An 81,088-nucleotide genomic window follows, 5' to 3' on the forward strand; every position below is an offset into this window, starting at 1 on the left:
GGCCCCAATGTTTCCGTCGGGCTCCCCCGGCGGGCCCGCCCCCGGCGGGGGGGGCGCGGGGGGCCCTCCCCCCGCCGGCCCCCCGCCGTCGCGAGGTGCATGGGGTGCGTGGGGTGCGCAGTGTGCGCGGGGTCTGCGGGGTCAGCGCCTGGTGCCGCAGCCCGGGCAGAACGCCGCGCCCTCCGGGATGTCCTGGTGGCACTGGCCGCACTGGGTCGGCTGGGCGAGCCGGTGGCCGCAGCCCGGGCAGAACGGCGTGCCGTGCGTCTCCGCCGAGCACTGCGGGCAGACGAGCTGGCGCGGCGTCCGCACGTCGAACTCGGCGCCGGACTGCTGGCCCTGCTGGTAGGAGCGGTCGGACACCATGTCGTTGAGGCCGCGCCGCTGCGCCGCCATCGCCTCGGCCGCGGTGTCCGGGGCGCAGGTGTGGCACAGGCCCTGGCCCGGGTCGAAGCAGCGGCCGCAGACGTAGTGGGTGCAGCGGGCGCAGCGGTTGAAGTGCACCTGGGCGTTGGTGATCGCGCGCTGGAAGGCGGCGTCGCGCGCGTTGCCCCAGGTGTGGCCGGCCAGGCCGTCGGCGGCGTTGCTGATGGTGTTGGCGTTGCCGCCGATGAGGTTCCAGGCGGCGCTGACGCCCTTGCCGATCCAGCCCGCCACCTGGCCGGTGGTGAACGCCTCGAACGACGAGCGCCAGGTGTCGGAGCAGCGGTAGCAGGAGAACTCGAACTGGAAGCCCGCGCCGGTGCCGTGCTGCTCGCACAGGTCGCGGTAGTTGCTGCTGAAGTAGATCTCGGAACTCACGTCGTCCCCGGTCGATGAAGTGGCATGTCGGCGGCCCCGGGCCCCCCAAGGTGCCGACACGGATGGGGCGGGTCACGGGGGCGCTGCACAGAATCGCACATGCCGTCATATTTTGTGAATCTCTTATGGACAACGCCTCTATGGACAACGCCTCGTGATCGCCGCACCGAGGGACGTCCGAACCCACCGGACCGGTTCCGGTCACGCCGGTACCGGTTCCGATCGGAACCGGCCGACGCCTCCTCAGAGCCCGGCGACCGGCAGCAGCAGGACCCGCGCCGGGTCGAACCGCTCCCACCCGGCCGGCCGGCCACTGCGGCTCACCCGCAACCGGCACCACCGCTGCCCGGCCGAGTCCTGCCACCAGCCGCTGATCCGCCCGGACGCCCAGGTGCCGCCGCCGAGGTCCACCTCGACCGGCTGGTACACCCACTGGACGTCCGGGTCCGCCGGCTCCCCGACGGCCACAGGACTGCGCCGACTCTCCACCACGGTTCCGCCTCCCGACCCGGCCCCGACGCGCGGCCTCCCCGGTCGGGCGGCCACGCGACCAGGCGTGCAGCTCACCCCGGAAACTCTACAGGCGTGTAGAGAATCGCGGGAGGAGTTCCGCCGAAGCCCTCACCCGGCTCAGCGGCGGCCCCGGCGCGCGCCGCGGCGGCGGCGCCACAGGGCGAACGGCACGACGGCGGCCAGCCCGAGCGCGTCCGGCGCCGACGGCGCCTCCACCGGCGCGGCCGCGCCCGCGCCCGCGCCCGCCGGCACCTTGCCGAAGGTGTCCGGGACGGGCAGGGTGGACCAGTCCGTGAGCGGCCACGCGACGACGAAGGCCCGGCCGATCACGTTCCCCACCGGCACGAAGCCGTCACCGGTCTCGTTGTGGTGCGGGCGCGAGTCCCGCGAGTTGTTGCGGTGGTCGCCCATCACCCAGAGCTTGCCCTTGGGGACGGTGACGGTGCCCACCGGGTCCTGGTCGCAGGGCGCCGAACCGGGGAACAGGTACGGCTCGTCCAGCGCGACGCCGTTCACCTTCAGCGGGCTGCCCGCCTTGCACTCGACGGTGTCCCCGCCGACCGCGATCACCCGCTTGATCAGGTCCTTCTCGTCCGCCGAGGGCATCAGGCCGACGGTGCTCAGCACCTTCTGGACCGAGCTCATCACCGAGCCGTCCGCGTGCGTCGGCGCGCTCTCCAGCCAGCCGCCCGGATCACGGAAGACCACCACCTCGCCGCGCTCGGGCTCGGCACCGAACCACGGCGTCAACTTGTCGACCAGTACCCGGTCGCCGATCGCCAGGGTCTGCTCCATCGAACCCGAGGGGATCGAGAAGGCCTGGACGAAGAAGGTCTTGATGCCGAGCGAGAGCAGCAGGGCGATCACCAGCAGAATCGGAAGCTCCTGCCAGAACGGGCGCTTCTTCCGCCCGCTCTTGGCGTCCGGCTCCGCGCCGCCGACGCCGTCGGCCCCACCGGTCGGACCGCTGCCGCCGCTCCCGTCGCCGCCGGAACCACCGCCGGCCCGGCCGGCGCCGCCGCCGGAGGCCTCGAAGGCCCCCGCCGCGCCCGGGACTTCGGGCGCACCCACCGCGCCGCGCTCCCCGGTTCCACCGCTCTCGCCGGACTCCGTACTCTGCTGGACACTCATCTTCTCGGCCCCTCCCGACGGCCTGGCGGGAGACCGGAACGGAAAACCCCCGCTGTCAGGGAACGAACCTACCGAACGGAGGTTCCCGGGCGCGCCCTGACATGGATCCGCTCACCCTGAGGACCGAACAGACTGAGGAACTCCACCGGCTGCGGCCCGGCGTTGCCGAAGGCGTGCGGGGTCCGGGTGTCGAACTCGGCGGCCTCACCGGCCGTCAGCACCAGGTCGTGCGAACCGAGCACCAGCCGCAGCCGGCCGGACAGCACGTACAGCCACTCGTGACCCTCGTGCACCTTCAGCTCCAGCTCGGGCTCGGTGCCCCGGCCGGGCGGCATGATCTGCTTGAAGGCGTGCAGACCGCCGAGGTGGCGGGTGAGCGGGATGATGGTCTGGCCGTTCCTGGTCACCGGGCGGGGATGGACCCGGGGGTCTCCGGTGGCCGGGGCGCCGACCAGTTCGTCCAGCGGCACCCGGTACTCCCGGGCCAGCGGCAGCAGCAGTTCCAGGGTCGGCTTGCGCTGCCCGGACTCCAACCGGGACAGCGTGCTGAGCGAGATCCCGGTGGCGGCGGCCAGTTTGGCGAGGGTGGTGCCGCGCTCGCGTCGCAGGGCGCGCAGCCGGGGGCCCACCGTGGTGAGGACGTTCTCGAAGTCTTCGTCGGCCATGCCTGCCATTCGCCGGGACGGCAAGGGCGTTTGTCAAACCGGCACACCGGTGCACGGGCGCGCGGGCCCGTCCGCGCGCCCTATGCTGTCCGGCCATGCGCATCCACCTCACCCGGGACAGCGTCGCGGCCGGCGACGACGCCGACGCCCCGCACCCCGCGGCGCTCACCCTCCCCGACGGCCTCGACCTGCCGCAGGCGCTCGCCGCCCTCGGACTCCCCCGGCCGTACCTGCCCCTGATCGGCGGCGGCCGCGCCAGCTGGATCCTGCGCACCGGCGACGGCGCGCCGCTCGCCGTACTCGCCCAGCAGTGGCCGTGCGCCCGGCGGCTCCCGGGCGCCCGGGGCCCGCTCGCCCGCCTGGCCGGCCCGGACGGCGACGTCCGGCTGCACGCCGAGTACCGGCGCCAGCTGGACCCGGACGCCGAGTACGACCGGCTCGCCGCCGACTGAGGCCGGGGGCGCCGGAGCCTGGACGCACCAGAGCCCGCCGGGGGTTTCGCCGACGCCCGTCCGGAGCGTAACCGGCTGCCGGCGGCTACCGGTACTCGCGCAGGCGCGGTCGGACACCCAGCGCGGTGAGCGCGAGCGCCGCCGCCAGCGCGCCCGCGGCCAGGGCCGCCGTACCGGCGTCGAGGTCGCCGTCGGTCGCGGCGACCGCCGAGTCCATCGCCTTGGCGTTGACCGCGATGGTGTCCCCGATGGCCGTGCTCAGCTGGTCGAAGTCGTAGTTGGACTGCCCCTGGGAGAGGCCGGTGTTGAGCGTCACCGCCTCCTTGAGCCGGCCCTCGTCGCGCAGCGCGCGGATCTTCCGGTCGTCCTGCTGGTACTGCTGGAAGGCGGCGAGCACCCGCTCGGCGGCGTCCTGCTCGCCGGGGAAGGTGATGTTGTGCAGTTCGGTGCCGAGGTAGCCGCCGAAGGGGACGGCCGTGTGGTCAGCGCGGTGCCGGGCCGCGGCGGCCGCCAGCTGAGCGTTGTAGTCGGCGAGGGTGGCGCCGTCCAGGCGGGCGATCGCCTGGGTCTTGTCGAGGAAGCTCTGCTCGTAGGCGGCCGCGCGGGACGGGTCGGTGAGGTAACGGCTCTCGTCGGCGTTCAGGTCGAAGGCGACGGCACGGGCGCGGCTGAGCGCGATCACCGAGTCGTAGGCGTTGCTCTTGGCGGTCACCAGGTGGTCGTCGGCGCGGCTGACCAGGTGCAGGCCGATCGCCAGCACGACGGCGGTGAGCAGCGTGACTGCGGCCAGCACCGGGTTGACGACGCGGTGGTAGCGCACCGCCAGGACGCGCTGGAGCCCGAGCAGCGCGGCGAGCGCGAGCAGGCCGACCGCGAGCAGCCACCACCAGCCGCTGCCGAGGGCGTCGCGGCGCTCGGTGTAGACCTGCTCGACGGTGGCCTCGTTGGCGGCGGTGACCTGGTCGGCGGCGGGCAGCAGTTGCTGGCGCAGCAGGTCAGTGGCCTGGCGGTAGGCGTCCAGGGCGGCGGGCGAGGGCTGGCCGGCCGGGGCCTTGGCCTGCTCCTCCAGCAGCTGGGCGCGGGCCACCAGGACCTCGTAGCTGCCGAGCCGGCCGAGCACCTGCTGGACGGCGCGCTGGCCGGCCGGGTCGGCGGCCGCGGCCTGGGCGGCCTGTTGGAGGTCGCCGTCGGCCTGCGCGCGGCGCTGCTCGTAGGTGTCGAGGGTCTGCTTGCGCAGCGTCGTGTAGTCGGGGTCGGCACCGACCAGCAGCAGGTTGGCGGCCTGGGCGTCCATGTCGCTGAGCGCGAAGTAGAGGTCGGCGGCTCGGGTGGCCTGCGGGGCGGCCCGGTGGCCGATGGTGTCGGTGCCGTCGCGGGCCCCGCCGAGGACGGTGGTGGCGGCCGCGCCGAGGCCGATCAGGGCGGCCAGGCTGAGCGCGGTGAGGCCGCGGACCAGGCGCGGGGTGGTCCAGTAGGCGCGGCCGCCGACCGTCCGCGCGCCGTGCCGGAGCCGGGCCAGGGGGCTCGGGCGGGGGGTCGGGGCGGCCGTGGCCGGGGCTGGGGCCGGTTCCCCCGCCTGATCGGGTTCCGTCCCCGGGGCCGTCTCCCCCGTGGTGGCCGTCGTGCCCGCTGCCGAGGTGGTCATGGCCGCATGTTCCTCTCCCCCGTTGTACGGTCCGCCGGGGTTTCCTGCTGAAACCGGAGCAGAACCGTTTCTCTCCGCCGGGCGACGCTAGTGCCGCGCCACCTGCGGGAAGCCGCCCCCTGACGGCTCCTTGACGCCGCCGGGCGCCGTTCTTGACGCATCCTTAGCGACCGTCCCCGGCGCCCGGCGGTGCCCGCCGGTTCGCGGCGGCCCTCAGCGGTTCGCGGCGGTGATCGGCGGTGGTGATGGGTGGTGGTGATGGGTGATGGCGATGGGTGGTGGGCTGCGGTGGTGGGCGGGTCAGCCCTGCCCGGCCCGGCGGCCGCGGTTCGCCGTGCTCTTCCGCCGGGCCCTCTTCTTGCGGGCGCGCTTGGACATCGTGCGCTCTCCGATTCCGGGAAAGGGCTTCAAGCGGCCTGGCCGACCAACTGGTCCGCCAGCTTGACCAGGCGCTTCAGCGAGCGCTCCTCCTGGGCGGCCTGCGCCACCGGCGCCACCGAACCGCCGTCGTAGTAGGCGCCGTTGGCGACCGCGACGTCCGGCAGGCAGAGCCGGACGACGGCCGCCGCACCCTCCGCCGCCGGCGCGCCGGCCCGCCCGTACAGCGGCAGCAGCGCCGTGTCGCACAGGCCCGGGTTGAGGCTGACGGCGGTGATGCCGGAGCCGGCCGGGGCCATGTCGGCGGTCGCCATGGTGAGCGCGAGCTGCGACTGCGCGTACGCGGCCACCCGCGAGTACCTCTTCACCCGGTGCGGGTCCGACCAGTTCATCGACGCCGTCCGGTGCAGCGAGGACGAGACGTTGACGATCCGGGCGTCGCCGGACGCCGAGAGCGGCGCCCGCAGCAGCCTGGCCAGCAGGTGCGCGGCCAGGAAGTTGACCTGCAGCGAGACCTCGTTGCCGTCGTCGGTCAGCGTGCAGCGCTCGGGCGCCAGCGCGGCGGCGTTGTTGACCAGCAGGTCCAGCGCCGGGTAGTGCTTGACGACCGTGCCGGCCAGCACCGCGACCTCCGAGAGGTGGGTGAAGTCGGCGGCCAGCTCGACGAGTTGGTCCCGGCGGGCGCCGGCGTCGACCAGCCGGGCGACGGCCGCCTCGGCCTCCGGGGTGGTCCGGGCGTGCACCAGCACGGTGGCACCCAGCCCGGCGAGCAGCCGGGCGGTCTCCCAGCCGATGCCGGAGGAGGCGCCGGTGACGAGGGCGGTACGAGCGGACAGGACGGATTCGGACATGACCGTTCCCAGGGTGCGGGGCACCGCCGGCCCTGTCCGGGCCGGGGTGCGGGCTCAAAAGACCTGATGAGATGCGGAACTCGCGCGCCCGCCCGCACCCCGCGCCGATCGGACGACGGGGCGGGGCGGGGCGCGGCACGTGCCGTGCCCTCCGGCGGGGAGGCGCGGATCAGCGCACGGCGATGGCGGCCGCGGCGACGCGGACCGGCGGCCGCGGATGCGGCGGGCGGTCGTGGTGGCGTGCCGGGCGGTTCATGCTCCTCATCCAACCGGCGGGCGCGGACCGGGGCAAGCGCCGCGCCGCCGCCCTGACGAATCCCTGACGCCGGGCGAACAGCCGTGCGGTCGGCGCCGGTTGCGGCAGCCGGTCAGTGCTGCCTGCGCGGGGCCGCGCCGGCTTGCGGCGGCACGGCGGAGCCGGTCGCGAGCACCGCGCCCGAGCCGGACCGCGCCGCGCCCCGCACCAGCCGCGCCCCGCCGCGGCCCGCCGCGGCCCGCCGTCAGAGCCAGTTGCGGCGCTTGAAGACCACGTACAACCCGGTGCAGACCAGCGCCATCAGCCCGACCGCGAACGGGTAGCCGAACGCCCACTTGAGCTCCGGCATGATCTCGAAGTTCATCCCGTACACGGTGCCGATCAGTGTCGGCGCGAAGAGGATCGCCGCCCAGGAGGAGATCTTCTTGATCTCGTCGTTCTGCACGTGCCCGGCCTCGGCGAGCTGCTTCATCTCCTCGTTCTGCCGCTGCGAGACCAGCGTCGCGTTCACGGTCAGGATGTTCTGCAGCATCTGCCGGAAGCCGTCCACCCGCTCGGCGGCGTAGGTGGCGTGGTCGGCGACGTCGCGCAGGTAGCGCTGCAGCTCGTCGTCGGTGCCGTACTTGCCGAAGCCCGCCTCCAGGCTCTTCATGATCTCCAGCAGCGGCCGGGTGGCCCGCTGGAGCTCGATCACCTCGCGGGACAGCTCGTAGATGCGCCGGGAGACCTGCGGGTCGCCGCCGAACACCTCCGTCTCGATCTCGTCGATGTCGTGCTGGAGCCCGGCGATCACCGGCGCGTAGCCGTCCACCACGGCGTCCAGCACCGCGTACAGCACCGCCTCCGGGCCGAGCGCGAGCAGGTCCGGGTCCGTCTCCAGGCGGCGGCGCACCGCGGACAGGTCCGGTGCCTGCGAGTGGCGGACGGTGAGCACGAAGTCGGGGCCCACGAAGAGGTGGATCTCGCCGAAGTCGACCTCCTCCGCCTCGTCCAGGTAGCGCGCGGCGCGCAGCACCACGAACAGCGTGTCGCCGTAGCGCTCCAGCTTCGGCCGCTGGTGGGCGACGATGGCGTCCTCGACGGCCAGTTCGTGCAGGTTGAACCGGTCCGCCGCCTCCAGCAGCTGCGCCTCGGCGGGGCGGTACAGGCCGATCCAGGCCATCGCGCCGGGCCGGTCGGGCAGTTCGCGGTAGATGTCGGCGAGGTTCGCCGGTGTGTCGATCCGCCGCCCGTCCCGGTAGACCGCCGCGTCCACCACGGAACGCTCCAGGGTGACCGGCTCGACGGGCTGGTCGGGCCGCGGATCCATCGAGTGCTCCGGCGCCGGCTGCGCGTCGGCGGGTCCGGAGCCCCCGGCGGGGCGGGAGAACGGACGCTTGCTCGCGCGCACGGCGCGCACACGCCAGTCGGACATGGCGGGTACCTCCACGGTGGGTGCCCGGTCGCCGTCCGGGGACGGCGGGCCGGAGGCGCCCGGCCGGCCACCACGCGCACGGCGCGACCGGCGGCACCCCGTCGAGGACGAGGTCAGCGCCGCGTGGGAGCCGTACGGGAGGAGGAACGCCGGGTGCCGCGAATGGTGCGGGACAACCGGGGGCGGGGCCGACTTCGACCCGGACTACTGCACTCCACGGCTCTCACCTCCTCGGCTCCGCGCGCCCGCGCACCGGAAGGGGGGCCTGCACAACTCCCGCCGAGTGTAGTACCCGCTCCCGGGTGCCTCCCACCGCCCGCCCCCGGGGGCGCCGCGCGACAGTGTTCCGGACCGGTCGTGCGCCCGGCGCGTTCGGGCACCAACGGCCGCCCGTGTCCTGCCCGTTCATCCCGCCGATGCAATTACGGGGCCGCCACCGCCCGACTACGCTACGTGTCATGACTTCTTCGGAAACGGCCCCCGGGCGGGGCACGGCGGTGGTGATCGGCGGCGGGCTGGCCGGCACGGTGGCGGCCTGGGCCCTGCGCGGGTTCGCCGAACGGATCGTGGTGGTGGAGCGGGACCGCTACCCGGCGGAGCCCACGTTCCGGGCCGGGGTGCCGCAGGGCCGGCACGCGCACCTGGTGCTGGAGGCCGGGCACCGGGCGCTGGAGGAGATGATGCCCGGCATCAACCAGGAACTCACGGAGGCGGGCGCGACGAGGGTCGCCGTCTCGGGCGATCTGAAGTGGCTCAGCTCGGCGGGGTGGATGGCGCAGTACCCGGCGCAGCTCGCCTTCCTCTCCTGCACCCGGCCGGTGCTGGACAAGGCGGTGCTGGACCGGGTCCGCGCCGAGCCCTCGATCGAGTTCCTGGAGGGCGCCGACGTGGTCGGCCTGCTCGGGTCGGCCCGCACGGTGACCGGCGTCAAGGTCCGCGACCGCGGGCCCGAACGCAGCGAAGTCCGGGAGATACCGGCCGAGTTGGTGGTGGACGCGGCCGGCCGCACGACCTCGGTGCCGGACTGGCTGGCTGAGCTGGGCCACCCGCCGGTGCCCGAGGAGCGGGTGGACGCGGGCGTCGCGTACTCCTCCCGGCTGTTCCACCGCCCGGCCGGCGTCGACATCGGCTACAAGGCGATCTACGTGCAGACCAAGGCCCCGGACGCGCCCCACCTGGGCGTGCTGCTGCCGGTCGAGGGCGACCGCTGGATCGTCAGCGTCGCCGGCATGCGCGGCGCCGAACCCGAGCCCGGCGAAGCCGGGTTCACCAAGCAACTGGCCCGGCTGCGCGACCCGAGCATCCGCGAGGCGCTCCAGCAGGCCGAGCCGGCCGGCGAGGTGCGCGGCTTCGTCCCCGGCCCCGGCATCCGGCGGCACTACGAACGCAGCGCCCCGGACGGCCTGGTGGTGGTCGGCGACGCCGCCAGCACCTTCAACCCGGTGTACGGGCAGGGCGTCACCGTCGCCCTGTTCTGCGCCCGGGAGCTGCGCCGCACCGCCCTGCGCCACGGCGGCATCGGCCACGCCACGACCCGGGACGCCCGGCGCGCGATCGCGGCCGTCTCCAAGAACCCGTGGGTGATGTCCTGCACCGAGGACGTCCGCTTCGCCGCCACCACCGGCGGACCCTCCGGCGCCCTGCTCGCGCTCCAGCACCGCTTCCTCGACAAGGTGCTGGCCGGCGCCGCCCACAACCCGGCGGTCACCGCCGCGTTCCACGAGGTGATGTCGCTGGTCGCCCCGCCGACGCTGCTGTTCCGCCCGTCGCTCCTCGCCGCCATCCTGCGGAGCTGACCGGCCAGGGACGTGCCCGGCCGCCGACAGGCCTCCTTCGCCAGCCGCCGGCCCGGGGCGCGCCCGGCCGCCGCGCGCCCGGCCGGAACCGTCAGACGGGCTCCAGGTGCGCGGCCACGTACGGCACGGCGACCTGCTCCAGGGCGCCGCGGCCGAACGCCGGGTGGACGTTGACCTCGAAGACCACGCCGCCGCTCTCGGCGGCGAGGTCGACACCGGCCAGCGGCAGGCCGAGGCAGGCGACCGCGCGGATCGCCAGGTCCGCGAGGCCCCGGGGCAGTTCGGCGGCGGCGAGCGGGGCGGAGACGGCGCCGCGGCTCTCGTTGCAGGGGGCGTCCGGATCCGCCTGCACGTGTTCGACCACCCGGACCACCCGGCCGTCGAGCACCACCACCCGGTACTGGTGGCGGCGGCCGTCCGGGGTGAAGTTGCGGGCATCCCGGGCGATCAGCCAGTCCGCCCCGTCATGCTCGTAGTGCCGTGCGGCGGAAGCGAGTTGGGCGTGAGTGGTGACGTGGAAGACGTCGTCGCCGCCCATCCCGACGCAGGGCCGGGCCCAGACGTCGCCGCCGAGCCGGTCGAAGGCCTCGGCGGCGGCCCGCAGGCTCGGCCGGGACAGCGAGACGGTCGGCATGTGCGCGACGCCGTCGCGGGTGAAGCGGGCCACCGTGAGGTCCTTCTCGGTGGCCGCCCGCCAGGCCTGCACATCGGTGCCGAGCGAGCGGGCGCCGTGTGCACCCAGCAGCCGCTGGAAGGACGCGAAGTCGCGCCGCCGGTGCGGCGGGATCTCGTAGACCACGACGGCGTCGGCCGCCACACTGCGGCCGTCCGCCTCCAGGCGCAGCCCGCCCCCGTCGTCGGGACGGATCCGGCCGCCCCCGCCGGTCATGAAGTGCCGGGCGTCGAGCAGCACGGGCGCCCGGCCGGTGAGGGCCCGGGCGGCGGCGGCGAGGACGTCGCGGCTTCCTTCGGTCGAACTGTGATCAGTCAAGAGAACGAGCTCACGTCGACCCATGCGGGTCATGGAAGCGCGGGGCCCGCGCCCCGGCAAGGGGGCCCCACGAGCCAACACCCGCCCCACTGGCCGAAACCCGCGCGGACGCGGTGCGCTCCCGCCGGCAATTCGGATGCGGACGCTCCACCCGCCCCGCTACCCTGGGCCGCATGTCTACGCCCCGAATTTCCTAGCCGACGGACCCGCCTCCACACCACCCGTGTGTCCGTTCGCTGTTTCGGAGCGTTATCCCATGATCACCACCCGTGGTGTCGACCTGCGCGTCGGCGCCCGCCTCCTGCTGTCCGACATCACCGTCCACATCGCCCCCGGCGACCGGATCGGCCTGGTCGGCCGCAACGGCGCCGGCAAGACCACCCTGCTCGCCACCCTCGCCGGACAACTGCCGCCCGCCGCCGGGACGGTCACCCGCACCGGCCCCGTCGGCTACCTCCCGCAGGACTCCCGCGCCGCCGACCCGTCCGCCACCGTCACCGACCGCATCCTGTCCGCCCGCGGCCTGGCCACCGCCGTCCACGCGCTGCGCGCCGCCGAAGAGGCGATGGCGCAGGCCGACGCACCGCACGAACAGCGCCGGGCGATGGACGCCTACACCCGCGCCGAGGCCGAGTTCCAGTCCCGGGGCGGCTACGCGGCCGAGGCCGAGGCCGCCCGGGTCGCGGCCGGCCTCGGACTGCCCGCCCGGGTCATGGACACCCCGGTCGGCACCCTCTCCGGCGGCCAGCGCCGCCGGGTCGAGCTGGCCCGGATCCTCTTCGCCGACCACGGCACCCTGCTGCTCGACGAACCCACCAACCACCTCGACGCCGACTCCGTCGCCTGGCTGCGCGGCTTCCTCGCGGCCCACCAGGGCGGGCTGGTCCTGATCAGCCACGACCTCGGCCTGCTCGCCGACACCGTCAACCGGGTCTTCCACCTCGACCCGCAGCGCGCCGCGATCGACGTCCACAACACCGGCTGGCGGGCCTACCTCGACCAGCGCGCCGCCGACGAACGCCGCCGCACCCGGGAACGGGCCAACGCCGAACGCAAGGCCGCCGCCCTGCACGCCCAGGCCGACCGGATGCGGGCCAACGTCGCCACCGCCACCAGCGCCCGCAGCATGGCCCGCCGCGCCGACCGGATGCTCGCCGACCTCGAACCCGCCCGGCAGGCCGAACGGACGGCCCGGATCCGGCTGCCCGAACCCGCCCCCTGCGGCCGGATGCCGCTCGGCGCGATCAGCCTCGCCAAGGCCTACGCCGGCCGCCCGGTGCTCACCGGCCTCGACCTGGCCGTCGACCGGGGCAGCCGGATGGTCGTGCTCGGCCTGAACGGCGCCGGCAAGACCACCCTGCTGCGCATCCTGGCCGGCCACGAGAGCCCCGACACCGGCCGGGTGGTGCCCGGCCCGGGCCTGCGGCTCGGCTACTTCGCGCAGGAGCACGACACCCTCGACCCGGCGCGCAGCGTCCGCGACAACCTCGCCCAGGCCGCGCCGCACCTGAGCGACGGCGAACTGCGGCACGTCCTCGGCGCGTTCCTGTTCCGCGGAGACGACGCCGACAAGTCGGCCGGGGTCCTCTCGGGCGGTGAGAAGACCCGGCTGGCGCTGGCCGGCCTGGTCCAGATCGGCGGAACACTCTGGCACCCTACCTGACCAGCCACGAAGTCGGACAGGTCCAACGCCCTCTCCTGTCCGAGCGTTCGGACGGCTCGTGACTGCGTCCCGTTGCCCCAGTAACGGGACGCAGTCAGAAAGCCTTCCCCAACAGTGTCCGCCTGACGTGACCCCAACGCCGTCCGTCCGGGATGGAGACCCGTCTCTACGGCTCAGGCCGGCGGGCCTCCGTCTCTTGGAGATGGCGCTGGAGGAGGTACTCGACCTCGTCGGGCGCGCACTGCATCCGAGCCTGCTGCCAGGCGCTGCCGAACTCGAACGGAGAGCGGCTGAGCCGCTGGAGTCGGAGGGCCCGAACGGTCGTGAGCGGGGCGAGCAGGACCCGCCACAGGCTTGCCGCCCTCATCCTGCCCGCCCGCCCGGGGCGGCCCGATCCGGTGGCGCGGTAGCCGCCATCAGGGCCTCGACGGACTGCCGGAGCAGGAGCTGCATGGCCGCGTGCCGGGTCTCCAGGTCCTTGAACCCGGCACCGACCGCCTCCCACTGCTCGAGGAGCGGGTACCACCAGGCATCGCAAGACCTCATCGCGCGTGAGAGCCTTTGCAGGTCAGCCACTTGAGCATCGTCCGGCAACCGGGAGGTCCGCTCGATGTGGTCGAGCACAACGAGGCTCGGGTGGTCGTAGAGGGCAGTCTTGAGGAACTCCAGCCGTCTGATCCGTTCGGTGTCGGCCCGCCGGGTGGCCAGGGTCTCCTGCACGGTGGGCGACAGGCGGAGGACGAACTTCGCGGACAGCAGCCGGTAGTGCGGGGTGTTCCGCCCATCGGGCACACCGAGCACGGCGTTGAGGGTGTCCTCGGCCCCGAGCAGGTCGTGCGGCTGCAGCCCGGCGGTCACTTCCGCGGCGGCGGCGCGGACATCACTGCGGACCTGCTCCGCCAGGTTGACGCGGCCTCGCGAAGTGGGCCGCCAGGCCAGGGTGAAGGTCGCCTCGAACGGTACGCCCTCTTCGGCGCTGGGCAATTGGCACGGCCGCGGGAACCCGGTCGTGTCCACGGCCCGCAGCCACGGCCACCTCATCGAGCGGTGCCATCGAGCGCGAAAACCTCGTGGTACTCGGCACCGACCAGGTGATCATAGAAGTCCTCGGCGATGTTGACGCCCTGCGCCGTGACCGACCCCGTGAGCGCCTGCATCAGTTGCATCCCGGCCTGGAGCATCCGCTGCCCGCGGAATGGGACGAGTAGCTGGTCGCGGAGCCGCATGTAGCTGTCGGCGTCACCGGCACAGGAGCGGATCCAGCCCGTCATCCGCAGGATGGTCTCGCCCGCGGTATCGGAATTGCCCAGCAGCTCCGCCAGGGCACCCTGCACATCGATCTCCGGCGCGTCGCCCAGGAGCAGCCACGGCAGCCCCGGGCTGTCCACCGACATCAGGGCGAGGAAGGCCAGGCTCCCGCTCCAGGACGAGCCCTTCGCCTGCTGCCAGTTCAGGATTTCGGTGACCAGCCGGGCCCGGCCGCCGGGCTGCCGGGCGAGCTCCTCGAAGGCCGTGAGCACGGTTTGCCGTACGGCCGGGTCAGTGGTCCTCTGGGCCACCCGCCGCAACCGGACCACCGCCATCTTCGCGACGGCGGAACTCACCTCGGGGTCAGCCAGGACGAGGCGGCAGGTGGACACCACGACGGGCGCGCTGCCGCTCGTGTCAGCCCACTGGTAGAGCGTGGCCCAGACGAGGCTTCCGACGTGCTCGTCGGACACCACCGCCCTGAGGACTGCGCCCAGCAGGTCCGGCGCGGTCAGCTCGGTCAGCTTGTTGAGGTGTTCCCTGGTGCCGTGGCGCAGGGCCAGGGACGCCAGCGTGCGGACCACCGGGTCCGTCGGGTCGGGCCGGGAGGCGAGCTTCCCGAGCCAGGCGAGTAGCGGCGTGCGCATGGCCTCGTAGTTGTCCCACACGTACTCGAGCACGGCTCGTCCATAGGCCGGCCGATCGAAGAGCACCACGTCGCGTCCGTCGACTGTCGCACCGATGTCCTGGATCCGGCGGCGCAGACCGCGGGTCGCGAAAGCCGCCTGTGCGGCCGTCCCCGCCGTCAAGTCGGCGTTCGCCAACTCGACTGCCGCCTGCAACTGCCGCGCACCGGCGGACACCAGGGACACCGACGCGGACTGCCTCACTGCCAGGGCGAGCAGCAGGTAGCGGTCTTCCAGCGCCAAGGAGCGGTCAGTCCTGCTAGGGGCGACGGTCCGGTCCCCGAAGAGTTGGTCCAACTCATCGCGCCAGTCGGACAGCGCGTCCAGCACACGCTCCTCGAAGGTCTTCGCCGTCTCCTGGTCCGCGCTGTTCCGCTGCGGGGCAGGCGCTTCCGGGTACAGACGGTGCTCCTCCCAAGCCGCGACAATCCGGTGGACCGCCCGGACCGCCGACACGGCGTTCAGGCCTTGCAGCCGGGACTGGGCCTGCTTGGACGCCTTGATCTCCTTGGCCGGCTCGTGGTGACCACCGGCCTCGAGGTGGGTGTCAACCACCGAGCCTGCCGCGGGGGGCTCCGTCAGGCGCAGCACGTACACACCGGGCCGGGAGACCAGGCCGGGCGCGTCCCAGAGCTCCTGGGCCACAGTCAGCACCAGGTGGGATCCACAGCCGCGGAGATGCTCGGCGTGCTTCCCGAGCGAGTTGAGGAAGTCGGCCGAGACCCGGTCGGTGTCCGGATCCTTGAGATCAAGTTGGAAGGCATGCCGCTCCTCCAAGGGCAGCCGGCTCCGGCTGGGCGAGTTCCAGTCCGCCTGCAGTTTGACCAGCGTGGTGCTGGACGCGGTGTGCTCGGCCAGCAAGCGCAGCGCGAAGGTCGTGGCGCCGATCGCCCGAGGGGCGACGACGACCAGGACGGGTGCCCGCAACCCACCGGTGGTCGGGTCGAGCGCTTCCCGCCAGGAGTCCGTCCACGCCTCACGGACGAACGGCTGCTCCAGGAGGTTCTTGCGGTCCTGCTCCTCGCCCTCAAGGACGTCGCGCTTGCGGGTCTCGAGGATCAGCTGCTTGACATCTCCGCCGACGACGACGTCGACCTGGCTGTGGAAGTGCGTCACCGGACCGGTGACCGTGCGGATACCCGGGGCCACTACGTGGGTGGGGGACGGTTGCGGAACCTCCTCGACCGGGGCCCGCAAAGCGTCGGGCGGCTCCGAGCGGTGGTCCTGCCGGGGCTGTACCCACTTCGGCAGCCGGGATTCGAGGTCTTCGCCGCTGTTCCTCTCATCGTTCGGCTCGTCAGCGGGCTGGGACGGGTACACGGTTTCGGACACGGCTTCTCCTTTGTATGGACGCGACGGACGAGGCGGTGTCGGCTCAGCGGCCGCGGCGGTCGATCCGGAGGTTCTTGATCCGATCCGTGATGACGGGATCGGTAACCGCCCCGTTGAAGTTGAAGACGGTCCCCGCCCTGGCAGGCTGCTCCGGTGCGGGATGAGTCGGAGGTGTGGTGGCGGTGTCCGGAGTGGGGATGCTGGGGTCGGCCAGGTACTCACGGAGGGAGGCTGCAGTCAAACCCGGAACGAATAGCCGGCACGACGTCTCGAACCCGGGCTTGCCCGCCACCCTGGCGGCTGTCGCCAGGAAATGGCGCTCCGTGAGCTCCTGGTGAGTGCGCCCGGCTTGCACGGAGCGGTGGTAGACGGGCTCCGAGAGGACCGCCGCGAGGAACAGGCCGTTGTCCTCCGCGGCCGCGACGGCCTGGTACGCCGCGTCGCTGTTGACCAGGCGGCAGGCGTCGTTGATCGCGGCGCCTCGGTGGTCGGGGACGCTCAGTGGGCCGATGTGGACGGCGGCACGGACGCGGATGGCCGGTGCGGCGGCCATCCGGACGCCCTCGTAACGCTGAAGCGCGGCACTCAGGTTCCCCAACAGCGGATCGACCAACCGCGCGACGTCCCCGGGCGGGAGCAACAGGATGACGCCGTCGCCAGTGTCCTTGTAGCCGGTGTCCAGCGTCCGGGGCGCGGGCAGCCCGCTCTGGGTGAAAGCGGTCTCCAGGATGCTGTCCAGATCGGACCGGACCGGCGCCATGTGCGTTTCGGGGAGCCGACTGTAGCCCTTCATGTCAACGACCATGACGGCCTGCTCAGGCGGCACGTCACGGTCCAGGACGTCGTGGTCTCGGGTGAAGGCGGAGGAGGTCACGGGCGGTCGGCCTTCCGGCAGTCGGGGCGGTGAACGAGGCCCCATGCTGCTCGGCCGAACGATGCGGTGGTGCCCAGTGCTGGGCACCACCGCGGTGGCCTGCGTCACTCAGGCGAGCACGTCAGCCTGAATGGCCTGCATGTTCCGGATGACCAGTCCGCCGCCGGCCTCAGTCCCGAGCCAACCCCGTTCCCGCCACGGTCGGATCGCGCTGCCCACACCGTTCCGGGATGCGCCGATCAGCTGTGACAGCTCAGTCTGGGTCAACCGCACCACGGTCTCGGTTCCGCGCCCGGAAGCCGCCTGGACCAGTCGTCCCAGAGCGGCGGCCAGACGTACCGGCACCGGAGCGGTTGCCATTTCCAGCCGGGCCGCCTCCGCCTCCCGGACACGCGCAATGGCGTGCCGTAGCAAGGGAATTGCGAGATCATGCTCACGAACAAAAGCAAGGAAGTCGGGAGCGGGGATGAGATGGAGGCGACACGGTTCGGCGGCGATCACCGAGGCCGAACGCGGCTGGGCATCCAGGACCGCGAGGTCGCCGTACAGTTCGCCGGCACCGCGGACGGCCAGCAGCGTCCGCTCGCCATTGGCGCCCGCCAAGGTGACCAGGGTGGATCCGGAGCTGAGCAGGATGACCTGGGTGGCGGGGTCTCCCTGGCGGAGCAGCATGGATCTGACGGGACGACTGCGTTCCGGTGCAAGACTGCACAGTTCCGACCAGAGCTGATCGCCAATGATAGATTCATGACGAAGATACATATGCCCCCCCTGATTCGCCTCGGGTAACAGCGGCACGATGCTCTCAATTCGTACAGGAAATCAACAGACCGATTCCGGTCACCGTGCCCGCCGCCGCGATCAGATCCACCGAGGTCCTCACCGCCCGGAACTTCCGTTCAGCGAGACCGGCTAGGCGCCACAGGCGCTGCGCCTCCATGTCGATCAGGGTCGCTCGGTCAAGAGTCGCCAGGTCGGCAAGGGCGCACGCCATCACTGGACCGGATCGCGATGACTCAAACTCGGCCAATGACCGGCCCTGCGGCAGCACGGGCCGGACAGCAACAAGCGCAGCCGCCGCAGCGGCGATCAGCAGCGCACAGCCGCACGACACGGCCACGCTCAGCAGTGCCGGCCCAGTGGACCACACCGGGACGGCCGCCCCCGCCGCGGCCAGCAGACCGCTGGCCAGCGCGCAGAGCGCGGCAGCCTTCCCGTCAGCACGTTGGAGCTCGACGAGCACCGCCGCCGACCTCGCCCCCAGCACCGCTTCCACCGGGACGAGCGAGGGATCGCCAGTCCCGGTGTTCGCCTCCGTCATCGAAACCTCCTGAGGTAGTTCGGACGATTTGGTACAACTACCTTCCGGGAGGCGGGTAGAAGTAGAAGCCCAGCACCGGGCACCGCCAGTGTTTCCCTTGTCACAGTCGGGCACGGACAAGGGGCGATTGGGTGATTGACCGGTTCGTTCTCGCGGTTCGGGCAAGACCGTGCGAGGGGCCGATGGCCAACGCGGTGCAGGCCGTCGCTGTTGTGTCAGCAGTCCCGAATGATCTTGTGCTTGCCGACAGGGGCAAGCGTTCGCTCGACGCGGGCGCGGATGCTGTTGAACGTCCACGATCCGCAGCCGAGCCACACCCGCGACCAGGAGGCTTGAACCATCACCGTCAACAGCAACAGCAACAGCTCCAACATTTCGCATTCAATTGACCTAAATTCACGCCTGTTTGTTCCGCACTCATCTGCGAGAGCCCGTCGAGCAACGACTGGAATCCATTGTTGCGCCCCCAGGTCGGTGTGCCAATTGGCCAATTGGCAGCCTGGCGGCGATCAGCCTGCGACAATAGGACACCCGTGATGGGTAACGCCTGGGAATCGAGGTAGATATGAAGGAATCCGAACGTGCGACCGGCGCGATCGTGGACCAGTGGACTCGGGTCTCCGCTGACCCCAACCTCCGGATGGCGCCGGCCCTCGGAACTCCAGGCAACGTGCCACCAGGGGAGGACCTCAGCCTGAGAATCGGGTGGGACCGCTTCGAGAAGCTTCTGTTGGCGGTCGTGCAAGGTGCCCGCGGTCTGCGTGAGACCAGGTTCCGCCGTTATGGGGTGCAGGGGCAACCGCAGCACGGCATCGATCTGGCAGGGCGTGAACCCGACGGAAGTTACACCGTAGTCCAGTGCAAGGACTACCAACGGTTCACAGGGACCGATCTCCGTGCAGCAGTCGAGCTGTTTGCCGGTGGTGTGCGGCCGTTCGGCGCCGACCGCCTCATCGTTGCGACCTCCGCCCCGACCCTGGCCACACAGGTCGTGGAGGAACTCGCGACACTTCGAACGGAGCATCCGGATCTCGATCTGGATCTCTGGGGGGCCGAACAGATCAACGAGCACCTTCGCTATCAGGGTGATGTCGTCGCCCGGTTCTGGACTCGTGAGACGGCGACGGTGTTCTCCACAGCGGCACCTCTACCCGGCGTTCCGGCGCCTCCTCCTGATCGGCAGGAGCAGGCCGACCGCATCCTTCTCGGCCCGCTGAACACCGAGGATGTGAAACCGCTTCTCCGGGAAGCCGAGACAAAGCAGACAGCTGCGCCGGCCGAAGCCGCCCGACTGTACGGACTCTTGGCCTCCCGCTTCACCGAGGCCGGTTTCCGGGGGCACGCGATGGTGCTGACCGGTCGACAGCTCGACGCGCTCAGAACGGCGGGACAGCTGGAAGAGGCGGCTGGGCTTGCTGCTCAGCTGGCCGCGGTCGCACTCCACCACGCGGACTGGTACGAGGCGAGGCGACTTCTCCACGTGCTGCAGGAGTTGTCCCGAGCGGCGGCGGAGACGGACCTGGTACAGGCTTCCTTCGTTCAGCGCCACATGCGGTTGGTCAACGCCGCGATCCAGCACGACGGGCATCCGTTCGGAGAGTCCTCACATCTGCGTGCGGTTCTCAACGAGGAGCATCCGAAGGTGGAGGGGTACCGGCCGTTCCTGGTCCTGAACCTCGCCGAGGCCACGCTGGCCACCGAACCCGATCGGGTCGAGAGTCTGGATCCGCTCCTCCGTCGTGCTGTGAGCCAGATCCAAGAAGAGGCTGGCCTGAAGGCCGGAGAGCAGGAGATTTCGCTCCGCCTTCGGCTCGTACAGGCCGAGTACAACGCCGACGAGCGGCGTGCGCTTCTGCGATCAGCCCGGCTCCGTAAGGTTGGAGGCCGTCACCGGGCGTTGATCTATGCGCGTGAAGCCCGGCGTCTGGCGCTAGGGGCACGAGCCGAGGAGGCTTTGGAGTGCTGGCGCGAGGCCGTCTCCGACGCCATTCTGGCCGGACTGTCCGAAGAAGCCGCCGACTGGCTTTACGCCATTCGTGCACTCAACGTCCAGTACGGCCCTTTGACCACGGAGATCGACGAGGAGCACCGTCTCGCGCAGGCTCTCCGGGGAACCGCGACGGCTCGTCTACTCGACCATGTGCGCGGCCCTCGGGAACAGGCGATGTCCGCTCTGGTGGCCGACAAACCCGTCGAGGCCGTGCACGCGGGTCGGAGGTGGCTCACCGAGAGTGTGGCGGCCGGAAGCTGGTCGGATGAGTTCTCGGCCCTCTCGTTCCTCGGCGACCGCTATGCAGAGAGCTCCGAACCGGCTCTCGCCGCGACGTACTACCAGCGGGCGGGCGACACGGCGAAGGTGAAGGAATTGGCCGCTACGGCCGGGGACCGGCTCCTCGCTGTGCAGACCCTCGGGCAAGGGCCCTGGTGGGAGCTGCGTACCCGCGCCGTCCTCGTCTCGGCCCAAGTGGACCTGGTCGACGACGATTCGGCCACGGTGCTCCTGGAGGAGCTCACCGAGCTCACCTCCCGCGGCCGACGCGATGAGCTCGCGGATTCCCCGACCTTCGCCCTCACGACGCAGGCGGCGAGGACTGCCTGCGCCCTTGCCGGACGCGGCACACCGGTACAGGCTCGCGCCCTACTCGAGCTGCTCTCTCCTGACGTACCTCGCGAGCCGAACCATTACCAGGTGACAGATGCCGAGCACGCCAACGCTTGCCTTGAGATCGCCTTGGCCCACCCAGACTTGGCGATGGAAGCGCTCTCCCGCCTTCTCGACCTTGCCAATCTCGGCGTGGAGAAAGCTGTTGCGATCGCGCTGGACGATCGTGTCCTGAGCTCGTTGGGAGCGGAGCGAATGGACAGCGCCGCCCATCGGCTAGGGGACGAAAGCATCTCACTGACTGACGACCAGCGAACCGTGCTCCGCGTCCGTGCACTCGGACTGGACGCACGCGGCCACTATCTCGCAGACGTCATCCGCCACGAGCTCAATCCGGAGCATCTGTCGGCGCGCCAGCAGGCAGAGCAGGCACGTGATCGAATTCTGGGCCGACCCGAGCCTGATCCGTGCCGAACCGAATTCGGTACGGCGATCGTCACCGACTCTTATCTGGTCTGCAGCCTCGGCGTTGAGGACCAGAAGGCCTGCCTCGCCAAGCTGCAGACGATCGCCGAGGACAGCCGGGAAACAGCTTCGACGAGGCAGGATGCTCTGACGGCGCTTCGTAATCTCGTGACACAGCAGAGCAAGCCTGTGAAGCGCGATGTGTTCCTGGCTAGCAGGAGCTTCGTCGGCGGCGACCGCAACGGAAGCGCTCAGGACGAATTCACGGGCAAAGCGCACCGACTCAGCTCCTTCAAGATCAGCCTGGGGTCAGCCTCACTGAAGGGGCAGGGACTTCAACTCGCTGGGGCGGCGGCAGCAACCGACGAAGAGCATGATTGGGTTGCGAAGCAAGCGGTAGGTCTGCTCCGCAGCGAGGACCCGGCCGAGGTGCGTGCGGCAGCTTCGGTGTTCGCGCGACTTCCGGAGGAGACCACCGAGCACGTGGATGTCGACTTGCTGTCCACGCATGGTGACCCCGCTGTGCGCGAGGCCAGCGCGATTCTGTGCATGCGCAGACCAGGACTTCACCGGAGTACGGCTCTACGTCTTGCTCACGACGACGACTTCCGGGTACGCCGCACCCTGGCAGCGGCAGCGGTGCGCGCTTCCGCAAGCTCGCCGGACGAGGTGCGGACTGTAGTGGAGCTGCTGGCCGCCGATCCACGTCACAGCGTGCGGCGAGCCACTCGCATATGACCCCTCCAAGCTGGCGACAAGCACCGACCTCGGCATAGTCAACTCGAGGTCGGTGCAGTCGCAGCGCTTGGTCAAGGTACAGTACGAACGGCTCGACGATAGCTCCGCGGAGCCAGCTATCGATAGATACGTACGACCGGCATCAAACGACTAGAAACCATCCCGGTACCGTCCAAAGCTCCAAAGAGCGCAACCCACTCCGCACCACGGATACGAACGTCAGACGCCGAAGACGCAGCCCCAGCCGCACGCTCAGGACATGTATCGCTGAATCAGATCGGCGGAACACTCCGGCACCCTACCTGCCAGCAGCTCTGGCTGGCGGCATCCGAGAAGTCGCCGGCTCCACCTCCGCCGTCTGTGGACTCATCGTTCCGAGGATGGTGGCGAGAGCCTGACCCGTTCAACGGCCGTGGGGCCCACTTCAGCGTCGACGGCCGTGTCTAGCTCCGCACAACCCATGTCGGCGAGCCGCGCGAGCGTACCAACCCCTCGACCTACGCCCCCCGGTGGGGTCGGCTGTCCGTGAGCACTCTTGGGGGCCTTTGAAGACCATCTCTAACGACCTCCTGCATGGTTAGACGGCCTGGCACTGGCAGTGGCCGCCCTCGGCCGCCCGCCGACGGACGGTCTCCACGGCCAACCGCTCCCGGGCCTCCGCCAGATCGGCAGCCAGCCTCTCAACCGTCCGCCGCAGGTCGGCCACGCTCTCGTCCCTCATCTCCTGCTCCTTCGGCTTGGCCCGGTGGAGGGCGTGGCGGCCCCGGGAGCGCCGTGCTGGTTTCGATGTCGGCACCGGTTCGGGCCATTCCTTTCCGGCGCTGGCATAGCGTCGCTCCTGTACAGCGTCAATCGGCTGGCGCTGGAAAATGTCTCCTGCGCCCATCCGGCGAAGGTTCGCCGCACGACGCTCCTGGGCAGCCTCGATCTCCTCGCGCAAGGCTTCCCTAGAGTCGGGAATCAGCTCCTCGGTCACCTTTGCCAGCCTGTCCGCGACGTCGAGGCGAGGGCGCGAACGCAGCGACACGATGACCTCCGCGACCGCTTGCAGGGACAGCCCCCAAACGGTGCGCGCGAAGACCGGCTCTGCGATGTCCGGGAACTCGCTCAGCTTGGCCAGCAGTTCTGCGGCGACTCCCGCCGGGCGACTCCGGGTAGTCCGGGCGAGAAGATCGCAGCCATGCTCACGAAGGTCGGTGGCGAAGAGCTTTCTGCCCATCCTCAGGATCTGGTCGACCGTCATCCTCCGCTCAGCCTCCTCAAGACACCGACCGGCGGACTCGCCACCGGGCGTGTCCAGCGCGCGCATCAGCTGCGTCACCTCCGCGGGCGCGCGCAGGAGGACGAAGTTCCCCGTGATCAGTGCGGCGTGCGCGGAGAGGTCGACCGCCTGGAAGCCCCGCACCAATGCCGCCGCGTCGGTTCCGCTCCGGAATTCCGCGGCATACTCCGCAGCAGCCTGGATCCTCGCAGCACCGTCTGCGAAGCCCAGACCCGACAGCACAGCGACGATCGTCCGCGGCCGCCCGTAGCGATTGAGCTCGTCGAACATCTGATCGGCGAGCCAGATCAGTCGGCCCTGCGACAGTTGACGCAGCAGTTCAGCTGTGTCCTGCGGCCGACGCTGCTGGACGACGAGCACGACCAGCCGTCGACAGAGTTCCGGCAGCCCCGCGTCCTCAAGGCCATCCGCCACTTCGACGAGGGCGGCGATCTCGCGTTCTTTCGCCATGACGTCCAGACAGCGCCCAACTGTAGAGGACAGGCCGTGGCGTAGGTTCAGTTCCAGCAGCAGTGAGATCACGTCGTCCGGGCTCCGGACGGCGGCTGCGGCCATCGCCACGGTGTCGCCGGGTTCCGGGTCCTCACCGGCCTTGTGCAACTGCACGGTCAGCTCCACTACCTCCGGCCAGGACTGCAGTTCCACCCAGGTCCGGATCACTGTCGCGGTGTAGTCGTCGAGCCCCCGCGCCGCGAACGCGCCGATCAGTTCGGTCACATCGGAGACGGTCCTGCCCAGCACGGAGGCGGGGAGTGTCGCCTGCGCCTGCTGCGGCCGACCGGCCTCGTGCAGGGCGACGAACAGATCGACCGCATCTCCGAGCGGCCTGTGCCGGCCTGCCGAGCGGATCAGCTCCGTGGCCACCGCCAGTTGCCGGTCGTCGGCTGCGGCAGCAAGGCCCACCAACTCGCTGACCGAGGCGCTCTCGGCGTTCGACAGCAGGGACACGAGCCCTCCGGCAGCCGGTACCCGCTCGGTCACCAGGAGCTGCCACATCAGCTGTCGACACTGCTCGGTCAGTCGCAGCCGCCAGTCCCGTTCACCGAACAGTTCCTCACGCAGCTCGTCCACCTCATCGCGCAACCTGTCGCGTTCGGCCTCGACGCGTTCGTACTGCGACAACTGCCAGGCCAGCTGAGCCGCTTGATCCGAGGAGCCACGTTCTCGCCTGAGCCGGTCTAACTGCTCTTGATTCTCCCGCAGTTCCTGCTCGCGTGCCTGAAGTGCCCCCTGCAGCTCCGACTCTCGCGCCAGACAGTCCCGAACCTCCTGCTGGGCTTCCTCCAACTGCGCCTGCGTCTGCTGGACGGGTCCTCCGCCATTCAGGGCTCGCTGGCGCAGGTGCAGCAGCGTCGCCTGCTCCTCGTCGTCGACCCGGGCACCCGCGGCCGCCAGATCGTCGAAGAGGTCCTCGAGGAACCGCTGGGTCGGGATCCTTTCGCCGCTCAGGTACCGGCAGATGGCCGAGGCCGTGATGTTCCTGCGCTTCCCGTACACCCGGTAGCTCACCCGCAAGGAGTCGAACAATGGCCGCAGACGCGACGCGAAGTCCACTCGCTCCACCCCCAGGTCTCCGCGGACCACCAACGTCCCCGGGGTACTGCCCTCAGCCACTGCACCGTCCTTCAATGTCAACTTCAGTGCCCTGCGCGGTGAACGGTGAACGGACCCCAACGCGAAGGACAACGGCATCCACCACCACTGTCCCTGATCAGCACCCGCACCAGAGGCCAAAAGGCCCGTTGCCACCCCAATCGTCAACACGTGGAGTTGACACCCGGAACGTCAACGCGTTGCCGCTCCCGCAACGCCTCCCGCGGCTCCCACGCTGGGAACACCGCAAGCAGCGGACCCACCGCCCGGCGCAGCCCGGGCCTTGCCAAAGGACCGACCATGTGTGACCCCAGCCCCAACCACCGCCGCCCCCTCGCGGACGCGACCCGCGAAGCCCGGGCTGCAGTCGTGATCGTGGTCATCCTCCTGGTGATCCGATCGCCGCATCTGAGCCCGGACGCGCCGGTCCTGGCGACCATCGTCGCAGGGATGTTCGGTCTCCGACTGAGGCCGTCCCGGCGCTCACGGGAGCTGTAACCGCTGTCGAAGCGACACCCGTCGCGCCGATTGCGGGAATTCGGCGCGACGGATCAGCGGTGTTCGGGGTTCTCGAAGTCGAAGCGGCAGCCGGCGTCCCACTCAGAGCGCTGGTTGCCGTGGGCCGGGATGCCTCCGGCGTCCTTTAGCACCCGCGCCAGGTGCAGTTGGTTCCATGTCATGAACGTGATGTTCCGGTTGGTGAAGTCGTTCTCCGGCCCACCAGACCCGGGGTCGAGGTAGGACGGCCCCGGCCCCGCCTCCCCCACCCAACCCGCGTCCGCCTGCGGCGGGATCGCGTACCCCAGGTGCTGGAGGCTGTAGAGCACGTTCATCGCGCAGTGCTTCGCCCCGTCCTCGTTCCCCGTGATCAGGCAGCCGCCCACACGTCCGTAATAGGCGTACTGACCACGTTCGTTGAGGATCGAGGAGCACGCGTACAACCGCTCGATGATCTTCTTCATGACAGAAGAGTTATCTCCCAGCCACACAGGCCCCGCTAGGGTCAGGATGTCTGCGGCCATAACCTGCGAGTAGACCACCGGCCACTCGTCCGTCTCCCACCCGTGCTCCGTCATGTCCGGCCAGACACCGGTCGCGATGTCGATATCCACCGCCCTGAGCACCTCGACCTGCACGCCCTGGCGCTCCATGATCCCGGTGCTGATGTCGATCAGCCCCTGCGTGTGGCTCCGCTCCGGCGACCGCTTGAGCGTGCAGTTGATCACCAGGGCGCGAAGGTCACGGAAGGACGTGCCGGAGTCGGTCATCGATGTGTCCCCTTGCGGACGAGGTGGGGGGTCAGCCGGTCAAGCACACCCGGCTTCCGACGTCGACAATGCCCCCGCTTGGTCCGGCCGAAGATCCCGCCTACTGTCTCGCCTCGTCGGGTGGAAGGACCGGTCGCCGCGCCAACGGTCGCGGAGTCGGCCGCCCGATCACCCGCCTGGCCCCGCACCGATGACATGTATCGCCGAATCACTCCGGCGCCAACGTCCTGCTGCTCGACGAGCCCACCAACAACCTCGACCCGGCCTCCCGGGCGGAGGTGCTGGCGGCGGTCGGCACCTACCCGGGCGCGATCGTGATGGTCACCCACGACCCGGGTGCCATCGAGGCCCTGCGGCCCGACCGCGTCCTGCTCCTCCCGGACGGCGACGAGGACCTGTGGCACGACTCCTACCTGGAGCTGGTCGCCCTGGCGTGAGCGGCGCCGCCTGACGCCGCCGCGTGACGGCGCCACCTGCCAGCCCGGCCGCGCCCCGCCGCCCTCCCCGGCGGGGCGCGGCCGGACCCGAGCCGTCCTACGGCTTGCGCGCCTCGATCAGGAAGCGCGCGGAGTGGGCGACGAACGGCCCCTCCGTCCGGATCAGGGCGTCCAGTTCACGCAGCCGGTCCCGGTAGGCCGCCACGGTGAAGCCCGGGACCATCCAGATCACCTTGCGCAGGAAGTACACCACCGCGCTGATGTCGAGGAACTCCATCCGGAGCCGCTCGGAGCGCAGGTCCACCACCTCCAGCCCGGCGTCGCGCGCGGCGGCGCTCTCGTCCTCCGGGCGGCGCGCCCGGCGTGCCTCGGGCTGCGGGCCGAGGAAGTACTCGACCAGTTCGAACCCGGACGCCGGCCCCACGTGCTGGGCGTAGTAGGCGCCGCCGGGCCGCAGCACCCGGGCGATCTCCGACCACCAGGCCTTCACCGGATGACGGCTGGTGACCAGGTCGAAGGCCCCGTCGCCGAACGGCAGCGGCGGCTCGTCCGGGTCCGCGACCACCACCACGCCCAGCGGGTGCAGCAGGCCGGTGGCACGCGCGACGTTCGGCGGCCAGGACTCGGTGGCCGCCATGGTGGCCGGAAGCGCTCCGCGCTGCGCGGGGGCAGGCGTCCCGGGGGCGGGCTGCCCTGCGGTGGGCAGCCCTTCGGTGGGCTGTCCTGCGACGGGCTTCGCAGCGGCGAGCCGGGCCGCGCCGGCCAGCACCTCGCCGCCGCCGGTCTGAATGTCCAAGGCTGCCGAGGCCCGACCCAGCCGCTCGGCCAGCAGCCGCTGGTAGCCCCAGGACGGCCGTTCCTCGGTGGCGCGGCCGGCGAGCCAGGAGAAGTCCCAGCCGTCCACGGACACCGCCTCGGCCTCGGCGATCAGCTCTTCGAAGGTGCGCATACCGGCATCATCCCGGTGGCCCGCCCGCCCGGCGAACCGTTTCACCCTCCGCTTCATCCCCTCGTGCCGCAGGGGCGGTTCCCCGGACCACGCGCAGACCGCCTGCCGTGATCAGCCCGTTCACCGGTCCCGAACCGCCGCCCCATCGTTCCCCGCCCCAGACCACCGAACGCGACGGCCGACGGTCCGTCATCTTCCAGCTCTGGCACTGGCACGAGGACAGCGAGCGCTACGACCTGGAGCTCTTCCACCTCACCCCCGATGCCACCGGCCAATGGCAGACCGACATCCGTCGCTCCACCTACTGGGCCCTCACCCAGTCCCAGCTCACCGCCCTCGCCTCCGAGGCCGGCTTCACCACCTCCCACTGGCAACCACCCGCCCGAACGGGCTTCTTCCAACCCGTGCTCATCGCCCGCGCCCCCTGACCCTGGCCGACCCCGACGACTGCACGATCCACACCGGCCGGGACAATTCCGGGGTGCTATTGACATGGATCGCCGAAATAGCGGACGAACCACTGGTACTGGAGCCGAGCGACCGGCGGGTCGAGTGGCGGACCAACACCTGGTACCTGAGTGCGGAGGATGAGGACAAGCAGTCCTTGTCCGTGACCGAGGTGGTCGCCGCCTTCGAACGAACCGCTCAGGCCATCCGGCACCGTATCCACGCGCTGGGCTTCGCCGGGCTGGCGACCTTCTACGTGTGGCACGACGAGCAGGTCGATCAACTCCGCTGCTCCACCGGATCGGTGGCCGTCGACGAACTGCCGTTCGGCGGCACCTACCTGCCCTCCGACGACCTCGTTCCGGTCGTCGAGGGCTTCCTGAGCGGCCGACAGCCAACCGGGACCAGCCCGTCGGACCAGACCGCGCCCAACGCCATGGCCCCCTTCCCCGTCTGGGTCCGCAACGTCGGACCGACCTCACACTGACCTGTCCCGCACCCCGCCGAGGGGCAGCCCCGAGATCGGCTGGCCGAGATGCGCGGCTCAGCGGCCTGCGCCGGGGGTCCGGGCCGGTCAGGTCTCGCGCTGCGGGTGGTACTCGGACTCGGGTATGCCGAAGGTCCAGGCGACCCCGGCGCGGGCGGTGCGGGTGCTCGGCGGGACGCGCAGCCAGTAGGTGCGGAAGGTGCCGTCGGGCTCGGCGGTCGAGTTGACGACCTCGACCATGACCACCGGTTCGTCGTCGGGCAGGGTGATCCGCCAGAGCACCCCGGTCTCGTCGCGGTGGATGGGCTCGGCACCGGAGTCGGCCAGGTAGCGCTCGTAGCCGTAGTGCTCCAGCAGGACACGGCGCAGTTCGGCGTTCTCCTCGGTGCGGATCCGCTCGACGGTGACGTCGGCCAGCCCGGCCAGGAACTCGGCGGGCACGGGCATGCCGCGCCAGGCGTGCAGGGCGAAGCCGTCGGCGTACTCCAGGGCGGGGCCGTCCGCCCGGTCGAGCCGCCCGGCCTCGTCACGGTGCAGCGCGACGGGGCGCTCGCTGACCAGCGCGACGTCCTGGTACGGCCACCACCAGCCGGCCTCGCGGGCCACCCCGGCGAGCGGCGCGACGGCCTCGGCGCTGCCCCCGGCCTCGTCGGAGGCGGCCTCGAAGGCGGCGAACCAGGGAGCGTCGTGCTGGCCGCGCACGGCGTCGAGCAGGGCGAGCCGGACGGTGGCGCGCCGGGCGCGGGCGGCGGCGGCCGCGTCGTCCGAGGCCTCCTCGCGGTCGGCCTCGGGGGCGAGCCGGTCGAGGACCGCCGTGCGGATGCGGTCGGCGAACGGGGTGGTGACCGGGCCGAGCTCGCCGCCGGTGAGTGCCCAGTGCGCCGCCCACCCGGCCGCGCCGACCTCCTCGACGGCCCGCCGCCGGGCCTGTTCCCAAGGCCCGGTGCGCACGGCCTCGCGTACGCTCACCGCGCCGGCGGCCCGCAGCTGCAGCGCCGCCTCGGCGGCGGCGAACGGCGAGCCGAACCAGCGGACGGCCGTGGGCTCGGGCAGCCCGGCCACCCGGTAGGCGGCCCGGACCGCGTGCTCGGCCGCCGACCGGTCGGCCGGGCCGGTGGCCGCCGCAGCGGCCCGCCAGCGGGCCGTCACCTCGGCGGGCCCGGCCGTCACCGCGCCCGCCGGGCGGTCAGGGATCGTCGTCTCCATCGTCTGCTCCGTTCCCGGCCGGGCTCCCCGCCCGGCCGCCTGCTTCCGTTCCGTTCGGCACTGCGCGTTCCACGCTGCACGTTCCGCGTGGCACACCGCGCCCGCCCACCCGTCTACCGGCTGTCTGCCATCGCCCGGCACCCGGCCACCCGCCCGTCGGCCGGTCCGTCAGCCGTCGGCCCGTTCGTCGGGCCCTGCGTCAGTCCGCGACCACCCGCACTGCGCCCGGGGTGTACTCGCGCTGGCGCACCACCCGGTACCAGCTCTTCGGCAGCGGTATCGCCGCATGCTCCTCGTGCACCACCCGGCCGCCCTCGGGCAGGTGCAGCCAGCCCGCGCCGAACGGACCGGCCTCCCGGCGCAGTTCCCCGGGACCGACCACGGCGTGCGCGTGGCCGGTGACCTCCCCGAGGGCCAGCACCATCCGGCCCCGGCCGTCCCGGGGCTGGACGGCCAGCGCGGCCACCCGGGGCGGCACGGCACCCTCCTCGACCGGCACGATCAGCACATCGCCCTGGCGGTACATCAGTCCTCCCTCGCCGTACGGCCGGACCCGACGACTGCCGGAATCCCGGGCTCCACCGCGCTGTTCGCGGTCACGTTCCGGAGCCACGACCAGAACGTAGAGCAAGGGTCTGACAACGCGCCCGGCCGGCCACCCGGCCACCGGATTGTCGGACCCGGCTGGTAGACACGTGTTCGGCCCCGACCCCTGAGGAGCAGCGCATGACCGTCAACCACCACATCGAGCAGTTCCACGGTCTCCCGGTCTTCGACTTCGTCCAGGCCCTGGACGAGGCCGCCGACGGCGGCGACGCGGCAGCCGTGACCCTGCCGGAGCCGGCGTCGGCCGCCTGGCGGATCGGCCTGCACTACGAGTCCGAGGAGGCCTTCACCAAGCGCTGGCGGCAGTTCCTCGACACGGTCGACACCGAGCGCGTGACGGCCGTGGTGATCGGCCCGTGGTTCTCCGACGAGCCGGAGCAACTCGACGCCGCCCTGGCCGCGATCGTCGAGGCGGCGGACCGGCTGCCCGCGCTGCGGGGGCTCTTCGTCGGCGACGTCACCTACGAGGAGAGCGAGATCTCCTGGTTGGAGATGTGCGATGTCACCCCGCTGCTGACGGCCTACCCCGAACTGACCGAGCTGGTGGTGCGCGGCGGCAGCAACCTGGAGCTGACACCCGTGCGCCACGAGGCGCTGCGAGCGCTGCGCTTCGAGGCCGGCGGCCTGCCGGCCCCGGTGGTGCGGGCGGTGGCCGGCTGCGACTTCCCCGCCCTGGAGCGGCTCGAACTCTGGCTCGGCGTCGACAACTACGGCGGCGACGCCACGCTGGACGACCTCGCCCCCTTCCTGGACGGCACGCGCTTCCCCGCGGTGCGCCATCTGGGCCTGCAGAACAGCGAGTTCGAGGACGACATCGCGGCCGCCGTGGCGCACGCGCCCGTGGTGGCCCGGTTGGAGTCGCTCAGCCTCGCCATGGGCGTACTGACCGACCAGGGCGCCACCGCCCTGCTGGAGGGCCAGCCCCTCACCCACCTTCGCGCCCTCGACCTGCACCACCACTTCCTCACCGGGGAGGTGCAGCAGCGCCTCACCGAGGCCCTGCCGGGCGTCGAGATCGACCTCTCCGAGGCCGGAAAGCCCGACGACCGGTGGCGCTACGTCGCCGTGGCCGAGTAACCGTCACCGACCGCGCGCCCGAAGCCGCCGCACCACCACACCGACCAGCCCACCACACCCATCCGTCTGGAGCCGACATGACCGTCTCCCTCCACCCCGACCGCTTCCACGACCTGCCGATCCGCGACTTCACCCCCGACGACGGCACCCGCACGCCGCCCGCCGCCGGCTCGGTCGCCTGGAGGCTCGCCCTGGACTACGACGCGAAGCACGACTTCGCGCAGCTCTGGCAGACCTTCCTCGACACCGTCGACCCTGGCGGAATCCGCGCCCTGGTGATCGGCCCCTGGTGGCACGGCGGCTACGTCCCCGTGGCCGCCACCGTCGCCGCCATCGCCGCGGACGCGGAGCGCCTGCCCGCCCTGGAGGCGCTCTTCCTCGGGGACGTGACCTACGACGAGTGCGAGATCTCCTGGATGGAGATGGGCGACGTCACCCCGCTGCTGACGGCCTTCCCCGGGCTGACCGAGCTGACCGTCCGCGGCGGCACGGACCTGAGCCTCCAGCCGGTGCGGCACGACCGGCTGACCGCGCTGCGCTTCGAGGCCGGCGGCCTGCCGGCCCGGGTGGTGCGGGCGGTGGCGGGTTCCGAGCTGCCGGCGCTGGAGCGCCTGACGCTCTGGCTCGGCGTGGACGAGTACGGCGGTGACGCCACGATCGACGACCTCGGGCCCTTCCTGGACGGCGCCCGCCTCCCGAGCCTGCGCCACCTCGGGCTGGCCAACAGTGAGTTCCAGGACGAGATCGCCTCGGCCGTCGCGCACGCGCCCGTGGTGGCCCGGCTGGAGTCGCTCGACCTGTCCATGGGCGTGCTCTCCGACGAGGGCGCCGCCGCCCTGCTGGAGGGCCAGCCGCTCACCCACCTGCGCGCCCTCGACCTGCACCACCACTACCTCAGCGAGGAGCTGCAGCAGCGCCTCACCGAGTCCCTGCCCGGGGTCGCGCTCGACCTCTCCGAGGCCGAGGACCCCGACGAGGACGACGGGGACCGCTACGTCGCGGTCGCCGAGTAGGCGGGTGACGGCACGATGACACCGCAGCTGACCGTCCTCGGCAATCCCGGGCACCGACGGGTGACGCTGTTCGCCGCCGCCGCCCGGGCCGCCGGGCTGCCCGAGCCCGCCGTCCTGCCCTGGCTGGACGTGCTGCACGGCGACTACCGGCTGCCCGAGGACGGCCTGCTGCGGATCGAGTCGCCCGGTGAGGAGGCCCTGGTCGACGAACTGCTGCGCGGCCCGGCGCTCGGCCCGTCCTACGCGCCGACCCGGGTCGAGGGCACGGCCGCCTGGTACGCGGGGGTGACGGCCGCGCTGCGCGAGCTGGCCGGACGCCCCGGCGTACGGCTGCTGGGCGATCCGGAGGAGATCGCCGTGATGTTCGACAAGCGGCGGGCGCACGCGCTCCTCGCCGCCGCCGGGGTGCCGGTACCCCGGGCGCTGAGCGGCGAGGTCACCGGCTGGGAGCAGTTGCGCGGGCGGCTGGCCGCGGCCGGCCTTCGCCGGGTCTTCGTCAAGCCCGCGCACGGCTCCTCCGCCTCCGGGGTGACGGCCCTGCAGTTCGGGCCGCGCAGGCAGGTCCTGGCCACCACGTCGGTCGAGCTGGCCGACGGGCTGCTGCACAACTCGCTGCGGGTCCGCCACTACCGCAGCGAGCGGGAGGTGGCCGAGATCATCGACCGGCTGGCACCGGACGGGCTGCACGTCGAGCAGTGGATCCCGAAAGCCGCGCAGTCCGGCCGCTCGGCGGACCTGCGCGTGGTGGTGGTCGCCGGCCGGGCCACCCACGCGGTGGTGCGCACGAGCGCGCAGCCGATGACCAACCTGCACCTCGGCGGCGCCCGGGGCAGCCTCGACCTGGCCCGGGAGGCCGCCGGGCCCGCATGGCCGGCCCTGCTGGAGACGGCCGAGCGCGCGGCGGCCTGCTTCCCCGGCTCGTTGATGGTCGGGGTCGACGTCCTGCCCACGGCCGGCTGGCGGCGCGCCCTGGTCGGCGAGGTCAACGCCTTCGGCGACCTGCTCCCCAACCTCACCGGCCTGCCCGGCGGCCCCGCCGAGGGCCTCGACACCTACGGCGCCCAGATCGCCGCCCTCACCGGGGCCACCGGCCGCACCACCGGAACGCCCCTCCCCACCCCGACGGACCACCAGATCACGGAACCCTCCCGATGAACCACCAGACCTCCCCCCACACCCAGGCTCCCGCTCCGGCCCCCGACATGAACGCGGTCGTCGGCACGCACGACCTGCTGCTCGTCACACTCGACACGCTCCGCTTCGACGTCGCCGAGGAGCTGGCCGCCGCCGGCCGGATCCCGCACCTCGCCGCCTTCCTCCCCGGCGGCCGCTGGGAGCGCCGGCACGCGCCCGGCAGCTTCACCTACGCCTCCCACCAGGCGATCCTGGCCGGTTTCCTGCCCACCCCGGCCTCCCCCGACGGCCCCCACCCGCGCCTGTTCGCGGCCCGCTTCGCCGGCTCCGAGAGCACCGCCCCGCGCACCTGGGTGTTCGACGCACCGGATCTGCCGACCGCCCTCGCCGCCGCCGGGTACCGGACGGTCTGCATCGGCGGCGTGGGCTTCTTCAACAAGCAGGGCCCGCTCGGCTCGGTGCTGCCCGGCCTGTTCCAGGAGAGCCACTGGGAGCCCGGGATGGGCGTGCCGTCCCCGACGTCCTTCGAGGAGCAGGTCGCCCGGGCGGAGCGGGTCGCCGCCGAACAGCCCGCCGGGCAACCGCTGTTCCTGTTCCTGAACGTCTCGGCGCTGCACCAGCCCAACTGGTTCCACCTGCCCGGCGCCACCCGTGAGCACGGCGACTCCCGGGCCAGCCACGGCGCCGCCCTGGAGTACGTGGACGCCCACATCGGCCGGCTCTTCGCGGCGATGAGCGCCCGCCGCCCCTGCTTCGCGATCGTCTGTTCCGACCACGGCACGGCGTACGGCGAGGACGGCTACACCGGGCACCGGATCGGCCACGAGGTGGTCTGGACCGTCCCGTACGCCCACTTCACGATCCCCTCAGCCGTCCCCGATGCCGCCCCCACAGCCGCCTCAGCTTTCCCTGCCCCCGCTGCCGTCCCCGCCACCGTCACAGCCATCGCCGCCACCACCGAGGAGCGCGCATGACCACCGCACCCCCGCGCCCCGACTCGCCCTACCAGTCCTACGTCTACGCCTACCCGCACAAGACCGCCTACCGCCCGCTGCCGGAGCGCCCGGGGCTGCGCGAGCTGTGGGCCGGCGAGGCACAGGACGCGCTCTCGCTCTACCTGCACATCCCGTTCTGCGAGGTCCGCTGCGGCTTCTGCAACCTGTTCACCAGGATCGGCAGCCCCGAGGGCCTGACCACCGCGTACCTGGACGCCCTGGAGCGCCAGGCGGTGGCCGTCCGCACCGCTCTGGACGAGGGCGCGCGCTTCGCACTGGCCGCCTTCGGCGGCGGCACGCCCACCTATCTGACGGCCGGCGAGCTGGAGCGGCTGTGCGACATCGCCGAGCGGCGGATGGGCGCCGACCTGCGGGCGATACCGCTCTCGGTGGAGGCCTCCCCCGCCACCGCGACCGCCGACCGGCTGGAGGTCCTGGCCGCCCGGGGCACCACCCGGCTGAGCCTGGGCATACAGTCCTTCGTCGACGCCGAGGCCCGCTCCGCCGTGCGCCCGCAGAAGCGGGCCGAGGTGGAGGCCGCCCTCGACCGGATCCGTGCCGCCGGGTTCCCGGTGCTCAACATCGACCTCATCTACGGCATCGACGGCCAGTCCGAGGCCAGTTGGCTGCACTCGCTGGACGCCGCGCTCGCCTGGCAGCCCGAGGAGCTGTACCTCTACCCGCTCTACGTGCGCCCGCTCACCGGCCTGGCCCGGCGCGGCGAGCAGGAGAGCCAGTCCGCCTGGGACACCCGCCGGCTCGCGCTCTACCGCACCGGCCGCGACCACCTGCTGGCCCACGGCTACCAGCAGGTGTCGATGCGGATGTTCCGCCGCGCCGCTTCCCCGCAGGCCGGGGCGAGCGAGTACGCCTGCCAGACGGACGGCATGGTCGGCCTGGGCTGCGGCGCCCGCTCCTACACCTCGCGGCTGCACTACTCCTTCGACTACGCGGTGAACGCCACCGAGGTGCGCGGAATCATCGACGGCTTCGTCGCCACCGAGGACTTCCACCACGCCGAGGTGGGCCACCGGATGAGCGGCTGGGAGCCGCGCCGACGGCACCTGGTGCAGTCGCTGCTCCAGGCCGAGGGCATGCCGCTGGCCGACTACCGGGCCCGCTTCGGCAGCACACCGGCCGCCGACTTCCCGGCGGAGCTGGCCGAGTTCACCGCCCGCGGCTGGCTCGCCGATGACCAGGACCGCCTGGTGCTCAGCCCGGAGGGCCTGGCGCACTCGGACGCGGCCGGGCCGATGCTGTTCTCGCCCGAGGTCCGGGCCCTGATGACGGCGTACGAGGCGAAATGACCTTCCTCGGCCTGCCGTCCACCACCCCGCCCGCACCGCGCACACCGACCGCGCCAACCGCAGAGACCGGCGCGACCGCCGCGACCGACCGTGGGCGCGACCTCACCCTGCTCTACCGTGGCCCACTCGCCTCCTGCGACTACGACTGCCCCTACTGCCCGTTCGCCAAGCGCCGCGACACACCCGATCAACTGCGCGCCGACCGCGCGGCCTTGGAGCGGTTCACCGGCTGGGCGGCCGAACGGGCGGGCAGCGGCGACACCCTCGCCCTGCTGTTCACGCCCTGGGGCGAGGGCTTGGTGCGGTCGTGGTACCGACGGACGTTGGTCCAGCTGAGCAAGCTCCCGCACGTACGCCGGGTGGCGATCCAGACCAACCTCAGCTGCCGGACCGACTGGCTCGCCGAGGCCGATCCCGACACCCTCGCGCTCTGGGTGACGTACCACCCCGGCCAGGTCACCCGGGAGCGTTTCCTCGCCAAGTGCCTGGAGCTGGACGCCCTGGGCGTGCGCTACAGCGTCGGCGTGGTCGGCCAGCCCGAGCACCTGGCCGAGGCCCGCCGGCTGCGCGCCGAGCTCGCCGCAGGCGTCTACCTCTGGGTCAACGCCGCCGAGGGCCGCACCTATACCGACGCCGAGGCCGCGGACTGGGCGGCCGTCGACCCGCACTTCGGCTACAGCCGGCACGCCCACCCCAGCGCCGACCGCCCCTGCCGCACCGGCGAGTCCGTGCTCTCCGTGGACGGCGACGGTACCGTCCGCCGCTGCCACTTCGTCCGGGACGTTCTCGGCAACCTGTACGACGGCTCCTACCGCACCCAACTGCGGGCGCGCGGCTGCCCGTTGCCGGTCTGCGACTGCCACATCGGCTACGTCCACCTGGAGACCCTGCCGCTGTACGAGCTGTTCGGCGCCGGCGTGCTGGAGCGGGTGCCGCACGCCTGGCCGCAGCGCGGCTGAGGCCGGGCGGCGGGACGCGACAACCCGATTGCCGGACGGGGCCGCCACCCGTGAAAGCACACGAACGACCGTGCCGGACCCTCCGCGCCCCGCTCGTCCCGCTCGACCGCACCTCTCCGAGCGCGGCAACACCCGGCAATCTCCCGCACACGCCCCGCCGCCGCCCACCGCCCCCGTGGGCGCCCGCCCGCCGACGTCCCTAGCCTGGAAGCAGGAGGAGGCGAAGCACCATGCTTGGAGACGCACCACTGCAGGCCGTCATCCCCGCCGCCGACCTCGCCCGCGCGAGGAGTTTCTACACCGACACCCTCGGCCTCAAGCTCGCCGAGGAGACCGACGAGGAACTGGTCTGCGACTGCGGCGGCACCCAGTTCACGATCTACCACACCCCCAGCGGCGGAAAGGCCGCCCACACCCTCGCCAGCTTCAAGGTCGCCGACCTCGACAGCGCGATGTCCGCCCTGCGTGAGCGCGGCATCACGTTCGAGGAGTACGACTTCCCCGGGCTGAAGACCGTCAACGGCATCGCCGAACGCGACAACCTGCGCGCCGCCTGGTTCAAGGACAGCGAGGGCAACATCCTCTGCCTGGCCCAGTCCGTCAGCCGGTAGCACGATCCCCCCGGCCCCGCCCTCGGCTCAACCCGCTGCCCCGCCCGTTCACCACGAGCAGACGGGGCGGCGGCCGAGATGACCGGACGGGAGGCTCAGCGCATGCCCTCGTGCCGGGGAACCCCGTGCCGCCGCCGGTGCTCCGCGAGGCGCTTCCGGTCGACGACGTGATCCGGCGTCTCCCGCAGCCGGCCCAGCACGGAGCTGTCGTCGCGGCTCACCACCGTGAGGTCGTCATTGACGATCAGCATGCCGAAGTCGAACAGCACGTGGTGGTTGGCACACAGGCAGAGAACGTTGTCGACGGTGTCCGATCCGTGGTGCGGACTCCCCAGGGGCGTGATGTGTGCGGCCTCGGCGTAGGCGCCGCCCGGGACCGCCATGCGGACGCCGCACAACTGACAGGTGTAGTCGTGCGCACGTTTCACGTGGGTGGCGATCGCGGTGTTCCGGACGACGCGCACGACCGATGTCGCGGATCGGACGGGCCCCGCCTCCCGAACGTCCTCATCCGTCGGGGTCGTCACCCGATCCGCCACCCGATCCGCCATCCGATCGGTCACCCGATCCGATACCGGCGCCGTCACCCGGTCCGATACCCGGGCGACTGCCGCGGCCTGTTCGGCCGGGGGAAGGGCGACCAGGCGGAACCGCCACACGAGGAAGCCGCCGGAGGAGGTCTCGGACCAGAGGTCCTCGACCAGGAAGAGCCCGTCGTAGCGGTAGAAGGAGCGGGTCGCGGTGGTGACTCCCCGGACCACGCGAACCGGGGCCCCGGTCGCCGCGCTCGTCGCCAGGGCCGCGTTGCCGCGCGTCAGCTGCTGGTTCCGGGCCGGCTGCCCCGTCTGCGGGCTCCGCCCGCCCTCCCCGGTGTAGACGATCACATCGCCGAGATCCTCGTCGTCCTGGTACCCACCGGAGACCACGATCGATTCCGCGCCGAGTTCTCGCAGACCGCAGATACCGGCCTGGAGCGGCCGGTGCACGCCGGCGAGCGAGAGCGTCCGCCGGTTGTCGAACTCCTGGCCCAGCCGTACGCCCGGCACCGGCCCGATGCCGTCGGGGAGCGGGCCGAACTCGACGGGCGCCTGCCCTTCCGGGAGGGCCGTGGCCAGTTCCCTGACCCTCGCCCGCTCCTCCTGCCGCGCCGTCTGGGCGCGGAAGAGCACTTCCCCGATGAAGGTGTCCCGGGTGGCCGCCAGCCAGGCGCTGTCATCGGTGCCCAGCGCGGACAGCCCGTCGAAGAGTTCGCGAAGCCGCGACTCCGTCGGAATGGTCCGTCCGTCCAGGTAGGAGTCGAGGGTTCGCGCGCTCAGGTCGCAGTGGCGCGCCACCCGTTCGGTCGACGGGTCGCCGACCTTGTTCCACAGTCCACGCAGCGCGCGGGTGAAGTCCTCCTCCTCGGGTGTGCGGCCCGCCGTCGCCGCGCCCTGCCGCCGGGCCGCCTCCGCGAGGCCTTCCTCGGCGGCACGTCGCCGGTCGTGCCACTGCCGCCGTTCGAGCTCGCTGCCGCTGCCCCACGCCTCGACCATGGCGTCCAGGTTCTTGGCGCTCGGCAGGCGGGATCCGTTCAGGGCGGCGTAGACCGCCGTCCGCGAGGCGCCTAGCGCGACGACCGTCTCGACCGTGCCCCGGGACCGTTCCTTGAGTTCGCGGAGCTCGCGGGCGAAGGAGACCAGCGGGCCCGTTCCACTCAGCGGGAGCCTGCGCGCCACATCTCCACCGTGAGATTCCTCACAGTTCCTCTCCCATTTCCTGTGATGAGGGTCACATCGTCGACGTCGGTACGCCTCCGACCTGGACCAACATCAACTTTCTCAAGTCCCGCGATGTTTTCTGCGGTTTTTCGGCCTTTCGCAGCTCTGTCATCGTATCCACTGTCGGTACGAGCCGTACGCCCCACAACGGAGCGACGGCTCCCTGCGTCAACAGGAAGCCGTCATCACTCGTAGCCCCATCAACACCCGGAGAACTACATGCACGAGGGTACGGGGATTCCCGCGTCGGGCGGAAGCGCCCAGGCCACGGGCACCGCACCGCCCGCACCGGGCCCCCGCTGGCTCGCTCCGGCCGGAGTCGCCGCGACCGGCGCTGGCCCGGTCGCGGCCGGGTTCCAGAGCAACAACACCATCGCGATCATCTCGGCGGCCCCGAGCCTCGTCGTGGTGCTGCTGTTCTTCTTCGGGGTCGTCTGCCCGGCGGTCTGGTCGCGCAAGGCCCAGCGCAAGAAGGCGGCCCTCAACGTGCTCAACACCCTCATCGGGCGGAACCCCACGAGCCTCACGAGCCCGCCGCCCCGACGGTAGACCCACGACCACACCACACCCGCTACCCGGCCCCGACCCCAGACGCCCGACGCCGCCCACCCGCCAGCCTGCGGACGGACACCTCCGGTGGCGGGGCGGGCCGGGCTGGCCTTGACTGGGGCGGATCGTTGCCCCGCTGCGGGAGGACCGAGAGATGAGGTCGGTGAGGGAGGCCGCCGGCCGTTGGGGGGAGCGGCTGGCCCGGGGGCGCGGGCGGTGGGAGCGAGCGCGGGCCGAGGCCGAGCGGCGCTTCCCCGTGATCACCGAGCTGACGGCCCGGATGCTCTCCCCCGGACTGCTGGACGCCGCCACCCGGATGGCCTCCCAGATCTTCCTGACCTCCGTACCACTGCTGTTCGCGGTGGCCGCGTTCGCCCCGACCGGCGTGCGGGACCAGATGGTCGCCTCGCTCCGCTCGCTCTTCGGCATCTCCGGCGCCACGGATCAGCAGTTGCACCAGTCGCTGTACGGCACCGGGGACCTGCGGCAGACCACCGGGTTCATCGGCGTGCTGATGGCACTGCTGTCGGCGACCAGCTGCAGCCGCGCGGTGGCCCGGGTCTGCGAGCACGCCTGGCGGCTACCGAAGGCCGGGACCAAGGTGGCGGCCTGGCGGTGGCTGCTGTGGATCGTGACCTGGCTGGCGGTGCTGCTGTTCCAGGGCCCGCTGCGGGACGGCTTCGGCGCCGGCTTCTGGCTGGGCCTGCCGCTGACCTTCACCGCCTCGTTCGTCGTCTGGTGGTGGACCGCCCACCTGCTGTTGAGCGCCCGGGTCGGCTGGCTGCCGCTGCTGCCCGGCGCGCTGCTGACAGCCGCCGCGGCCACCGCACTCTCGCTGACCGCCCGGATCTACATGCCGGACGCGCTGAACCGCGCGCTGGCCCAGTATGGTTCGCTGGGCCTGGTGCTGATGGGGCTGTCCTGGCTGATCGTGCTCTGCGCCGCCATCACCTTCTCCGTCACTGCGGGGGCGGTGCTGGCCCAGGAGCCCCCGCTGAACGTCTACCTGGGCGCGCCCGCCCCGGGCCCCCCGCGCACCCGCTGATCCGTCGACGCCACCACCACCACGACGCAGCCACCAACCACCGCCGCCACCGCCACCATCACTGCTGCCATCGCCACCACCGTCAACGCCGGCGCAGCCGCCCTCGGACGAGCCGGCCCGTGGCGACCGGGTCCCAGGAGCCCGGGCGGTCCCGGGTCAGCGGGTAGCAGGCCAGGCCGATCAGCACGGCGCTGAAGTGGCCGATGCTGGTGTAGTCCCGGCTCTGCGCGACGCCCAGGCCGTAGAAGACCAGCACACCGGCCACGTACAGGTACCGCCAGGGCCGCACGATCAGATAGGTGAGCACCGCGACCACCCCGGCGAGCACGTAGCTGACGCCGTAGTCGAGGGTGTAGACGGCCCTCGGCGGGGCGATGCCGCGGTGGATCGCCCACCCGAGCAGGCCCTCGCTGAGGTAGGTCGCGCCGACGTGCGCGATCATCGCCACCGAGATCCAGCGCAGGGTGCCGAGCCAGCGTTCGGCGGGCACGTGGAAGAGGTTGTAGAGCAGGAAGTAGCTCAGCCACCCGCCGCCCGCGATCCACAGCGCGCTGGTGATCAGCACGCGCACCGGCGAGACCTGGAGGTGGTGCAGGTTGGTCGAGCGCCGTTCCAGGATCCGGTCGGCGGTCGCGGTGTCGACGTGGCGGATCACCTGCGTGGTGGCGAGCAGGATCGCCAGCCAGACGTAGGTGCCCGGGGCCCGGCGGACGTAGGTCCAGACCGCGTGCGCGAGGCGTGCCCACCAGGGGCGCCGGTGTCCGGGCGCGTTGGTGGTGCCACCGGTCATCGGCGCCTCCTCGACGGTTCCCTTCACCCTCACCCGGGGCGCCTCCGGGCGCGTCGACGCGCTGCGCCCTTCGGGTGACCGGGTCTCGCGGACAGTCTCCCGCATCCCCCCACGCCCTGGACCCGGCGCCGGCCACCGTGGTGGTCCGCGCACTGAACGCCGACCCGGCCGGGCACCCGGCGGACGGCGCGGCACTGCTGGAGCTGCTGACGGCCGCTCCGGTCCCGGGCAGCCCGGCGCCGAACGCGAGTTCGGTCGGCGAGGAGATCACCCGGGGCTGGCGTACGCTGACGCTCTGACCGCCCGGAACGGGCCGCCGGGGGCCGCCGGGCGGCACCACCGGGACCGCACAGCGAGGGCGACGGGCACGATGAGCGAGCGCGGCACGACGACCGCACCTGCAGGTATCGACGCCGGCGCCGGCGCGCGGCACCCGGCGCTGCGCGTGGCGGACCGGCTGCGGCTGCGGCTGCGGCTGCGGCTGACCACGGTGTACGTGCTGCTGCTGACCGCGACGGCCTGCTGGCTGGCCGGCCAGAGCCACGGCGCCCGGGCCCGGTTCGTCCGGCACAACAGCAGCAACGTCCACCACATGGAGGTCGGCAAGTGGTGGACGATGTTCACCAGCGGGCTGGTGGTCGACGGGGTGCCCGCCTGGGCGGGCATCGCGGCGGTGGCCGTGGTGCTGGGCCTGGCCGAGTGGCGCTGGGGCCCGGCCCGGGCCGGCGCGGTCTTCGTCTTCGGGCACCTGGGCGCCACCCTGCTCACCGAGGGCGCCATGTGGGTGATGCTCACCGCCCGGATCCCGGGGGCGCTGTCCCGCGCGCGTGACGTCGGGATCAGCTACGGGCTGGTCGGCACCGCCGGGTGCCTGCTGGCCCTGGGCCCGGCTCCGCTGCGCCGGTTCGGGCTGCCCGCGCTCGGGCTGGGGCTGGCCGTGACCTGGGCACTGGACCAGCAACTGGCCGACGCCGGGCACCTGGTGGCGCTCGGCCTCGGCGCGCTGGCCGCCCGGACGCCCTGGCTGCGCGGCCGGGCGCGGGCCCGGGCCCGGGTGCCGGTCTCCGCCACGCGCTGACGACCCTCCGCCGTTCCTCCGGCGTTCCTCCCGACGTTCCTCCCCGGGGTCTTGCGATCACCCCCACCCCGAGTAATGCTGATTACATGATTACAACCTCACCCGAAGAGCTCCGGGGGTGGTTCACCGGCCGCCTCCCCGCCGACCTGTTCACCGATCTCGTCGAGATCACCGCGGACCGCGAAGAGATCACCGTCGTCGGCCGCATCACCGAACCCGTCCTCGACCAGGCAGCATCGGACGCCGAGCGCGAAGCGGCGCTCGAGGGCCGGATCGCCGAGTTCCGCGACCGGACCAGGGACGCCCGGATCGCCGTCGCCCGGGAGGCCGAGCGCCGTTACGGCCGCAAGGTCTCCTGGGGCGCCGAGTGCGGCGACCTGAGGGGCATGTTCACCACCGTCTCCGCCCCCGTCATGACCCGGCTGCGCCAGCCCGAACGGCAGGTGCTCGACACCCTGGTGGAGGCGGGCGTCGCCCGCAGCCGCAGCGAGGCGCTCGCCTGGTGTGTCCGCCTGGTGCAGCGCCACTCCGACACCTGGCTCACCGAACTGCGCGAGTCGCTGGAGAACGTCCGCCGCCTGCGCGCCCAGGGGCCGGACGCCGACAGCGCCTCCTGACCCCCGCCCCGGCATACGACCTCCCAACGCGCCTGGGAGAAAGCCGGGTTGGGGCACGGCGACCACCGATCGGCCACGGCGGGGGGCGGCAACAGGAGCGGCCGCCCCTCGCCGAGCCGATCGTATGCTCTTGCGGTACTCTGCAAACCTATGCCAGAGTGCGGGCATCGGATACGCCGAATCCCCTCACACGTCGCTAAGTCAGGAGCCCGCGCCTCGCGGGTCAAGGGTGCATGCATGTCGAAGGTCTTGAGCAAGCTGCCGGTCGGTGAACGGATCGGCATCGCATTCTCCGGTGGATTGGACACCTCCGTCGCCGTCGCGTGGATGCGCGAGCACGGCGCCGTCCCCTACGCCTACACGGCCGACATCGGCCAGTACGACGAGCCGAACCTCGCCGACGTCCCGGCCCGCGGCCGCGCCTACGGCGCCGAGCAGGCCCGGCTGGTCGACTGCCGGGCGGCGCTGGTCGAGGAGGGCCTGGCCGCCCTCGCCTGCGGCGCCTTCCACATCCGCTCCGCCGGGCAGACGTACTTCAACACCACCCCGCTCGGCCGCGCCGTGACCGGCACCCTGCTGGTCCGCGCGATGCGCGAGGACGAGGTCTCCATCTGGGGCGACGGCTCCACCTACAAGGGCAACGACATCGAGCGGTTCTACCGCTACGGTCTGCTCGCCAACCCCAGCCTGCGGATCTACAAGCCGTGGCTGGACCAGCGGTTCGTCACCGAGCTCGGCGGCCGCAAGGAGATGTCCGCCTGGCTCTCCGAGCGCGACCTGCCGTACCGCGACTCCGCCGAGAAGGCCTACTCCACCGACGCCAACATCTGGGGCGCCACCCACGAGGCCAAGCGGCTGGAGTACCTGGACACCTCGATGGAGATCGTCAGCCCGATCATGGGCGTGGCCTTCTGGGACCCGGCGGTCGAGATCCAGACCGAGGACGTGACGATCGAGTTCGAGTTCGGCCGTCCGGTCCGCATCAACGGCCGGGCGTTCGCCGACGCCGTCGAGCTGGTGCACGAGGCCAACCGGATCGGCGGGCGCCACGGCCTGGGCATGTCGGACCAGATCGAGAACCGCATCATCGAGGCCAAGAGCCGCGGCATCTACGAGGCCCCCGGCATGGCGCTGCTGCACACCGCCTACGAGCGGCTGCTCAACGCGATCCACAACGAGGACACCGTCGCCACCTACCACACCCAGGGCCGCCGGCTCGGGCGGCTGCTGTACGAGGGCCGCTGGTTCGACCCGCAGTCGCTGATGCTCCGCGACAGCCTGCAGCGCTGGGTCGGCCAGCCGGTCACCGGCAGCGTCACGCTGCGACTGCGCCGCGGCCAGGACTACTCGGTGCTCGACACCCAGGGCCCGAACCTCAGCTACCACCCCGAGAAGCTGTCCATGGAGCGTAGCGTCGACGCCGCGTTCGTCCCGGACGACCGCATCGGCCAGCTGACCATGCGCAACCTCGACATCGCCGACTCGCGCAGCAAGCTGGAGCAGTACGCGGTGCACGGCCAGCTGGCGCCGTGGAGCGGCCTGATCGGCGAGCTGGCGCCCGGCGGGGCGGCGCCGATCGCCGCCGCCGGCCCCGACGCCGAGGCGCTGGCGGCCAAGTCCACCGCGCTCGACAGCGCCGCGATCGAGTCGGGCAACGACTGATCCGCTGCCGTGACCACGTCCGAGGGCCGCCGCACCGCACCGGTGCGGCGGCCCTCGGCGGTTCCGGTCGAACGACGGCCGTTCCGCGCCTGAGCCCCCGGGCCTCACCCGCACAGCGGTCCCGGCCGTGCACGGCGGCCCCGGGCGTAGCTGAATGGGGCAGACGTGTGCCCGGCGGAGCAGGCCCGGGGCAGCGGCTTCACCGGACGCCCCGGGGCAGCGGCTTCACGGGACGAGCCCGAACCGCGGCTGCGCCGGACGGGCGCTGACGGCGGCTGCGCCGGGCGAGCCCGGGCGACGGCGAGGAGGTGGGAGCGGGATGGGCGAGGCGGTCGGTTCGATGCTGGCGTCGGCGGTGGGCCTCGCGATCAGCCCGCCGGCGCTGGTCGCGGTGGTCCTGATGCTGGCCGCACCGCGCGGGCGGACCATCGCGCTCGCCTTCGCGGCCGGCTGGGCGGTCGGCCTGGCGGCGGTGGTGGCGGTCGTGGTGGCGGCGGGCAGCGCACTGGGTTCGGGTGGCGGTCGGCCGACCTGGCCGTACTGGCTGGAGCTCGCGCTGGGCGTCCTGTTCGTCCTGATGACCGCGAAGCAGTGGCGCGACCGGCCCCGCGCGGGGCATGTCACCGCGCCGCCGAAGTGGATGCGGGTGGTGGGCCGCTTCAGCGCGGGCCGGTCGGCCGGTCTCGCGGTGGCCCTGGTCACGACCGGCCCGAAGAACCTGGCACTGGCCGTCGGCGGCGCGGCCTCGATCGCCGCCAGTACGGCCGGGGTCGGGGGCACGGTGGTGGCCGCCGCGCTGATGGTGCTGATCGGTTCGCTGTGCACGCTGCTTCCGCTCGCGGTCCACCTGCTCCGCGGGGACCGCTCGGCGCGGACCCTCGGGGAGTGGAAGGCCTGGCTGGCCACCCACAGCACGGCGATCACGACCACCGTGCTGGCCGTGATCGGGGCCGAGTACGTCGGCGACGCCATCACGGGGCTCGCGTGAGCCCGCGGGCGGCGGCCGCCCAGCTGCCACCACCACCGCCCTCCACCCACCAGCGCCCCACCGCCCCACCGCCCGGCTCACCGGATGCGCACCACCCCTCTCCCCCGCACCGACCGCAGGCCCAGGCGTCCGCCGTCCGCCCCCGGGCGCACCGCCAGCACGTCCCTGAGCGTCAGCAGGATCTCGCCGTCGTAGCGCTCGGCCAGTTCCCGCGCCAGTTGCGCGGCGCCGCCCGGCCCGGCGTCCGGGGCCAGGGCGGGCAGGTGGCCGGGGGCGCTGAGGTCCTCGGCCTGGGCGGCCCAGCGGGCCGCGTCCCGGGTCTCGCCCTCGGCCGCGTAGTGGACGGCCAGGCAGTGCACGGCCAGCTGGTCGCCGTACTGCGTCGCGATCCGCCACCAGAAGACGCCGTCCGCGGTGCGGCCCATCCCGTAGAGCAGGCAGCCGAGGGTGCGGAAGGCCGTCTTCTCGGCGAGTTCGAGGTCCAGAGCCAGTTCGGCCGGGTCCACCGCGCCCGCCACGGTGGCGCACAGGTGCCGTAGGTCGCGGCGGAGCTCGGTCCGGCCGCCGGCCCACGGGGGCTCGCCGAAGGCGTGCGGCGGCCGGGCGTTCGCGGGCGGGCGGGCCGGGCGTTCGCGGGCGGGTGGCGCGGGCCGGCGGGCGGCGGCGAGCCGCTCGGCCAGCCGACGGGTGAAGGCGGCCGGGTCGTGGTCGCGGAACTCGCGTTCCAGCAGGGCGGCGTCCGCCCGCAGCAGTTCGGTGACCTTCACGGCGCCTGCCCGTCGTCCGGCTGCTCCAGCAGGTACTCCAGGTGGCGCCGCCCGAGGCTGTAGTAGGTGCGGGCGGTGGTGTGCGCGATGCCGAGGCTGCGGCCGATGTCCGGGTAGGACAGGCCCGCCTGGCGCAGCCGGACGACGTCGGCCTGGACCGGGGCGGCGCGCGCGAGCTCCTCCATCGCCCAGTCCAGCGCGTCGAGTTCGGCGAGCTGGTCCAGTTCGTCCTGGCTGGTGTCGGGCCGGCGCTGCGCGATGACGCGCAGCCGTTTGCGTTCGGCACGGCGGCGCTCGCGCAGGAGGTCCACCACCGCATCCTTGACGATCTTGAAGGCGAAGGCCTGCGGGTCGGCGCTGGCCAGGGCGCGGCGCCAGTTCTTGTAGAGCGTGGCGCCCGCGTTCTGGACGGCGTCCTGCGCGTCCTCGCGATGTCGCAGGCGCTGCTGGGCGTACCGGAGGTAGCCCGGGTGCTCGCGGGTGAAGAAGGCCTCGAAGTCGGCCGGCAGCGCGCCGAGCGGGTCCGCCCGCAGGTCCCGCTTCTCGCCCGGCCCGGGGGTGTTCAGCACACGCGCCCCCCTTTCGTGGGTCAGCTGGCCGGCCCACCGGGTGGCACGCCGACGGCCCCTGGGGGCTCGTGGTGTAACCGTCCGGGCGGCCCGGGTTGTTGACCGGATCGGGCGGACAATTGGCGACCGTTTCCGTTCACTTTCGAAAACCGGCGCTGACCTGCCGGTTCGGCCCCGACAGGAGCCCGGGACCCAGACGCACGTGACCCACGTCACAGACCGTGGACCGCCCGACTTGACAGGGCGGATGCCGCGACTACGGCGCCGGCTCCACCACCGCCGAGTCCAGCGCGGCGGTCACCCGCTCCAGCAGTACGCGCAGCGCGGCCAGGTCCTCGACCGGCAGGCCGGTCGCGTCGAACAGCCGGCGGGGCACCCGGCCGGCCCGCTCGCGCAGGGCGGAGCCCTCGGCGGTGAGGCTGACGGTGACCGACCGCTCGTCCTCCGGGCTGCGCTCGCGCCGCACCAGTCCGGCCGCCTCAAGCCGCTTGAGCAGCGGGGAGAGCGTGCCGGAGTCGAGCCGCAGGCGCTCGCCGATCCGCTTGACGGGCAGGTCGCCGTCCTCCCAGAGCACGAGCAGGACGAGGTACTGGGGGTAGGTGAGTCCGAGGTCGCGGAGCAGCACCCGGTAGACGCCGCCGAAGGCGCGGGAGGCCGCGTTCAGCGAGAAGCAGATCTGCTGGTCGAGGCGGAGCAGTTCCTCGTCCGCCATGCCGGGGAGCGTGGTCATGGCTCCATGGTACCGATCACCCTCACGCCATTCAGTTGTGCGCAATTGAATTGCGTGCTCTACTTATCTCCAGAGGGCGGCCCGGGCGGCCGCCGGAACACACGAAGGGAACCCGACCATGGACGCGCTCTACACCGCAGCCGCCACCGCCAACGGCCGGGAGGGCCGCGCCGTCAGCTCCGACGGACAGCTGGACCTCGCGCTCGCGATGCCGCCCGCGCTCGGCGGCAGCGGCCAGGGCACCAACCCCGAGCAGCTGTTCGCGGCCGGCTACGCGGCCTGCTTCGCCAGCGCCCTCGGCCTGGTCGGCCGCCAGGCCCGGGTCGACACCAGCGAGGTCTCGGTCACCGCCGAGGTGTCGATCGGCAAGGACGGCGCCGGCTTCGGCCTGGCCGTCGTGCTGCGCGTCGAACTGCCCGAGGCACTCGCGGACGGGACCGGCGAGCAGCTGGTCAAGCAGGCGCACGAGGTCTGCCCGTACTCGCGCGCCACCCGCGGCAACATCCCGGTCGAGCTGGTCGTCGAATAGGCCCAGCAGGCCACGCACGCCGAGTAGACCGCGCAGGCCGAACGGGCTGCGCAAACGCCGGCCAGGCCGCCACCGCAGGCGGGCCCGCCACACGCACCACCGTGTGGCGGGCCCGCCTGCGCCCCGGCTCAGCCGTCACCCGGCCCGTTCACCGAGCGCAGCGTGTCGAGCCTGTGCCGGTACTCCTCGGTGTCGATCTCGCCACGTGCGAACCGCTCCGCGAGCAGTTGCTCGGGCGTCGGCCCGGCCGCCGCGCCGTGCGGTGCGCCCCACCCCGGCCCCGCCGCACCCGAAGCCGCCGAGCCCGAACCCGGACCCGCCGCACCCGGACCCGGACCCGGACCCGGACCCGCCGGGCCGTACGGCAAAGGCCGGCGCGACCGCGACACGTACCGGAACAGGGCGATGGCGGCGAGCACCAGCACCAGCAGGACCAGCAGCGTCAAGACCGCCATCACACCGATGCCCCAGCCACCCAGGACGTGGCCGTGTCCGTGCCAGTACCTCATGGGGACCTCCTCCTCCGGCCCCGCAGCCGGGGCCCGCCGAGGTGACCAGCGCCTCACCACCATCGTGCGCCCGCACCGGGCCGAAGCGCCCTGAAGAAAGCCTGAGAAAACGTTCCGGCGCTCAGCGCCCGGCCCACCGGGGTAGCGTTGCCGCCCATGAACCACCACCCACCGGCCGACGACCGCTCGCCCGAGCAGCTCGTCGCGGCCGGGGTGCTGCGGCGCCACGGGGACCATCGCCCCCACCCCGCGCTCGGCCACTCCCCGATCAGCTACGTCTCCACCGCGCTCTGGGCCGAACTCACCGCGCTCGCCATCGCACCGCCCGCGGCCGAAGCGACCGCCACCGCCCTGCTGCACGCCATCGCCGCGCGCGCCGTGGACGCGGCCCTGGCCCCCGGCAACGAACGCGCCCCGCGCGACGACCTGTACGTGGCCCACCCCGCGCACATCGGCGCGCACCGCCGGACGGTCTGGTTCCAGCGCTCCGGCCCGCGCGGCCCGGTCACCGCCACCTTCGCCCCGTGAGGCGGGACGCTCAGCGCTCGACCTGAAGGCTGTGGCAGACCCAGCTGAGCCGGTCCGGCCCCTGCAGCGGCGGCCGGTCGTGGTACGTGCCGTCCGCGACCGACAGGTTGACGATCAGGTACGCCTGCCAGCCGGGACCGACCCCGTGCAGGTCCGCGTAGACCAGCTCGTCCTCGACGTACCAGTCCACCGAGTTCGCGCCGAGCACGACCCGCAGGTCGAAGGTCGACCCGGGCGCGATCCCCGAGCCGGCGCCGTGCCAGTACCGGTACCCGCCCCGGACGTGGTTGGAGAACTCCAACAGGTCAGGGTGGTCGGGGTGGTACTCGAAGAGGTCGACCTCGTTGCCGCCGTCCCGCCAGGTCCAGACGGCCGGCCAGGCACCCAGCCCGACGGGCAGCGTGATGCGTGCCGACAGCTGGTCGCCGGTGCGGGCCTGGAAGCCGTCCGGACTGCCCTCGGTGGTGAGCAGGTTGCACGTCCAGAGCCCGCCGACGAGCCGCCGGGTGGCGCTGAACACGCCGCCCGGGCAGTAGCCGCGGCCGAGGTAGTCGAGCTTGTGGTCGCTCCGGTTGGTCGGCCCCATCCGGGGGTAAGCACTGCTGCGCCCGGCGGTCCACTGTCTGGTCGAAGTGAAGTCCGCGTCGAACACGACTGCCACGGCCGCCTCCCCTGTGCTCCGCCTCCCCGGCAGTTCGACCCGCCGGGCACACAGGGTGAGTTACCCGATACGCTCCGCAGTATGCGAAGCGAACCGCCCGGGCCGGGGCAGCGCACAGCGGTCGGATCGCAGGATCGACGGATCAGCCCACCGGAGCGGCCGCCCCGCCCGCACCGAGCCGGTCGGTGACCGAGACCACGCCGTCCACCGAGCGGCACAGGTTGAGCACGATCGGGACCAGGTACGGCTCGGGCACCGTACCGCTGAGCACCACCCGGCCCTGATCGACCTCGACGCCGATCTCCGCCGGGCTCACCCCGTCGATCCGGCCGAGCACCTCCTCGACGATCTCCCGCCGGATCACCACGTCCTCGCGCAGGAACACCCGCAGCAGGTCCCCGCGGCTGACCATGCCGGTCACCCGTCCGTCCTCGTCCAGCACCGGCAGCCGCTTCAGCCCGTGCCGGCTCATCAGCCGGGCCGCCGCGACCACGCTGGTTCCGGGCGTCGTGCAGACCGGCTGCCCGGTCATCAGGTCGGCCGCGGTCACGGCACCGCCCGGGCCGGCCGGCGCCGCCTCGGGGGCGGGCAGCAGCGCGCCCGGATCCTCCTGCGCGGCCAGCGTGCGCAGCAGGTCGGCCTCGGAGACGATCCCGAGCGGCCGCCCCTGCGCGTCCACCACCGGCACCCCGGTGATGTCGTACTCGGTCAGCAGCGCGACGATCTCCCGGAAACCGGTCTCGGGCGCGACCCGGACCACAGGGCTGGTCATCACTGATTCGACGGTGGCATGCCGCACGCCGGTTCACCTCGTCCACGACACTCTTGCGGCCGGGCACGGATCGTCCCGGCCGGTACCGGCAGCATCGCGCCCGGCGGCACGGGCCGCCAGGGGCCAAGGGGCTGAACGGGCGGGACCTTGGGCCCGCCCGCCGAACGCGGATCCGACACCGTGCCGAACCGACACCCCCGAACCGGCGGGGCGTCGACCCGGCGCCTCGCCGAAACCACCGACCCACCGACCCGGCAACGCACCGACCCGGCGACCGGGCGACCCGGACGGCGCAACCATCACATGATCGACTCGTTGGACCGTCCACCACGACAGCACGCACGGCATCCGGGGAGGGCCCGTTGGCAGGACGGACGATGGGCGCGGCATCGCCGGCGCAGGGCGCCGCGGCGCGCCCGGTGGCCCAGGCCGAGGCCGCGCTGGTGCGCCACTACCGCAGGCTGGCCCGGCTGGCGTACCTCGCGCTGCCCGCCGACCGGGACCGGCACAGCCGGGTGCTGGCCGCGCACGCGACCGTCCAGCGCGCCCTTCCCTCCCGCTGGACCCGCCCGGCCGGTCCGCCGGCGGCGGACGAGGACCCGGTGTACGCCGCACTGCGCCTGCGGGTGCTGCGCGCAGCGCTGCGGACGCACCCCGCGCGGCGGCTGCCCGCTCCCCGGATCTGGGGACTGCGGCTGTTCACCCCGCACGGCGGCGAGGAGGACGCGGCGCTGGACCACGCGCTCGCGGCGCTCGACGCCCCCGCCCGGGCGGCCTTCGCCCTGCGCGCGGTGGAGGGGCTGACGCCGGAGCAGGCGGCCGGGGTGCTGCGACAGGCCGGGGTCGAGCGCCCCGAGGAGGCCGTCGCGGCGGCGGCCGGTGTAACCGGCGGGGCGGACCCGGAGCCGCCCGCCTTCGACCCGTGCGCGGTGCGGGTCCAGCCCACCGACCTGCTGCGCCGCCGCCGGACGTGGAGCGCCGTGCTGCTGGTCGGCCTGCTCGGACTCAGCACGACGGCGGCCGTGGTCGCCGACTCCGGGCCGGCCGCGCCCGTGGGCCGCCCCGCGCCCGCCCCGTCCGGCACCGCGGCCGACCCGGCCCGCCTGACCCGGGTCGAGCCGGACCGGTGGCAGCACACCGCGCGGGTCGACTTCACCGCCTGGCCCGCCCGCGGCGACCGCCGCGACGACGGCGCGCTGCTCGGCCGCGCCCTGGCCGCCTGGGAGCGGCCGGGCCCGCAGACCCGCGCCGAGCCGGGTGTGGACGCCACGCCGCCCGTCGCCCCGCCCGCCCTGCTGTTCGCCGGGACGGTCGACGGCGCCGCCGTGGTGGTGCTGTTCGACGGCCGGCGGCTCGCCCGCTACACCGACGGGCGCGACGGCGGCCTGGACCTCGCCCGGGCCGACGACTCGGACGTGACCACGGCGGGCGCGGTGGTGCTGCGCCGCCAGGGCACCGCCGTGCGCTATCTGCTGGCCCCTTGGGTGGACGCCGCCGAGACCCGCCGGATCGACCAACCCGACTCCCCCGCACGGCCGTTGGACCACCCTGACGGGGTCACGGCGACGGTCCCGGGCGGTGGGCTCGCGGACTGCCACGGCGCCACGGTGCTCCAGCTGCACTCCTCCCCCGCCATCGCCGAGAAGCACGCCTTCCTGCTGACCGACCTCGGCGGACTCGTCCCCGCGCACCTCACCTACTCCCCGCCACCGGACCGCACCCAGCCGGCCCGCGAGCCGCGCGAGGCCACCGGCCAGGACGCGCTGCTGGCCTGGGCCCGCGCGGGCTGCGCCGTCCCGGACGGCACGCCGGGCGTCAAACAGCTCAACCTGTGGGCCTTCGCGGTGCAGCCGCTGCCGCAGAACGCGGGCTCGGCGTCCTGGGTCTGCCTGCGCGCCGACCGATGGACCGGCGAGGGCAGCGCCGCCACCGCCGTCCTGCTGCCGACCGCCCGCGGCCCGCAGCGCACCGGCGGCGGCCCGGGGCGGGCGTGCAGCCGGTTCGAGCAGGACGTCGTCGGCTGGGCCTGGTGGCGCTCCCCGCAGGGGGCGGAGTTCCTGCTCGCGGCGGGCAGCCGGCGGGTCACCCGGCTCGCCGTCAAGGGCCCGGACTGGTCCGCCGACCGGCCCGCCCCGGACCACACGCTGGCCGTCGAACGCCCGGCCCGGGCGGCCGTCCAGGTGGAGGCGGCCCTGGACGGCGGCGCCCGGATCAGCCCGCCGCACTGAACCGACCGGCCGACTCGCGCGCGCACTTCGGCAGCTCGCTCTCCGACAGCTCGCTCTCCAGCGGCTCGTAGTCCGGCAGCCCGCCCTTCGGCAGCTCGTAGTCCGGCAGCTCGACGCTGGAGACCTGCTTCCCGAGCTCCAGCATCCGGTTCAGCACCCAGCGCCGGTTCAGCAGCCCGTTGCGCACGCGCAGGCCGGTGGCGGTGCGCGGCGCCAGGAACGGGCCGGTGCGGTCCCCGCCCTTCTGGCAGCCCTGGGCGTAGCCGCGCAGCAGTTGCTCGTACCGGGCGAACGCGGTGCGGTGGTCGCCGCGGGCGCGGGCCAGTTCGCCGGCCAGGACGTACGCGGCCACCACGGCGGTGCCGGTGCCCATGCCGCCGATGGTGGCGCCGCAGGCCGCGTCGCCGAGCAGGGCGATCCGGCCGCTGGACCAGGTGGGGACGTCGGCGCGGCTGATCGAGTCGAAGTAGAGCTCGGGGGCGTGCCGCAGGCTCTCCAGCAGGCGCGGCACCTCCCAGCCGAGGCCCGAGAAGGCATCCCGCACCAGGGCCTTCTGCTGCTCCGGGTCGTGGCGGTCGTAGCGCAGTTCGGGCGAGGCGAAGAGGCAGAAGGCGCCCGCGCGGGCCGGGTCGCGGTGGTCGGCGCCGATCGAGGCGAGCCGGCCGGGGACGTTGAGGCCGACCGAACCGGGCGGCAGGCCGAGGTCGTTGGGGAACTGCCAGGTGGCCGCGTAGTAGCCGAGGTGGCGGACGTAGCGCTGCTCGGGGCCGAAGGCGAGCCGGCGGACGTTGGAGTGCAGCCCGTCGGCGCCGATCACCAGGTCGAACTCGCGCGGCGCGCCGTGCCGGAAGGCGGCCCGCACACCGCTCGGGGTCTCCTCCAGGGCGGTGATGGAGTCGCCGAAGACGTACTCGGCGCGGGCGCGGCTGTGCCGGTACAGCAGCTGGGCGAGTTCACCGCGCGGGATCTCCAGCTCGCCGCCCGCGAACTCGGCGGGCAGGTGCAGGAGTCGGCGGCCGTCGGCGCCGAGGAAGGTCATCGGGCTGCCGCCGGTGTCGAGCGCGCGCAGTTCGTCGAGGACGCCCATCCGCTCCAGCACCGTCAGGTGGGTGCGGCCGCGGAAGTCGACGTTCTGGCCGCCGCCGCGCAGCGCCGGGGCGAGTTCGACGACGGTGACCTCGAAGCCGTACCGGCCGAGCCAGTGGGCCAGGGCGGGGCCGGCGATGCTCGCGCCCGAGATCAGGACCTTGGTGCTCATGGGAAACCACTCCGTCCGAGAGGATCGAAAAACTGTGTCCAGTGGATACTGTTTGCTGCTGTGTACGGTAGACGCAGTTAGGTCGGACGAGCAACCCCCAGAACGGGAGCGGAATGTGAGCGAGGCGGCGAACGACATGGTGCGGCTGCTCTGGGGCCCCCCGGCCAAGCCCACCCGCGGGCCGAAACCGGCCCTCAGCCTGGAGCGGATCGCGGCGGCGGGCGTCGAGATCGCGGACGCCGAAGGCCTGGGCGCGGTCTCGATGCAGAAGGTCGCCGGGCTGCTCGACTTCACCAAGATGTCGCTCTACCGCTACGTGCCCGGCAAGGCCGAACTCGTCGCCCTGATGGTCGAGGCCGCCGTCGGCGAGCCCCCGCAGGACCGGCACGCCCACGACTGGCGGGGCCAACTCACCGCCTGGGCACACCACTTGACCGAGTCGTTCGGCCGCCACCCATGGCTGCTCGACGCCACCGTCGGCCCCCGGGTGATGGGCCCGAAGGAACTCACCTGGCTGGAACGGGTGGTGACCGCCCTCGACGGCCACGGACTGACCGGCCCCGAGCGGATGGACGCCGCCGTCCTGCTCGCCGGACACGTCCGCAGCATCGCCCAGCAGTCCCGCGCCGCCGGGCCCGACGGCTCCCCCGAAGCCGAACTCCTCACCGCCCTCGGCACGCTGGTGCACCAGCACGCCGACCGCTACCCCGCCCTGGCCGCCGCCATGACCGGCGAGGACGGGCGCGACCAGGCCCTGGACTTCGGCCTGGACCGCATCCTGGACGGCCTCGCCGCCCTGATCACCCGCCGCACGGGCACCGCCTGACGCCTCCCGCCCCGCCTCCTGCCCTGCCTCCCGCCCCGCCCCGCCCCGTCTCCCGAGGAAATCCGATGGGCCCGCGTTCGGCCAGCCGCTAGCATCCCGGGCCATGGCGATGTTCGTGCACCTGACCACCGCGGCGAACGCGCCGCGGATCCGCCGCGCCGGGATCCGGGCCGACAGCCGGGGGCAGGGCGGGGTGCGCGGGCTGTACTGCTTCCCGGTACTGCCCTCGTACCCGCTGACCCACCAGTGGCTGCGCGAACTGGCCCGGTTCGGCACCGGGGGCTCGCTGGTCGCGGTGCACCTCCGGCTGGACGACGCACAGCAGGTGCTGGCCGGGCACTACCGGGACCGCGCGAGGGACGCCCAACAGTGGGTGCCCGCCGCCGAGGCGGTGCGGCGGATCGCCGAACTGGCGGACCCGCGCGGCTGGGAGGTGTTCGTGCCGCGCGCGGTGGGCGCCCGCGAGGTCCACCGGATCCGCGGCGTGCCGCAGGTCTCCGGCTGGCGCTACCAGCCGAACGCCCACGGCACCCGGCCCTGCCCCTGCATGGGCTGCCAGCCCGTCGGCGGGTACGGCAGCCGTCGACTGCGCGAGCGCCACCAGCACCCGCTGGACGCCCCGCCGCCACCCGTGCCCGTCCTGCTCGCCCGGATCGAGGCCGCCGGCGAGCCGGGCGACCCCGCCGAACTGCTCGCCGCCCTGCAGAGCTTCGGGCGCCGCCGCCGCGGCCCACTGGACCGCCTCGCCCGGCTGGCCGCCCACCCGGACCCGGCCGTGCGCGAGGAACTGGTGTGGGCCGTCGCCGGCTGGTCCACCCCGGGTGTCGCCGCCCTGCTCGACGGCCTCGCGAACGACCCGCACCCGGACGTCCGCGAGGCCGTCGAGGCGGCACTGGAACGCTGAGGGCTGGCCGCCAGGAGTCCTCGGTGAAGCTCAGGACCGAACAGGTGCGGCCGGAGCCGTAGAAGCTCCCGACGTGCCCGTTCGGCCGATCCGGGCGATCATGGGACGAACCGCGTCTCGGCGATTCGGCGCACCGGTGTCAGTCCGGCGGCGCCCGGAAGGTGGACTGCGATGTTCCAGCTCCTGTGGATTCTGCTCATCGGCTTCGTGCTGGGCGTACTGGCCAAGCTGATCCTGCGCGGGCCGCAGTCGATCCCCTGGTGGCTGACGATGCTGCTCGGCGCCGCCGGGGCCTGGCTCGGCAACGCCGTCTCCGGATGGATCGGCGTCCGCCACACCTCGGGCATCGACTGGATCCGGCACCTTCTCCAACTCGGCTTCGCCGTCGCCCTGGTGGCCTTCGTCGCCCCGGCCTGGAGCAAGTCCCACCCGAGCCGCTGACCCGGACGACCCGGACTGCCACTGACCTGGACTGCCACTGAGCAGGAGGCGCAGACGGCCGACCCGTTCGGCGGGGAGGTGCCGTCAGCCGACGTGGACGGCCGGGCGGCGGCTGCGGTCCGGTTCGGCCTCGCGCAGGACTTCGCGGGTGACGGGGGCGATCTCGCCCTGCCCGAACAGGAAGAACCGCAGGAACTGGGCGAAGGGGTTGCCCTCGGTCCACTCGAAGTAGATGTGCGGCTGCTGCCCGGTGAGGTCCCGGACCCGCAGCAGCAGGGCGGCCAGCGCGTTCGGCACGCTGGAGCTCTGCAGCGTCAGCACCCGGTAGCGGTCGTGCAGCACCTCGCCGCGCACGGTCAGCTCGGCCTCGAAGTCGGACGGGTCGAGCACCGTGACCTCGACGAACACCAGGTCGTCCTCGACCGGGATGTCGTTGTCGGCGCGGATCTGGCGGATCTTGTCGCGGTACTCGGCGAGGTCCCGGCTGTTCGGCTCGTTGGCGATCAGCCGTAGCGGGCGGTGCATGTAGTCCCGGACGAAGCGTTCCGCGACGACATCGAGCACCACGTCGGTGACGCGCAGTTCGAAGGCCCGCTTGAGCCGGGAGAGGAAGGAGACCAGCATGATGCCGGCGATGAAGCAGCCGCCGATCTTGACGCCGTCCGGCCGCTCGGCGATGTTCACGGCCGTGGTGTAGAGGAAGACCCCGGCGATCACGGCGAAGCCGACCGTCCTGCGGCGCTGCCCGGACTTGTGGGCGGCGATGGTGACGGCGATGGCGGCCGAGCTGATCAGCACCAGCACGCCGGTCGCGTACGCGCCGCCCTGGGCGTCCACGTTGGCGTCGAACAGCCAGGTGACCAGGAAGGCGATCAGGGTGAGGACGATCACGGTGGGGCGCACCGCGCGGGCCCAGTGCGGGGCCATGCCGTAGCGGGGCAGGTAGCGCGGCATCAGGTTGAGCAGTCCGGCCATCGCGGAGGCGCCGGCGAACCAGAGGATGGCGATCGTGGACAGGTCGTAGACGCTGCCGAAGGTGTTGCCGAGGTTCTGGTGGGCGAGGTAGGCGAGTGCCCGTCCGTTGGCCTGGCCGCCGGCCTTGAAGGCGTCCGCGGGGATCAGCAGGGTGGTGATGAGGCTGGTGGTGATCAGGAAGCAGCTCATGATCGCGGCCGCGGTGGTGAGCAGCTTGCGGGCGCCGCGGATCCGGCCGGTGGGCTTCTCCTCGGTGTCGTCCGGGTCGCCCTCGATGTGCGGCATCACGGCGACGCCGGTCTCGAAGCCGGACAGGCCGAGCGCGAGCTTCGGGAAGACGATCAGTGCGACGCCGATCATCGCGATCACGTTGCCGTGCTCGGCGGTGAGCGCGTCGGTCCAGTCGCCGACGACGTGCGGGGCCTTCAGCACGTGCCAGAGTCCGTTGGTCACCACCACGACGTTCAGCGCGAGGTAGACCGCGACCAGGACGACGGCGATGCCGATCGCCTCGCTGAAGCCCTTGAGGAAGACCCCGCCGAGCAGGGCCACCATGATGAGGGTGATCGTCACCTGCTTGCCGGTCAGCACGCTGTGCAGATGCGGGTTCTCCACCAGGTGCGCGGTCGCGTCGGCGGCCGACAGGGTGATGGTGATCATGAAGTCGGTGGCCGCGAAGCCGAGCAGCGTGAGCACGAAGAGCTTGCCCTGCCAGAACGACAGCAGCCGCTCCAGCATCGCGATCGAGCCCTGGCCGTGCGGGCTCTCCTGGGCGACCCGCCGGTAGACGGGCAGGGCGCCGAGCAGGGTGACGATCACCAGCACGATGGTCGCCAGCGGCGAGAGCAGGCCGGCGGCGAGGGCGGCGATGCCGGGCTGGTAGCCGAGCGTGGAGAAGTAGTCCAGGCCGGTCAGGCACATCACCCGCCACCAGCGCTGGCCCTTGACGTGCGGCGCCTCGGCGTGCGGGCCGGGGTGCTGCTTGGCCATGTCCGACAGGCCTTCCAGCATCCACGCCCGGAACCTCGCGCCGCGGGTCGCGGGTGCCACCCCCGGATCGGCCGAACCCGACGACACCACGTGCACCCCTGTCCACGAGTCGGCCGGCCGCGCTCGGCTCCGGCCCCCCAAAGGCCGCCGGACGGCGGGCCTGGTCAGGCTAGGGGACCGGATCGGTGCCGCCGGGGAGCAGCGCGTCCGGACACGCCAGCGGTGCCCCGGACGGCCCTCAGCGGTGGCGGGCGGCGCCCCGCCGTGCTGGTCGTCCCGGCGCGGCGGGCCGCACCCGCCACCCGGAACAGGCGAGGATGTCCGCGCGATCGACCGATGTGTGCAGGTTTGCCGAGGACGGACACCAGGGAGGCAGCGGTGGCGGAACCGAGTCGGCGGGGGATTCTGGGCCTGGGCCTGCTGGCGGCGGCCACCGCCTCCTGCGGCACCCGCCACCCGGACCCCGCCCCGCACTCCTCGTCCGACGGCCCTGCCCCGCGCCCCTCCGCCGACGACCCCGCCCCGACCGCCGCCCAGCACGTGGTCGTCCCGCCGGAGCAGTCCCTGCCCGGCGCGCCCGACTGGGAGATCACCGACCCCGGCCCCGCCGACGCCATCGAGGGCTTCGCCGACCGGGTCAGCGTGCTGCCCGGTGAGCAGTTCGGCCTGCACGTCTCCACCCCGGCCGCCGCCTTCACCGTCTCCGCCTACCGCACCGGCTGGTACGACGGCGCCCGCGCCCGCCTGGTCTGGCGCCGCGAGCACGTCCCGGGCGGCCGGCAGCCCGCCCCGCACGTGGACCCCGCGACCAGGACCGTGCTGACCGGCTGGCAGCGCACCCTCGCCGTGGACACCACCGGCTGGCCCGAGGGCGCCTACCTGCTGCGCCTGGACGCCGAGGACGGCTCCGGCCAGCGCTACGTCCCGCTCACCGTCCGCTCCGCCGCCACCGCCGGGCGGACGGTGGTGATGAGCGCCCCCGCCACCTGGCAGGCGTACAACGGGTGGGGCGGGTACAGCCTCTACAACGGCCCCACCGGCGGTCTGGCCACCCGCTCGCTGCGGGTGGTCTTCGACCGGCCCTACGACTACGACCACGGCGCCGGGCTGTTCCTGGTGTACGAGGCGCCACTGGTCGCGCTCGCCGAGCGGCTCGGGCTGCCGCTCGCCTACACCACCGGGATCGACGTGGCCCGCGAGCCCGGGCTGCTGCACGGCGCGAGCGCCGTCCTCTCGCTCGGCCACGACGAGTACTGGTCCCCCGAGCAGCGCGCCCAGGTGGTCGCGGCCCGGGACGCCGGCACCAACCTGGCGGTCCTGGGCGCCAATTGCTGCTTCCGCCGGGTCCGCTTCGAGCCCTCGGAGCTGGGCCCGGACCGGACGGTGGTCTGCTACAAGGACGCGTGGGCGCAGGACCCGGGCCACCAGGCCGGCGCCCCGGCGACCACCGACTTCCGGGTCGGCCCGGGCGCCGACCCGGAGAGCTCGATGCTCGGCGTGATCTACGACGGCTACCCGGTGGACGCCCCGTACGTGGTCGGCTCGCCGGAGCACTGGGCGTTCGAGGGCACCGGCGTCGCCACCGGGGCGTCCTTCCCGCACCTGGTCGGCGTCGAGTACGACCGGGTGGACACCGCCTTCCCCACCCCGCGTCCGATCGAGGTGATCGCGCACTCCCCCGTGGTCTGCGAGGGCCGCCGCTCGCACTCCGACACCGCGTACTACACCGTGCCGGGCGGCGCCGGGGTGTTCGCCTCCGGGACGATGCGCTGGGTGGAGGCCCTGGACGCGCACGGGCCCGGGGGCGGCAGCGCCGACCACGGGATCGACGCCCGGGCCGGGGACCTGGTCCGCCGGGTCACCGAGAACGTCCTGCGCACCTTCGCCGCCGGCCCGGCCGGCCTGACCCACCCGGCCCGGGACAACCTCGCGACCGTCTACGGCGGGGCGTAGCCCGCCGGGAGCTGCGAGGGACCGTCTGCGAGGGGCCGTCTGCGAGGGGCCGTCGAAGAAATTTCCCGGAACGACGGATCGGGGCGGTGACGCGGCGCCCCGGGCACGCATCGCGGTCGAACGGATTTCCGGGCCGTGGCCGGCCGTGCCCAGCCCGTCACCCGGGGCGAGGAACCGTCCGCCGCACCGATACACTCGCACGGTCTCATCCACCGCAGGTCGTCAAGGACAACCGTCCGGCGTGGCACGGGTGCCGGCCGGAAAGGGCACGAGGGAAACAGAACATGGTCGAGGCCTCCCCGAAGGTCGTTGTCGTCGTCCCCACGTACAACGAGCGGGAGAACCTTCCGGTCCTCGCGGGTCTTCTCGCGGACCTCCCGGTACCGGGCCTGCACCTGCTGGTGGTCGACGACAACTCGCCGGACGGCACCGGCGAGATCGCCGACAAGCTCGCCGCGGAGTCCGGCGGCACCGTGGGCGTGCTGCACCGCACCGAGAAGGACGGCCTCGGCCGCGCCTACCTGGCCGGCATGGCCCGGGCCCTGGACGAGGACGCCGACGTCGTGGTCCAGATGGACGCCGACCTCTCGCACCCGGCCTCGGCGATACCCGCGATGGTCCAGGCCCTGCTGGCCGACGACACCGCCGTGGTGCTCGGCTCCCGCTACGTGCCCGGCGGTTCGACTGCCGCGGAGTGGCCCTGGCACCGCAAGGCCCTGTCCGCGTGGGCCAACCTCTACGTCAACACCATCCTCGGCCTGGGCGTCCGGGACGCCACCGCCGGTTTCAAGGCCTGGCGGGCGAGCACCCTGCGGGCGATCGACCTGCCGACCGTGCAGAGCAGCGGGTACTCGTTCCAGGTCGAGATGAACTACCGGGTCGTCCAGCGCGGCCTGACGATCCGCGAGGTGCCGATCCGCTTCGAGGAGCGGATCGAGGGCGCGTCGAAGATGAGCATCGGGGTGCAGGTCGAGTCGGCGCTGGCGCCCTGGAAGCTGCGGCTGAACCGCCAGGACCCGCGGTAGGCCGTGGCCCGCCGGATGTTCTGTCCCGTGACCCGGGCCCGGGCATACGGGTGCCGGTCGGGCGGCTCGGCGGTGTGAAGGGCTGCCACAGGGAAAGAAGGGCGACATGGCCCTTCTCCCGGAGTCCCTCACGGCCCTGATCCGCCGCGGTGCCCGAGAACCCTTCGTCGTCCAGACCGTACGGGCCACCGTGGCCGCCACCCTCGCCTTCGCGGTGGCCACCCGGCTCAGCAACGAGCCGGCCCCGCTGACCGCCCCGCTCACCGCGCTGCTGGTGGTGCAGGTCACCGTCTACTCGACGCTCAAGACCAGCATCCGCCGGGTCAACTCGGTGGTGGTCGGCGTGCTGATCGCGACCGGTTTCAGCGCCGTGGTGGGGCTCTCCTGGTGGAGCCTCGGGCTGATCATCCTGGCCTCGCTGGTCGTCGGCCGGTTCGTCCGGGTCGAGGAGTTCGTCCAGGAGGTCGCGATCAGCGCCATGCTGATCCTCGGCGTCAGCGGGCTCGCCTCGCAGGCCTGGGACCGGGTGCTGGAGACGCTGATCGGCGCCGCCGTCGGCCTGCTGTTCAACCTGCTGTTCGCCCCGCCGGTCTGGGTGGACACCGCCGGGGAGTCGATCGAGGACCTCGCCCGGCGGGCCCGGCAGCTGCTGCTGGACATCGCCGAACAGCTGGGCCGTCCGACCCCGGTCGCCCGGGCCGCCGAGCAGCTGCACGAGGCCCGCCGGCTCGACCACGCCATCGCCGACGTGGACGTGGCACTGCGCCAGGCGGAGGACAGCCTGCGGCTCAATCCGCGGATCAACGACGGGCTGCTGTCCCGGCTGGTGCTGCGCACCGGGCTGGACACCCTGGAGATCTGCGTGGTGGTGATCCGGGTGCTGGCCCGTTCGCTGACCGACCTGGCCAAGCGGCGCGCGCCCGGCGAGCGGCTGTTCCCGCCGGACGTCGCGGTGGGCCTGGAGGAACTGCTGGCGCACGTCGGCGGGGCCATGGTCAGCTTCGCGGTGCTGGTCACCACCCAGGTGAGCCGCAGCGCCGAGGAGGCGGAGCGGCGGCTGACCGCCGAGCTGGCCGCGGCCTGGACCTGCCGGGAGAACGTCGCCCAGGTGCTGCTGCAGAAGGTGCGGGAGCACCCGGAGGCGTGGCAGTTGCACGGTTCGATACTGGCCGAGGTGGACCGGATCCTGGACGAACTGGACCTGGAGCACCGCAGCCGACGGCTGATGGAGGAGCTGGACCGGGCCTCGGTGGCGAGCCGGGAGCGGTTCTCGCGGTTCGCCGGGCTGCGCCGGTTCGTCCGGGGCGAGCGGGCGCGCCCGGCGGTGCGGGCCGGGCGCTGACCCTGCGTCGGACTCCGGGGGGTCGGGGGGCTCAGGGGGCTCAGGGGGCTCAGGGCATCGACCAGGGTTCCTGCGGGAGCGGGTGGCCGGTCTCCAGGTAGGTCTTCAGGTTGGACAGCACCGCCGACCAGCCCTGCTCGACGTCCGCCCGCTCGGCCTCGTCGGCCAGCTGGTCGTGGGTGACGGTGAGCCGGGTGAGGTCGTGCCAGCCCCGGAGCTCGAAGGTGACCCGGGAGGGACCGCCCGGGCGTCGTTCCCCGGGCCCCGCCCAGGTGGTGACCAGCCGGTGCGGGCGGTCGACGGCCTCGACGACGCCGATCACGTCGGCCGTCCCGGAGCCGTCGGCCCGCTGGTGCTCCCAGGGCGCGCCGGGCAGCCAGGTGGAGACGTTGCGGTGGCCCCAGTAGAGGCCGGACTCGTCGGCGTTGGTGAGGGCGTGCCAGACCCGCTCGGGGGTGGCGCGCAGGTAGAGGGTGCTGCGGAAGGCGGGCGCGGCCATCGCGTCAGCCCCTGGCCGCGTCGAGCAGCGGCTGGACCTCGATCTTCTGCATCCGCATCATCGTCGCCATCACCCGGCCGGCCTTGGCCCGGTCCTCGTCGGCGATCAGGTCGAGCAGGACGCGCGGGGTGATCTGCCAGGAGAGGCCGAAGCGGTCCTTGAGCCAGCCGCACGGGCCCGCCTGGCCGCCGTCGGCGGTGAGCTCGGCCCAGAGCTCGTCGACCTCCTGCTGATCCTCGCATTCCACCTGCAGCGACATGGCCTCGGTGAAGTGGAACTCGGGGCCGCCGTTGAGGGCCGCGTACTCCCGCCCGGCGAGTTCGAAGGCGACGGTCATGACCGAGCCGGCTCCGCCGGGGCCGGTCTCGGGGTAGCGGGTGACCTGCGTGATGCGGGAGTTGGGGAAGAGCGAGGTGTAGAAGGTGGCGGCCGCTTCGGCCTGGCCGTCGAACCAGAGGAAGGTGGTGATCTTCTGCATGCGCCCGACGGTAGCCCCGGGCCCCGCCCGGACGGCCGAGCCACGGCCGGGGGTCACCGGTTCGGCGCCCCCGGCCCGCGGCCCGCCCGCTACCGGGTCAGTGCACCCAGCCCGCGTAGCGCTGCACGAAGCGCAGGCCGGTGTGGGCGGTGACGACGACGTCGTAGCGCCCCTGCTTGTCCAGCGGCCAGGACAGGTTCACCTGCTGCCCGGGCTTGACCCGGACGGTCTGCGCGGTGCCGGCGAAGTCGTTGGGGGCGGCGGTGAAGGAGACGTCGGTCATGCCGTCGTTGGCCACCTGCAAGGTGAGCCGCACGCTGCCGTGCAGGTCGGCGGTGACGATCGGCACGCCGATGTCGTTCTGGCCGTCCTGCCCGTCCCGGACCACGGTGCCGGCGAAGCGGCGGACGAAGCCGTCCGGGCCGTGGACGGTGAAGTCGTAGCGGCCGTTGGTGGTGGCGGCGTCCCAGACGTACCGGGCGGTGGCGCCGGGGGCGACGGTGTACGGGGTGCCCGCGAAGGGCAGCGCGATGTTCGGGTAGACGGTGTACGGGAAGGCCACCGAACCGTCGTTGCTCATCGTGCAGGTGACCTTGCCGGTCTTGCGGTCCACCTCCACGTCGGCCCACGGCTGGTAGGGCAGCGGGCGGTGCGGGCGCTCGCCGCGCTCCTGGACGGGCATCGACTGGGCTCCGACCGCCGGGAGGGCGACGCCGGGCAGCTTGGTGCCCGCGTCGGCCCTGGCCATCAGGGCGGTGGTGTCGGGCAGCGACGGGACGGACGGGTTCGGCGCGGCGAAGTCGAAGCAGCTGGTGAGGTCGCCGCAGACGGACCGGCGCCAGGCCGAGATGTTCGGCTCGGCGACGCCCGTGACCAGCTCCATGAAGCGCAGCACGGAAGTGTGGTCGAAGACCTGGGAGTTGACCCAACCGCCGCGCGACCAGGGCGAGACGACCCACAGCGGGACGCGGTTGCCGAGGCCGATGGCGCGGCCCTGGGTGAACTCCTCGGGAGTGCCGGGCTCGGGGGTGGGCGGGACCATGTGGTCGAAGTAGCCGTCGTTCTCGTCGTACATGACCAGGAAGACGGTGTGCTCCCACACCGCCGGGTTGGACATCAGCGACTGGAGGGCCTGGTTGACCCAGTGCGCCCCGTACGCCGGGCCGGCCTCCGGGTGCTCGGAGAAGAGGTAGGGGGCGACCAGCCAGGAGATGGTCGGCAGGGTGCCGTCCTTGCAGTGGCGGTCGAAGGCGGCCGGGTCGAACTTGGTCATCGCGTTGATGTAACGCGGGTCGGTGGGCGGGAAGTTGTGGAACTGCTTGAAGTAGGAGAGGGCGTTGTCGTCGTAGTCGCCGGTGCGGTCGTCCTTGCTGGGGTTGTGGTAGACCCGCCAGCTGACGCCGGCCTGCTCCAGGCGCTCGGCGTAGGTGGTCCAGTCGGCGACGGGGTTGTCGGTGACCGGGGTGTTGTCGATCCAGGGCCCGGTGGTGCCGTCGCGGCCGGGGCCGGAGGTGCCCGTCCAGAGGTAGAGCCGGTTGGGGTCGGTCGGGCCGGCGAGGGAGGTGAAGTAGGCGTCGCAGAGGGTGAACGCGTCGGCCAGGGCGTACTGGTAGGGGATGTCGTCCCGGGTGAAGTAGCCCATGGTGCGCTCGCCCTTGGCGGCGATCCACTTGTTCATCGCGCCGTTGTTGATCGCCTGGTGGCCGGTCGCCCAGTCGTGGGGCAGGCCGCCGGCGTTCTGCGCGTTGTACTTCGAGGTGTCCATCCGGTACGGCAGCATGGCTCCGCCGTCGCTGCGGCGGCTGTCCGGCTGGCGGAACACGTCGGCGCCGTCCGGGAATTGGAGCGCCTGCTTGTCGCCGAAGCCGCGGACGCCGCTGAGCGTGCCGAAGTAGTGGTCGAAGCTGCGGTTCTCCTGCATCAGCACGACGACGTGCTTGACGTCCTTGATGGTGCCCGTCAGCCGCTCGGAGGCGGCAGGGGCGGCGGCGGGGGCGGCCTCGGCGGGGGCGGCGCCCAATCCGGTCAGGGCGGTGGCGCCGACGGCCGCGGTGGCGCCGACGAAGGTGCGGCGGGAGAGCTCGGACATCACGAACTGGCCTCTCAGAGCTGGAAAGTGGCGACGGCGGCGGCGGTGTCGGAGGGCCACTCGTTGGCGGCGGTGTTCGGCTCGGGCTGCGGCCAGTCGGCGACCAGGGTGTGCGCCTCGACCAGCTTCAGCGGGCCCGCGTACTGGACGTAGTCGATGCGGTCCTGCGGCTCGGGCTTGGCGCCGCGCTGCTTGCGGGTCGGCGACCAGGTCGCGCCCGGGAACTTGACCGGGTCGCGGTGCTCCTCGCGGAAGGTGTCGGTCAGCCCCGCGCCCTGAAGGGCCACGCCGACGGGCCAGTTGAGCACCCCGACGCCGCCGTGCGCGGCGGCGGTGGCGGCCGTCCAGTCCAGGTGGGACGGCGAGGAGAGGGCACCGGCGAGCACCACCGGGGTCCGCCGGGCGATGTCCGCGCGCACTGCGGCGGCCAGGGCCTTGGCCTGCTTCAGGCGGAGCGAGGCGGTCTCGGCCGCCTCCGTCTGGGCGGCCGTCCGACCGTCCTGGAGCGCGTACGGGCCGTAGCCGGCCTCGTCGAGGTGCGCGGCCCAGAACCGGACGGCCCGGCCACCGGGGAGCTGCACGGTGGCCCCGGCGGCGGGCAGGTCGGCGGTCGGCGGGGTGACGTCGGCGAGCGGGTAGCGGCTCAGGATGCCGACGCTGCCGGGGCTCTGGTAGGCGTACCAGCCGAGCGCGTCGGCCAGGGTCTTCGCCCGCTCACCGGCGGTCTCCTGGAGGGCGAGCACGTCCAGGCCCTGGGTGAGGACGACGCGCAGCTGCTTCTCCAGGGCGTCGGTGTACCCGGCGCCGGCGTCGTGCAGGTTCCAGCTGGCGGCCTTGAGGCGCGGCGGCGCGGCGGGGTCGACCACGGGGATGAGGACGGTGACGGTGTCGACGGCACCCGCGCTGTCCTTGACGCCGACGACGGCCACCTCGGGGCTCTTGCCCGCCGCGGGCGCGGTGCCGGTGAGCGTGCCGTCGGCGGTGACGTTCAGCCAGGACGGCCCGCTGACCTTGCGGAAGGCGGCGCTCCCCGCCGGGTTGCCGGCCGGGCGGGACCAGAGGCCGCCGAGCTTGACGGAGACCGCCGCGCCGGGGGCGACGGGCGCGGTGGTGAGGGCGTCCACGGCGCTGTGCGGGCGGACGACGGCCGGCTTGGCGCGGAAGCTGAACGGGGCCGTCTGGGCGAGGACGCCGTAGCCGTCCTTGGCGAGCAGGTAGGCGGTGTACGGGCCGCCGGTCAGCGCGGAGGTGTCGAGCTGGAGGTCGCCGGAGGTGCCCGGGACGTACTTCCAGACGAGGGAGCTGCCGTTGCCGGGCTGGCGGCCGCCGTCGTAGACGCCGACCCAGTTCTTGGCGTCGGGGGCGTCGGTCGTCCAGTGGAAGGTGAGCCGGTCGCCTTCGGCGGGGTTGGCGGAGGAGGTGAGGGTCAGGGCGCTGCCTGCGGCCACGGTTGTCCTGTCCGCCGCCCGGGGCCCGGTCCGCCGGGGGTCGGCGCCGGGTCCGCGCGCGGCTGGTCACGGAGGCTGGGGAGGGAGGGCCCGGCAGTTGGCTGTACAACTGTGGGCGGCCCTCATTCATCCGAAAGTCAGCGACCGGGACGTGAACGGCGCGTGACGGCCCATCGGGCGGTTCGGGAACTCCGTGGCGGGCGGCGGGGATCCTCGGCGGAAACGCCGGAAGCGCTGGGAGGGCCGGAAGCGCCGGGAGGGCCGCGACGGGATCCGTCGCGGCCCTCCTGCGCTGCTGCGCCTCTGCGCCTCTTGGCTTCTGCGCTCCTCGGCTTCCTGACTTACGCCAGGGCGAGGAACAGCTTCTCCAGCTCGGCCTCGCTCATCGGCGGGGTGTCCTCGTCGGAGACGGCCATGCACTGGCGCATGCCGCTGGCCACGATCTTGAACCCGGCCCGGTCCAGGGCGCGCGAGACCGCCGCGAGCTGGGTGACCACGTCCTTGCAGTCACGGCCCGCCTCGATCATCGCGATCACCCCGGCCAACTGGCCCTGGGCACGGCGCAGCCGGTTCAGGACCGCGCCGACCGACTCCTCGTCCACCTGCATGTCCGGGCCGCCTTTCGCATCGACTGTCGACTGACAACTGTACCCGGCGGGGTATCCATTCCCGGGCGGGGCGATGCGGGCGAGGGGCGCTGGGGTGTTCGACGGTTCAGCGGCGGTGCTCAGCGACAGTGTTCAGCGGCGGTGTTCAGCGGCGGGCGAGGCGGCGCTCGCCACCGGCGCCGGTCTCGTACGGGAGCCCGTAGTGCGCGAACACGGCCGGTTCCTCCTCGGCGGGCAGGACGTCGTCGGTGCCGATCGACGGCGCCTGCTTGACCTGGTTCTTCGGGAACGCCACCCGGACGTAGTCCGGCCCGACCACCGCCCCGTCGAGCGGGACGAACACCAGGCGGCGCTTGGTCACCAGGCCGACCGTGACGGTGGCGAAGAACGGCTGGTCGGTGGCCGTCTCCACGTAGACGGACTCCAGCGAGCCGATGCGGTGGCTCTTCTCGTCGACCACGACGTGGCCGCGCCATTCGCGGATGTCTGCCATAGCGATCACCACGGCGTCGGACCTCCCGTTCCCCGGCCTTTCCGCTTCCGTCGTCCGGCGACGGTTCGCCGCCGGGACCTCCCATCCTGCGCCGGGACGACCGGGGGCGCGCGATGGGCGACGAAAACGGACATACGGGGGTGACCCGACCAACCGCCACCAGGGCCGTGACCTGGGCTTTAAGCTGTCCGCCGAGGGAGTTGCAAGCAGATCATCCGATCATCAACAGACGGAGGCAACGGCCGTGGGACACGACGACCTGTGGGAGTCCGGCGAGGCCGGAACCCCGGCCGACCTGCGGCCCGACATCCCGCACCCGGCCCGGATGTACGACTACTACCTCGGCGGGAAGGACAACTTCCCCGCCGACCGGGCCGCCGCCGAGAAGGCGCTCGCCGCCAATCCGGAGTTCCGCTCCACCGCGCGGGCCAACCGGGGCTTCCTCACCCGCGCGGTGCGCTGCGTCGCCGACCTCGGCATCGACCAGTTCCTCGACATCGGCACCGGCATCCCCACCGCCGGCAACACCCACGAGATCGCCCAGGCCGCCAACCCCGGGGCGCAGGTCGCCTACGTCGACAACGACCCGATCGTGCTCAGCCACGCCCGCGCCCTGATGTCCGGCACGGGCCCGGGGCGGACCGCCGTCCTCCAGGCCGACCTGCGCGAGCCGTCCGCCGTACTCGCCGCCGTCGAGGCCGCAGGGCTCCTCGACCTCTCCCGACCGGTCGGCCTCGTCCTGGCCGCCGTCCTGCACTTCCTGCGCGACGAGGACAAGCCGTACCAGGCGGTCGACACGCTGATGGACGCGCTCCCCTCCGGCAGCCACCTCGTCCTCTCGCACGGCACTGCCGACTTCATCCCCGCCGAGGTCCGCGACCGCGTCACCGGCATCTACGACAAGGCCACCGCCCCCCTCGTCGGCCGCACCCGCGACGAGGTCCGCACCTTCTTCGACGGCCTCGACCTCCTCGACCCCGGCATCACCACCGTCCCCCTCTGGCGCCCCGACACCGCCCCCGCCCCCGGCGCCGACCGCGTCAGCATCTACGGCGTGGTGGGTCGCAAGCCCTGACGGCGCCCCGGGGCGAATATACCGACCGGTCTACTGATTCCCCGCCCCTAGCCCGGACCCTCCCCGAACAACCGCTGATCCGACGATTCCGCCCTGCGCACAGAAAGTCGGACCCGCCGACTTCCTGTGCGGCCGGCGAGCCGGAGGCGCCCGACCGGGGGGAAAATATACCGACCGGTCTACAGATTCTCTCCCGCCCGGAGGATGCCGGGCTCGCTTCCGCGCAGGAAGTCGGCAGGTCCGACTTCCTGTGCGGAAAACGGCTCCGCGGCCGCCCCCGGAAAATATGTAGGCCGGTCTACAGATTTCTCCCCCGGGCGACGGCAGGGGCACCGGTGGGCACGGGTGGGCCCAGGTGGACACGGGTGGGGGTGGGGGGAGCGGCGCCGGGGGGCTGGCTGGAGTCGCTTTAGGGGGGTTAATACCACCGACCGGGGCCACCACGTGCGGTTACTGTCGTCGGGACGGCTCCGGACGGGGGCGGTCATCAGGGGCTATCGCGCAACAAGCAGCGCAGGACACATGGGGGACGAACATGGGCAGGTACCACCGTTTCGCGGGGGCTCTCGTGGTCGCCGGGGTCTCCGCCGGGGTGCTCAGCGCCTGCAACCCGATCGGGACCAACTTCACCGACGACGCCACCGTCACGGACAAGATCACCGGCATCCGGCTGGACAGCGACGCCGGGGAGGTGACCGTACGCGGCAAGGCCGGCGCCACCCAGGCCGCCGTCCACCGCAACATCACGTACCGGAGCGGCAAGCCGGGCGCGAGCACCCGGGTGGACGGCGGCGTGCTGGTGCTCGGCGGCTGCGGACGCAACTGCTCGGTGGACTACACCGTCGAGCTGCCGCCGGGGCTGCCGATCACCGGGGGGACGTCGGCGGGCGGGATCAAGCTCACCCAGGTCGGCGACGTCTCGGTGCACACCAGCTCCGGCGACATCACGCTCGACGACGTGGCCGGGCCGGTCGACGTGCGCACCGACAACGGCGAGATCAAGGGCACTTCGCTCAAGGGTGACCGGGTCAGCGCCAAGACCGACAACGGCGGGATCAAGCTCACCCCCGGCAAGGCCCAGAACATCACGGCGAAGACCTCCAACGGCGAGATCAACGTGACCGTGCCGACCGCCTCCTACCACGTCACCGCCTCGACCGACCTGGGCGAGAAGCACATCGGCGTCCAGAACGACCCGAACGGCCAGTACAAGCTGGACCTCGGGACGAACATCGGCGAGATCACCGTCAAGACGGGCTGACCCACCCGGTCGACGGGGCCGCCAAGGGGGCGCCGTGACGGCCGAGTTCGCCCCCCCAGCGCGGTCGCCCGGCCCCGCCGGTGGGCCTGGCGGGGCCGGGGGCGGTCAGAGACCGACCTGGACCTCGGCGCGGTGCCGGATGTACTCGTCGGGGTGCGCCCTCGCGATGGCCACCGCGGCCTCCACCAGGGCGTGCAGCCGCGACGGGTAGGCACGCGGCACGAGGGGCAGCCCGGGGAGGATGCAGCGCCGCACGTCCAGGTCCTCGTTGGCGACGAACTCCCGCAGGGCGGCCTCGTACCAGGCGTCCCGCACGGTCGAGCCTTCGTCGGCGGCGGCCGTGCTGCGGCCGTCCCCGACCGACAGGGACGTCCAGTACCAGGCCCGGGCGGCGCCGGCGCGCTCGGTGTCGGTGCCGGTGTGCAGGTAGCCGAGCAGGGTCAGCCGGACCCGGCGCTGGCCGAAAGCGAGCAGGGCCGGCTCGACGAAGCGCCGGTTGAAGCTCGGGTTGGGGTCGTAGATCGCCGCTTCCAGCAGTGCCTCGAAGTACTCCTCGGGCAGGTCGGTACGCCCGGAAAGCGCCTTGTGGACCTCCCACCGGGCCGCGCTCGGGAAGTCCGCCCCGTGCGCGGCCTCAGCCCCGAGCAGGCGGAGCAAACGCGTCAACCGCAGGTCGAACTCCTGCGATCCGTCCGCCGTGCGCCCGGGCAACGGCTGGAGAATCCGCACCTCGCCTGCCGTGTCCTTCGTTTCCACGAACACCCTCCTCATCCTGAGTCATCGGCAGACTACTCGCTGATACACCAGTTCGGAGGTCGTTTTCGGGCAGGCTGGAATTCAGATCACCGACATATGGCCGGAGTTTGACGGTCGCTCAGCCCTGCTACCGGCGCAAACCAGGCGAGTTGGACGGGACGGGCCGACGGACCGGCCGACGGACCGGCCGACGGATGAGCCGACGGGCGGGCCTTCGCCGGTCAGGCCGGACGGCCCGGCGGGACCAGGCCGGACTGGTAGGCGATCGCGACGAGTTGGGCCCGGTCCCGGGCGTCCAGCTTGGCCATCGCGCGGTGGACGTGGGTGCGGACGGTGAACGGGCTGACGAACATCCGCTCGGCGATCTCCTCGTTGGTGAGCCCGGTGGCGGCCATCGACATCACCTCGCGCTCGCGCGCGGTGAGCACGGACAGCCGCTCGGAGGTGCCGCCGGCCGCCGGATCGGGCTGGGCGAGGAGCTGGTCGATGACGGCCCGGGTGGCGGCGGGCGAGAGCAGGGCGTCCCCGGCGGCGACGGTGCGGACGGCCGCGAGCAGTTCCGCCGGGTCCGCGCCCTTGCCGAGGAAGCCGCCGGCGCCGGCCCGCAGTGCCTGGGCCACGTACTCGTCGATCTCGAAGGTGGTGAGGATCAGCACCCGGGTGCCGGCCAGGTCCTCGTCGCCGCAGATGGCGGCCGTCGCACCGAGGCCGTCGGCGCCGGGCATGCGGATGTCCATCAGGACGATGTCGGGGCGGGTGGCGCGGGCGAGTTCGACGGCCTGGTGGCCGTCGGCGGCCTCGCCGACCACCTCCATGTCGTCCTCGGCGTCGATCAGCACCCGGAACGCACCGCGCAGCAGCGCCTGGTCGTCCGCGAGCAGTACCCGGATGGTCATGCGTGGTCCTTGTCTACTCGAACGGCACGGTCTTCCCGGCCGGCACGGTCTACTCGAACGGCACGGTCTTCCCGGCCCGCACGGTCCGCCCGTACGGCGCTGTCACCGCGACCGGCACAGCCACCGCGACCGGCGCTGTCGTCCCGGGCGCCGGTGCGCAGCGGAAGTTCGGCGGTGACCAGGAAGCCGCCGTCGGGCCGGCTGTCGGCGGTGAGGCGGCCGCCGACCGCGCCGGCCCGTTCGCGCATGCCGATCAGTCCGAAGCCGCCCTCGCCGGGGGCCGGATGAGGCAGCAGGGCCTGCCGGGGGCGGGCGCTGGTCGGCGGGCGGCCGTTGGCGACGCTGACGGCGACCCGGCTGCCGCTGTAGGCGAGGGTGATCTCGGCGCCGGCGCCCTGGGCGTGCTTGGCGACGTTGGTCAGGGACTCCTGGACGATCCGGTAGGCGGTGAGGTCCACGCCGGGCGAGAGCGCGCGGGCCTCACCCTCGACGGTGAGCCGCACCGGCAGGCCGGTGCGTTCGAAGGCGTTGATCAGCTCGGGGAGCCGGTCGAGGCCGGGAGCCGGTTCGAGCGGGGCGGGCTCCTCGGCGCGGCGCAGCAGGCCGACGGTGGCGCGCAGTTCCTGGAGCGCGGAGCCGGTGGCGTCGGTGATGTGGCTGAGCACCTCGCGGGCCTGGGTGGGGTGGCGGTCCATGAGGTAGACGGCGATGCCGGCCTGGGCGTTGGCGAGGGCAATGTGGTGGGCGACGACGTCGTGCAGGTCGCGGGCGATCCGGATCCGCTCGTCGGCGACCCGGCGGCGGGCCTCCTCCTCGCGGGTGCGTTCGGCGCGTTCGGCGCGTTCCTCGATGGCGGCGAGGTGGGCGCGGCGGTTGCGGATGGAGTCGCCGAGGGCGCCGGGCAGCAGGGCCCAGGCGAGGACGCCGAGCCGTTGGCCGATCGGGCCGCCGCCGTCGCCGATCAGCGAGGTGCCGGTGAGCAGGACGGCGGAGGCGATCGAGGCGCGCAGGGCGGTGGCGCGGTCGGTGCGGACGGCGAGGAAGTAGAGGGCGAGCAGCAGCGGGGTGGCCAGCCCGGGGGTGAGGCGGGGGGTGGTGAGGATGAGGGCCATCGTGCAGATCAGCGTGATGACGACCACGGTCCGCGGGTGCCGGCGGTGGGCGAACACGGTGACGGCGGAGGCCAGCGCGATGGTGGCGCTGAGCGGCCTGAAGGAGATGACGTGGCCGGTCTGGTCGACGGTGACGCCGAGGCCGGTCATCGCGATCAGCACGGCGCCGCCGACGGCGTCGAGCAGCCGGGGGTGGTCGCGGCGCAGCCGCTGCCAGGTGTCGCTCATCGTGGTGCTCTCCGGGTCGGGGGTGCCCTGGCGGCACCCTCGCCGGGTTCTGCCAGTTCGTGCCGAACCGCGCCCTGCCGGGCGGGGTGGGCCGGGTCGGGGGCCGCCGTGTGCGTGGCGGACCCCGACAGCAACGGTAACGGTAGGGATCGAACCATTGTCCGGGCCGGGGCCCGCCCCGTGGATCGGGACGGGCCCCGGCTGGTCCGCAGGGGGGTCGACGGGGGCTTGAAGACACGCCCTAGACGCCGACGGACTCCCGGACCGGGGCCGGTTCGGGGGCGGCGGTCTGCAGCTTGCTGCCCTCGACGTCGATGTCCGGTATCAGCCGGTCCAGCCAGCGCGGCAGCCACCAGGCGCGGCGGCCGAGCAGGGCCAGGACGGCCGGGACGATGGCCATCCGGACCACGAAGGCGTCGAAGGCGACGGCCGCGGCGAGGCCCAGGCCCATCATCTTGATCATCGGTTCGCCCATGCCGATGAAGCCCGCGAAGACGGCGATCATGATGAACGCGGCGGCGGTGACCACCCGGGCGTTGTGCCGGAAGCCGGTGACGATGGCCTCGTCGGGCTGCTCGCCGTGGACGAAGCCCTCGCGGATCCGGGTGACCAGGAACACCTCGTAGTCCATGGCGAGGCCGAAGACCACGCCGACCATGAAGATCGGCATCATGCTCATCACCGGGCCGGTCTGTTCGACGCCGATCAGGTTGGCCAGCCAGCCCCACTGGAAGACCGCGACGACCGCGCCGAGCGCGGCGGCCACCGAGAGCAGGAAGCCGAGCGCCGCCTTCAGCGGGACGAGCACCGAGCGGAACACCACCAGCAGCAGGACGACGGCGAGGCCGACGACCACCGCGAGGTAGGGCACCAGCGCGTCGGTGAGCTTCTGCGAGACGTCGATGTTCATCGCCGTCGTGCCGCTGACCAGGACCGTCGCCCCGGTGCTCGTCTTGAGGCCGGCGGCGTGGCCGCGGATCGCCTGGACCAGGTCCTTGGTCTCCGCAGCGCTCGGACCGGTGGACGGGACGGCGTTCAGCAGGGCGGTGTCCCCCGCCTTGTTGAACATCGGCGGGGTGACGGAGACCACGCCGGGCAGCCCGGAGACCGTCTTGGCGACCTCGCTCGCGGCGGCCTTCGGATCGGGCGTGCCCTTGACGTCCACCATGACGGTCAGCGGCCCGTTGAAGCCGGGGCCGAAGCCCTCGGACAGCAGGTCGTAGGCGCGGCGCTGGGTGGTGGAGGTCGGCTTGGACTCGTCCCCGGGCAGGCCGAGCCGCAGGTCGAGCGCGGGGGCGGCGAGCACCCCGAGGCCGATCACGCCGCCGAGCAGCACCGCGAGCGGGCGCCGCAGCACGAACTTGGCCCAGCGGGAGCCGCCGTTCTCCTTCTTCGGCTGGACGGTGCCCTTGCGGGCCTTGCGGGGCAGCACCCGGCGGCCGATGAAGCCGAGCAGCGCGGGGACCAGGGTGAGCGCGACCAGGACGGCGATGACCACCGTGCCGGCCGCGGCCATGCCCATCTTGGCGAGCATCGGGATGCCGACCACCGAGAGCCCGGCCAGGGCGATCACCACGGTGAGTCCGGCGAACACCACGGCGGAGCCGGCGGTGCCGACGGCCCGGCCGGCCGCCTCCTGCGGGGTGTGGCCCTCGGCGAGCTCGGCCCGGAAGCGGGAGACGATGAACACGGCGTAGTCGATGCCGACCGCGAGGCCCAGCATCATCGCGAGCGTGCTGGTGGTGGAGGACAGGCCGAGCGTGCTGCCCAGCCCGGTGATCAGGGCCATGCCGAGGCCGACCCCGATCACGGCGGTGAGCAGCGGCAGGCCCGCGGCCACGAGTGAGCCGAAGGTGATCACCAGGACGACCGCGGACAGCGCCATGCCGATCATCTCGCTGCTGCCGCCGGCCTCGGGCTTGGCCATCAGCGCGTTGCCGCCGACCTCGACCTTGAGCCCGGCGTCCCGCCCGTGCTGGGCGGCCTGTTCGAGGGCATCGGTGGCGCCCTTGGACAGCTCGCCCGCCTTGACGGAGTAGCTGACGGTCGCGTACGCGGTGGTGCCGTCCTTGGAGACGGTGTTGGCCTTGAACGGGCTGACCGCGCCGGTGACCTCGTCGGCGTGGGCGAGCTCGGCGACCGTCCGCTCCACCGCCTGCTGGTTGGGCTCGGCGGTGATCTTCTGCCCGGACGGGGCGACGAACACCAGGCGGGCCGAGGCGCCGTCGGCGTGGCCGCCGGGGAAGCGCTCGTTCATCAGGTCGAAGGCCTTCTGCGCCTCCGTACCGGGCATCGCGAAGCCGTCGTCGGGTGCGGCGGGCGCCTTGGCCGCCAGGACTCCGCAGACCGCCAGCACGGCGACCCAGAGCAGGGTCACCAGCCGGCGTCGGACGAAGGCCCAGCGGCCCAGGCGGTACAGGAACGTGGCCACGGAAGAGTGGACTCCTTCGGATCTCGGTCAGAGTGCGCACCGCGGCCGCCCCGGCGCCTTTCGGCGCGGACCGCCCGCAGCATGACCCATCCTTGATCGCCGACCCCTCCTCCGTCGTCGTCCCTGCGCAGGCCGTTTGCGTACTGCGGACGCAGTACGGACTCTCCCCGGACGGCGGAAACGCATCAGCTGTGGCGGGAGCAGTCGGGCGCACTCCCGGCGGCGGCGACGGGACGGCGACGGGGGCAGCGGCAGCGCGGCGACGGGGCCGGGCGCCGTCACCCGGGCGGGCGGCGACGACGGGCCGCGGCCCGGCGGGCGAAGTAGCGTGATGTGCCAGGCCCGACCCTTTTCCTGTGGTTCGGACCCATCTGACCCGATCGGTGCTGACCCCAGCCCGCCGCCGGAGGTGCCCATGGGCGTTCCAGCCGCCCGCATCGTGTTCGACGAATCCGACCGCGCGGCCGTCGCCGAGGCGGTGATGGAGATGCTCACCACCGGCGCCCTCACCCTGGGCCCGTGGACCGAGCGCTTCGAGCAGGCCTTCGCCGCCGAGCACGGCGCCTCGCACGCCGTCGCGGTGAGCAGCGGCACCGCGGCGCTGGAGGTGATCCTGCGCACGGTCGACGTCCGGGGCCGCGACGTCGTCGTGCCGGCCGTCACCTTCTACGCGACCGCCGGCGCCGTCCTGCACGCCGGCGGGCGCCCGGTGATCGCCGACGTCGACCCGGCCACCCTGGCGCTCTCCCCCGAGACGCTGGAGGCGGCCCTCACCCCGGATACCGCAGCCGTCGTACTCGTCCACATCGGCGGACTGATCACCCCGCGGGTCGAGGAGCTGCGCGCGCTCTGCGACCGGCACGGCGTCCCGCTGGTCGAGGACGCCGCACACGCCCACGGCAGCAGCCTCGACGGGCGCAGCGCCGGGACGTTCGGCCTGGCCGGGGCCTTCTCGTTCTACCCGACCAAGGTCACCACCAGCGGCGAGGGCGGCCTGGTCCTCACCGAGTCGCCCGAGCTGCGCGACGAGGCCCGCACCTACCGCGACCAGGGCAAGGGCTCCTTCACCACCAACCACCACGTCCGGCTCGGCCACGCCTGGCGGATGAGCGAGCTCAGCGCGGCCGTCGGCGCCGTGCACCTGCGCCGGCTCAAGGAGTTCATCGAGACCCGCCGGGCCGTCGCCCGCCGCTACGACGAGGCACTGGCCGGGCTCGACGGCCTGGAGCCGGTGCTCGAACCGCCCGGCTGCCGCGGCAACTACTACAAGTACGTGGCGCTGCTGCCGCCCGGGGTGGAGCGCGCCGCGTTCAAGCGGGCGGTCGCCGAGGAGTACGGGGTGCGGCTGTCCGGCGAGGTGTACGACCTGCCGCTGCATCTGCAGCCCGTCCTCGCCCCCTACCGGCGCGGGCCGCTGCCGGTCGCCGAGGACGTCTGCGCGCGGCAGGTGTGCCTGCCGGTGCACTCCGACATGACCGGGGACGAGACGGAGCAGGTCATCGAGGCCGTCTCGGCGGTGCACCGGAGACTCGCCGGATAGCCGGGGCGGGGTCGACCCGACCAGGCGGGCGCGCCGAGGCGCTCGACACGGAGTTCGAGAAGGCGCTCGACACGGAGCCCGACAAGGAGAGAGATCGTGCGGATAGCCGTCACCGGGGGATGTGGATTCATCGGGTCACACGTCGTGGACCACCTGCTCGCGGCCGGCCACGACGTCCTCGCGGTGGACACCACCGACAAGTACCTCAACCCCGACGCCGAACACGCCCGGCTCGACATCCTCGACCTCGCGGCCCTCACCTCCGCGCTGGCCGGCAGTGAAGTGGTGTACCACCTCGCCGCGATGGCCGACGTCGAACAGGTCTCCGCCGACCCGGTGCGGGCCGTGCGGACCAACATCGACGGCACCGAGGCCGTCCTGGAGGCCGCCCGGCGCAGCGGGCTGAGCCGCACCGTGCTGGCGAGCACCGTCTGGGTCTACGGCGCCGCTCTCACCGACGATCAACTCGACGGCGGGGAACAGGAGTTGGACGAACACGTGCCGATCGAGCTGGAACACAGCGGCCACCTCTACGTGGCCACCAAGCTCGCCGCCGAGATGCTGGTGCACAGCTACCGCGAGCTGTACGGACAGCACTTCACCATCCTGCGCTACGGCATCCCGTACGGGCCCCGGATGCGCGACGAACTGGTCGTCGCCCGGTTCGTCCAGGCCGCGCTCACCGGGCGGCCGATCACCATTGCCGGCGACGGGCGGCAGAGCCGCAACTTCGTCTACGTCGAGGACCTCGCCGACGCCCACGTCCGGGCCCTGTCCCCCGCCGCCGAGGACCAGACCTTCGCCCTGGAGGGCTCCACCGCCGTCTCGGTGCGCGACATCGCCGACACCGTCGACGACCTGCTGGGGCCGGTCTCGATCGAGCACATCGACGGCCGCAAGGCCGACTACACCGGGCGGCGGATCTCCTGCGCCCAGGCCAAGCGCCTGCTCGGCTGGTCTCCGCACACCAACTTCGCGGACGGCGTACGGAGTTACGCCGACTGGTACCGGGCCGCCGCAGCCGCCTCCGCCGCCTCCTGAGCGGGCCGCCCGATGCCGCACGCCCTGCTCGTCTCCGGCTCCCTCGGCCAGGGCCACGACGTGATGGCCCAGGCCTGCGCCGACACCCTGCGGGCCCGCGGCTGGACCACCCACACGGTCGACGCGATGGCCCTGCTCGGGGAGCGCTCCGGCGCCGCCGGGGAGGCCGTGTTCCGGCGGCTGCTCGACCTGCCCGGCGTGTACGACGCCTTCCACTTCTCGGCGTTGCGGCCCGGCGCCCGGCTCGCGCTGCTCGCCGACGCGGCCGCCCGCAGCCGGCTCGTCCCGGCCCTGCGCCAACTGGTCGCGGCGCAGCGGCCGCAGCTGGTGGTCTCCGTGTTCGCCACCGCCACCTCGGCCGTCAACCGGCTGCCGCAACGGGACTTCCGGCACTTCGTGTTCTGCACCGACGTGACACCGCACCGGCTCTGGGTGCAGGAGGGCACCGACCTGTTCCTGGTCACCTCCGAGGTCGCCGCCTGCGCCGTCCGCCGCTACCGGCCGGACGCCGCCGTCACCGTCCTGCCCGCTCCGCTGCGGGAACCGTTCTACCGGCCGCCCGGCCGGGCCGAGGCGCGTGCCGAACTGGGCGTCCCGGCGGGCGGGCGGTGCGTCCTGCTGATGTCCGGCGCCTGGGGGCTCGGACCGCTCGCCCGCACCGCCGCCTCGCTCGCCGCCGCCGGTCCGCACGTGCTCGCCGTCGCCGGGCGCAACCGGGAACTGGAACGGCGGCTGCGGGCCGCCGCCCGCCGGGAGCCGCGCCTGCACCCCTTCGGCTACACCGACCGGGTCCCCGCCCTGATGGCCGCCGCCGACCTCGTCGTCACCAGCTCCGGCGACACCTGTAGCGAGGCCCGCGCCCTCGGACGGCGACTGCTGCTGCTCGACGTCGTCCAGGGCCACGGCCGCGACAACCTCCAACACGAGCTGGAACTCGGCCACGCCGACGTCGCCTCCGCGCACCCCGCCGAGGTGGTCCGCAACGCCCTCGCCGCCCTCGCCCGCCCAGCGCCCACCCCCTCCCCCGGCGCCACCCCGGAGCGCTGGCGCACCGGGTTCACCGCGGCCCTGGCACAGGTGGGGCTGGCGTAGCCGAGCGCCGGGGCGAGCCATACGGGAGTCCCGGCCGGGGTGGAGCCGTGCACCCGGGCGGGGGCCGGGGCCGGAGTTCGCTACCTGGCGCATACCTGTTCCATACGAGTCCTTTACACTCTCCGAAGCCTCCGGACGGCCCCGGACAGCGGCCTCGCCCGCCGGCAGCGGCGGCCGTCCAGCCCAGGCCGGAGCACCCACCCCGGGGTGCCGCTCTCCCCGGGGACACACTCCTGCTCGAAGGAACCCCCTCGTGACCCCCGACCCGCACCGGCCGCCCGGGCCCCAGGCCGTACCGCCCCGCACCACGGCCAACCGGCTCGTCCGAGCCGCCGCCCTGCTGTTCGTACCGCCGCTCGCCGCGATCTGGCTGTGGCGCTCCCGCCGCCTGCACGTCGCCGCCAAGGTGGCGCTGACCTTCTGCTGCCTGATCGGCTCGCTCTTCTGGTTGGGCGTCATCACGGGGCCGAAGCCGGAGAAGGCGCAGCCGGTCGCGGCCCCGGCGACGACCGCCGCTCCGGCTCCGGCCGCTACGGCTACGGCTACGACGGCGGCCACCCCGGCCGACGCCGGGTCCCCGACGCCGACCCTGAGCGCGACTCCGACCCCGAGCGCGACTCCCACTCCCACTCCGAGCGCGACTCCAACTCCGAGCGCCGTGTCGGGTGTCATGCCCGACGTCGCCCAGCACACCGCCGGGGAGGCGCGTGCCCTACTGGTGGCGGCCGGTGTCGCAGCCGACCGGATCCAGGAGCACAGCCGCTACCTGGACCTCGTGCTGCCCGCCGACCACGACGCCTGGGTGGTGTGCGCGAACGTGCTCCAGCCCGGGAGCAAGCTGTACCCGGCGGCCTCTCCCGCGCTCCAACTGGTGAAGCCGGGGGCTTCGTGCCCGGCGGACCGGTACGCGGCGCTCTACGCGGACGAACGCAACGACCCGTCCAGCCCGAACCACCAGGGCAACGCCGGCGGCAGTTCCACTGGCGGGTCGTCGGGCGGAACGTCAGGCGGAACGTCAGGCGGAACGTCAGGCGGAGGCTCGGACGCGAACTCGGACGGGGCGTCGGGCGGCGGTTCCCAGGGCGGTGCCGGCGGCAGCGCCTACTACAAGAACTGCGACGCGGTGAAGGCCGCCGGCAAGGCCCCCCTGCACCGGGGCGACCCCGGGTACCGGTCCGGCCTGGACCGCGACAACGACGGCGTCGCCTGCGAACGCTAGAAGACGCCGAGCAACGCCACACGGCGAAGCCCCGCCTCGGTCGGCGGTTTCTAGGGGTCGTTGCAACACGTGGTCGGTTTGATCAGGCCGCGAGCAGTTTATGCAGGCGCTCGGCTGGGGTTTCCCAGTCGAGCGT

75 protein-coding genes and 1 pseudogene are annotated in these 81,088 nt (G+C 72.9%); 36 read left to right on the forward strand and 40 right to left on the reverse strand.

Features of this window, described 5'->3' with window-relative positions; translation table 11 throughout:
* Positions 1-141: 141 nt before the first annotated feature.
* The 4 genes from ACFWPI_RS26530 to ACFWPI_RS26545 all read right to left on the reverse strand — a co-directional run bounded on the left by ACFWPI_RS26530 (position 142) and on the right by ACFWPI_RS26545 (position 3,110).
* A complete protein-coding gene (locus ACFWPI_RS26530) occupies positions 142-801 on the reverse strand; it encodes a zinc ribbon domain-containing protein (RefSeq protein WP_063350729.1) in 660 nt (219 codons plus the stop codon).
* A 243-nt stretch (positions 802-1,044) separates the two neighbouring features.
* Positions 1,045-1,293: a hypothetical protein gene (locus ACFWPI_RS26535; RefSeq protein ID WP_159398582.1), complete on the reverse strand. Its 249-nt coding sequence runs from the start codon at positions 1,291-1,293 to the stop codon at positions 1,045-1,047.
* A gap of 138 nt (positions 1,294-1,431) precedes the next feature.
* Positions 1,432-2,445: a signal peptidase I gene (gene lepB, locus ACFWPI_RS26540; protein ID WP_380376742.1), complete on the reverse strand. Its 1,014-nt coding sequence runs from the start codon at positions 2,443-2,445 to the stop codon at positions 1,432-1,434.
* 68 nt (positions 2,446-2,513) lie between these two features.
* Positions 2,514-3,110, reverse strand: coding sequence for a helix-turn-helix domain-containing protein (locus ACFWPI_RS26545; protein ID WP_063350727.1), 597 nt, complete (start codon positions 3,108-3,110; stop codon positions 2,514-2,516).
* A gap of 95 nt (positions 3,111-3,205) precedes the next feature.
* Here ACFWPI_RS26545 and ACFWPI_RS26550 point away from each other — a divergent pair, with 95 nt between their 5' ends.
* Positions 3,206-3,562: a hypothetical protein gene (locus ACFWPI_RS26550; RefSeq protein WP_380376739.1), complete on the forward strand. Its 357-nt coding sequence runs from the start codon at positions 3,206-3,208 to the stop codon at positions 3,560-3,562.
* Between the two features lie 85 nt (positions 3,563-3,647).
* Here the strand turns inward: ACFWPI_RS26550 and ACFWPI_RS26555 are convergent, their stop codons facing one another.
* The 3 genes from ACFWPI_RS26555 to ACFWPI_RS26565 all read right to left on the reverse strand — a co-directional run bounded on the left by ACFWPI_RS26555 (position 3,648) and on the right by ACFWPI_RS26565 (position 8,106).
* The gene (locus tag ACFWPI_RS26555; protein WP_380376737.1) at positions 3,648-5,207 is read right to left on the reverse strand and encodes a hypothetical protein; all 1,560 of its coding nucleotides are present in this window, start codon (positions 5,205-5,207) and stop codon (positions 3,648-3,650) included.
* 407 nt (positions 5,208-5,614) lie between these two features.
* On the reverse strand, positions 5,615-6,436 hold the full coding sequence (locus tag ACFWPI_RS26560; protein WP_380376734.1) for an SDR family NAD(P)-dependent oxidoreductase: 822 nt from the start codon (positions 6,434-6,436) through the stop codon (positions 5,615-5,617).
* Positions 6,437-6,936: 500 nt separating this feature from the next.
* The gene (locus ACFWPI_RS26565; RefSeq protein ID WP_063350723.1) at positions 6,937-8,106 is read right to left on the reverse strand and encodes a magnesium and cobalt transport protein CorA; all 1,170 of its coding nucleotides are present in this window, start codon (positions 8,104-8,106) and stop codon (positions 6,937-6,939) included.
* Between the two features lie 458 nt (positions 8,107-8,564).
* Here ACFWPI_RS26565 and ACFWPI_RS26570 point away from each other — a divergent pair, with 458 nt between their 5' ends.
* Positions 8,565-9,902, forward strand: a complete 1,338-nt coding sequence (locus ACFWPI_RS26570) for an FAD-dependent monooxygenase (RefSeq protein WP_380376731.1) — start codon at positions 8,565-8,567, stop codon at positions 9,900-9,902.
* Positions 9,903-9,993: 91 nt separating this feature from the next.
* Here the strand turns inward: ACFWPI_RS26570 and ACFWPI_RS26575 are convergent, their stop codons facing one another.
* Positions 9,994-10,893, reverse strand: a complete 900-nt coding sequence (locus ACFWPI_RS26575) for a RimK family alpha-L-glutamate ligase (protein WP_380376726.1) — start codon at positions 10,891-10,893, stop codon at positions 9,994-9,996.
* Positions 10,894-11,149: 256 nt separating this feature from the next.
* Between ACFWPI_RS26575 and ACFWPI_RS26580 the strand changes: the two genes are divergently transcribed.
* The gene (locus tag ACFWPI_RS26580) at positions 11,150-12,556 is read left to right on the forward strand and encodes an ABC-F family ATP-binding cassette domain-containing protein (RefSeq protein WP_380376723.1); all 1,407 of its coding nucleotides are present in this window, start codon (positions 11,150-11,152) and stop codon (positions 12,554-12,556) included.
* Between the two features lie 166 nt (positions 12,557-12,722).
* Here ACFWPI_RS26580 and ACFWPI_RS26585 read toward each other — a convergent pair whose 3' ends face one another.
* The 7 genes from ACFWPI_RS26585 to ACFWPI_RS26615 all read right to left on the reverse strand — a co-directional run bounded on the left by ACFWPI_RS26585 (position 12,723) and on the right by ACFWPI_RS26615 (position 18,391).
* Entirely contained in the window at positions 12,723-12,923 is a 201-nt protein-coding gene (locus tag ACFWPI_RS26585) for a hypothetical protein (RefSeq protein WP_380376721.1), read from the reverse strand.
* Entirely contained in the window at positions 12,920-13,573 is a 654-nt protein-coding gene (locus tag ACFWPI_RS26590; RefSeq protein WP_380376718.1) for a hypothetical protein, read from the reverse strand. Before ACFWPI_RS26590 ends, ACFWPI_RS26585 begins: the two co-directional genes overlap by 4 nt.
* Positions 13,574-13,593: 20 nt before the next feature.
* The gene (locus tag ACFWPI_RS26595; protein WP_380425081.1) at positions 13,594-15,810 is read right to left on the reverse strand and encodes a hypothetical protein; all 2,217 of its coding nucleotides are present in this window, start codon (positions 15,808-15,810) and stop codon (positions 13,594-13,596) included.
* 55 nt (positions 15,811-15,865) lie between these two features.
* Complete coding sequence (locus ACFWPI_RS26600) at positions 15,866-16,696, reverse strand: hypothetical protein (RefSeq protein WP_380376715.1); 831 nt, start codon at positions 16,694-16,696, stop codon at positions 15,866-15,868.
* A gap of 108 nt (positions 16,697-16,804) precedes the next feature.
* The gene (locus ACFWPI_RS26605) at positions 16,805-17,368 is read right to left on the reverse strand and encodes a Crp/Fnr family transcriptional regulator (protein ID WP_380376712.1); all 564 of its coding nucleotides are present in this window, start codon (positions 17,366-17,368) and stop codon (positions 16,805-16,807) included.
* 133 nt (positions 17,369-17,501) lie between these two features.
* Positions 17,502-18,017: a Pycsar system effector family protein gene (locus ACFWPI_RS26610; protein ID WP_380376710.1), complete on the reverse strand. Its 516-nt coding sequence runs from the start codon at positions 18,015-18,017 to the stop codon at positions 17,502-17,504.
* A gap of 215 nt (positions 18,018-18,232) precedes the next feature.
* The gene (locus tag ACFWPI_RS26615; RefSeq protein WP_380376708.1) at positions 18,233-18,391 is read right to left on the reverse strand and encodes a hypothetical protein; all 159 of its coding nucleotides are present in this window, start codon (positions 18,389-18,391) and stop codon (positions 18,233-18,235) included.
* A gap of 191 nt (positions 18,392-18,582) precedes the next feature.
* Between ACFWPI_RS26615 and ACFWPI_RS26620 the strand changes: the two genes are divergently transcribed.
* Complete coding sequence (locus ACFWPI_RS26620) at positions 18,583-21,822, forward strand: hypothetical protein (RefSeq protein ID WP_380376706.1); 3,240 nt, start codon at positions 18,583-18,585, stop codon at positions 21,820-21,822.
* Between the two features lie 577 nt (positions 21,823-22,399).
* Here the strand turns inward: ACFWPI_RS26620 and ACFWPI_RS26625 are convergent.
* Together ACFWPI_RS26625 and ACFWPI_RS26630 are read right to left on the reverse strand one after the other, a co-directional pair.
* A complete protein-coding gene (locus ACFWPI_RS26625) occupies positions 22,400-24,658 on the reverse strand; it encodes a hypothetical protein (protein ID WP_380376704.1) in 2,259 nt (752 codons plus the stop codon).
* 590 nt (positions 24,659-25,248) lie between these two features.
* Positions 25,249-25,965 carry a flavodoxin family protein gene (locus ACFWPI_RS26630; protein ID WP_380376701.1) on the reverse strand — a complete coding sequence of 239 codons (717 nt, stop codon included), beginning with the start codon at positions 25,963-25,965 and terminating at the stop codon, positions 25,249-25,251.
* Positions 25,966-26,174: 209 nt separating this feature from the next.
* Here ACFWPI_RS26630 and ACFWPI_RS26635 point away from each other — a divergent pair.
* Positions 26,175-26,402: pseudogene (locus ACFWPI_RS26635) on the forward strand (ABC transporter ATP-binding protein); the annotation flags it as partial.
* Positions 26,403-26,499: 97 nt separating this feature from the next.
* Here the strand turns inward: ACFWPI_RS26635 and ACFWPI_RS26640 are convergent.
* On the reverse strand, positions 26,500-27,351 hold the full coding sequence (locus ACFWPI_RS26640) for a methyltransferase domain-containing protein (RefSeq protein ID WP_380376699.1): 852 nt from the start codon (positions 27,349-27,351) through the stop codon (positions 26,500-26,502).
* 107 nt (positions 27,352-27,458) lie between these two features.
* Between ACFWPI_RS26640 and ACFWPI_RS26645 the strand changes: the two genes are divergently transcribed.
* On the forward strand, positions 27,459-27,779 hold the full coding sequence (locus tag ACFWPI_RS26645; RefSeq protein WP_380376697.1) for a hypothetical protein: 321 nt from the start codon (positions 27,459-27,461) through the stop codon (positions 27,777-27,779).
* Positions 27,780-27,832: 53 nt separating this feature from the next.
* Entirely contained in the window at positions 27,833-28,285 is a 453-nt protein-coding gene (locus ACFWPI_RS26650) for a hypothetical protein (RefSeq protein WP_380376696.1), read from the forward strand.
* An 87-nt stretch (positions 28,286-28,372) separates the two neighbouring features.
* On the opposite strand, the gene ACFWPI_RS26655 is transcribed toward ACFWPI_RS26650, so the two are convergent.
* Both ACFWPI_RS26655 and ACFWPI_RS26660 read right to left on the reverse strand, forming a co-directional pair.
* Positions 28,373-29,491: a DUF6745 domain-containing protein gene (locus ACFWPI_RS26655; RefSeq protein WP_380376694.1), complete on the reverse strand. Its 1,119-nt coding sequence runs from the start codon at positions 29,489-29,491 to the stop codon at positions 28,373-28,375.
* A 199-nt stretch (positions 29,492-29,690) separates the two neighbouring features.
* A complete protein-coding gene (locus ACFWPI_RS26660; protein WP_063350717.1) occupies positions 29,691-30,017 on the reverse strand; it encodes a hypothetical protein in 327 nt (108 codons plus the stop codon).
* 200 nt (positions 30,018-30,217) lie between these two features.
* Between ACFWPI_RS26660 and ACFWPI_RS26665 the strand changes: the two genes are divergently transcribed.
* From ACFWPI_RS26665 to ACFWPI_RS26695, 7 genes are all read left to right on the forward strand, one after another.
* A complete protein-coding gene (locus tag ACFWPI_RS26665; RefSeq protein WP_380376691.1) occupies positions 30,218-31,174 on the forward strand; it encodes an STM4015 family protein in 957 nt (318 codons plus the stop codon).
* A gap of 77 nt (positions 31,175-31,251) precedes the next feature.
* A complete protein-coding gene (locus tag ACFWPI_RS26670) occupies positions 31,252-32,187 on the forward strand; it encodes an STM4015 family protein (RefSeq protein WP_380376689.1) in 936 nt (311 codons plus the stop codon).
* A gap of 15 nt (positions 32,188-32,202) precedes the next feature.
* Positions 32,203-33,342, forward strand: a complete 1,140-nt coding sequence (locus ACFWPI_RS26675; protein ID WP_380376687.1) for an STM4014 family protein — start codon at positions 32,203-32,205, stop codon at positions 33,340-33,342.
* 47 nt (positions 33,343-33,389) lie between these two features.
* Entirely contained in the window at positions 33,390-34,295 is a 906-nt protein-coding gene (locus tag ACFWPI_RS26680; RefSeq protein WP_380376744.1) for an STM4013/SEN3800 family hydrolase, read from the forward strand.
* On the forward strand, positions 34,292-35,623 hold the full coding sequence (locus tag ACFWPI_RS26685) for an STM4012 family radical SAM protein (protein WP_380376683.1): 1,332 nt from the start codon (positions 34,292-34,294) through the stop codon (positions 35,621-35,623). Before ACFWPI_RS26680 ends, ACFWPI_RS26685 begins: the two co-directional genes overlap by 4 nt.
* Positions 35,620-36,582, forward strand: a complete 963-nt coding sequence (locus ACFWPI_RS26690) for an STM4011 family radical SAM protein (protein ID WP_380376680.1) — start codon at positions 35,620-35,622, stop codon at positions 36,580-36,582. The genes ACFWPI_RS26685 and ACFWPI_RS26690 overlap by 4 nt, the downstream gene beginning before the upstream one ends.
* A gap of 230 nt (positions 36,583-36,812) precedes the next feature.
* Positions 36,813-37,193 (forward strand): VOC family protein, encoded by a 381-nt coding sequence (locus ACFWPI_RS26695; RefSeq protein ID WP_380376677.1) that lies wholly within the window; start codon positions 36,813-36,815, stop codon positions 37,191-37,193.
* A 95-nt stretch (positions 37,194-37,288) separates the two neighbouring features.
* Here the strand turns inward: ACFWPI_RS26695 and ACFWPI_RS26700 are convergent, their stop codons facing one another.
* Positions 37,289-38,908: a YDG/SRA domain-containing protein gene (locus ACFWPI_RS26700; RefSeq protein WP_380376674.1), complete on the reverse strand. Its 1,620-nt coding sequence runs from the start codon at positions 38,906-38,908 to the stop codon at positions 37,289-37,291.
* A gap of 261 nt (positions 38,909-39,169) precedes the next feature.
* Here ACFWPI_RS26700 and ACFWPI_RS26705 point away from each other — a divergent pair, with 261 nt between their 5' ends.
* Both ACFWPI_RS26705 and ACFWPI_RS26710 read left to right on the forward strand, forming a co-directional pair.
* Entirely contained in the window at positions 39,170-39,499 is a 330-nt protein-coding gene (locus ACFWPI_RS26705) for a hypothetical protein (RefSeq protein WP_063350711.1), read from the forward strand.
* Positions 39,500-39,653: 154 nt separating this feature from the next.
* Entirely contained in the window at positions 39,654-40,544 is an 891-nt protein-coding gene (locus ACFWPI_RS26710) for a ribonuclease BN (protein ID WP_380376671.1), read from the forward strand.
* 82 nt (positions 40,545-40,626) lie between these two features.
* On the opposite strand, the gene ACFWPI_RS26715 is transcribed toward ACFWPI_RS26710, so the two are convergent.
* Complete coding sequence (locus tag ACFWPI_RS26715; RefSeq protein ID WP_380376668.1) at positions 40,627-41,334, reverse strand: rhomboid-like protein; 708 nt, start codon at positions 41,332-41,334, stop codon at positions 40,627-40,629.
* A 137-nt stretch (positions 41,335-41,471) separates the two neighbouring features.
* Between ACFWPI_RS26715 and ACFWPI_RS26720 the strand changes: the two genes are divergently transcribed.
* The 5 genes from ACFWPI_RS26720 to ACFWPI_RS26740 all read left to right on the forward strand — a co-directional run bounded on the left by ACFWPI_RS26720 (position 41,472) and on the right by ACFWPI_RS26740 (position 45,679).
* Positions 41,472-41,633: a hypothetical protein gene (locus ACFWPI_RS26720; protein ID WP_380376665.1), complete on the forward strand. Its 162-nt coding sequence runs from the start codon at positions 41,472-41,474 to the stop codon at positions 41,631-41,633.
* Positions 41,634-41,704: 71 nt separating this feature from the next.
* The gene (locus tag ACFWPI_RS26725; RefSeq protein ID WP_380376663.1) at positions 41,705-42,412 is read left to right on the forward strand and encodes a rhomboid-like protein; all 708 of its coding nucleotides are present in this window, start codon (positions 41,705-41,707) and stop codon (positions 42,410-42,412) included.
* An 86-nt stretch (positions 42,413-42,498) separates the two neighbouring features.
* The gene (locus ACFWPI_RS26730) at positions 42,499-43,029 is read left to right on the forward strand and encodes a hypothetical protein (protein ID WP_363374777.1); all 531 of its coding nucleotides are present in this window, start codon (positions 42,499-42,501) and stop codon (positions 43,027-43,029) included.
* 237 nt (positions 43,030-43,266) lie between these two features.
* Complete coding sequence (gene argG, locus ACFWPI_RS26735) at positions 43,267-44,691, forward strand: argininosuccinate synthase (protein ID WP_063350707.1); 1,425 nt, start codon at positions 43,267-43,269, stop codon at positions 44,689-44,691.
* A 319-nt stretch (positions 44,692-45,010) separates the two neighbouring features.
* Positions 45,011-45,679: a GAP family protein gene (locus tag ACFWPI_RS26740; protein ID WP_380376658.1), complete on the forward strand. Its 669-nt coding sequence runs from the start codon at positions 45,011-45,013 to the stop codon at positions 45,677-45,679.
* Between the two features lie 77 nt (positions 45,680-45,756).
* Here the strand turns inward: ACFWPI_RS26740 and ACFWPI_RS26745 are convergent, their stop codons facing one another.
* The 3 genes from ACFWPI_RS26745 to ACFWPI_RS26755 all read right to left on the reverse strand — a co-directional run bounded on the left by ACFWPI_RS26745 (position 45,757) and on the right by ACFWPI_RS26755 (position 47,745).
* A complete protein-coding gene (locus ACFWPI_RS26745; RefSeq protein ID WP_063350705.1) occupies positions 45,757-46,446 on the reverse strand; it encodes a hypothetical protein in 690 nt (229 codons plus the stop codon).
* Positions 46,443-47,015: an RNA polymerase sigma factor gene (locus ACFWPI_RS26750; RefSeq protein ID WP_063350704.1), complete on the reverse strand. Its 573-nt coding sequence runs from the start codon at positions 47,013-47,015 to the stop codon at positions 46,443-46,445. Before ACFWPI_RS26750 ends, ACFWPI_RS26745 begins: the two co-directional genes overlap by 4 nt.
* 256 nt (positions 47,016-47,271) lie before the next feature.
* Entirely contained in the window at positions 47,272-47,745 is a 474-nt protein-coding gene (locus tag ACFWPI_RS26755) for a MarR family winged helix-turn-helix transcriptional regulator (protein WP_063350703.1), read from the reverse strand.
* A 118-nt stretch (positions 47,746-47,863) separates the two neighbouring features.
* Between ACFWPI_RS26755 and ACFWPI_RS26760 the strand changes: the two genes are divergently transcribed.
* Positions 47,864-48,274 carry an organic hydroperoxide resistance protein gene (locus ACFWPI_RS26760; RefSeq protein WP_063350702.1) on the forward strand — a complete coding sequence of 137 codons (411 nt, stop codon included), beginning with the start codon at positions 47,864-47,866 and terminating at the stop codon, positions 48,272-48,274.
* A gap of 128 nt (positions 48,275-48,402) precedes the next feature.
* Here the strand turns inward: ACFWPI_RS26760 and ACFWPI_RS26765 are convergent, their stop codons facing one another.
* On the reverse strand, positions 48,403-48,783 hold the full coding sequence (locus tag ACFWPI_RS26765; protein ID WP_380378341.1) for a hypothetical protein: 381 nt from the start codon (positions 48,781-48,783) through the stop codon (positions 48,403-48,405).
* Between the two features lie 156 nt (positions 48,784-48,939).
* Between ACFWPI_RS26765 and ACFWPI_RS26770 the strand changes: the two genes are divergently transcribed.
* Positions 48,940-49,311, forward strand: a complete 372-nt coding sequence (locus ACFWPI_RS26770) for a hypothetical protein (protein WP_380343920.1) — start codon at positions 48,940-48,942, stop codon at positions 49,309-49,311.
* A gap of 10 nt (positions 49,312-49,321) precedes the next feature.
* Here the strand turns inward: ACFWPI_RS26770 and ACFWPI_RS26775 are convergent, their stop codons facing one another.
* On the reverse strand, positions 49,322-49,972 hold the full coding sequence (locus tag ACFWPI_RS26775) for a beta-glucanase (RefSeq protein ID WP_380378343.1): 651 nt from the start codon (positions 49,970-49,972) through the stop codon (positions 49,322-49,324).
* Between the two features lie 142 nt (positions 49,973-50,114).
* A complete protein-coding gene (locus tag ACFWPI_RS26780; RefSeq protein WP_380378345.1) occupies positions 50,115-50,744 on the reverse strand; it encodes a CBS domain-containing protein in 630 nt (209 codons plus the stop codon).
* A 377-nt stretch (positions 50,745-51,121) separates the two neighbouring features.
* On the opposite strand from ACFWPI_RS26780, the gene ACFWPI_RS26785 reads away from it, so the two are divergent.
* Positions 51,122-52,972 (forward strand): hypothetical protein, encoded by a 1,851-nt coding sequence (locus ACFWPI_RS26785; protein ID WP_380378347.1) that lies wholly within the window; start codon positions 51,122-51,124, stop codon positions 52,970-52,972.
* Here the strand turns inward: ACFWPI_RS26785 and ACFWPI_RS26790 are convergent.
* Complete coding sequence (locus ACFWPI_RS26790) at positions 52,956-54,230, reverse strand: FAD-dependent monooxygenase (protein ID WP_380378348.1); 1,275 nt, start codon at positions 54,228-54,230, stop codon at positions 52,956-52,958. The two genes, ACFWPI_RS26785 and ACFWPI_RS26790, sit on opposite strands and share 17 nt — an antisense overlap.
* Positions 54,231-54,366: 136 nt before the next feature.
* Between ACFWPI_RS26790 and ACFWPI_RS26795 the strand changes: the two genes are divergently transcribed.
* The 3 genes from ACFWPI_RS26795 to ACFWPI_RS26805 all read left to right on the forward strand — a co-directional run bounded on the left by ACFWPI_RS26795 (position 54,367) and on the right by ACFWPI_RS26805 (position 56,401).
* Positions 54,367-55,056 (forward strand): TetR/AcrR family transcriptional regulator, encoded by a 690-nt coding sequence (locus ACFWPI_RS26795; protein ID WP_380378374.1) that lies wholly within the window; start codon positions 54,367-54,369, stop codon positions 55,054-55,056.
* A 103-nt stretch (positions 55,057-55,159) separates the two neighbouring features.
* Entirely contained in the window at positions 55,160-55,960 is an 801-nt protein-coding gene (locus ACFWPI_RS26800) for a HEAT repeat domain-containing protein (RefSeq protein ID WP_380378350.1), read from the forward strand.
* 171 nt (positions 55,961-56,131) lie between these two features.
* Positions 56,132-56,401 carry a GlsB/YeaQ/YmgE family stress response membrane protein gene (locus ACFWPI_RS26805; protein WP_363582603.1) on the forward strand — a complete coding sequence of 90 codons (270 nt, stop codon included), beginning with the start codon at positions 56,132-56,134 and terminating at the stop codon, positions 56,399-56,401.
* An 84-nt stretch (positions 56,402-56,485) separates the two neighbouring features.
* Here ACFWPI_RS26805 and ACFWPI_RS26810 read toward each other — a convergent pair whose 3' ends face one another.
* Positions 56,486-58,387, reverse strand: coding sequence for an amino acid transporter (locus ACFWPI_RS26810; protein WP_380378353.1), 1,902 nt, complete (start codon positions 58,385-58,387; stop codon positions 56,486-56,488).
* Positions 58,388-58,744: 357 nt separating this feature from the next.
* Between ACFWPI_RS26810 and ACFWPI_RS26815 the strand changes: the two genes are divergently transcribed.
* From ACFWPI_RS26815 to ACFWPI_RS26825, 3 genes are all read left to right on the forward strand, one after another.
* Positions 58,745-60,319, forward strand: coding sequence for a N,N-dimethylformamidase beta subunit family domain-containing protein (locus tag ACFWPI_RS26815; RefSeq protein WP_380378355.1), 1,575 nt, complete (start codon positions 58,745-58,747; stop codon positions 60,317-60,319).
* A gap of 284 nt (positions 60,320-60,603) precedes the next feature.
* Complete coding sequence (locus tag ACFWPI_RS26820; protein WP_063350695.1) at positions 60,604-61,344, forward strand: polyprenol monophosphomannose synthase; 741 nt, start codon at positions 60,604-60,606, stop codon at positions 61,342-61,344.
* 106 nt (positions 61,345-61,450) lie between these two features.
* Positions 61,451-62,686, forward strand: a complete 1,236-nt coding sequence (locus ACFWPI_RS26825; protein WP_063350694.1) for an aromatic acid exporter family protein — start codon at positions 61,451-61,453, stop codon at positions 62,684-62,686.
* Between the two features lie 49 nt (positions 62,687-62,735).
* Here ACFWPI_RS26825 and ACFWPI_RS26830 read toward each other — a convergent pair whose 3' ends face one another.
* The 6 genes from ACFWPI_RS26830 to ACFWPI_RS26855 form a co-directional block, all read right to left on the reverse strand.
* Entirely contained in the window at positions 62,736-63,185 is a 450-nt protein-coding gene (locus ACFWPI_RS26830) for an SRPBCC family protein (protein WP_380378358.1), read from the reverse strand.
* A gap of 4 nt (positions 63,186-63,189) precedes the next feature.
* Positions 63,190-63,663, reverse strand: a complete 474-nt coding sequence (locus ACFWPI_RS26835; protein ID WP_063350692.1) for a VOC family protein — start codon at positions 63,661-63,663, stop codon at positions 63,190-63,192.
* Between the two features lie 97 nt (positions 63,664-63,760).
* Entirely contained in the window at positions 63,761-65,752 is a 1,992-nt protein-coding gene (locus ACFWPI_RS26840) for a phosphocholine-specific phospholipase C (RefSeq protein WP_380378359.1), read from the reverse strand.
* Between the two features lie 14 nt (positions 65,753-65,766).
* Positions 65,767-67,200, reverse strand: coding sequence for an endonuclease/exonuclease/phosphatase family protein (locus ACFWPI_RS26845; RefSeq protein ID WP_380378361.1), 1,434 nt, complete (start codon positions 67,198-67,200; stop codon positions 65,767-65,769).
* Between the two features lie 341 nt (positions 67,201-67,541).
* Positions 67,542-67,808: a metal-sensitive transcriptional regulator gene (locus ACFWPI_RS26850; RefSeq protein ID WP_063350689.1), complete on the reverse strand. Its 267-nt coding sequence runs from the start codon at positions 67,806-67,808 to the stop codon at positions 67,542-67,544.
* A 145-nt stretch (positions 67,809-67,953) separates the two neighbouring features.
* Positions 67,954-68,301, reverse strand: a complete 348-nt coding sequence (locus ACFWPI_RS26855; protein ID WP_063350688.1) for a PRC-barrel domain-containing protein — start codon at positions 68,299-68,301, stop codon at positions 67,954-67,956.
* A 244-nt stretch (positions 68,302-68,545) separates the two neighbouring features.
* Here ACFWPI_RS26855 and ACFWPI_RS26860 point away from each other — a divergent pair, with 244 nt between their 5' ends.
* Both ACFWPI_RS26860 and ACFWPI_RS26865 read left to right on the forward strand, forming a co-directional pair.
* Positions 68,546-69,376, forward strand: coding sequence for an SAM-dependent methyltransferase (locus tag ACFWPI_RS26860; RefSeq protein WP_380378363.1), 831 nt, complete (start codon positions 68,546-68,548; stop codon positions 69,374-69,376).
* A 535-nt stretch (positions 69,377-69,911) separates the two neighbouring features.
* Entirely contained in the window at positions 69,912-70,637 is a 726-nt protein-coding gene (locus ACFWPI_RS26865) for a DUF4097 family beta strand repeat-containing protein (protein WP_063350686.1), read from the forward strand.
* 105 nt (positions 70,638-70,742) lie between these two features.
* Here ACFWPI_RS26865 and ACFWPI_RS26870 read toward each other — a convergent pair whose 3' ends face one another.
* The 4 genes from ACFWPI_RS26870 to ACFWPI_RS26885 form a co-directional block, all read right to left on the reverse strand.
* Positions 70,743-71,393, reverse strand: a complete 651-nt coding sequence (locus ACFWPI_RS26870; RefSeq protein WP_363374723.1) for a hypothetical protein — start codon at positions 71,391-71,393, stop codon at positions 70,743-70,745.
* A 221-nt stretch (positions 71,394-71,614) separates the two neighbouring features.
* Entirely contained in the window at positions 71,615-72,289 is a 675-nt protein-coding gene (locus ACFWPI_RS26875) for a response regulator transcription factor (RefSeq protein WP_063350685.1), read from the reverse strand.
* Positions 72,286-73,629 (reverse strand): sensor histidine kinase, encoded by a 1,344-nt coding sequence (locus tag ACFWPI_RS26880; RefSeq protein ID WP_063350684.1) that lies wholly within the window; start codon positions 73,627-73,629, stop codon positions 72,286-72,288. The genes ACFWPI_RS26875 and ACFWPI_RS26880 overlap by 4 nt, the downstream gene beginning before the upstream one ends.
* 241 nt (positions 73,630-73,870) lie before the next feature.
* Positions 73,871-76,060, reverse strand: coding sequence for an MMPL family transporter (locus ACFWPI_RS26885; protein ID WP_380378366.1), 2,190 nt, complete (start codon positions 76,058-76,060; stop codon positions 73,871-73,873).
* A 415-nt stretch (positions 76,061-76,475) separates the two neighbouring features.
* On the opposite strand from ACFWPI_RS26885, the gene ACFWPI_RS26890 reads away from it, so the two are divergent.
* The 4 genes from ACFWPI_RS26890 (at position 76,476) to ACFWPI_RS26905 (ending at position 80,952) form a co-directional block, all read left to right on the forward strand.
* Positions 76,476-77,600 carry a DegT/DnrJ/EryC1/StrS family aminotransferase gene (locus tag ACFWPI_RS26890; protein WP_380378368.1) on the forward strand — a complete coding sequence of 375 codons (1,125 nt, stop codon included), beginning with the start codon at positions 76,476-76,478 and terminating at the stop codon, positions 77,598-77,600.
* 96 nt (positions 77,601-77,696) lie between these two features.
* Complete coding sequence (locus ACFWPI_RS26895) at positions 77,697-78,641, forward strand: NAD(P)-dependent oxidoreductase (RefSeq protein ID WP_063350681.1); 945 nt, start codon at positions 77,697-77,699, stop codon at positions 78,639-78,641.
* Between the two features lie 12 nt (positions 78,642-78,653).
* Positions 78,654-79,733 (forward strand): hypothetical protein, encoded by a 1,080-nt coding sequence (locus tag ACFWPI_RS26900; protein ID WP_380378370.1) that lies wholly within the window; start codon positions 78,654-78,656, stop codon positions 79,731-79,733.
* Positions 79,734-79,986: 253 nt separating this feature from the next.
* Positions 79,987-80,952, forward strand: coding sequence for an excalibur calcium-binding domain-containing protein (locus tag ACFWPI_RS26905; protein WP_380378372.1), 966 nt, complete (start codon positions 79,987-79,989; stop codon positions 80,950-80,952).
* Positions 80,953-81,088: the final 136 nt, after the last annotated feature.

Origin of the sequence: Kitasatospora sp. NPDC058492 (assembly GCF_042720685.1) — a bacterium.
Classification (GTDB): domain Bacteria; phylum Actinomycetota; class Actinomycetes; order Streptomycetales; family Streptomycetaceae; genus Kitasatospora.

Bases quoted from the DNA above. Each gene is read 5' to 3' on its own strand.
- lepB (WP_380376742.1), bottom strand. From the start codon at position 2,445: ATGAGTGTCCAGCAGAGTACGGAGTCCGGCGAGAGCGGTGGAACCGGG.
- ACFWPI_RS26545 (WP_063350727.1), bottom strand. From the start codon at position 3,110: ATGGCCGACGAAGACTTCGAGAACGTCCTCACCACGGTGGGCCCCCGG.
- ACFWPI_RS26550 (WP_380376739.1), top strand. From the start codon at position 3,206: ATGCGCATCCACCTCACCCGGGACAGCGTCGCGGCCGGCGACGACGCC.
- ACFWPI_RS26555 (WP_380376737.1), bottom strand. From the start codon at position 5,207: ATGACCACCTCGGCAGCGGGCACGACGGCCACCACGGGGGAGACGGCC.
- ACFWPI_RS26560 (WP_380376734.1), bottom strand. From the start codon at position 6,436: ATGTCCGAATCCGTCCTGTCCGCTCGTACCGCCCTCGTCACCGGCGCC.
- ACFWPI_RS26565 (WP_063350723.1), bottom strand. From the start codon at position 8,106: ATGTCCGACTGGCGTGTGCGCGCCGTGCGCGCGAGCAAGCGTCCGTTC.
- ACFWPI_RS26570 (WP_380376731.1), top strand. From the start codon at position 8,565: ATGACTTCTTCGGAAACGGCCCCCGGGCGGGGCACGGCGGTGGTGATC.
- ACFWPI_RS26580 (WP_380376723.1), top strand. From the start codon at position 11,150: ATGATCACCACCCGTGGTGTCGACCTGCGCGTCGGCGCCCGCCTCCTG.
- ACFWPI_RS26585 (WP_380376721.1), bottom strand. From the start codon at position 12,923: ATGAGGGCGGCAAGCCTGTGGCGGGTCCTGCTCGCCCCGCTCACGACC.
- ACFWPI_RS26605 (WP_380376712.1), bottom strand. From the start codon at position 17,368: ATGCTGCTCCGCCAGGGAGACCCCGCCACCCAGGTCATCCTGCTCAGC.
- ACFWPI_RS26610 (WP_380376710.1), bottom strand. From the start codon at position 18,017: ATGACGGAGGCGAACACCGGGACTGGCGATCCCTCGCTCGTCCCGGTG.
- ACFWPI_RS26615 (WP_380376708.1), bottom strand. From the start codon at position 18,391: ATGTTGGAGCTGTTGCTGTTGCTGTTGACGGTGATGGTTCAAGCCTCC.
- ACFWPI_RS26620 (WP_380376706.1), top strand. From the start codon at position 18,583: ATGAAGGAATCCGAACGTGCGACCGGCGCGATCGTGGACCAGTGGACT.
- ACFWPI_RS26630 (WP_380376701.1), bottom strand. From the start codon at position 25,965: ATGACCGACTCCGGCACGTCCTTCCGTGACCTTCGCGCCCTGGTGATC.
- ACFWPI_RS26640 (WP_380376699.1), bottom strand. From the start codon at position 27,351: ATGCGCACCTTCGAAGAGCTGATCGCCGAGGCCGAGGCGGTGTCCGTG.
- ACFWPI_RS26655 (WP_380376694.1), bottom strand. From the start codon at position 29,491: ATGGAGACGACGATCCCTGACCGCCCGGCGGGCGCGGTGACGGCCGGG.
- ACFWPI_RS26660 (WP_063350717.1), bottom strand. From the start codon at position 30,017: ATGTACCGCCAGGGCGATGTGCTGATCGTGCCGGTCGAGGAGGGTGCC.
- ACFWPI_RS26665 (WP_380376691.1), top strand. From the start codon at position 30,218: ATGACCGTCAACCACCACATCGAGCAGTTCCACGGTCTCCCGGTCTTC.
- ACFWPI_RS26670 (WP_380376689.1), top strand. From the start codon at position 31,252: ATGACCGTCTCCCTCCACCCCGACCGCTTCCACGACCTGCCGATCCGC.
- ACFWPI_RS26675 (WP_380376687.1), top strand. From the start codon at position 32,203: ATGACACCGCAGCTGACCGTCCTCGGCAATCCCGGGCACCGACGGGTG.
- ACFWPI_RS26680 (WP_380376744.1), top strand. From the start codon at position 33,390: ATGAACGCGGTCGTCGGCACGCACGACCTGCTGCTCGTCACACTCGAC.
- ACFWPI_RS26685 (WP_380376683.1), top strand. From the start codon at position 34,292: ATGACCACCGCACCCCCGCGCCCCGACTCGCCCTACCAGTCCTACGTC.
- ACFWPI_RS26690 (WP_380376680.1), top strand. From the start codon at position 35,620: ATGACCTTCCTCGGCCTGCCGTCCACCACCCCGCCCGCACCGCGCACA.
- ACFWPI_RS26695 (WP_380376677.1), top strand. From the start codon at position 36,813: ATGCTTGGAGACGCACCACTGCAGGCCGTCATCCCCGCCGCCGACCTC.
- ACFWPI_RS26705 (WP_063350711.1), top strand. From the start codon at position 39,170: ATGCACGAGGGTACGGGGATTCCCGCGTCGGGCGGAAGCGCCCAGGCC.
- ACFWPI_RS26710 (WP_380376671.1), top strand. From the start codon at position 39,654: ATGAGGTCGGTGAGGGAGGCCGCCGGCCGTTGGGGGGAGCGGCTGGCC.
- ACFWPI_RS26715 (WP_380376668.1), bottom strand. From the start codon at position 41,334: ATGACCGGTGGCACCACCAACGCGCCCGGACACCGGCGCCCCTGGTGG.
- ACFWPI_RS26725 (WP_380376663.1), top strand. From the start codon at position 41,705: ATGAGCGAGCGCGGCACGACGACCGCACCTGCAGGTATCGACGCCGGC.
- ACFWPI_RS26730 (WP_363374777.1), top strand. From the start codon at position 42,499: ATGATTACAACCTCACCCGAAGAGCTCCGGGGGTGGTTCACCGGCCGC.
- argG (WP_063350707.1), top strand. From the start codon at position 43,267: ATGTCGAAGGTCTTGAGCAAGCTGCCGGTCGGTGAACGGATCGGCATC.
- ACFWPI_RS26740 (WP_380376658.1), top strand. From the start codon at position 45,011: ATGGGCGAGGCGGTCGGTTCGATGCTGGCGTCGGCGGTGGGCCTCGCG.
- ACFWPI_RS26755 (WP_063350703.1), bottom strand. From the start codon at position 47,745: ATGACCACGCTCCCCGGCATGGCGGACGAGGAACTGCTCCGCCTCGAC.
- ACFWPI_RS26760 (WP_063350702.1), top strand. From the start codon at position 47,864: ATGGACGCGCTCTACACCGCAGCCGCCACCGCCAACGGCCGGGAGGGC.
- ACFWPI_RS26765 (WP_380378341.1), bottom strand. From the start codon at position 48,783: ATGAGGTACTGGCACGGACACGGCCACGTCCTGGGTGGCTGGGGCATC.
- ACFWPI_RS26770 (WP_380343920.1), top strand. From the start codon at position 48,940: ATGAACCACCACCCACCGGCCGACGACCGCTCGCCCGAGCAGCTCGTC.
- ACFWPI_RS26780 (WP_380378345.1), bottom strand. From the start codon at position 50,744: ATGACCAGCCCTGTGGTCCGGGTCGCGCCCGAGACCGGTTTCCGGGAG.
- ACFWPI_RS26785 (WP_380378347.1), top strand. From the start codon at position 51,122: ATGGGCGCGGCATCGCCGGCGCAGGGCGCCGCGGCGCGCCCGGTGGCC.
- ACFWPI_RS26790 (WP_380378348.1), bottom strand. From the start codon at position 54,230: ATGAGCACCAAGGTCCTGATCTCGGGCGCGAGCATCGCCGGCCCCGCC.
- ACFWPI_RS26795 (WP_380378374.1), top strand. From the start codon at position 54,367: ATGGTGCGGCTGCTCTGGGGCCCCCCGGCCAAGCCCACCCGCGGGCCG.
- ACFWPI_RS26800 (WP_380378350.1), top strand. From the start codon at position 55,160: ATGGCGATGTTCGTGCACCTGACCACCGCGGCGAACGCGCCGCGGATC.
- ACFWPI_RS26805 (WP_363582603.1), top strand. From the start codon at position 56,132: ATGTTCCAGCTCCTGTGGATTCTGCTCATCGGCTTCGTGCTGGGCGTA.
- ACFWPI_RS26810 (WP_380378353.1), bottom strand. From the start codon at position 58,387: ATGCTGGAAGGCCTGTCGGACATGGCCAAGCAGCACCCCGGCCCGCAC.
- ACFWPI_RS26820 (WP_063350695.1), top strand. From the start codon at position 60,604: ATGGTCGAGGCCTCCCCGAAGGTCGTTGTCGTCGTCCCCACGTACAAC.
- ACFWPI_RS26825 (WP_063350694.1), top strand. From the start codon at position 61,451: ATGGCCCTTCTCCCGGAGTCCCTCACGGCCCTGATCCGCCGCGGTGCC.
- ACFWPI_RS26830 (WP_380378358.1), bottom strand. From the start codon at position 63,185: ATGGCCGCGCCCGCCTTCCGCAGCACCCTCTACCTGCGCGCCACCCCC.
- ACFWPI_RS26835 (WP_063350692.1), bottom strand. From the start codon at position 63,663: ATGCAGAAGATCACCACCTTCCTCTGGTTCGACGGCCAGGCCGAAGCG.
- ACFWPI_RS26840 (WP_380378359.1), bottom strand. From the start codon at position 65,752: ATGTCCGAGCTCTCCCGCCGCACCTTCGTCGGCGCCACCGCGGCCGTC.
- ACFWPI_RS26850 (WP_063350689.1), bottom strand. From the start codon at position 67,808: ATGCAGGTGGACGAGGAGTCGGTCGGCGCGGTCCTGAACCGGCTGCGC.
- ACFWPI_RS26855 (WP_063350688.1), bottom strand. From the start codon at position 68,301: ATGGCAGACATCCGCGAATGGCGCGGCCACGTCGTGGTCGACGAGAAG.
- ACFWPI_RS26865 (WP_063350686.1), top strand. From the start codon at position 69,912: ATGGGCAGGTACCACCGTTTCGCGGGGGCTCTCGTGGTCGCCGGGGTC.
- ACFWPI_RS26875 (WP_063350685.1), bottom strand. From the start codon at position 72,289: ATGACCATCCGGGTACTGCTCGCGGACGACCAGGCGCTGCTGCGCGGT.
- ACFWPI_RS26880 (WP_063350684.1), bottom strand. From the start codon at position 73,629: ATGAGCGACACCTGGCAGCGGCTGCGCCGCGACCACCCCCGGCTGCTC.
- ACFWPI_RS26890 (WP_380378368.1), top strand. From the start codon at position 76,476: ATGGGCGTTCCAGCCGCCCGCATCGTGTTCGACGAATCCGACCGCGCG.
- ACFWPI_RS26900 (WP_380378370.1), top strand. From the start codon at position 78,654: ATGCCGCACGCCCTGCTCGTCTCCGGCTCCCTCGGCCAGGGCCACGAC.